87 protein-coding genes, 1 tRNA gene and 7 pseudogenes (1 of these 95 running past the window's edge) are annotated in these 115343 nt (G+C 60.7%); 63 read left to right on the forward strand and 32 right to left on the reverse strand.

Annotated elements, in window-relative coordinates; translation table 11 throughout:
* The 8 genes and pseudogenes from X742_RS0137095 to X742_RS153405 form a co-directional block, all read left to right on the forward strand.
* Positions 1 to 429, forward strand: a 429-nt coding sequence (locus X742_RS0137095; protein WP_031247992.1) for a FixG Ig-like domain-containing protein, incomplete at its 5' end; no start/stop codon positions are given.
* Positions 426 to 923: a FixH family protein gene (locus tag X742_RS153425; RefSeq protein ID WP_023772687.1), complete on the forward strand. Its 498-nt coding sequence runs from the start codon at positions 426 to 428 to the stop codon at positions 921 to 923. The genes X742_RS0137095 and X742_RS153425, both read left to right, overlap by 4 nt.
* Positions 920 to 3208 carry a cation-translocating P-type ATPase gene (locus X742_RS153420; RefSeq protein ID WP_023772688.1) on the forward strand — a complete coding sequence of 763 codons (2289 nt, stop codon included), beginning with the start codon at positions 920 to 922 and terminating at the stop codon, positions 3206 to 3208. The genes X742_RS153425 and X742_RS153420 overlap by 4 nt, the downstream gene beginning before the upstream one ends.
* A pseudogene (gene ccoS / locus X742_RS0137100) lies at positions 3205 to 3345 on the forward strand (cbb3-type cytochrome oxidase assembly protein CcoS); the annotation flags it as partial. The gene X742_RS153420 and the pseudogene ccoS (X742_RS0137100), both read left to right, overlap by 4 nt.
* Before the next feature lie 96 nt (positions 3346 to 3441).
* Positions 3442 to 4140: a CBS domain-containing protein gene (locus X742_RS153415; protein WP_023772690.1), complete on the forward strand. Its 699-nt coding sequence runs from the start codon at positions 3442 to 3444 to the stop codon at positions 4138 to 4140.
* A gap of 210 nt (positions 4141 to 4350) precedes the next feature.
* Positions 4351 to 4428, forward strand: coding sequence for a cbb3-type cytochrome oxidase assembly protein CcoS (gene ccoS, locus X742_RS1000000176720; RefSeq protein WP_348524174.1), 78 nt, complete (start codon positions 4351 to 4353; stop codon positions 4426 to 4428).
* A gap of 419 nt (positions 4429 to 4847) precedes the next feature.
* Positions 4848 to 6029 (forward strand): 5-demethoxyubiquinol-8 5-hydroxylase UbiM, encoded by a 1182-nt coding sequence (gene ubiM / locus X742_RS153410; RefSeq protein ID WP_023772692.1) that lies wholly within the window; start codon positions 4848 to 4850, stop codon positions 6027 to 6029.
* A 294-nt stretch (positions 6030 to 6323) separates the two neighbouring features.
* Positions 6324 to 8234: a bifunctional diguanylate cyclase/phosphodiesterase gene (locus tag X742_RS153405; RefSeq protein WP_023772693.1), complete on the forward strand. Its 1911-nt coding sequence runs from the start codon at positions 6324 to 6326 to the stop codon at positions 8232 to 8234.
* A 94-nt stretch (positions 8235 to 8328) separates the two neighbouring features.
* On the opposite strand, the gene X742_RS153400 is transcribed toward X742_RS153405, so the two are convergent.
* Positions 8329 to 8610, reverse strand: coding sequence for a DUF2285 domain-containing protein (locus X742_RS153400; protein WP_081731037.1), 282 nt, complete (start codon positions 8608 to 8610; stop codon positions 8329 to 8331).
* Positions 8611 to 8714: 104 nt separating this feature from the next.
* Here X742_RS153400 and X742_RS1000000172520 point away from each other — a divergent pair, with 104 nt between their 5' ends.
* The 7 genes from X742_RS1000000172520 to rlxS all read left to right on the forward strand — a co-directional run bounded on the left by X742_RS1000000172520 (position 8715) and on the right by rlxS (position 15720).
* Complete coding sequence (locus X742_RS1000000172520) at positions 8715 to 8948, forward strand: helix-turn-helix transcriptional regulator (protein ID WP_023735803.1); 234 nt, start codon at positions 8715 to 8717, stop codon at positions 8946 to 8948.
* 537 nt (positions 8949 to 9485) lie between these two features.
* The gene (locus X742_RS153395) at positions 9486 to 10448 is read left to right on the forward strand and encodes a zincin-like metallopeptidase domain-containing protein (RefSeq protein WP_023772694.1); all 963 of its coding nucleotides are present in this window, start codon (positions 9486 to 9488) and stop codon (positions 10446 to 10448) included.
* 1131 nt (positions 10449 to 11579) lie between these two features.
* Positions 11580 to 11903 carry a DUF736 domain-containing protein gene (locus X742_RS153385; RefSeq protein WP_023762782.1) on the forward strand — a complete coding sequence of 108 codons (324 nt, stop codon included), beginning with the start codon at positions 11580 to 11582 and terminating at the stop codon, positions 11901 to 11903.
* 170 nt (positions 11904 to 12073) lie between these two features.
* Positions 12074 to 12343: a helix-turn-helix domain-containing protein gene (locus tag X742_RS153380; RefSeq protein ID WP_023735797.1), complete on the forward strand. Its 270-nt coding sequence runs from the start codon at positions 12074 to 12076 to the stop codon at positions 12341 to 12343.
* Positions 12340 to 12888: a S26 family signal peptidase gene (locus X742_RS153375; RefSeq protein ID WP_023772696.1), complete on the forward strand. Its 549-nt coding sequence runs from the start codon at positions 12340 to 12342 to the stop codon at positions 12886 to 12888. Before X742_RS153380 ends, X742_RS153375 begins: the two co-directional genes overlap by 4 nt.
* Positions 12876 to 13562, forward strand: a complete 687-nt coding sequence (locus tag X742_RS153370; protein ID WP_023772697.1) for a lytic transglycosylase domain-containing protein — start codon at positions 12876 to 12878, stop codon at positions 13560 to 13562. The genes X742_RS153375 and X742_RS153370 overlap by 13 nt, the downstream gene beginning before the upstream one ends.
* A 187-nt stretch (positions 13563 to 13749) precedes the next feature.
* Positions 13750 to 15720: a relaxase/mobilization nuclease RlxS gene (gene rlxS / locus X742_RS153365; protein WP_023772698.1), complete on the forward strand. Its 1971-nt coding sequence runs from the start codon at positions 13750 to 13752 to the stop codon at positions 15718 to 15720.
* Positions 15721 to 16447: 727 nt separating this feature from the next.
* On the opposite strand, the gene X742_RS153360 is transcribed toward rlxS, so the two are convergent.
* Together X742_RS153360 and X742_RS153355 are read right to left on the reverse strand one after the other, a co-directional pair.
* On the reverse strand, positions 16448 to 18094 hold the full coding sequence (locus X742_RS153360) for an MFS transporter (RefSeq protein WP_023772699.1): 1647 nt from the start codon (positions 18092 to 18094) through the stop codon (positions 16448 to 16450).
* 548 nt (positions 18095 to 18642) lie between these two features.
* The gene (locus tag X742_RS153355; protein WP_023772700.1) at positions 18643 to 19785 is read right to left on the reverse strand and encodes a PLP-dependent aspartate aminotransferase family protein; all 1143 of its coding nucleotides are present in this window, start codon (positions 19783 to 19785) and stop codon (positions 18643 to 18645) included.
* An 89-nt stretch (positions 19786 to 19874) separates the two neighbouring features.
* Between X742_RS153355 and X742_RS153350 the strand changes: the two genes are divergently transcribed.
* The 8 genes and pseudogenes from X742_RS153350 to X742_RS1000000172525 all read left to right on the forward strand — a co-directional run.
* Positions 19875 to 20519: an XRE family transcriptional regulator gene (locus X742_RS153350; protein ID WP_023772701.1), complete on the forward strand. Its 645-nt coding sequence runs from the start codon at positions 19875 to 19877 to the stop codon at positions 20517 to 20519.
* Between the two features lie 49 nt (positions 20520 to 20568).
* Positions 20569 to 21207, forward strand: a complete 639-nt coding sequence (locus X742_RS153345; RefSeq protein ID WP_023772702.1) for an FMN-binding negative transcriptional regulator — start codon at positions 20569 to 20571, stop codon at positions 21205 to 21207.
* 794 nt (positions 21208 to 22001) lie between these two features.
* Positions 22002 to 22170 (forward strand): annotated as a pseudogene (locus tag X742_RS1000000174010) (IS110 family transposase); the annotation flags it as partial.
* 3 nt (positions 22171 to 22173) lie between these two features.
* Positions 22174 to 22476 (forward strand): annotated as a pseudogene (locus X742_RS153340) (IS110 family transposase); the annotation flags it as partial.
* Positions 22477 to 22514: 38 nt separating this feature from the next.
* A complete protein-coding gene (locus tag X742_RS1000000176540) occupies positions 22515 to 22961 on the forward strand; it encodes a transposase (RefSeq protein WP_023772704.1) in 447 nt (148 codons plus the stop codon).
* On the forward strand, positions 22958 to 23314 hold the full coding sequence (gene tnpB / locus X742_RS153330; RefSeq protein ID WP_023772705.1) for an IS66 family insertion sequence element accessory protein TnpB: 357 nt from the start codon (positions 22958 to 22960) through the stop codon (positions 23312 to 23314). Before X742_RS1000000176540 ends, tnpB begins: the two co-directional genes overlap by 4 nt.
* Before the next feature lie 109 nt (positions 23315 to 23423).
* The gene (locus X742_RS153325) at positions 23424 to 24902 is read left to right on the forward strand and encodes an IS66 family transposase (protein ID WP_156939395.1); all 1479 of its coding nucleotides are present in this window, start codon (positions 23424 to 23426) and stop codon (positions 24900 to 24902) included.
* 11 nt (positions 24903 to 24913) lie between these two features.
* A pseudogene (locus X742_RS1000000172525) lies at positions 24914 to 25081 on the forward strand (transposase); the annotation flags it as partial.
* 115 nt (positions 25082 to 25196) lie between these two features.
* On the opposite strand, the gene X742_RS153320 reads toward X742_RS1000000172525, so the two are convergent.
* The 3 genes from X742_RS153320 to X742_RS153310 form a co-directional block, all read right to left on the reverse strand.
* On the reverse strand, positions 25197 to 27335 hold the full coding sequence (locus tag X742_RS153320; protein WP_023772708.1) for a carbamoyltransferase: 2139 nt from the start codon (positions 27333 to 27335) through the stop codon (positions 25197 to 25199).
* A gap of 1138 nt (positions 27336 to 28473) precedes the next feature.
* Positions 28474 to 30684, reverse strand: coding sequence for a xanthine dehydrogenase family protein molybdopterin-binding subunit (locus tag X742_RS153315; RefSeq protein WP_023772709.1), 2211 nt, complete (start codon positions 30682 to 30684; stop codon positions 28474 to 28476).
* Positions 30685 to 30687: 3 nt separating this feature from the next.
* Positions 30688 to 31146, reverse strand: coding sequence for a (2Fe-2S)-binding protein (locus X742_RS153310; RefSeq protein ID WP_023708041.1), 459 nt, complete (start codon positions 31144 to 31146; stop codon positions 30688 to 30690).
* Positions 31147 to 31446: 300 nt separating this feature from the next.
* Here X742_RS153310 and X742_RS153305 point away from each other — a divergent pair, with 300 nt between their 5' ends.
* Complete coding sequence (locus X742_RS153305) at positions 31447 to 31776, forward strand: hypothetical protein (protein WP_023772710.1); 330 nt, start codon at positions 31447 to 31449, stop codon at positions 31774 to 31776.
* Positions 31777 to 32299: 523 nt separating this feature from the next.
* Here the strand turns inward: X742_RS153305 and X742_RS153300 are convergent.
* Together X742_RS153300 and X742_RS153295 are read right to left on the reverse strand one after the other, a co-directional pair.
* Positions 32300 to 33202, reverse strand: a complete 903-nt coding sequence (locus X742_RS153300; protein WP_023685525.1) for a dihydrodipicolinate synthase family protein — start codon at positions 33200 to 33202, stop codon at positions 32300 to 32302.
* A gap of 52 nt (positions 33203 to 33254) precedes the next feature.
* Positions 33255 to 34487, reverse strand: a complete 1233-nt coding sequence (locus X742_RS153295) for a PLP-dependent aspartate aminotransferase family protein (RefSeq protein WP_023697828.1) — start codon at positions 34485 to 34487, stop codon at positions 33255 to 33257.
* 74 nt (positions 34488 to 34561) lie between these two features.
* Here X742_RS153295 and X742_RS153290 point away from each other — a divergent pair, with 74 nt between their 5' ends.
* From X742_RS153290 to X742_RS153275, 4 genes are all read left to right on the forward strand, one after another.
* Positions 34562 to 36067, forward strand: coding sequence for a PLP-dependent aminotransferase family protein (locus X742_RS153290; RefSeq protein WP_031248002.1), 1506 nt, complete (start codon positions 34562 to 34564; stop codon positions 36065 to 36067).
* Between the two features lie 159 nt (positions 36068 to 36226).
* Entirely contained in the window at positions 36227 to 36718 is a 492-nt protein-coding gene (locus X742_RS153285; RefSeq protein WP_023772712.1) for an MOSC domain-containing protein, read from the forward strand.
* Positions 36719 to 36724: 6 nt separating this feature from the next.
* Positions 36725 to 37675 (forward strand): PDR/VanB family oxidoreductase, encoded by a 951-nt coding sequence (locus X742_RS153280; protein WP_023772713.1) that lies wholly within the window; start codon positions 36725 to 36727, stop codon positions 37673 to 37675.
* 51 nt (positions 37676 to 37726) lie between these two features.
* Complete coding sequence (locus tag X742_RS153275) at positions 37727 to 40123, forward strand: transketolase (RefSeq protein WP_023772714.1); 2397 nt, start codon at positions 37727 to 37729, stop codon at positions 40121 to 40123.
* Between the two features lie 168 nt (positions 40124 to 40291).
* Here X742_RS153275 and X742_RS153270 read toward each other — a convergent pair whose 3' ends face one another.
* The 4 genes and pseudogenes from X742_RS153270 to X742_RS0137120 all read right to left on the reverse strand — a co-directional run.
* Positions 40292 to 41713: a phosphomannomutase gene (locus X742_RS153270; RefSeq protein ID WP_023772715.1), complete on the reverse strand. Its 1422-nt coding sequence runs from the start codon at positions 41711 to 41713 to the stop codon at positions 40292 to 40294.
* Positions 41714 to 42062: 349 nt separating this feature from the next.
* Positions 42063 to 43007: a GDP-L-fucose synthase gene (locus X742_RS153265; protein WP_023772716.1), complete on the reverse strand. Its 945-nt coding sequence runs from the start codon at positions 43005 to 43007 to the stop codon at positions 42063 to 42065.
* Positions 43007 to 43738: pseudogene (locus X742_RS0137115) on the reverse strand (GDP-mannose 4,6-dehydratase); the annotation flags it as partial. The pseudogene X742_RS0137115 and the gene X742_RS153265, both read right to left, overlap by 1 nt.
* Before the next feature lie 2 nt (positions 43739 to 43740).
* A pseudogene (locus tag X742_RS0137120) lies at positions 43741 to 44223 on the reverse strand (GDP-mannose 4,6-dehydratase); the annotation flags it as partial.
* A 974-nt stretch (positions 44224 to 45197) separates the two neighbouring features.
* Between X742_RS0137120 and X742_RS153260 the strand changes: the two are divergent.
* Positions 45198 to 46184 carry a nodulation protein NodZ gene (locus X742_RS153260; RefSeq protein WP_023711832.1) on the forward strand — a complete coding sequence of 329 codons (987 nt, stop codon included), beginning with the start codon at positions 45198 to 45200 and terminating at the stop codon, positions 46182 to 46184.
* Between the two features lie 240 nt (positions 46185 to 46424).
* Positions 46425 to 47840: a mannose-1-phosphate guanylyltransferase/mannose-6-phosphate isomerase gene (locus X742_RS153255; RefSeq protein WP_023772717.1), complete on the forward strand. Its 1416-nt coding sequence runs from the start codon at positions 46425 to 46427 to the stop codon at positions 47838 to 47840.
* Positions 47841 to 48039: 199 nt separating this feature from the next.
* Here X742_RS153255 and X742_RS153250 read toward each other — a convergent pair whose 3' ends face one another.
* From X742_RS153250 to X742_RS153225, 5 genes are all read right to left on the reverse strand, one after another.
* Positions 48040 to 49596, reverse strand: coding sequence for an E2 ligase fold family C protein (locus X742_RS153250; RefSeq protein ID WP_023772718.1), 1557 nt, complete (start codon positions 49594 to 49596; stop codon positions 48040 to 48042).
* 3 nt (positions 49597 to 49599) lie between these two features.
* On the reverse strand, positions 49600 to 49986 hold the full coding sequence (locus X742_RS153245) for a hypothetical protein (RefSeq protein WP_245275556.1): 387 nt from the start codon (positions 49984 to 49986) through the stop codon (positions 49600 to 49602).
* A 98-nt stretch (positions 49987 to 50084) separates the two neighbouring features.
* A complete protein-coding gene (locus tag X742_RS153240) occupies positions 50085 to 50672 on the reverse strand; it encodes a putative metal-binding protein (RefSeq protein ID WP_245274146.1) in 588 nt (195 codons plus the stop codon).
* 22 nt (positions 50673 to 50694) lie between these two features.
* A complete protein-coding gene (locus X742_RS153235) occupies positions 50695 to 50991 on the reverse strand; it encodes a DUF2604 domain-containing protein (RefSeq protein ID WP_023772721.1) in 297 nt (98 codons plus the stop codon).
* A gap of 903 nt (positions 50992 to 51894) precedes the next feature.
* Positions 51895 to 52407, reverse strand: coding sequence for a hypothetical protein (locus X742_RS153225; protein ID WP_156939388.1), 513 nt, complete (start codon positions 52405 to 52407; stop codon positions 51895 to 51897).
* Positions 52408 to 52533: 126 nt separating this feature from the next.
* On the opposite strand from X742_RS153225, the gene X742_RS153220 reads away from it, so the two are divergent.
* The 12 genes from X742_RS153220 (at position 52534) to X742_RS153170 (ending at position 73738) form a co-directional block, all read left to right on the forward strand.
* Entirely contained in the window at positions 52534 to 56535 is a 4002-nt protein-coding gene (locus tag X742_RS153220; RefSeq protein WP_023772724.1) for a hypothetical protein, read from the forward strand.
* Between the two features lie 267 nt (positions 56536 to 56802).
* Positions 56803 to 57471 carry a hypothetical protein gene (locus tag X742_RS153215; protein WP_023772726.1) on the forward strand — a complete coding sequence of 223 codons (669 nt, stop codon included), beginning with the start codon at positions 56803 to 56805 and terminating at the stop codon, positions 57469 to 57471.
* An 18-nt stretch (positions 57472 to 57489) separates the two neighbouring features.
* The gene (locus X742_RS153210) at positions 57490 to 59118 is read left to right on the forward strand and encodes a hypothetical protein (RefSeq protein ID WP_023772727.1); all 1629 of its coding nucleotides are present in this window, start codon (positions 57490 to 57492) and stop codon (positions 59116 to 59118) included.
* A gap of 39 nt (positions 59119 to 59157) precedes the next feature.
* Positions 59158 to 64338, forward strand: a complete 5181-nt coding sequence (locus X742_RS153205; RefSeq protein WP_156939389.1) for a hypothetical protein — start codon at positions 59158 to 59160, stop codon at positions 64336 to 64338.
* Positions 64339 to 65676: 1338 nt separating this feature from the next.
* Complete coding sequence (locus tag X742_RS153200; protein WP_245275557.1) at positions 65677 to 66462, forward strand: LuxR family transcriptional regulator; 786 nt, start codon at positions 65677 to 65679, stop codon at positions 66460 to 66462.
* A gap of 81 nt (positions 66463 to 66543) precedes the next feature.
* The gene (locus tag X742_RS153195; protein ID WP_031248006.1) at positions 66544 to 67095 is read left to right on the forward strand and encodes a hypothetical protein; all 552 of its coding nucleotides are present in this window, start codon (positions 66544 to 66546) and stop codon (positions 67093 to 67095) included.
* Between the two features lie 58 nt (positions 67096 to 67153).
* Complete coding sequence (locus X742_RS153190) at positions 67154 to 68623, forward strand: tyrosinase family protein (RefSeq protein WP_023772731.1); 1470 nt, start codon at positions 67154 to 67156, stop codon at positions 68621 to 68623.
* Positions 68624 to 68811: 188 nt separating this feature from the next.
* Complete coding sequence (locus X742_RS153185) at positions 68812 to 69225, forward strand: hypothetical protein (protein WP_245275558.1); 414 nt, start codon at positions 68812 to 68814, stop codon at positions 69223 to 69225.
* 244 nt (positions 69226 to 69469) lie between these two features.
* Positions 69470 to 69772: a hypothetical protein gene (locus tag X742_RS13370; protein ID WP_023772733.1), complete on the forward strand. Its 303-nt coding sequence runs from the start codon at positions 69470 to 69472 to the stop codon at positions 69770 to 69772.
* Positions 69773 to 70055: 283 nt separating this feature from the next.
* Complete coding sequence (locus X742_RS153180) at positions 70056 to 70727, forward strand: acyl-homoserine-lactone synthase (protein WP_023772735.1); 672 nt, start codon at positions 70056 to 70058, stop codon at positions 70725 to 70727.
* A 501-nt stretch (positions 70728 to 71228) separates the two neighbouring features.
* Positions 71229 to 73334, forward strand: coding sequence for a multicopper oxidase domain-containing protein (locus X742_RS153175; protein WP_023772736.1), 2106 nt, complete (start codon positions 71229 to 71231; stop codon positions 73332 to 73334).
* A gap of 29 nt (positions 73335 to 73363) precedes the next feature.
* A complete protein-coding gene (locus X742_RS153170) occupies positions 73364 to 73738 on the forward strand; it encodes a plastocyanin/azurin family copper-binding protein (protein WP_023772737.1) in 375 nt (124 codons plus the stop codon).
* Between the two features lie 457 nt (positions 73739 to 74195).
* Here X742_RS153170 and X742_RS153165 read toward each other — a convergent pair whose 3' ends face one another.
* Complete coding sequence (locus X742_RS153165; protein ID WP_023772738.1) at positions 74196 to 75413, reverse strand: hypothetical protein; 1218 nt, start codon at positions 75411 to 75413, stop codon at positions 74196 to 74198.
* Positions 75414 to 75566: 153 nt separating this feature from the next.
* On the opposite strand from X742_RS153165, the gene X742_RS153160 reads away from it, so the two are divergent.
* Positions 75567 to 75992 carry a hypothetical protein gene (locus X742_RS153160; RefSeq protein ID WP_023772739.1) on the forward strand — a complete coding sequence of 142 codons (426 nt, stop codon included), beginning with the start codon at positions 75567 to 75569 and terminating at the stop codon, positions 75990 to 75992.
* Between the two features lie 390 nt (positions 75993 to 76382).
* Here X742_RS153160 and X742_RS153155 read toward each other — a convergent pair whose 3' ends face one another.
* The 10 genes from X742_RS153155 to X742_RS1000000171530 all read right to left on the reverse strand — a co-directional run bounded on the left by X742_RS153155 (position 76383) and on the right by X742_RS1000000171530 (position 90798).
* Positions 76383 to 77375: a PAN domain-containing protein gene (locus X742_RS153155; protein ID WP_031248009.1), complete on the reverse strand. Its 993-nt coding sequence runs from the start codon at positions 77373 to 77375 to the stop codon at positions 76383 to 76385.
* A 35-nt stretch (positions 77376 to 77410) separates the two neighbouring features.
* Positions 77411 to 78076, reverse strand: a complete 666-nt coding sequence (locus X742_RS1000000175720; protein WP_245275559.1) for a PAN domain-containing protein — start codon at positions 78074 to 78076, stop codon at positions 77411 to 77413.
* A 28-nt stretch (positions 78077 to 78104) separates the two neighbouring features.
* A complete protein-coding gene (locus X742_RS153150) occupies positions 78105 to 79292 on the reverse strand; it encodes a glycoside hydrolase family 3 protein (RefSeq protein WP_051407645.1) in 1188 nt (395 codons plus the stop codon).
* Positions 79293 to 79295: 3 nt separating this feature from the next.
* Complete coding sequence (locus X742_RS153145) at positions 79296 to 80228, reverse strand: PAN domain-containing protein (RefSeq protein WP_023772742.1); 933 nt, start codon at positions 80226 to 80228, stop codon at positions 79296 to 79298.
* Positions 80225 to 80968, reverse strand: coding sequence for a PAN domain-containing protein (locus tag X742_RS153140; RefSeq protein WP_023772743.1), 744 nt, complete (start codon positions 80966 to 80968; stop codon positions 80225 to 80227). The genes X742_RS153145 and X742_RS153140 overlap by 4 nt, the downstream gene beginning before the upstream one ends.
* Positions 80969 to 81029: 61 nt before the next feature.
* A complete protein-coding gene (locus X742_RS153135; protein WP_023772744.1) occupies positions 81030 to 81983 on the reverse strand; it encodes a hypothetical protein in 954 nt (317 codons plus the stop codon).
* On the reverse strand, positions 81980 to 84700 hold the full coding sequence (locus X742_RS153130) for a virulence factor SrfC family protein (protein ID WP_245275560.1): 2721 nt from the start codon (positions 84698 to 84700) through the stop codon (positions 81980 to 81982). Before X742_RS153130 ends, X742_RS153135 begins: the two co-directional genes overlap by 4 nt.
* Positions 84697 to 87822, reverse strand: a complete 3126-nt coding sequence (locus X742_RS153125) for a virulence factor SrfB (protein ID WP_031248018.1) — start codon at positions 87820 to 87822, stop codon at positions 84697 to 84699. Before X742_RS153125 ends, X742_RS153130 begins: the two co-directional genes overlap by 4 nt.
* Before the next feature lie 37 nt (positions 87823 to 87859).
* Positions 87860 to 89122 (reverse strand): hypothetical protein, encoded by a 1263-nt coding sequence (locus X742_RS153120; protein ID WP_023772747.1) that lies wholly within the window; start codon positions 89120 to 89122, stop codon positions 87860 to 87862.
* Positions 89119 to 90798, reverse strand: a complete 1680-nt coding sequence (locus X742_RS1000000171530; RefSeq protein ID WP_023772748.1) for a serine protease — start codon at positions 90796 to 90798, stop codon at positions 89119 to 89121. The genes X742_RS153120 and X742_RS1000000171530 overlap by 4 nt, the downstream gene beginning before the upstream one ends.
* A 446-nt stretch (positions 90799 to 91244) precedes the next feature.
* Between X742_RS1000000171530 and X742_RS153115 the strand changes: the two genes are divergently transcribed.
* Positions 91245 to 92042, forward strand: a complete 798-nt coding sequence (locus tag X742_RS153115; protein WP_023772749.1) for a PAN domain-containing protein — start codon at positions 91245 to 91247, stop codon at positions 92040 to 92042.
* A gap of 157 nt (positions 92043 to 92199) precedes the next feature.
* On the opposite strand, the gene X742_RS153110 is transcribed toward X742_RS153115, so the two are convergent.
* Positions 92200 to 92946, reverse strand: a complete 747-nt coding sequence (locus X742_RS153110; RefSeq protein ID WP_023772750.1) for a hypothetical protein — start codon at positions 92944 to 92946, stop codon at positions 92200 to 92202.
* Between the two features lie 838 nt (positions 92947 to 93784).
* Here X742_RS153110 and X742_RS153105 point away from each other — a divergent pair.
* From X742_RS153105 to X742_RS153050, 15 genes and pseudogenes are all read left to right on the forward strand, one after another.
* Positions 93785 to 95815, forward strand: a complete 2031-nt coding sequence (locus X742_RS153105; RefSeq protein WP_023772751.1) for a conjugal transfer protein TraG — start codon at positions 93785 to 93787, stop codon at positions 95813 to 95815.
* A 119-nt stretch (positions 95816 to 95934) separates the two neighbouring features.
* Entirely contained in the window at positions 95935 to 96348 is a 414-nt protein-coding gene (locus tag X742_RS153100) for a hypothetical protein (protein WP_023711820.1), read from the forward strand.
* Positions 96345 to 97383 (forward strand): annotated as a pseudogene (gene trbB, locus X742_RS0137145) (P-type conjugative transfer ATPase TrbB). Before X742_RS153100 ends, trbB begins: the two are co-directional and overlap by 4 nt.
* A gap of 11 nt (positions 97384 to 97394) precedes the next feature.
* A complete protein-coding gene (locus X742_RS1000000175725; RefSeq protein WP_084569536.1) occupies positions 97395 to 97703 on the forward strand; it encodes a TrbC/VirB2 family protein in 309 nt (102 codons plus the stop codon).
* Positions 97703 to 97975: a VirB3 family type IV secretion system protein gene (locus tag X742_RS153095; protein WP_023772753.1), complete on the forward strand. Its 273-nt coding sequence runs from the start codon at positions 97703 to 97705 to the stop codon at positions 97973 to 97975. The genes X742_RS1000000175725 and X742_RS153095 overlap by 1 nt, the downstream gene beginning before the upstream one ends.
* Positions 97969 to 100419: a conjugal transfer protein TrbE gene (gene trbE, locus X742_RS153090; RefSeq protein ID WP_023772754.1), complete on the forward strand. Its 2451-nt coding sequence runs from the start codon at positions 97969 to 97971 to the stop codon at positions 100417 to 100419. Before X742_RS153095 ends, trbE begins: the two co-directional genes overlap by 7 nt.
* A complete protein-coding gene (trbJ, locus tag X742_RS153085) occupies positions 100416 to 101141 on the forward strand; it encodes a P-type conjugative transfer protein TrbJ (protein ID WP_023772755.1) in 726 nt (241 codons plus the stop codon). The genes trbE and trbJ overlap by 4 nt, the downstream gene beginning before the upstream one ends.
* A gap of 36 nt (positions 101142 to 101177) precedes the next feature.
* Complete coding sequence (locus X742_RS153080; RefSeq protein WP_023772756.1) at positions 101178 to 101501, forward strand: type IV secretion system protein; 324 nt, start codon at positions 101178 to 101180, stop codon at positions 101499 to 101501.
* Positions 101423 to 102715, forward strand: a complete 1293-nt coding sequence (gene trbL / locus X742_RS153075) for a P-type conjugative transfer protein TrbL (RefSeq protein ID WP_023772757.1) — start codon at positions 101423 to 101425, stop codon at positions 102713 to 102715. The genes X742_RS153080 and trbL overlap by 79 nt, the downstream gene beginning before the upstream one ends.
* Positions 102716 to 103447, forward strand: coding sequence for a conjugal transfer protein TrbF (gene trbF, locus X742_RS153070; protein WP_023772758.1), 732 nt, complete (start codon positions 102716 to 102718; stop codon positions 103445 to 103447).
* On the forward strand, positions 103437 to 104462 hold the full coding sequence (gene trbG / locus X742_RS153065; protein ID WP_031248023.1) for a P-type conjugative transfer protein TrbG: 1026 nt from the start codon (positions 103437 to 103439) through the stop codon (positions 104460 to 104462). Before trbF ends, trbG begins: the two co-directional genes overlap by 11 nt.
* Positions 104463 to 104472: 10 nt before the next feature.
* Entirely contained in the window at positions 104473 to 105690 is a 1218-nt protein-coding gene (locus X742_RS153060; protein WP_023772760.1) for a TrbI/VirB10 family protein, read from the forward strand.
* A gap of 13 nt (positions 105691 to 105703) precedes the next feature.
* The gene (locus X742_RS153055; protein ID WP_023772761.1) at positions 105704 to 105982 is read left to right on the forward strand and encodes a DUF2274 domain-containing protein; all 279 of its coding nucleotides are present in this window, start codon (positions 105704 to 105706) and stop codon (positions 105980 to 105982) included.
* A gap of 691 nt (positions 105983 to 106673) precedes the next feature.
* Entirely contained in the window at positions 106674 to 106967 is a 294-nt protein-coding gene (locus X742_RS0137150) for a helix-turn-helix domain-containing protein (protein WP_023772762.1), read from the forward strand.
* Positions 106968 to 108329, forward strand: coding sequence for a type II toxin-antitoxin system HipA family toxin (locus tag X742_RS153050; RefSeq protein WP_050589496.1), 1362 nt, complete (start codon positions 106968 to 106970; stop codon positions 108327 to 108329).
* Between the two features lie 303 nt (positions 108330 to 108632).
* Here X742_RS153050 and X742_RS153045 read toward each other — a convergent pair whose 3' ends face one another.
* From X742_RS153045 to X742_RS153035, 3 genes are all read right to left on the reverse strand, one after another.
* Positions 108633 to 109928, reverse strand: a complete 1296-nt coding sequence (locus X742_RS153045) for an integrase arm-type DNA-binding domain-containing protein (RefSeq protein ID WP_023772763.1) — start codon at positions 109926 to 109928, stop codon at positions 108633 to 108635.
* A gap of 212 nt (positions 109929 to 110140) precedes the next feature.
* Positions 110141 to 110216: transfer RNA gene (locus X742_RS153040), tRNA-Phe, on the reverse strand.
* 173 nt (positions 110217 to 110389) lie between these two features.
* Positions 110390 to 111262 (reverse strand): helix-turn-helix domain-containing protein, encoded by an 873-nt coding sequence (locus tag X742_RS153035; protein ID WP_031248028.1) that lies wholly within the window; start codon positions 111260 to 111262, stop codon positions 110390 to 110392.
* A gap of 104 nt (positions 111263 to 111366) precedes the next feature.
* On the opposite strand from X742_RS153035, the gene X742_RS153030 reads away from it, so the two are divergent.
* The 4 genes from X742_RS153030 to ugpC form a co-directional block, all read left to right on the forward strand.
* A complete protein-coding gene (locus tag X742_RS153030) occupies positions 111367 to 112638 on the forward strand; it encodes an ABC transporter substrate-binding protein (protein WP_023772765.1) in 1272 nt (423 codons plus the stop codon).
* 95 nt (positions 112639 to 112733) lie between these two features.
* Entirely contained in the window at positions 112734 to 113594 is an 861-nt protein-coding gene (locus X742_RS153025; RefSeq protein ID WP_023772766.1) for a sugar ABC transporter permease, read from the forward strand.
* The gene (locus X742_RS153020) at positions 113591 to 114427 is read left to right on the forward strand and encodes a carbohydrate ABC transporter permease (protein ID WP_023772767.1); all 837 of its coding nucleotides are present in this window, start codon (positions 113591 to 113593) and stop codon (positions 114425 to 114427) included. The genes X742_RS153025 and X742_RS153020 overlap by 4 nt, the downstream gene beginning before the upstream one ends.
* A gap of 8 nt (positions 114428 to 114435) precedes the next feature.
* On the forward strand, positions 114436 to 115343 hold the 5' portion of the coding sequence (ugpC, locus tag X742_RS153015) for a sn-glycerol-3-phosphate ABC transporter ATP-binding protein UgpC (RefSeq protein WP_023772768.1). Its footprint extends 172 nt past the window's final position; the window shows 908 of its 1080 coding nt (coding positions 1-908); its start codon is at positions 114436 to 114438; its stop codon lies off the right edge, out of view.

Raw genomic sequence — 115343 nt, forward strand, 5'->3', positions numbered from 1 at the left:
GTCTACATGGGTATGTGGTCGCTGATCGGCCTGGGCCTGCTCTATTCGCTGCTGACGCGCGACCGGCTCGAAGTGAACGTGCTGCATGACCGCAATCCGCAGTTCGTGACGCTGTCCGACGGTTCGATCCGCAACGGCTATACCGTCAAGCTGCTCAACATGATCCCCGAACCAAGGACGATCATCGTCACGATGCAAGGCTTGCAAGGAGCTGAAATGAGCGTGGTCGGCGACGACGTTCAGGCAGGCCGCTCTTTCGCCATTCCGGTCGAACCCGACCGCCTGAAAATGCTGAAGGTCTTCGTGCGCCAGCCCGCCGATCAAATCCACGGCACGGCGCAGACCTTCACGTTCCGTGTCGAGGACAAGGCGAGCTTCGAGGCGGACGAATACACCGCCACCTTCAACGCGCCGGAGATCGCCAGATGACCGCCAACGCTCACAAATCCCGCGAGTTCACCGGCAAGCACATGTTGACCATCATCCTTGCCTTCTTCGGGGTGGTGATCGCGGTCAATTTGACAATGGCGACGCTCGCCAACACAAGCTGGACCGGCCTTGTGGTCGAAAACACCTATGTGGCGAGCCAGCAGTTCAACAAGAAGGCCGAGGAAGGGCGGGCGCAGGCAGCCCTCGGCTGGACCGGCAAGCTGACCATCGCCTGGGGAGAAGTCCGCTATAGCCTCACCGACGCCGCTGGCAAGCCGGTTCCCTTGCATGCAGTAAAGGTGCTGTTTCGCCATCCCGCCTATGAGAATGAGGATAAGGCCGTCACGCTCGCCCTCGCCTCGGGCGAGGAGTTTGCTGCGCAGCACATGCCGAAGGACGGTGTCTGGATCGTCGAAGTCGACGCCGATGCCGGTCTGGATAGACCCTACCGCGATGTCCGCAGGATCATCATTTCTCATGGAGCGCTGAAATGAGCTGTTGTGCACCGGGCGCCGAAATGGCGCTGGATCTGGTCGGTAGCACATCGGTCCTGCCCTCCAGCCAGGAAATCAAGCTGGCGAGTCGATCGCTTGGCCATGATCTTCGCCAGACTGATCTTTCAGTACCGATGGTTCATTGCGGGGCTTGCATCCAGACAATCGAGACGGCGCTGGGAAAACTCGACAATGTCGAAGGCGCGCGTGTCAACCTGTCGACGAAACGGGTCACGATTCGGTGGCGTGGCAATGAGGTGCCCCCTTTTGTCGCCGCGCTTGGCAGGCTGGGCTACGAGGCGCATTTGTTCGCCCCCGAGGTCGATGATCAAGACAAGACGCTTGCGGAGCTGATCCGCGCCGTCGCCGTTGCCGGCTTCGCGGCCGGCAACATCATGTTGCTGTCAGTCTCGGTCTGGTCCGGCGCCGAAGGTGCTACCCGCGACCTGTTCCATTGGGTCTCGGCGCTGATCGCCATCCCGGCGCTGGCCTTCGCCGGTGGCATCTTCTTCCGCTCAGCCTGGAATGCACTGCGCCACGGCCGCACGAACATGGACGTGCCGATCGCGGTCGGGGTGTCGCTGGCCTACGCCATGAGCCTCTATGAAACCATCAATCATGGCGAACATGCCTATTTCGACGCGTCGGTTTCGTTGCTGTTCTTCCTATTGATCGGTCGCACGCTGGATCACGTAATGCGGGAGCGTGCCCGCACCGCGGTGAAAAGCCTGTCACAACTGGCCGCGCGCGGCGCCATGGTGCTGCGCGGCGACGGTGCACGGGACTATTTGCCGGTCGGCGAGATCGAACCGGGTATGCAGCTGCTGATAGCAGCCGGCGAAAGAATCCCAGTTGACGGCAAGATCATTCAGGGAGCGTCGGATCTCGACTGTTCGCTGGTCTCAGGCGAGAGCACGCCGAAAAACGTGGCGTCAGGCGAAGCCGTGCAGGCTGGCGTGCTCAACCTTACCGGCTCGCTGACGATCGAGGCGACGGCCGCCGCAAAGGATTCGTTCCTGGCGGAAATGGTTCGGCTGATCGAGGCTGCCGAGGGCGGTCGTGCGCATTATCGCCGCATCGCCGATCGCGTGTCGGCACTCTACGCGCCCGTGGTTCATCTCACCGCCTTCGTGACGTTCCTGGGCTGGATGGCGGTGACTGGCGAGTGGCACCGGGCGATGACGATCGCCATCGCTGTTCTCATCATCACGTGCCCCTGCGCGCTTGGCCTCGCCGTTCCAATCGTTCAGGTGGTGGCCGCACGGCGCCTGTTCGAGAACGGCATCATGGTCAAGGACGGCTCGGCCATGGAGCGCCTGGCAACGATCGATACAGCCGTGTTCGACAAGACCGGAACGCTCACGCTTGGCCAGCCCAGGCTCGTCAACACGTCATCGATCGATCCGGCCATGCTGGCAATCGCTGCCGACTTGGCCGCGCATTCGCGTCATCCATATTCAAAGGCCATTGCCGGCTTTGCCGCGCCTGGCGGGCAGCGCAAATTCGATGTCGTCACCGAGCAGCCGGGATTCGGCATCGAAGCCGCTGCCGCCGGAAACATCTGGCGGCTGGGTAGACGCGGATGGGCTGGATGGAAAGCCCGCACCGGCGGCGAAGGCCGACATGGCTATGGCGGGACGGTTCTGACGAAAGACGGGATCATCGTCGCGACCTTCGATTTCGAGGATGCGCTGCGCGTCGATACCAGGGCAGCCATCGACCAGCTGCACAACGCTGGTATGAGCGTGGAGATGCTGTCGGGCGACACCGCGAAAGCCTGCGCAGAGGTTGCGGACGCGCTTGGTGTCGATGACTTCGTTTCCTGCCTGCTGCCGTCCGGCAAGGTTGAACGCATCGAGAGCCTGGCGAGAGACGGGCACAAGGTACTGATGGTTGGCGACGGGCTCAACGATACGCCGGCGCTCAGCGCTGCGCATGTTTCGATCGCACCCGCCACGGCCGCCGACATTGGCCGCAATAGAGCCGACTTCGTTTTTCTGCGCGAAAGCCTCTTGGCGATCCCGCTGGCGCTGGACGTGTCGCGCAAGGCGGGAAGCCTGATCCGACAGAACATAACAATTGCTATCATTTACAATGCTGTGGCGGTGCCGATCGCCATTCTTGGCCATGTTACGCCTCTTATCGCGGCGGTCGCGATGTCAGCCTCGTCATTGCTCGTGATTGGAAATGCCATGCGTCTGCAAGGCTTCGCAACGGGTGCGTCGTCCGCAATTGCGCGGCAAGACAGGCCTGCGCGGGCCGGCGCCTTGGCCAAATCGTCATGACGACGCTCGTCTACCTCATCCCCGTAGCGCTATTCCTTGGCGCACTCGGCCTCTCCGGCTTCCTTTGGGCGTTGAGAAGCGGCCAGTACGAGGATCTCGATGGCGCGGCGGAGCGCATTCTCATCGACAGCGACGACGGCGCGGAGAATACCACTCGCTCCAAGTGCCCCAGATCAAAGCGCCGCGGGTCGGGATGTCCTATCGTCGTCTGACGAAAGATCAGGAGGGTGAGGATGCAAGCCGAATGCATAATGACAAAGCCAGTCATCACGACGGATGCGAACGCAACAATCGCCGAAGCGGTCGAGCTCATGCTTTCCAATAAAGTCAGCTGCCTGCCGATAACGAACAGCGACGGCACCCTGGTTGGCATTGTAAGCAAAAGCGACTTCTTGCGCCGAGAGGAACTCGGAACCCAGCGTGTGCGTCCGCGCTGGCTGGAGCTTGATCTTGGCCCGGGCACAACCGCCAATGACTATGTGCGCTCGAACGGACGGATCATCCATCAGGTGATGAGCCCACAGGTCATCTCGGCGCCTCCTGGCGCCTCGATTGCAGATGTTGTCGACCTGATGATGCAACACCGCATCAACAATATCCCGATTGTCGATCGGGAAAGGGTCGTCGGCATCATCACGCGAACTGATTTGCTGCTTGTCCTGATCCGCGCCATGTCAAAACAGGGCACTACGCCACCCGATGACGACCTGATCCGCAAGGCTATCCTTGCCGAGCTGCAGGGACAAACCTGGAGCGGTGGTGACTTGATCGATGTGAGGGTCAGCAACGGCGTTGTCGAACTGAAGGGGACGATTGTCGACGAGCGTCAACGGAAGGCAGCGATCGTTGCGGCTGAGAAGGTTGCCGGCGTCGGGCAAGTCAAGGACGGCCTCCTCCTCAGTACGGATCCGTTCTCGGTGATGGTTTCATAGCTGCGAAAAAAGCGGGCACGCGGAGCAGAGTCCCTTTGGTTCTGCTCCCTTCCACATCACTTGGACATGAGGCCTTCGGCGAGTTCCTTCGGCGTCTGGCGCCCGTCATGGTCGGAGAGCACGCTGTCGGCAGCAAGACGCCCGTCCTGACGGAAATGCGATGGCCGCTGCCTGTTTTGGTGGGGCTTGGACCGGGGCTTCCTGTGGACCTTGAAGAGCGCCCAATACGAAGATCTTGACGGCTCCGCCGAGCGGGTCCTTATCGATCGGGAAGATCCGCGAGGCTGAACCGGCTGGCGGCGCCAACGACTGTGCGGATGCTGGTCGTCAGTCGACCTAGTCTTCGCTGGCGATTGCCCGCGTCATGACGATACGGCGCGCGTGCGAAGAACGGATCAGCCAATATACGTTGCCGAACCTTTGGCCAGGAGTGGCACGCCGGTTGGGAAGCCGACCATTCAGAATGCCCAGACATGCAGACCTTTTCACGGCAATCGACCACTCGACCGTGAACCCGCCGCCGCCGGGTTTGTCGAGCCTGGTTGATCCAGATCAGCGTTATCTCTTCAACGGCGTGGTTTCATTGACCCGTCTCTGAACGGAGAACGCATGTCTATCGACGCTGGGGAGATGAGCGGCAAACTGTGGGTGATTGCGATGCTTCAAGAGCGCTTCGTATCGCAGATAGCCGCTATGGCGGCACGCTGATGGCCGGCTCTGTGGAGACATTCGACATCATTGTCGTCGGAGCTGGGCCGGTCGGGCTTGCCTTCGCAGCATCGCTCGCCCGGAGCCAACTCAAGGTGGCAGTGGTTGAACGGCAGTCGCTCGACAGCCTGGCGAATCCGGCTTTCGACGGTCGCGAGATCGCGCTGACCCACGCATCAGTGAGAATCCTGCGCGAGCTCGGCGCCTGGGACGCCATCCCCGCATCGGACAAATCACCGCTTCATGGCGCGCGCGTGCTCAACGGATCGAGCCCTTTCGCCCTGTGCTTCGATGCTCTCAGCCGATCTGGGGAACCACTCGGATTTCTGGTCCCAAATTGTCAGATCCGCGATGCCCTGTTCAAAATTGTCTACTTCCAGGACCATGCCCGGCTGCTGTGCGGCAACTCGGTCGTCAATGCAACAAATAGCGAAGACGGGGCGGTCATAACGCTTTCTGATGGCAGGCAATTGGCCGCTCGGCTGCTCGTCGCAGCGGATTCGCGTTTGTCCGCGATGCGCGACCTGCTCGGCATTGGCGCAAACATCCATCCGCTTGGCCACTCCATGCTGATTTGCCGAGTGAGGCACGAGCGCTTCCATCACCAGATCGCGGTCGAATGGTTCGACCACCATCAGACCATCGCGATGTTGCCGCTCATGGGAGGCGTGTCGTCGCTGCTTCTGACTTTGCGCTCAAGTGAGGCCGACAGACTGTTTGCTCTCGACGACGAATTGTTCCTCATGGAATTGATGAACCGGTGTCGAGGACGTCTCGGAGAGATGACCCTGGCAAGCACCCGCCATGCCTATCCGCTGGTCACGACCTGGGCGCACAAGTTCTCGGCTCCGAGTGCGGCACTGATCGGAGACGCTGCCATCGGCATGCACCCGGTGACCGCGCATGGCTTCAACATCGGCCTCAGCGGCCAGAAGCAACTCGCTCATAAAATACTGACAGCATGTCGCGCCCGCCGCGACATTGCCGATCCCGACATGCTCGGCAGATACGAAAGCCGGCTGCGGCTGTCGGCGGCGCCGCTCTATCATGCCACCAACATGCTTGTCGGTCTTTACTCAAGCGAGCACCCGGCGGCACGGCTTGCAAGACATGCTGGGCTCCGCTTTGCCCAACATCTTCCCTTTGTCCGCCATGGCATTTCGGCCATGCTCAGGCGGTGAATCGCACAGAGCGCTGCCGCTCTGGAACGCTGTCTCGGCGAGGCTTCCTTGTCTTGCTGGCGCGCGTCGTCGCGGGGCAAGGCTGTCTCCTGGTGACGTTGCCGATCATGGCATGATTTGGATCAAGGCACGCGCGCGGGCGAAGCCTTGATGATTCGGCAATGCTAAGCCAAAGGTGTGACCCGAAGCGTGGTGAGCGCACTGGTTACCCTCGCTGGGTAGTTAACCCGTCCTTCAGTGGGCTTGCATAGGTTTGGTCCTCGCGAACAACGACGCAAGCAAGCTGGTCCATTCATGGCACACCTAAAGGAAGAAGAATCGCTGGAGGCCAAAATCCGTCAGGATCAGCTTGCTGACCTGAGGGCCGGGCTCTTCGTGTCGATGCCGATAAGCGCGATCCTGTCAGGCCTGATTTGCGCGGTGCAGGCCCTTTCTGGCGGCGGCTTTGCCGCTGCAAGCTGGTTCCTGGTCGTCAATGCGCTAAATGCCGCCCGGCTTGCACTCGCCCGTTTTCAGCTAAAGGAAACGGGGCGCCATCAGGATTTGCTTGGCGTTTTGCCGCGCCTTCGCATGTTTGGCGTCCTTGCCCTTCTGGCAGGGTTTGCCTGGTCCTTCCCGGCCGTCCTGACTGTTGGATACACAACACCACAAGCACCGATGCATCTGGTCATACTGGCGGGCATTTCAGCTGGTGCGGTTACATATGGCAGTTCGTATGCCGCGGCGGCGACCAGCTTCATCACACCTCCACTCCTCATCACGGTGGCGTGCCTTTTGGCGAAAGGCAATTTTGAACGCTACATTCTGGCTTCCACCGTTCTGCTCTTCATGGGCGGCTTGGTCCGAGCTTCGTTTGTTGGGCAGGCGCGCTTCCGCGAAGCAAGCCGACTGAGACATGAGGCAGAGCGATTTGCGTCGGAAATGGAGCGCAACTCCAAGGAGGACCATCTGACCGCCCTTCTCAACAGGCGGGGCCTCGAACACGCCATCGGTCGGTTCAAGACCGCGGATGGCCCCTTCGTGGCAATGCTGATTGATCTGGACGGCTTTAAATCTGTCAACGACACCTATGGTCACAGGACCGGTGATGAACTGCTTGTCATGATCGCCCGCCGCATAGAGCAGGAAGCACCCGAAGGCTCAACGCTCGCTCGTATCGGCGGCGATGAATTCGTGCTGGTTTTTCCCTCAACGAGAGCTTCGCTTTCTGCCAGTGATCTCGCCTCCAATATCATAGCCAAAATTGCTCGCCCCTATATCGAGGTCGCGTCCGTGCGGGTCGGGGCATCGATAGGGATATACTTGGCGCAGACGCCGAGCCTGACTGAAATGTTGTTGCGGGCGGATATCGCCCTGTATACGGCCAAGCGCCATGGCAGGAACGAATTTTGCCTGTTCGATGCCGAACTCGACAGGGAACTGCAACGTCGCCAGTCCATCGAACGGGATCTTCATTCGGCGATAAAGACGGGACAATTGCAACCTTGGTTCCAGCCGATCGTGAAACTCGAAACCGAGACCGTGGTCGGTTTTGAAGCCTTGCTGAGATGGTGCCATCCGACGCATGGTGCCATCTCTCCACCCGAAATAATCACAGCCGCACGCGAAACCGGAATGCTTCAGCTGCTGACGCAAACCGTATTCGCCGACTGTTGTGCTTTTATCGACGGCTTGGTGAAGGCTGACTGTCGTAACATTCGTGTGGCGATGAATGTTTCCCCTCGCGAACTGGAAGCCGGCGATATCGACGACATGGTTCTGCATGGTCTGGCGGCAAGAGGCCTGCCTGCGACGATGTTCGAAATCGAGATTACCGAAGAATCGCCGGTGGACCCGGACAGAGTGGATGAAAAGCTCGGACGGCTTTCACATGCCGGTATTTCCATCGCGCTCGATGACTTCGGCACCGGCTTTTCTACCTTGGCATCTCTCAAGGACCGTCGGATACGCAAGGTGAAAATAGACCAGGGCTTCATTCGCGGCTTGGCCAAGTCCCGAGAGGACCGACTGCTTGTCAAATCGGTCATCGAACTCGGTGAGATGCTCGGGATCGAGGTCATGGCCGAGGGCGTCGAAACAGAGGCGGATCGGCAAACCCTGCACAAGCTTGGCTGCCGAACCGCTCAAGGCTTCCTCTTCTCCAAGGCTGTGCCTTTGATGCAAGCACTGGAAATGGCAGTCAAACAGCACGCGAACCAGTTGTGACCGCTCCCGCCGCGCCGGCTGTCGCGGCCGTGCGCTGCCGAATTTGGCTACAGAGACTTGCCTGCTCGAAACACGTGGCAGTGGGCGTTGTGCATCAGCCGGCGAACAGTTCCTTGTAGCCGGTCGTCACCATCCAGTTCGCACGGTCGATATGGCTGCGAAGTGCTTTGCGGGCGCGGACCGGGTCAATGGACGGGTCGATGCCGAGAATGCGCTCGGCCATCTCCTTTTCGCTGGCATTGTCGGCGCAGGCATCCAGGATCCGCAGGTAGATTGTGAAATGCTCCCTGTCGTAGCTCGTGAGGTTCTCCGACCAGGGGACTTCATCGCTCAAAGTTGAGCTTCGAGTCTCATCTGTTCCCATTGGTCCATTCATGCCTGCGAACCTCGCCTGTGAGCGCACGCAGTATATCCCAAAATGGGATAATCCGAAACCGGGATTAGTCGCTGATCCGGTCTTTACCCGACCGGTTCGCCTCCATGCCCAAATCCCTTCGATCGCCCCGCCACCAGCGGTTTCTGGCCCAGCTGGTTTCGCTGCGCAAGGCCAAAGGCCTGACCCAGGAGCAGCTGGCTGACAAGCTTGGTCGTCCCCAATCCTTCGTGGCCAAGTACGAGGGCGCAGAGCGGCGTCTCGACGTCATCGAGTTTCTCGACATAACTGCGGCCATTGACGCTGATCCGTGCGAGATTCTGTCCAGCCTCCGGTCCTAGCGGGCGCGCCGCATCTATCATGATCCGGACAGGAATATTGTCTAGGACAATGCCTCAATTTGTTGAAAGGCGAGCGCTGGTTTTCGGAGGAAGCCGCGCGCACGGCGGCGGTGCCTGTGGGTTCTCGACGTAACTCGCCGCCTGACCATGTGCGAAAAAACTTGGCTGCGCCCGCGCGCCTGACGACGCGCACCAGGTGCTCGTGAACCGAGCCCGCTTTTCTTCGGCAAGCTCAGGCGGTCTCGGCCATTCGGCTTCGCCCCTTGGCGTGGGCAGCCCTTCGGGCTGTGACGGCCGCCGCCCTTGCGGGCGGCGCGGTTTGTCTGTTGGCCTTTCCCGGCGGCGCGGGGTGGGCGGCACTCCCTTCTAGACCCGCCGCGGCAGCCCGCAACCCTTCGCGTGCCGGTCAGGGTCCTCCTCTTCGTTCCGGTCCTTCGGATGCGGTCCGCCTACCACGGCGGGCCTTTCCGGTCGCGACTCGCCGCCCACCCCGCTTCCGGGGAAAGGCGCGGCGATTGGTGAGCGGAGGATGAAACGATGCATGCAAACAGCAAGCGTACCACCAGCGGAGAGGCTGGCGCAGGCAACGGCAGGCGCCCGGGCGCCAGCCTCTATCAGGAGATCACAGACCGCATCATTGCCGAGCTGGAGCGCGGTACCGTGCCATGGGTCAAGCCATGGGGCAGCGCAAAAGCAGGCCTTGGCCTGCCGAGGAATGCGTCCACGGGGCGCAGCTATTCCGGCATCAATATCCTCATCCTGTGGGGCGCCGTCATCGAGCGCGGCTATCCCAGCCAGAATTGGCTGACCTTCCGGCAGGCGCTTGCCCTGGGCGGCAATGTCAGGAAAGGCGAGCGCGGCACGACCATCGTGCATGCCGACCGCTTTGTCCCCAAGGACGAGAAGGAGCGCGCACGCCACGAGGGCGATGCACCACAGGCCGTGCCTTTTCTGAAGCGCTTCACCGTCTTCAATGTCGCGCAGTGCGACAGTCTTCCGGAACCCCTCCATGCCCCCGCCGAGCCGCTGCCTCAGTGCGAGATCGTGCCGCAGGCCGAAACCCTGATTCGCGCCAGCGGTGCGGATTTCAGGGTCGGCGGCGATCGCGCTTTCTACATGCCGGGCAGCGACCACATTCAGGTGCCGCCGCAGCCAGCGTTCCATCAGCAGATCGACTATTACCGGACCTGCTTTCACGAGCTTGGCCACTGGACCGGCCACCCGACGCGGCTTGCTCGCGACCTCTCCGGCTCGTTCGGCTCCAAGGCTTACGCGCGTGAAGAATTGGTCGCCGAAATCACTGCCGCCTTCGTCTGCAGCAATCTCGGCATCGAGCCGACCGTGCGTCACGCCGATTACATCGGCTCATGGCTGAAGGTGCTGCGCGAGGACAACCGCGCTATATTCCGTGCCGCCAGCCTCGCTTCGAAGGCCGCCGATTTCCTGCTTGGCCTTCAGGCCGATGCCGAAGGCGAGGCGCAAGAAGGGATTGCGGCATGACGATGCACCATGCTCAACTGGCCGACGCCGCAAAGCGAGCAGATGCCCATTTCTGACGGCGCCGGAACTCACCGGCCCGATGCTGAACTATGCCGATCTGCATCGCCAAGGTGCGCCCCGAGCCGCAGCGCGCAGCCAACGAGACAGTGACTGCCAGCCTTGCCGGCTGCAAGGCTGACGCCGCATTCGGCAATATGCGGCACAAGCTGTTGGCCTGCCCGGTGGTGGCCAGCGGCAATCGCGACCCCTTGCTGCCGCCGGCATGTTCGCGCGCAAGGTGGGCGCTTGGCGACGACAATATCGTGCGCATCGTCGGCATATGGCGGCAACCGGACAATGGCGTTTCGATCGCTTGCGCGACAAGGAAATCGCCGTTTCGATGCTCGCCGAAATCGGCGGCAAGCATGGCGCGGACAGCAGTTTCGCCTGGGAGGTCCGCGGCTTCCTGGTGGCGAGAATGGCCGCCGCCTCAAGTTGAGGCCTGGCTGCACGCTGGATCAAATTCCCGGCCGAAAGCTGCCCAGCCGCGAGGCCTTCCTATTCGCCGATCTGTGCGCAAGGAAGCAGTCGCTGTTCGTGGCGAATAGTCGATCAGGGCCCGAGCGGCGTTTTCTCGAGTACTGCCGCTAAGGACGCGCGCGCCGCTCCGGGCCGCGCCGGCTCCGATTGATCGTCTTGCCGAGCCAGTGCCGCGTGCGATAAATTCCAACGCCAATTCGCCCCCATTTCGGCAGCCCGCACCGGCCCGAATTGCTTGCTGAGGCGCTAGGCGCGTGGGTCCAATTGCCAATCCGATTGCCGAGAGAGCCCGCGCCGCCGGCCCCCCGCATATTGCCGCCTGCTCGTTGTGCCCCCGATCGCGCAACCTGTCTCCATTGTGTCTCAGGGACCATTCCCCTGCGCCTGGCTTGACGACCTATGGGCGGATCCGGCCCGCCCGAAACCCTCGCCGGCAGCTTTTTTCCCCGCCGCCTGCGGCGGCTTCCTCGCGCCGCTTCGCTTCAAAAAAACTCCCCGCTCGGGTCCTCCGCTATCGCTGCGGCCGTGCCGGTTCCGGCGGTCCGGACTCGCCCATCACGGTCCGCCATCGCAGGGGAATGGTCCCCTGCGAGCACCAAGAGGAGACTGAAAATGACCGCAATCGGATACGTCACCAAACAGGAAAACGGCGGCTACAAGGGCCAGCTCAAGACGCTCAGCGTCCGCGCCGACATCGACATCGTGCCCAATCAGGCAAAGAGCGCCGACACCCATCCCGACTTCCGGGTGCTGACGCAAGGGGTCGAAGTGGGTGCGGCCTGGATCCGCACCGGTGAGACCTCCGGCAAGGACTATGTGAGCCTGTCGATTGCGGCCCCCGAGTTTGGCCCGCGCAAGCTCTACGCCAATCTGGGCCGCGCCGCCGGCCAGGATGACGACGACACTTACGCCATCATCTGGAACCCGGTCGACTGACCGGCCGACCCGCAAGGCCCTGCGCCGCCAACCGGCGCAGGGCCTCTCTCAGGACCCGTGAGGCCGCCGAAGGGGGCGGCGAAAACTCGCCCCCCACTCTTCGCCCGTCCCCAAAACGATCTCGCTTGCCGATCCTCGCCTCGCTTGCCCGTAACGAACCGAGGATCATCATGGACGACGAAAACGAACGCGCAGCCCGCGCCAAGAAGGGCAGTCCGTTTCTCAACACCGCGCAGGCGGCCTTCTATATCGGGCTGTCCCAGCGCACGCTGGAGAAGATGCGCCTCAAAGGCGGTGGCCCACAATTCCGCAAGCACGGCCGCTATGTCCGCTATCACATCGACGAACTCGACGACTGGTCGAAAGGGCACGCGCAGGAGACCGCGCCCGAGGATGGCGCGCACGAATCCGGCTCGGCCGGTGAGGGAGGCCGCTCATGAGCCGGCGTCCCACCATCCGTCTGATCGGCAGCCATCTGCGGCGCATTCGAGCCCGCAAGACGATCGTCGTTGCCACAATCGGCCTTGGCCTGATCGGCTTCGCCGCCTTCGGCAAACCATCGCCCTGGCTGGTCTGGAACGCCTCGGCGAGTGCGCCGGTCGGCCTCTATCGCGTCGCATCCGGATCGCCCGCTCTTGGTGATCTCGTACTCGTCCGCCCACCAAGACCGGTCGCCGATCTCGCCGCCGAACGCTTCTATCTGCCCAGCAACGTGCCGCTGATCAAGCGCCTTGCGGCGCTGCCCGGCGAGCATGTCTGCACCTTCGGCGACGCCATCATCATCGGCGGCGAGATAGCCGCGCGCCGGCTTGCAACCGACACGCAGCACCGTCCGCTGCCTTGGTGGAATGCATGCCGAAAACTCGCCGCCGACGAGGTTTTCCTGCTCGGCAGCGATAAAGATCGCTCGTTCGACAGCCGCTATTTCGGGCCGGTGCCGACCGAAAATATCATCGGGAGGCTCGTGCCGCTATGGACCGAGTGACCCTCCTTATGCTGAGCATGGCGTGTCTCGCACCATGCTCCTGTTCCGCCGCGACCAACACGAAGCCGGTCGTCATCTCCCATAGTCCGCAGCTTGCAAGATGGCAGCCCTTCGTAGCCGAAGCAAGCCGGCGTTTCAGCATTCCACAGACCTGGATTTATGCCGTCATGGATGCCGAAAGCCGGGGGCAGACGACGCTCAATGGGCGGCCGGTCACGTCGAGCGCCGGCGCCATTGGCCTCATGCAGGTGATGCCAGCCACCTACGAGGAGTTGCGCGCAGAGCTTGGCCTGGGAGCCGTCCCACACGACCCTCGCGACAACATTCTCGCAGGCACTGCCTATCTGCGCGCCATGTATGACCGCTTCGGATTTCCAGGCCTGTTTGCAGCCTATAACGCCGGGCCGAAGCGCTACGAGCAGCATTTGCAGCGCGGGCGACCGCTGCCCAGCGAGACGGTTTCGTATCTGGAAGAGATCAAGGCGGCGGGCATTTCGGCCGGCGATATGGACGCGCTCACCGGCAAATCCCGTTCCAAAAGCGCGCCGGGAATCCCGTCCGGGCAGTCGCTGTTTTTTCTCCGAAACGGTGTTTCCGTGACCGGCCCGAATGGCCAACTCCTGGTGCCGCTCGGATCGGAGCGAGCAAGATCAGGCCGGCCGGATCGCAGGTGAGGGCAGCGGCTACCGTGGTTCGGGCGGGGGCCAGGGAGGCAGGTCCGCGGAAGGCAAGATAAAGGCAGCGCCTCCTGGAGGCGGCGAAGTGTTTGTCTGCACATCCTTTTCCCAGGAGGTTGCCTCCGGGTCCAGGAGGGTCTGGCGGGCAAGCTTCTGATTTTGCTGCTGGTTCATCGGAGGCCGCATGCAGGATGACGAATTCACGCCGAAGCTCGGCAAAATTGGCTCGCGCGGCTCGAAGGCGGGCAAACGCTACGCTGGCCAGGTGCAGGCCGCGATCAACCGAGCAGGCGGCAGGAGCGGACGCGGCAGCCGCTTCATCGGAAGCCGGGTGGGGCGCGGCGGGGCCGCTGCCGCCGTTCTTAGAGCGCGCGACCGCCACGCGGCGTTTCGGCAGCGGCGCGCAGTCGTCAAGGCACGCATCGTCAAGCTGGCCGGCAAGGGAGTCGACGGGGCTCGTGCGCACCTCCGCTACCTCCAGCGCGACGGCGTCACCCGGGAAGGCGAGCGTGGCGAGCTCTACGCTGCCGACAATGACCGCGCGGACGGCAGGGCCTTTCTCGATCGCGCGAACGGTGACCGTCATCAGTTCCGCTTCATCGTCGCCCCTGAAGACGGTATCGAGTATGATGACCTGAAGCCGCTCACCCGGCGCCTCATGGCGCAAATGGAAGAAGACCTCGGCACCAGGCTAGACTGGGTGGCCGTCGACCATTTCAACACCGGCCATCCCCACACCCACATCATCGTGCGCGGCAGGGACAATCACGGCGAAAACCTCGTCATAGCGCGGGACTACATCTCCTCTGGCTTGCGCGAGCGCGCAGCCGAACTGGTTAGCCTCGACCTTGGCCCGCGCACCGACCGCGAGATCGAGCAGCGCTTGCGCCAGGAGATGGAGCAGGAACGCTTCACCAGCATCGACCGGCAGCTGATGCGCATGCGCGACGATGAGGGGTGTGTCTCACTGGCCAGCCGAGACACCTTTCGCCAGACGCTGCACCAGGGCCGCCTGCGCAAGCTCGAGCGGATGGGCCTCGCCGAGGAGATGCCTGCCGGTCGCTGGCGCCTGGAGGATGAGCTCGAAGCCACGCTACGCCGCATCGGCGCGCGCGGCGACATCGTCAAGACCATCCATCGCGAGCTGACCGGCAAGGGGCTCGTCCGCAGTGCCGCCGACCATCTTATCCACGATCGATGCGACGGGTCGGCTCAAACCGTGGTCGGACGTGTCGTCGGGCGCGGGCTGGCCGACGAAATGACTGACCGCCATTACCTCGTCGTCGACGGCGTGGACGGCAAAAGCCACTATTTTGATATCGGCAAAGGCGAGGCCACCCAACCGACACCAGAGGGCTGCATAGTGCGGGTCAGGCCGAGGGACACCGGGCCAAGAAAAGTCGACCGCACAATTGCCGGCATCGCCACGGTCAACGACGGGCGCTACAGCATCGATATACATCTCAAGCATGACCACTCGGCCACCGAACGCTTTGCCGAAACGCACGTGCGGCGACTGGAGGCGATCCGCCGTGCGACCGGTGGCGTCGAGCGCGAGCCGGACGGCACATGGACAGTCGCGCCCGACCATCTCAACCGCGTCGCGGATTACGAGCGTCAGCGAGCGAGGGCCCAGCCTGTTGTCGTTGACAAGCTCTCATCAATGCCGCTGGAGAGCCAAGTAGGCTTCGACGGCGCCACCTGGATCGACCAGGAGCTGGTATCAGCCCACCCTGAGTCCTTGCGCGACTCTGGCTTCGGTCGCGAAGTACGTCAGGTCCAGGCCCGCCGACAGCAGTGGCTGATCGCGCAAGGTCTTGCCCATGATGCGCAGGATCGGGTCATCTATCGCGCCAACATGCTTTCAATGCTGCGCCAACGAGAGCTGAACCGTGTTGCCAGTCAGCTCTCGGACGAACTCGGGCTCTCGTATTCTGAAGCGCGGCATGGCAATCGAATAGACGGAACGCTGCGCCGCTGCGTCGAGCTCGCCGGCGGAAAATACGGTGTCATCGAGAAATCGCGCGAGTTCACGCTGGTGCCTTGGCGGCCGGTGCTTGAGCATCATATCGGCAAGGAGGTGTCTGGCGTGGTGCGCGCCGAGGGGATTTCCTGGACGATCGGACGCCAGAGGAGCGGGCCCGGCGTTTCGTGAACTGGCTACAATTTATTTGTCCGCGTTGAAACACATACTCAGCCCAGACGGAGTTCCTCCGCCTGCTGCTTGCTCGCAGCATTCATTTGGCGGAGAGTCAGTGTTCTGCATTTTGTAGTTCGCTCTGTCAAAAAGCGCTGGGAATATGCATCATGTTCTGCGTTGACACGGAAGGCGCGCCGACAGGTGCTGCGGATCGGCTCCCGATGGGCTGCCAGCTAGAAAGGTGGGCTGACTCGTGACAGCGAAAGGGGCTCTGGCGGCCGCGGTAGGGCGACGCGAGTTCTGGCATCGAGGATGAAGCCGCACTTCCCTCATTCTACTCGCAGGACCGGCAGACGCGGCGGTCGCCCGTGCGAGCAACCATGCTGTTGGCCCTGGCGTGAACTGGCAGTCCGTCCCGGGGGGACTTTGTAACGGAGAAAACTAGGCGGAAAGAGGCGCGCGGCCCGTCTCCCCAGCAACCCGCCTTGCGGATTCCTCCTCTGCCCGCTTCGCAGACGGGGATACCCTCCGCCCCCTTGCTATTCGTTGCCCGCCGCTATGCAAAGGACAGGCGACCTGAATCCGTGCTCAAGCCGATCTGGCGGCAGAGAGGGGGGTCTCGGGCGGAACATGGGACCCGTGATGGACATAATTGCCACGCGAATCCTCATGCTCGCCTAACCGGCCGGAACGATTTGCAATAGCTCGTTCCGTGTCCAAGCCCAGACAAGTCTTGGTTTTCTCACGGGCGCGATACAAAAGGCACAGGCTGGACTTGGCTGCCGGGGGCGGGGCTTGTCGACCGCTCGATTGAAAGTGAGATGCGAGGCGGAGAATCACCCATGTGCAGAGCGGCAAGGCGCTCGCCTATGTCCCTGTCATTCACCGTTAGTCGATGGTTTAGACGAAGATAGTCCGTCCATGTCGGCGTGCGGAATGTCTCGGTCCAAAGCGTCGACTTCTGAAGGTCGCGCTGGAGGGTCCAGTCCCGCGCACCGGCGCGGCTCTGAACGCGCCGCCTTTCGCGCATGCAGCTCAGAAATTCATCGATACTCTCCTCGAGTATCGAGTACTCCATCTTGATCACGATCGGACCGCTCCTGGGCTTCAAAGGGAGGGCCAGTTCTGGTGGCCTGAAGTCGACGGCCGCTTGATCCGATTCCTCCCATAGCCGCACCGGCAATAGCTTCCCCACAGCCGCGACCAGCAACAGTGCCGCTGCAGCACCTTCCAAAGCCCACGTCAGCGAATAGTACTGCGCGACAGCACCCCAGATCCAGCTACCCGCTGCCATGCCGCCGTAGGTCAGGGCGTAATAGATGGACAGGGTGCGACCAACGACCCACCTTGGGCTTGCCAACTGCACACACACGTCGGTTCCGGTCCAGGTGACAACCCAGCCAGCGCCACCGATTGCAAGCGCGATCGCCGCCACAGCCACCGACGATGTGAGGGCCATCAAAAGGCAGCACGTTGCGCAAGCAACGGATGCGAGCGTGATCAATCGGTTCTGGGACGTGATGCGTCTCAAGTAGCTGCTGCCAATGCCGGCGATGAAGGCGCCTGTACCGAAGCCGGCCAATAGCACGCCGTAAACAATTGGCCCTCCCGCCAGCTGGTCGCGAACCAGGAGGGGGAGCAAAGCAAGGATCGAGATGCTTGATAGCCCGAACAGGGTTGCACGCACGATCGCCACTCTGATCTCTGAGGATATCGCCGTGAATCGCATGCCATCATGAATGGCCGTAGTCATCCGCTCGCGCGGAAGAGGCGAAGAGCGAACTTGCCACTGTGAGCGCAGAACAGCCCTCAACGGGACCAGGTCACTTAGCGCAGCGAGGGCGAAAGCCGTAAGGGGGCCCAGCAAAGCTAAGATTACACCGCCCAGCGCCGGTCCTATGCTCCGAACCACGTTGTACCCCACCGACATCAGCGTCACTGCAGCGGGTATGTCGCGCTTTTCCAGGATATCGCCGACCGAGGCGTGCCAGGCTGGATCGTTCAAGGCAAAGCCGCATCCGGCCAAGAAACTCAGTCCCAGGATTAGCCATGGACTAGCAAAGCCCAGTCCCACAGAGAGTGTCAGCGCCGTGGATGCCAGTGCGATCAGGCAGTGTCCGGCAAGCATCACGCCACGGCGGCTGAAGCTGTCTGCAATGGCTCCAGCAAGGATCGACAAGAAGAACGCGGGCAGTGTCGATGCAGCCTGTACGAGCGCAACCATCAGATCGGAGGCTGAAATCGTGGCCATGAGCCAGCTTATAGCCACGCTCTGCACCAGCCAGCCAAGGCTGGATATCTGCGTGGCTGTCCAGATAGAACGAAAGACCGGGTTGTGAAGAGGGATCAGTGTGTTTGCCGCAAAGCGCGGAGGATCTTGACGCCGCATCACTTCTCGCCTCCACTGGGTGTCGTTCTTCCGCTCATTTGCTTGCAGCGGTGCGCTCTGTGCACTGACTGCGTCACAACGAAGTTCCGAGATCGCGCTCTCAACAAGGACAATGAGGCATCCACGGTGCTGATGCGCGTTGAGGTACCAACCTGGCCGTTAGCTGATGGGTCCCGCAGCCCGCTTGGTGCGGTCAGTTCTGCCCTGCGACTCTTGGCTTTGGACGGTGCTAGCGCCCCGATGGCCGGCTTGTCAAACTGCCGTAGTGCCAGCACATCCATCCCATCTGTTGACCGCGATCTCCGACGAGGTTGAGCATCAGCAGGTCAACGGCAAATCTGGGTATTTCCGCTTCCGTCGGGCGCGTGGCCATCGTCCGGAAACCCGAAGACGTTCATCACCCATGCGACCACGCGCCCGAGACGATGCGACACGGCGGTGGCGGTTCACCAGAGGACGTGCGTTCTACTCAGCAGGAACATTGTTCTGCCGATCGTCGGCTGCGCCAGCCGCAACATAAAGCGGCGCCAGAGTTCTTGCACCCGTCATTAGACTCCCGCTTTGCAAGTTTCGACTAGGGCCTGCATCAGGTCATCGATAATGTCCTGAGGATGTTCAAGCCCTACAGAAATTCGCAGCAATCCGCCTGGCGCTTTGGACTTCGCACCTTCAACGGATGCGCGATGCTCAATCAGAGAATGCGTCCCGCCAAGGCTTGTCGCCCGGACAACAATCTTCAGGCGGCCGGCCACGGCCATTGCAGCATCGGCTCCGCCCTCGACGATAAAAGATAGCATCGCTCCGTAATGGCTCATTTGCCGCGTAGCAAGATCGTGTCCCGGATCAGTTTGCAGACCAGGAAAGAGCACTTTTTCGACGCGCGGATGAGACGCCAGGGCCTCGGCCACTTTCTGGGAGCCTTCGCAATGGGCGCGCATGCGGACCGGCAATGTCTGCAGACCCCGCAACGCCAGCCAACAGTCGAAGGGCGCTGCGACGCTGCCCTTGTGTTTCTGGACCATCCGCAATGGGCGACCGAGGGGTGACGCGTTTGGGACAATGACGACACCGGCCATCAAATCCGAGTGGCCGCCAATGTACTTTGTCGCCGAGTGCATCACTGCGTCTGCCCCGATTTCGAGTGGCAGTTGAAGCACTGGGGTGGCCCACGTATTGTCCACCACCGCCAAGGCGTTTGCCTCGTGCGCGATTGCGCAGATGGCCGCAATGTCGACAACGCGGATCATCGGGTTTGACGGCGTCTCGATCCAGACGAGCCCAGTCCGCTTCGATGTCACCGCGGCGCGCAAAGCGTCCAAATCGCGCATGTCGACTGGGGCAAAGTCGAAGCGAGACCCAATGTCGGTCTCTTCGATCAGCGAACGAATGCCGAAATACATGTCATCCGGCAGAACGATCCGACCCGCCGACGGATGGCTCTCGAAAACTGCAGCGATTGCGGCCATGCCCGAAGCGAAGGCGATGCCGTCTTCCCCTCCCTCAAGCGTCGCCATGGCCGCCTCGAACGCATTGCGTGTAGGATTTCCATCCCTTGTGTATTCGAAGCCGGACGGAAATGACCCGTTGACACCGCGTTCGAACGTCGTGCTGGTGTGCAGCGGCATGGATACGGCCCCCGTGGACGCGTCGACCCCTCGGCCGCAGTGGATCGCCTTCGTCTCAAAACGCATCGGTTATTTCCTTCCTAACGGGCAGTTGCAATTTCGCCCCGGTCATTATACTGACCGCAATAGGTGAGCCGAGGTCCTAAGTCAATATAATGACCGATGTTACGACAGTGATGGGTTCCGAGCAGGTGCTTGGCAAAGCGATAGCTGTTCGAATCCGAGACTTGAGGCGCGACCAAAATCTGACCCTGGATCGCCTGGCAAAACTGAGCGGCTTGTCCAAGGGAACCGTCGTCTCGCTGGAGCAAGGCAAGGCGAACCCTAGTATCGGCATACTTTGCCGACTGGCGGCGGCGTTTTCGCTCTCCGTGGCCGATTTGCTCAATGACGATCCTTCCACAGTTCGCCTTCCTATTGAGCGGACAGAGACGAGGACGCTTTGGACAAGCGCCAAGGGAAGCTTTGCACAACTTCATTCATCGACCTCGGGGCGCACGATGTTCGAATTGTGGAGCTGGGTCATTATGCCGGGCGACGTGTTTTCCGCAGATGCTCATAGTCCGGATACGCGCGAGTTGATCTCGGTCAGTCAGGGTGCCCTGAGCGTTGTGGTAGGTACCCATGTGGTCATTTTAAGCGAAGGCGAGAGTGCGCGGCTTGTCACTGACCAACCGCACTCATACGCGGCGGCATCTGATGTGCCCGCCCATTTCTCGATGGCGGTTCTTGAGCGTGGTGGACACCGAGATCCGGGGCACTCGTCGACGGCAGCGAAGATTCAGGAGCCCGTTCCGTAAGGCTCCGCCGATTACTAGCAACCGCACATTCGCGACAGGAGATAAACCGTTGTACGTTCCGCCTCATTTTGCCGTCCCTGATCAGAACGCCCTGTTCGAGCTTATCGAGAAACACCCGCTTGGTATCCTCGTCACCCAAAGCAAAGGCACACTGGACGCGAACCACCTCCCCTTCGAGCTTGACCGCTCGAAGGGAGACAAGGGCGTCCTCAATTGCCATGTCGCTCGCAAGAACCCAATCTGGGAGGAAGTCGCCAATGGCGATGAGGTTCTCGTAATCTTCCGTGCGGCCGACGCTTACATCTCGCCGAACTGGTATCCAAGCAAGCACGAACTCCACAAGCAGGTGCCGACGTGGAACTATCTCGTCGTCCACGCCCACGGACGCATCACTGTCCGGGATGATGAGCGATATGTACGCCGTAACGTGGCGAAGCTCACTCATATGCAAGAAGCCTCGCAGCCTGCCCCGTGGAAGATGGGCGACGCGCCGAAGGACTTCATCGACACGATGGTTAAGGCAATCGTCGCCCTGGAGATCGAGATCACCGGCCTGGTTGGAAAATCAAAACTCAGCCAGAACAAAGACTTGCGCGACATTCAGAACCCTGGTGAAATGCTGCGTGCCCAAGGGGCCATTGCGATGGGAGAAGCGATGCTCGCGGCTGCGGCGGCCAAATCCCAATAGCATTTGTCTTGTCCGGACAAAGCCGCTGGTGCCGGCCTCCGACGGGTCACCTAGCCCGCCTTGACGCACGGCAATAGCTTTTGACGGCCTGAAGCGACGCTGTGGTCACCGTTGTGATACTTTCCCACGCGCCTGGTCAGGCGGCGGGTTCGTTTCAGTCGCCTGCGCCCCGTTGTATGTCGGCGACCACCCGCTACCGGTCTTGAATGAGGCGCAATCGCACGCGTTTCGAAGCCACGTACCTTGGGCGGCAAGCTCGACCATGCACTCGACGCAGCTCCCAAGTGGCGGCGCCGTCAACGATCTCCTTGAACCTGCGGAACTTGCCTGAAAGCACTTCTCTTACGGGAGATGATTGGCTATGTCGCCGAACCGATGATGGAGATGGTGGCGGGCGCCGTCCTAGCGATCAGACCCGCCTTGCAGCGCAATGGCTACCCGGGCCCGACCGGGAGATGCGGGCCGGACTGTGAACTGCGGAGACGGAGCGGATCGGCATGGAGCCGTGACCGCTTGCGGTCTGGCTCTGGAACGAGTTAACGAAGCGCGGACTTCCGATCGTGTCAAGCGCCGCCCTCTCGATGATGCCGAACAAATCGGGCCCCGACGAGCGGCGGGCCTTGCCAGATCGGACGGACCGGATGGTTTAAGCAGGTTCGCACCAAGAGCCACGGCACCTGTGTCGTGCGGGTGCTGCTCTCGGCACGCGACCTTCTCGTCAGCCTAGTAGGCAAAATCGAGAACAGATGCCTGGGCTTCTTAAGGCCTTCGGCGTCGTATTCGGCAAGAAGATCGATGCCCAGGTGATCCTACACATGCTCAGGATCCAGGCGACGCAGGTCTACCATGATCCGCTGCGAGCCCTTTTCGACCCCAGCAAGCATCACGGCGCTGACGAAGGAGGAGTTTGTGGCAGCAGCTTGGGATGTCGTCGGCCGCAAGGTCAGCAAGACACAGATTCTGANTCCGACCCCAGCAAGCATCACGGCGCTGACGAAGGAGGAGTTTGTGGCAGCAGCTTGGGATGTCGTCGGCCGCAAGGTCAGCAAGACACAGATTCTGATTGATATTTTCGAGACGGCGCGCCCATCGATCGGATTGCCGCTGCCACTTGATGCACCTGCCATTCGCATGTTCCGGATGGTCATTGACGAAGCACGCAGCCTGATCCGGCACCGCAATGAGATCGAAGCACAGGCCGACGATCTGCTGCGGCACAGCCAGGATTATCGTAAGCGCTGTCCCGTTGGCACCTTTCGCGCGTTGTCGTGAGCGACGATGCTCGGAGCCTTTGAGGGCTTCGACACATGACGATTTCAGAGCTTACGCTTAAGTCCAGGGACGAGGAGCCGGTTCGACGGCTTGAGATATTCACGGGTTCTGGACGGCGGCGCGAATGGTTGCCGGAGGAGAAAGCGCGGATCGTGGCGGAAAGCTACGATGCTGGCGAGACGGTGAGCGCGGTGGCTCGGCGACATGCATTGTCCCCGCAGCAGCTGTTCGCCTGGCGCCGGTCCGCGCGGGTGCCGTTGGCGAATGCGCCGGCACCGGAGCCGTTGTTTGTTCCAGCGGTGGTTGCGGCACAGGAGCCCGAACCGGCGGGGAAGCGCACGAGATCGACACGGCAGCGGAAGGCCGCGCGAGAAACCGGCGTGATAGAGCTGGAGATTGACGGCGTCGCCATGCGGGTCGGTCGTGGCGCCGACGCCAGGACGGTGGCGGCGGTGATCCGTGCGCTGAAGGCGCCGTCGTGATCGGGCCGACGGGTGTGGTCAAGGTGATGGTCGCGACGAAGCCGGTGGACTTCCGCAAGGGGGCCGAAGGCCTGGCGGCGCTGGTGCGCGAGACGATGGGCGCCGATCCGTTCTCTGGCGCGGTCTACGTCTTCAGGGCCAAGCGCGCCGACCGGGTCAAGCTGGTGTACTTCGACGGCACCGGCGTGTGCCTGCTGGCGAAGCGTCTGGAGGACGGGAAGTTCTGCTGGCCTGCCATCACCGATGGCGTGGTGAGGTTGTCGGCGGCGCAATTGCAGGCGCTCCTGGAAGGGTTGGATTGGCGGCGCGTGCATGACGCCCGCGAGACGCGCGCGCCGGTCGCGGCAAGTTGATTCCATGGGAGGCTAGAGGCGCTGGCAAAGCATTGGAATGCATGATTGAATCGGCCTTGTGAGCAACCCGGCCGAGCCTCAGACCAACGATCCGATCGCGCTTCAAGCGATGCTCGCGGCGGAGCGCGCCGAGAACGAGCGGTTGCGCCAGATCATCAAGGAACTGCAGCGCCACCGCTTCGGCCGCAGGGCAGAGAGCCTGCCGGTCGACCAGCTGCTGCTGGGCCTGGAAGAGGCCGAGCAGATCGAGGCGGAGGGTTTCGCCGGCGAGGACACCGCCGATCCCGCCAAGCGCGAGGCTCGCGCCAGCAAGCGCCGCGCCAACCGCGGTGCACTGCCCGCGCACCTGGCGCGTATCGAGCAGGTCATCGACATCCCCGACAAGGTCTGCCCGTGCTGCAAGGGAATGCTGCACGTCATGGGCGAGGATCGCTCCGAGCGCCTCGACATCGTGCCGGCCCAGTTCCGCGTGATCGTCACGCGCCGGCCGAAGTATGCCTGCCGGAGCTGCGAGGAGGTCGTTGTGCAAGCGGCGGCTCCGCCACGGCTTGTCGAGGGGGGCATCCCGACCGAGGCGACCGTCGCCCATGTTCTGGCCGGCAAGTACGCTGACCACCTTCCGTTGTATCGCCAGGCGCAGATCTATGCCCGCCAAGGCGTGAACCTGGATCGATCGACGCTCGCCGACTGGGTCGGCAAGGCAGCCTTCCTGCTCCGGCCGATCCACGAGCGGCTGTTCGAGCGGCTGAAGGCGTCCGGCAAGCTCTTCGCCGACGAGACCACGGCGCCGGTGCTCGATCCCGGGCGCGGCCGCACCAAGACGGGCCAGCTGTTCGCTTACGCCCGCGACGATCGCCCCTGGGGCGGGATCGCTCCACCCGGCGTCGCCTATCTCTATGCGCCCGACCGCAAGGCTGAACAGCCGTTGCGCCACCTTCAGGGCTTCGTTGGAATCCTGCAAGTCGACGGCTACGCCGGATACCGGGCGCTGGCCGAGCGCAATGCCGTGAGCCTGGCGTTCTGCTGGGCGCATGTCCGTCGACGCTTCTACGAACTGGCCCAGTCCGGACCCGCGCCGATTGCCACGGAGGCGCTCCAGCGCATCGCCGAGCTCTACAGGATCGAGAGCGAGATACGGGGACGCTCGCCCGAAGAGCGGCGCACCGCCCGCCAGGAGAGAAGCCGCCCCGTCATCGATACCCTCCAGCCATGGCTGCGCGAGAAGCTCGCCCTGGTCAGCCAGAAGAGCAAGCTCGCCGAAGCAATCCGCTACCCGCTCTCGCGCTGGGCCGGACTTGGTCGCTTCCTCGACGACGGCCGCGTCGAGATCGACTCCAACGTGGTCGAACGCTCGATCAGGCCAATCGCCCTCAATCGGAAGAATGCGCTCTTCGCCGGTTCCGACGGCGGTGGCGAGCACTGGGCGACCATCGCCTCGCTCGTAGAAACCGCAAAACTCAACGGCGTCGACCCGTACGCCTACCTCACCGACGTCATCACCCGCATCGTCGCCGGCCATCCGCAAAGCCAACTCGACGACCTGCTGCCCTGGGCCTACGCCCCCGCACCACTCAAGGCCGTGGCCTGAGAACAGCGGTTACGGATTATCAGCTCCTGCGACAAATCCCGGGCATCGGACCGACCAAGGCATTGACCGTCATTGCCGAAGCCGGCGATCTTCGCCGCTTAGGTCATCATCGCCAGTTTCTAAAGTTCTGCGGGCTGGACCTCTCGACACAGAAGTCCGGTCAATATCGAGGCCAGACCCTAGCATTCCTAAGCATACTGACCAGGGCGACCTCGACCCCCCTAATCACAGCGGTGAGCTCGCAGGCGGGGTCGATGAACACTATTGATTGGCCGAGCTTGAGCGGCATCTCTATCACATTGATAGCCTATTAGGCTGGTCCGGCGTTTGATCGGACCCATGATCCATCCGAGCGGCTTGTGAGGGATGCAGCCGAACCAGGCGCTGCTCCCACAGTCTTCGCAGGTCCTCCATCAGAGCTTCATGCTCAGCTTGATCCGGCGCAATTATATTGAGGTGATCGCTTAACACGGCTTCGCCCTCAATCCGCATCAGCAGATTAAACAGNTGATCCGGCGCAATTATATTGAGGTGATCGCTTAACACGGCTTCGCCCTCAATCCGCATCAGCAGATTAAACAGGTCGTTTGAAATTCGCACACTGTCAATGCTGGAGTGGTTCGGAATAATCTCGCAGACAGTCTCCTGATGATCTCGCGCTGTGTAAGCACGGGTTTGATGGAGGGAGACTGAGGGAGGCAATGAAATCGAAAGCGCAGTCCAATCCTGCAGCGTTGCAGCCCGTTTTTTTACCAGGAAGGGCCCGACCACAAGTCCATCCAGCTCTGTCGTCAAAAATGTGGCAATCGCGTCTGCAACCGTATCCACGATCGGTTCAGCATTGTTGTTAAAGGACGTATTGAGCAGAATTGGAGTGCCTGTCCGCTTCTTGAACGCATTGATGACCTCCCAGTAAGCGGGGTTGGCATCGCGCGATACTGTTTGCAGCCGAGCCGTACCGTCGACGTGCGTAATGGCACCCAACAAGGCGCGCTTTGAGTCACGCACGCGAACGACGAAATTCATGAATGGAAATTCGTGTTTACCGTCCGGGAGGTCGAAAAATTCGCTCGCATCCTCTTCCAGCACAGATGGTGCGAAAGGCCTATAGCCTTCGCGCTTCTTGACCATGGCATTGATCCGGTCCTTGTTTGCAGCGGGCCGAGGGTCGGCAAGAATGCTGCGGTTGCCCAGCGCACGTGGCCCAAACTCCGAACGACCCTGCACCCAGCCGATCACGGCGCCGTTGGTGATCCAGTGGGCTGCACTGCTCGCTACGTCATAAGAGCGTTCAACCTCGAGATGTCCGGACCATGCATTCAGTTCCTGTTCCACGGCGCGGTCGCTCCCGAGATCAGGACCCCAATAGACCTCCTGCAGTCGCTCACGCGGCGCGGGGCGGCCCATCTCGTTAGAGACTATCAGCGCAGCTCCCAATGCGCAGCCAGCGTCGTGAGACGCGGGTTGCACGAAGATGTCTTCGAAAAGCCCTGAATACAGCAGCTTGCCGTTCATCGTGCAGTTGTGGGCTACCCCTCCCGCCAGACACAACCGCTTCATGCCGGTGGCCTCACGGTGGTGCCGGAGAATGTGGAACACGATCCGCTCAAGCGCTTCCTGCAGTGACGCACTCACATCTCGATGCTGCTGGGTGAAAGGCATTCCCTTTCGCCTGATCTCGATGTTGCGGAGCAACGCCGGACCGATGCGGTCGAGGTGAACACGGTAGCCACCGTTGGCGGAGAGCTCGTAGAACTGCTCGAAGAGCTCGCGATAGGGAGCGGGGTCGCCATAGGGGGCGAGTCCCATTACCTTATACTCGTCGAACATGCCGTAGCCGAGACAGCGGATCGTCTCGAGATAAAACAGCCCAAGAGAATTGTCCTCCGGGAAAGCCTCGATTTGCGTAATTTCTGTGCCAGACCCTACCGCCACAAGGCCCGACAGGAAATCACCACAGCCATCAATCGCTAGAATGAGACTTTGTTCGAAGCCCGACATTGCAAAGGCGCTCACGGCGTGCGCCTGATGATGACCTACGAATGAAATACGCGAACTGTCCAACTTAGTGCCGAACTCACGCGCTAACAGGTTCTGCACCAACATTTTAGCATCCAACGGAGTGGAGAGAATGTCCGGTTGGGAAGCGGACATACCTTCAAGCATGGCGTTGGCATAGGGCTCGCTGGCGTAGACCGCGACACGATCGATGTCGCTGAGCTGAACCCCGGCCGTCGAGAGACAGTATTGAATCGAACCACTTGGCAGCTTGTTCGAGTGCTTGATTCGATTGAGGCGTTCCTCTTCTACGGCGGCTATCACCTTTCCGTCTCGGACGAGCACCGCGGCGCCATCGTGCATAAAGGCGTTCTGACGCTCGAATCGGTTTTCATGGACTTGGTCAAGTCCGCCGCTGATTCCTAGGCACAGCATTTCTTTCTCCAAATAGTAACGGGAAGCCAAATTGGCTTACCTCGATGTTTCCAACTAAATAGGCCGTGTTGTCGCCTGCAGCTGCGACCGCCCGTCAGGCATCAGCGGCATCGAAGAAAGCCTCATAAACGATCAATGAGATGCTTCGACTGTGACGCCTACAGTGCCATCACGCCGAGAGCTTGGCTGGATCATCCAATCCTGAGCGGCTGCTGACATGTATCCGGCGATGTCGTTTTCATCGGCAGAACCAACTTGCGATGCCGCCTGTTCTTGGGAAGGGCGGCCGTCGACGAATAACAGTACCGCCCCGTGAACTGGGCCGATTTCATTCTCCGAAGCGACCATGGTCGCACCGCCCGACATTGTCGGCCAGTTGCAACTCACTTTCTCGGCACGACCTCCACTGCACGTCAGGGCGCATCGAAGATTTTCTCCTTTGGATTATTCCTAAGGCAGCTTTCGTCACGCGATAGAGCAGCGTGTGATTGGTGCGTGAGGCTCTTTTTTGTCCATGCACGATTCCGGAAGAGTGATGAAATCGATTGTTTTGATCAAAGTCATCCACGCTATGAATAACAGCCGCAGCACATGCGTTTTCAAAGCGCTTCAGGCTTCCCGGATGGCTACTCCGATGTGAAGCGCATGGCATTCCAAGCGCTCTGTCAACCAAACGATGAGTATCGGCGTCGACCCTCATTACCTTCGTCTTCGCGACTCCGTGACAGCGGCTGACATTGTGTTTGTAGGGCATCGGGCGAAGATCATGTCGATCGGCCATCTCGCCTGCCTATCGGCAAACCCTTGAACAATGATCCACGCACCAGCGCGATTGTGATCACGAGCGCCTCTGAGCTCGGGAGGTTCGGTTTTCTGAGGGTTCCTGGGTCTCCGAAGCGATGGAGGTAGCTAGCCTTCCTGCTGCTATACGGTTGTGCTCTTCATGGAGTGGACGCATTTGCGTCTCGAAAGCAGTTCTTCAGTGGAACCGGCGCCAAGGCCCGTCTGTGGTCGTTCAGACCACGGGGTGCCGTCTCCAAACGGGATATTGCAGCGGGCAGCCGCCGGAATTTGACCCATGGAAATGAGCGCCTGTCAGGAGGCGTTCGAAAACGGCGCGATCTTCATCGCGGCTGTTTCATGGTGTCATTTCTGACATGTTCTTTATAATCGGTAGCTTGCGGATAGTCTTGCCCGTCGCCGCCCGTAGCGCGTTGGCGACGGCCGGGCCGATCGGCGGCACACCTGGCTCACCAACTCCCGTGGGCGGCTCCTCGGACGGCACAATGTGCACCTCGACTCGCGGCATCTGCTCGATCCTGAGCGGTGTATAGGTATCGTAGTTCTCTTGGTCTACGACACCGCCATTCAGGGTCAGCTCCTCCTGGAGGATCGCGCCTAGCCCGAAGCCGATACCGCCCTCCATCTGAGCGCGAATCTGGTCAGGATTTATCGCGGTGCCGCAATCTACCGCGCAGACGACGCGGTCGACCTTGAAACCATTTTCATCGTTGAGGGTGATCTCCACCACATCGGCGACATAGGTCGAGAGGCTTTCATGCAGGGCCACGCCGCGGAAACGGCCTTCCGGCAGAGGCTTGTCCCAGCCTGCCTTCTCAGCAGCCACTTTAAGCACGGCGGCATGCCGTGGATGGTGACCGAGCATTGACAAGCGGAAGTCGACCGGATCACGGTTCGCAGCGGCGGCCAGCTCATCGATCAGGGTTTCCACCGCGTAAGCGGTGTGGGTGGAGCCTACCGAACGCCACCACAGCACCGGGATGTTCACGTCCGTGGTGGTCAGCTCGACCTTCAGGTTCGGGATCGCATAGGGCAGGTTGGTGGCGCCCTCTACGGAGGTTGGATCGATGCCGTTCTTGATCATCGCCGCAGAGGTCGAACCGCCCAAGACCGATTGGCCCACGATGTGGTCATGGAGAGCGACGACATTGCCTTTCTTGTCGAGCCCCGCCTTGACTGCGTGCACATAGGCCGGCCGGTACCGCCCACCCCGCATGTCATTCTCGCGGGTCCACTGCACCTTCACTGGCTTGCCGCGTCCCAGTGCACGCGCTGTGGAAACAGCTTCGATAATGACATCTGCATCCAAGACCGCGCGGCGGCCGAAACTGCCGCCGGTCTTCATCACGTGCAGCCTCACCTTGTCCGGCGTGGTGCCGCCTACCTGAGCGGCAGCCGCCTGATAAAGGTCGGGCATCTGGTGTCCGCCCCAGACGTCGATGGTGCCGTCTTCGTTGATTCGGGCGGCCGCGTTGAGTGGCTCGATCGAAGCATGGACAAGATAGGGGAATTCGTAGTGCCCCTCGATGATTTTCTCAGCACTGGCGAACGCTGCGGGAGTGTTACCGTCGTCGCGCGCGGTGGCCGCGCCCAGATCGTCTGCTGCCTTGTTGTATTCGGCCATGATCTCGGCCGTGCCGCGCCCTTCGGCCTTCTCCTCGTTCCAGGTCACCTCCACGAGGTCGCGGCCCTTGAGCGCCGTCCAGGTGTCCCTGCCAACCACGGCAATGCCTCGCGGCGTCTGGACGACATCGACAATGCCGTCGAGTGCCTTGGCCTTGGTTGCGTCGAAGCTCTCGATCTCGGCGCCGAACTTCGGCGGATGGATCATAACGGCCGTCTGGAGCCCCTCCATCATGAGGTCGATCGTGTAGGTCTGCGCGCCGTTGGTCTTGCCGGCGGAATCGTAGCGCTTGAGGCTGTCCGATCCGATCTGGGCCCACTTGTCGCGCGGCTTTAGCGGCACGTCGTCGGGAACCGGCATTCCCGCTGCGGCTTCAGCCAGGTCACCGTAGCGCGCCTGCATCCCTGAGGCGTGCGACACGACCCCGGAAGCGACTTTGACCTCGCCGGCTGGCACATCCCACCGCTGCGCCGCGGCCGCCACCAGCAAGGCCCGTGCGGCAGCACCCGCCTTGCGGTAGCGTTCCCACGACGAACTCATCGACGTGGAGCCACCAGTCGCCTGTGCGGCCCCGCCCCAGGCGAGATTGCCGTAGAGCGCGGTATTGCCATATCCGCCGACCACGTCCACCTGCGCCCAGTCGCCGTCGAGCTCTTCCATAACCAGGGTGGCGATGCCGAAATAGGAGCCTTGTCCCATCTCGAACTGCGAGGAGTGGATGATGATTCGGTTCTCCTTTGTGATCTCGACATAGGTCTGGAAGGGGTTCGCCTGAACCTTTGCAGTAGTCGTTTGTGCGATGTCGGACGCCGCCAGCACTAGCCGGTAGCCCACGGCGAGGCCAGCGGTGGTGGCGCCCGCGCCGACGAGGAACCGGCGGCGCGTGGGCCGCACGGAGTTATGCTTCGAGAGAAACCGCGACATGCCTCAAGTCTCCAGCCGGTTGGCGGTCTCGTGGATGGCCGCGCGGATGCGATGATAGGTGGCGCAGCGGCAGAGGTTGCCGCTCATCGCCGAATCAATATCATCGTCCGACGGCTTAGGCGTCTCTGTAAGGAGGGCCACGGCCGACATGATCTGGCCAGACTGGCAATAGCCGCATTGAGGTACGTCGAACTCGGCCCACACGGCCTGGACCGTTTCGCCTATCTTGCCCGACACACCCTCAATGGTGGTGATCGAGGCTCCTTCGATGTCGCCGACTGCGGTCTGGCACGAGCGCGTCGGCATGCCGTTAACGTGAACCGTGCAAGCGCCGCACTGGGCAAGCCCGCAACCGAATTTCGTTCCCGTGAGTCCGATGACGTCACGGACCGCCCACAGCAGCGGCATCTCTGGATCGACGTCGAGTGTTCGCGCCTCGCCATTGAGGGTAAAAGCGACCATTGCTTGCTCTCCTTGTCCTGAGCTGGCTATCTCGTTGAGCCTCCGCCCGCCTGGCAACCGAGCTCTTGTTGCTGAGGCCTAGCGACCACACCCTAGGAACGCGCAGCTCAAGCAACAAGCCGCTAGGTTGGCGAGTTACGAGATCGTGAAGTGGGTCGTGTCGAAAGGCTGGAGGCAACTGAATGTCTTTGGGCGGACAGGCCGCTTTAGGCTGGGTTACACGAGACTGGACATTCGGGTCGTCGCGAACATCGACCGCTGGTCGGCCGCGTCCGGCAGGGCCCTGATTGGCTACACGAAATGAAATGGGACTACTATCGATGGGGGCCTACCTCGACCCGCAACCTCCACGACTGGACCCTCAGGTTTCCGGCCTCGTCCCGGGCGGTGGCCGAGCTCGGCGCCTCGGACGCGATAATAGACGGTGAGGCGTTCGTCGTTGACCAGAAGGCTTGTCGCGCATTCCCAGTCTTCAGCGGGCTCTTGGCCGCGGCGGGAGACGTCAGGACCATGCTTGCCGGCTTCGACCTGCTCGAGATCGACGGCGAGGGTCTTCGTGATCGGCCACTCGTCGATCGGCGCAAAGCGCTAGTTAACCTGCTGAGACGCCGCCAAACGGCATCGTTCTGAGCGACGAGATCAGCGGCGGCAGCGACATTCTCGCGCAAGTCTCCCAGTTCGGCCTCGAGGGCATCGTCTCCAAGCTGCGTGTCAGTCCATGTCGATCCGGCCGGCGCCAAGAATGGGTGAGACAAAATGCGTGCTGAGTGATGAGTTCATCGTCAGCGGCTGCGAACCCGGCAACAGTTACGGCGGTCGGGAAGCGTGCTCTGGCGAATGTCGAGGACGGAAATCTGGTGTTCGCCGGCGGCTTGGCACCGGCTTCAATGCGCGCACCGGGCCGGAAGTAAAGCGCCGGCTCGATGCCATTCCAATGGATAAACCACCGATTCCTAGTTTGAAGGCGAACGGTGCGGCATGGGCGGAGTGTCCTGCGCAGTCTGTACCTCAGTCGATTGTCGAGTTCGAAGGGGGTGTGATTGGCGTCGAGACCGCTCCAGCCATGGCTATCAGCACGCCGAGTGCGTTGTTTTCGATCAGTTCTCGAAATGAGCGGGTAAATACCTTTCACTTGCCGAACGGGGTTTGCTGTTCACCGGCTGGCATCCGATGGCAAACCTTTCAACGCGGCGGCGATCTGGCGCTTCGCTGCTGGGGGCAGAGGTAGGATGGGACGCGGGGGTTCGGCACTGCAAACGTCGAGCAATTCAGCGAGTGCATAGACGACGCGAAGGCTCGAGAACTCCTTGAAGAGGCTCCAGATCGGGACCAGCGCGGCATTGATCCGTCGCGCTTCGGCCGCATCGCCCTGTTGCGCCGCTGTGACGATCGTCATGCAGACCTCGGGCAGGATGCCCGCGAGGACGCTGTACCATGTGTCGGCGCCGGCGATCATGGCCTCGGCGGCGTTCCAGTCGCCGCTGTAACCAATCGAGAACCCTTCCGGCAGTGTGCGCCTCTGGGCGGTCAGGTGGTTCTTGATCGCATCGCTTTTGTCTGTCGGATTCTTGATGGCGACAATCCCAGCCACCTTTGCCAGGCGGCTGACAAGGGGTGGACTGAAATGGAAATGCGTCGTTCCTGGATTGTCGTAGACGACGATCGGCAGGCCACTTTCGCGCGCCACAGTGGAGAAATGATCGAACACCTCGTCATCAGTAAGCGGGGTGTAGGAGGCGGCGGCAAGCAACCCCGCAGCTGCTCCAAGGGCCTTGGCGTCTTGCGCGAGCCCCACGGCTTCATCGGTGCGCAGCGCGCCCACACCCACCACGACCGGCATTTGCCCCGCCGTTTGGTCCAAGGTCTCGGAGAGCGCCCGCCGCCGTTGCTCGCGCGACAGATAGATGTATGTGCCGGTGCTGCCGAGAAGACCGATGGAATCGACCTGAGCAATGCCAAGCCGAGCAATCAGCCTGCGCAGGGCAACGCTATCGACGCGGCCGTCACGATTGGTCGGGGTGATGGGGAACGCGGAAAGACCGCTCAGGAATGCCATGGCAAGGCTCCAGATCTATGTGTGAGCGCAGAGGTGGCCGCACGCCAGGTCATTACAAGACGTCCAAAGCCCGCCGCAGATCGGCGATCAGGTCATCAGCGTCTTCAAGCCCCACCGAGAGACGCATGAGATCCTCGCCGACTCCATCGGCCAAATGGGCATCCTTGCGGATCGGCTGCCGAGCACGGGTGAGGCTTGCTGGATGATAGATGAGGCTGTCGGCATCGCCGAGGCTGACGGCGCGAATGATCAGGTTGAGCCGGTCCATCATCCGGCGCGCTCCTTCGTATCCAGCGTGGAGGCCAAAGGCCAACATGCCCGATCCGTTGGACATCTGTTTTCGCGCCGTCACCTGATCAGGGTGCGAGTCGAGGAACGGATAACTCACAAATGCCACCGCCGGGTGCGCTTCCAGCGCCCGAGCCACCGCAAGGGCTGTGGCGCTGTGCCGTTCCATACGCAGCGTCAGCGTCTTGAGACCGCGCAGGATTAGGAAAGCTGACATGGGCGAGAGCGCTGCGCCGGTGATGTAGCGCAGGCCCGTTTCATGCAGCGTACGGAGCGTTTGGGCGTCGCCGAGAAGCGCCCCGCCAAGGGCATCGCCATGACCATTGATGTACTTGGTCATCGAATGGAGCACGATGTCCGCCCCGTGCTCAAGCGGTCGCTGGAGCGCGGGCGAGGCGAAGGTGCTGTCGACTGCAACCCTTACACCGCGCGCGTGAGCGCGCTCCGCAATTGCCGCTATGTCGAGGATGCGGCTCAGCGGATTCACCGGCGTCTCGAAGAAAACCAGCCGCGTCCGCTCGGTGATCGCAGCATCGAGATTGTGGGGATTTGACAGATCGACCGCGACGACCTTGATGCCGAAGCGGGGGACCGCCTGTTCGACCATGGCAAGCGTGTTCGCATAAAGCGTCTTGTGGACGATGAGTTCATCGCCCTGGGACAGGAGCGACAGGATCAGAGTGCCGAAGGCCGCCATCCCCGAGGCAACAACCAGCCCCGCCTCGGCTCCTTCCAGATTCGCGAGCCGCTGCTCGAGGATCTCGGTCGTGGGATTGTATTCGCGCGCATAGAGCCTTCCACCAAGGGCGGCGGCGGCATCGTTTGCTGCCACGCTTTCGAACCCATAGGTTGACGTCAGGAACACTGGCGGCTGGACGGCATTGGAAAAGCCGGCCGGATCGTAGCCATGATGGATCGCCCGGGTGGCAAATCCGGGGCTGGTGCGGTTGAGCGACCCCGTGGGAGCATCGGTTTCGGATTGATGGGAGCTGGTCATTCGGCCTCTGCGATCTCTCTTGGGGTTCCGAAAGATTGACGGCAACCTGGCCAATGTGAAATATCCAGTTGGCGATGAAAGAGATGGTCCAGTCTTCAAGTGCCGGGTCTGCAGCGCGCTCGCACGCGGTGGGTGCACGCCAGATATACGAAGCCCTTCGCGAGCAAATCCTCGGCGGCGTCTACGAAACCGGCAGTCAGTTGCCATCCTCCCGGGCCCTGGCAAATGACCTCGGCGTTTCGCGAACCACGGTGACGGTCGCCTATGAGCAACTGGCTGCGGAGGGTTTCATCGAAGTCCGTCAAGGCGCACGACCTCGCGTTGCGTCTTCGTTGATGGGTCATGGGACGGGGCGCACTCACGCGCAACGGGTCGGCCCGATCCACCTGTCCGCATATGGCGAGCGGCTGCGCGCGACGTCACCCTGGCCAGATTATCTGCCGACTGGGCTGAAGGTCGAGTTCCGCTATGGCGACCTCGCGCCGTCGGATTTCCCTTCATTGGTCTGGAAACGCGCGATGAACGAGGCGATGGGGCAGCGCCCGCTGCGTCTTGCCTATGACGATCCTCGCGGCTCGCGCCGGCTCCGCCAGGCGCTTCAGGGCTATCTCTGGCGCGCCCGGACCCTGAGCTGCGACCTCGACCAGATCATCATCGTCAGCGGTTCGCAGCAGGGCCTTGATCTGTGCGCGCGCCTGCTTCTCGATCCCGCCGACCGCTTCGTCATCGAGGATCCGTGCTACAGGATGGCGCGTCAGGTCTTTGCCAGTACGGGTGCCTCACCCATCCCGGTCATCGTCGACGAAGACGGGATGAGGACCGAGTTGCTGGCGGGGATCGGAGCACGACTGGCTTATGTGACGCCATCGCATCAGTTTCCGCTGGGCGGCGTCATGCCGATCGCGCGCCGCCATCAGCTTCTGGAATGGGCGCGGCACAACAACGCCTATGTGATCGAGGACGACTACGACAGCGAATATCGCTACGACATCAATCCGGTCCCTCCGCTGCACAGTCTCGAGGACCACGGGGCTGTCATCTATCTCGGCACGATATCCAAGACGCTCTCGCCGATGCTGCGCATCGGCTACCTCGTCGTCCCACCCGAATTGCAGGAGGTCTTCGCAACCGCCAAACAATTCGCAGACCGGCATTCGCCGGTCGCTGAACAGGAAGCGCTGGCATCGTTGATCGAGAGCGGCGGCTACGAAAGCCATGTGCGCCGTGTGCGCAGGCTGAACGGCGAGCGTCGGGAAACGTTGTTGGGCGCCTTGCAGCACAGCTTCGGGGATCGCATCACTGTCCAGGGAGCTGATGCGGGACTGCACGTCGCGGTTTGGTTCAATGACCTGCCACGATCGCGGGAAACGGCCTTGGTCGAATCCGCCCGCGACGCTGGCCTGGGGCTACACTTGATCTCGCCGCTGTACGAACGGCCATCGGACGAAGGCCGCACCGATCGCGTCGGACTTGTCATGGGCTATGCCGCCTTGAGCATTCGGCAGATCGGGAAGGGCGTTGAGGTCCTGCGAGAGGTTGTCAAGCAGGTGCAAGACGCGATGCCGGCGCGGAACAACTGAGACGGGGCGACGCCGAAAGCTGGCGCTAAAAACGGTCCGAGGGCCCCCCGTATTTCTTTCCAAACAGCCAACTGGACCGGAAAAATGCCATGCAACTGGCGCTGTTGATCAGGCCAGTTTTGCAGCAGGTTTCCACGAGACGAATTTCCGAGAGCGATGATGACCTGGCAAGGAAAGCTGCTTCACGTCCATATCGCGCCTGCCGCTTCCTATGAAATGGAGGAGCTGGCGCAGGCGCAGCTTATTGCCGGCCAAGGCATTGTCGGAGACCGCTACTACCTGGGGACGGGGACCTATTCCGCGCGTCCTGACGTTCGCGAAGTGACGCTGATCGAAGCTGAAGTCTTGGACGCCATCGCGCAGGGCGAACCCAGAATTCCGGGCTTCAAGGCCAAGCTCGCACCCGAAGATCACCGGCGCAATCTGACGACACGAGGCGTTCCGCTTAGCCATCTTGTCGGCAAACGCTTCCGGGTCGGGGAAACGATCCTCAGGGCCGCCCGGATGAATGTGCCGTGCAAGTATATCGAGGAGTTGCTCGGGCTTCCGGGTCTCTACGAGGGGCTTCTGAACCGCTCCGGCCTGAACTGCACAATCGAGGTCGGGGGCGTGATCCGGCCCGGTGATCTGATCTTGCCCATCGACGAGTGAAACGCCATGGCCTCGCCGCGCATCATCATGAAGCTGACCGTGACCGCCGCCCGCAAGGAGCCGGGCGACGTGCTGGTCATCGACCTGAAACACCCACGCAAACCTGTGCTGCCGGCGTTCGAAGCGGGTTCTCACGTCGACGTCCATCTGCCTGAAGGGAAGGTGCGTCAGTATTCACTTTGCGGCGACCCGACCGAGCTTGGCCGCTACACCATCGCGGTGAAGCGCGAGAATGACGGCCGTGGCGGCTCGGCGTGGATCCACGAAACCATTGCCGTCGGCTCCACACTGCCTGTCTCCGCGCCACGCAACCATTTTGCGCTCAAGCCAGGCGAGGGGCCGACTTTGCTGCTGGCAGGGGGAATCGGGATCACCCCGATTCTGGCCATGGCGCGCGCGCTCACCCGGCAGGCCAAGCCCTTCGAGTTGCACTATTTCACCCGCAGCCGGGCGCTCACGCCACTCTTGGCGGCGATCGGGAGCGATCTTCCTGGCGGCAATGTGCGGATCCATTTCGACGACGAGCCGGCGACCCGCCAGGACATCGCCGCGCTGCTGGCGAACCGTTCGGACGACGCGCAGACATACTACTGCGGACCGCCTAGCTTCATGGCGGTTGTGGGGCGCGCGGCTCAACACTGGCCCAAGGGTACTGTTCATTTCGAAACTTTCCAGCCTCCCGAGTTTGATGGCGCGCCACCGGAACCATTCGTCATAGAACTGGCTGAGGGCAGGGTGGTTGAGGTTTCGGCTGAGACCACGGCACTGGCCGCCTTGCGTGCGGCCGGTGTGCCGTTGATGGCCTCGTGTGAGAACGGGGTGTGCGGGACCTGCGAATGCGCAATGCTGGCGGGACAGCCGATCCATCGGGATGCCGTCCTGTCCAAGGAGGCACGCGGCCACCGCTTCATCCCCTGCGTGTCGCGCGCGACAGGTGTGTTGAAACTCGATCTTTGACCATTTGGGCGGGGGTCCTGTGAGACCGGCAGCTGATTTGCGGGAAACTGAATGACGAGGAAACTGGAATATCTGAACGAGATCGAGCGCTGCGTCTCCTGGCTCGCAGCCTGGACGATCCACCACGCCAACCACGTCCGCGAGGGCGATGAGATCAAGGTCGGGGGGCATCAGGCCTCGTCCGCGTCGCTGAGCACCATCATGACCGCGCTCTACGGTTCGGTCCTGCGCCCGCAGGATCGGGTGGCGGTCAAACCCCATGCGGCGCCGATCTTCCATGCACTTCAGTATCTGGCGGGCAACCAGACCCACGAAAAGCTCATGAACTTCCGCGGCTACAAGGGCGCGCAGAGCTACCCTTCGCGGACGAAGGATGTCGACGATGTCGACTTCTCGACCGGGTCGGTGGGTCTCGGCGTTGCTCAGACGCTGTTCTCGTCGCTGGTGCAGGACTACGTCTCGGGTCACGGCTGGATGAAGGAGCGTGCCGAGGGCCGAATGGTCAGCCTGATCGGCGACGCCGAGATGGATGAAGGCAACATCTACGAGGCCCTGATCGAAGGCTGGAAGCACGGGCTCAGGAACTGCTGGTGGGTGGTCGACTACAATCGCCAGTCGCTCGACGCCGTGATCCGGGAGGGCCTCTGGCAGCGGTTCGAGCAGATTTTTCGCAACTTCGGCTGGGACGTGATGGTCCTGCGCCACGGCGCTCTGCAAGAGGCTGCCTTTGCCGAGCCGGGGGGCGAGAAGCTGCTCGAGTGGATAGAGCGCTGTCCGAACCAGCTCTATTCGGCGCTGACCTTCCAAGGGGGTGCTGCCTGGCGCAAGCGGCTGCTCGACGAGATCGGAGACCAAGGGCCGGTCACCACTCTGATCGAACGCCGCTCCGACGACGAGTTGCAGGCGTTGATGACGAACCTTGGCGGGCATGACATGCCGAGCCTCCTCGAAGCCTTCGAGGCGGCGTCCAGGCATGACCGTCCCGTCTGCTTCATCTGTTACACCATCAAGGGCTACGGTCTGCCCCTTGCCGGACACAAGGACAACCACGCGGGGCAGATGACGCCCACGCAAATGGAAGACTACCGCCTGCAAATGGGCGTAAAGCGGGGTGAGGAGTGGGACAAATGGGCGGCCGCCACCTTGCCGGAAGCGGAACTTGACGCCTTCTTCGCAAAGGCGCCGTTCTTCAGTGAGGGGCGTAGGAGGCTGTCTGCGCCGTCGGTGCCGGTGCCTGAAACCCTTCCGTCACCGGGGCAGCCCGGCAAGCCGCTCTCGACCCAGATGGGCTTCGGCCAGATCCTGAACGACATCGCACGCGAGCGCAGTCTGCTTGCCGACCGCATTGTCACCACCTCGCCCGATGTGACGGTCTCGACCAATCTCGGTGGCTGGGTCAACCGGCGCGGCCTTTTCGCCCGGGAGACCATGGCGGACACCTTCAAGGCCGAACGCATTCCGTCGACCTTTACCTGGGAATTTGGGCCGAAGGGGCAGCACCTCGAGCTCGGGATCGCCGAGTCGAACCTGATGATCATGCTCGGGGCACTCGGTCTCTCGCACTCGATCAATGGCGTGCGCCTGCTGCCGATCGGGACAGTCTATGATCCCTTCATCTACCGATCGGCCGACCAGCTAAACTACGCCTGCTATCAGGATGCGCGCTTCATGCTGGTCGCAACGCCCTCGGGCGTGACGCTGGCGCCCGAGGGCGGGGCACACCAGTCGATCGGCACCCCATTGATCGGCATGGCGCAGGATGGGCTTTGCGCCTTCGAACCGGCCTTCGTCGACGAACTGTCCGTGATCATGCGCTTTGCCTTCGATTACATGCAACGTAATGGCGAGGGGGATCCGGATGAGACGACGTGGCTGCGTGATCAGACCGGAGGATCGGTCTATCTTCGCCTGTCAACCCGGCCGCTCGAGCAGCCGCTGCGCGACATGAACCCGGCGCTCGCGCGGGACATCGTCAATGGCGCTTATTGGCTGCGTCCGCCTGGGCCCAACGCGAGTGTCGTCATTGCTTATCAAGGCGTCGTCGCGCCGGAGGCGATTGCCGCGACGGGTCTTCTGGCGGAGGACAGGCGCGATGTCGGGCTGCTCGCGATCACCTCCGCGGACCGGCTTAATGCGGGCTGGCAGGCGGCGGAACGTGCCCGGCAGCGTGGCGCGATTGGCGCCCTGAGTCATATCGAGCGGCTGCTCGCGCCGCTATCGCGTGACTGCGGCATCGTCACCGTGATCGACGGCCACCCGGCGACGCTCGCGTGGCTCGGTGGGGTTAACGGGCATCGCGTGAAGGCGCTCGGGGTCGAGCAGTTCGGCCAGACGGGGACTATTGCGGACCTATACCGTCACCACGGCCTGGACACCAACGCCATCGTACATGCGGCGCAGGCGGTCAGTGCGGGACCGGCTGTTCGCTTCCGGAAGGCGCTGCCTTGACCATGAGCTAACGGATGCTCCGTGGCTGGTACGGATCGGCTGTTTCCACGGGCGTTCCGGTTCGCTTCAAAGCGGACAGGGCCGGGACACTGTGGACGTTCTGATCGCGCTTGAGTAGCTTGTGCGACCCCCAGGGTCACCTGGAATACGCAGGGAGGCGGCTTTTATTTAGCCTTGCGTCCAATTACGAATTCGATCCAATCCAGTCCGGAGCAAAAGCTCCGCGTCCTCCCGATTTTCGGCTTCGACGTAGCACCGCATTTCCGGGGCATTTCCGGATGGACGCAAATGCAAGACACGCTTATCCGCGAGAGTGATACGAAGTCCGTCAACATCGCTAACCTTGCTTACCACTCCAATCGACCCGACGAAGGCGGCGATGTTAGTTTCCGCTGTACGAAGGTATGTCATGAGGCGAGTGCTGCTTTCGACGGAAAAATTTTCCAAGCGATCCGCCGCCGCTGCCGGCAATTGAAAGGAACTGCCAATCTCCGACAGTGGCTGCCCACTTGTACTAACAAGGGAAAGTGCCGCAAGGATGGGGAGAAAACTGTCGCGTGTAGGTAGCGCTGGCAGTTTAGTTCCGTTCGGGTCAAAGTCCGTGCCGGTCAACAAACCACCGTTTGCTTCGAAACCAACCACGCGCTCGTGACCCGACGCAACCAAATCGAGCATGGCAGCAATAACAAATGGCGATCCAACCTTGGTACGCACGACTTTAAAAGAACCTGCGGTCTCGATACCAGAGTTTGATGTGACCGGCGTGACGACTGCCTTCGCTTGCAGGAAGTTCGCCGTAATCAGGCCTAACAAATCACCGCGAAGGGGGTCTCCGTGGTCGTCAGCTACCAGTGGGCGGTCACCATCGCCATCTGCCGAGACGACCGCATCAAGCCGATGCTCTTTGGCCCAGAGCTTGAACTGTTGAGCAGTCTCGTCAGAGACCGCTTCAGTGTCGACAGGAATGAAACCTTCCGAACGTCCCAGGGTTACGACCGTCGCACAGTGATATGAGAGAATGTCAACCAAGAGATCGCGCGCGACTGTGCTGTGCTGATATACGCCCACCGATAAGCCCTTTAGAGCATTAATCTCCATAAGCTTTCGATTGCGCGCCATGAAAAAGGCCTTGCATTCGGCCTCCCGGTGCTGCCGACGTGCAACAGCACCTTCAAGGACGTATCCGCGCTTCTCCAACTGCAAGGCGATGCGCGTTATCTCCCGCTCATCACCCTTGTCGATCTCACCGTCGGGTCGATAGAATTTTATTCCATTACGGTCGGCCGGAATGTGCGAGCCTGTGATCATCAAACAACCACTCTTACGCGCCTGAGCATACAGTGCCAGGGCAGGGGTGGGGACTGCGCCGCAATCGACTACGATGAAGCCGAGCGCGGACAGTGCCGCCGCACAGACGGCGGCGATGGCCGGACTCGAGGCGCGAAAGTCGCGCCCTATGAGTATCTCGTCGCCAATTCTGGCCAGGCCGGATTCCAGCAGGAATGTCGCGAATGCCGTTGCATATAGGGCAGAGGCGGCTCCTGCCAATTCTGTCGCCAGGCCCCGTAATCCACTTGTTCCGAATTTCATACCAAATCCGACGTTGCTAACCGGGTTTTGAAGGTAACATGCTCAAACCTGGCTCGTCCGGAATGCCCATCGACAGATCCCTCGGACGAGAACAAGAAGTACATTCGGTTACCGTAGACGCGTTCGGTTATCGACGGTTACCCTTGTGAGGATTGACGCAGTCGGCGTCGGCGTGGGCAGCGCACCGTGACCTTCAAGGACGAGGTTGGAGCGGATGGGGTCCGGGTCCGGCGGGGCTCCTCGCGGCTGGCTCACATGAGCGCTATCGCCATCGAGTGATTGTCTCAGTCTACATTAGCTCTGGGTCCCGAAAGCGCGTACAGGCCTGAGACGCAGCAAATCCTCTTATCTATCGCCGTTCGGTGTAGCTCCCGTTCAGAAATGCATGATAGACACTCTCGATGCCTTCCATGAGAGTGATCTTTGCTGCCCACCCCAAAGTGCGCAGCTTGTCGACGCTCATCAGCTTTCGCGGTGTACCGTCAGGTCTAGAGTGATCATGCGCGATCTCCCCAGTAAATCCGACTACACGGCAGATCATTCTAGTCAGCTCTAGGATCGTGATGTCCTGTCCGCAGCCGAGATTGACGTGATCATGGTCAGAGTAGTTCTTCAGAAGGAAGACTAATGCGTCGGCGCAGTCGTCGACGTGCATGAATTCCCGACGTGGTGTGCCCGTGCCCCAGATGGTGATTTGCTTATCACTTATGAGCTTAGCTTCATGCGCTTTCCGGATCAGCGCTGGGATGACGTGGCTTGACTGCAAGTCATAATTGTCGCCTGGCCCGTAGAGATTCGTCGGCATAGCGGAGATGTAGTCGCGGCCATATTGCTGGCGATAGGCTTGAGCCATTTTGATGCCGGTGATCTTGGCGACGGCGTAGCATTCGTTGGTGCGCTCTAGTGGCCCGGTCAAAAGCGCGCTTTCAGGAATGGGCTGTGGTGCCATCTTCGGATAGATGCAAGACGAGCCGAGGAAGAGGACGCGGTCGACATTGTTTTCGTGGGCTGCCGCGAAGATATTGGCCTCGATCATCAGATTGTCGTAAAGAAAGTCGACCGGATAGGTGGCGTTCGCGAGAATACCACCTACCTTTGCCGCCGCCATAATGATAGCGTCCGGTTTCACCACTGCCACGAAGTTTTCAACTTCGGTCTGTCGCTTGAGGTCTAGCTCTCCCCGAGGGGCGGCCACAACTTTGCAGTCTTCAGACGCGAGTCGGCGTACAACAGCGCTGCCCACCATACCTTTGTGGCCAGCGACCCACACGGTTTTTCCGTTCAGATCATACATTACGCTTCCTTCATGACTACAGATGTCTGCATGACCTTCAGGTCTTCGCGTACCATTTCCGCAGCAAGCTCGCGCACGGATGTCTCATGCACCCAGCCGAGCTTCTCCTTCGCCTTGGTAGCGTCACCCAGGAGAAGATCGACTTCCGTGGGGCGGAAGTAGCGTGGGTCCACTTGGACTAGGCATCTGCCGCTCGCAACATCATAGCCCTTTTCGCCGACACCCTTGCCACGCCATTCGATCTCGACGCCGATATCTTCGAAAGCCCACTCGACGAATTGGCGGACAGGAGTCGTTTTGCCCGTAGCCAGCACGTAATCATCCGGTTGATCCTGCTGTATCATCATCCACATACCTCGCACGTACTCACGCGCATGGCCCCAATCGCGTTGAGCATCGAGATTGCCGAGATAAAGCTTGTCCTGCTTGCCCAGGTAGATAGCAGCGGCAGCGCGGCTGATCTTGCGCGTCACAAAAGTTTCGCCACGAAGGGGGCTTTCGTGATTAAAAAGAATGCCGTTGGAAGCGTGCATACCATAGCCCTCGCGATAATTGACGACCATCCAGTAGGCGTAGAGCTTGGCGGCGGCGTAAGGGCTGCGCGGATAAAAGGGCGTCGTTTCGTTCTGCGGTACGGACTGCACGAGGCCGTATAGCTCTGAAGTCGAGGCTTGATAGAAGCGGGTCTTGTCCGTCAGACCGAGGAGGCGAATCGCCTCAAGAAGTCGCAATNGGCGTAAGGGCTGCGCGGATAAAAGGGCGTCGTTTCGTTCTGCGGTACGGACTGCACGAGGCCGTATAGCTCCGAAGTCGAGGCTTGATAGAAGCGGGTCTTGTCCGTCAGACCGAGGAGGCGAATCGCCTCAAGAAGTCGCAATGTACCGATACCGTCCGCGTTTGCTGTGTATTCAGGTGTTTCGAACGACACCTGCACATGGCTCTGAGCAGCCAAGTTGTAAATTTCGTCTGGCTGAGATTCCTGAACCACGCGGATGAGGTTAGTCGAATCAGTGAGGTCACCGTAATGCAAGATCAGGCGCGGATCGGATTCGTGCGGGTCTTGGTAGAGGTCTTCGATACGACCCGTGTTGAAGGAAGAGGAACGTCGCTTAATCCCATGAACGATGTAGCCTTTTTTGAGAAGAAGACGGGCAAGATAGGCACCATCCTGTCCAGTTATGCCCGTAATAAGAGCAACTTTTCTGCTATCGCCCATTCTATTCCTGCTCTATCTAAAGTTTAAAGTTTCGGCTCCGGCTCGCCACGCCGACACAATGTGCGGCCCGCCCCGTGCCCTATGGAGCACTTCGACAGATGCGGCGCGAAGCTCGTCATTGACAGTCTGCCAGCCGAGCACACCTGCTCTTGCTTGGAGTCACAGCAAAATAGAGTTGCGCCGCTAACTGGGATTCGTACATGCGGTCAGAGTGCCGCTCAGCTCACGCCGCGAGCGACTGTACTCCAAGCACCTTGCAGCTGATTTGCTCATCTATCAGCGAGTGAGGACGCCCTTCTTTCTTGCTTCAGCGTCTTCTAATGGGAATTGTTTGGATCAGTGAAATCGATTGTTTGGATAAAGTGCATCCACAGAATGGATGGTCTGACCGAGCAGCCGGGGCGCATCGCCGGCCCGGAGTCGTAGGTCCCGAGCTTCCGTTCGGGGCGAGGACAAAGTTCGTGGCCGCGAGCCCTCACCACAGCATCCGGCACAGGTCGTGCAGAACTTTGGGAGCAGACTGCAGATTCTGTCGATCAGCTGGTTCCAGGCGCGTCGAGCTGTCGACCTCATCTCGCCCGGTACCGGTTGCTGTATGCAGCCTTGCACCCTTGGCGTCTGGCGTCGACGGAATGATTTGCTTCGGCAGGCAGTGTCGCAGCGTTTCCCGGCTGTTTCGGCTCTATTGGCCGGGCCCGCGTCAGCCGAGCCCCTTCATCATGGCATCCAACACATGGATGGCCGGCATCCACTCAATAGATTTTACATATGCCGCGGAAGCCCATTAGAGAAGGCTGAACCGGAAGCGAGGGCATCGGCTTCAAGCTGTGCGAGAGGGTTAAGTGGGCAGTGCTGAGGGAGCTCTTCTGCCCTACGGCCCGGCCTCTGCCAAGCGCCCGGCGTCAGGGTCTACTAGTGTCGACTAAGGATTCCAAGCCGGATGCAACCTCCTCTCCGAAACGAGATTTCCGAAAATGCATGTTAGTGGATTGGAAAAGCGCCGGTTCGTCGTCTCTCGGAGGCGTACGGGGTTCGGTGATTGTCTGTGGTCATTGGCGGCCGCTTGGCGCTACGCGCAGCGGTCGGGACGAACTCTAGTCATCGACTGGCGGGGGGCCTGCTACCTCGACCAACCCTTCACAAATGCGTTTCCGGTGTTCTTCCAGCCGATCAATGACATCGCTGGCGTGCCGGCTATTTCCGACGACCGGATCAACGACGTTTCCTTCCCTGGTCCATTCTTCCCGGAGTGGTGGAACAGGCCGGCGATCGAGTGCCTTTACCGGCCAGATGAGCAGATTTTCCAAGAGCGCGATGAGTTGGGCGAGCTCTTTCAGGCCGAACACGATGTCGAAGCGAACACAGTAGTGTGTGACGCTTGTCTGATGTGGCGGTGCGATGAGGATGCAGAGCGGCAGGTGTTCCAGAGTGTCCAGCCTCGGCCAGAAATTCAAGCCCGCATAGATGCCATTTATCAGGAATGTTTTGAGGGGCACAGCATCATCGGGATTCATGTTCGGCACGGTAACGGTGAAGACATCATGGAGCATGCGCCCTACTGGGCCGATCCGGAGCTCGCCGTTCGGCAAGTGTGCGCTGCAATTGACAAGGCTAAGGCGTTACCGCACCCTAGGCCTGTGCGGCTGTTCTTATGCACGGACAGCGCGCGGATACTGGATCTTCTGTCGGCCAGGTTTCCCGATCTGCTCACTGTCCCGAAGCACTTCGGATCCAATCAAGGTGGCCCCTTACACACTGCAGCACTCGGGATTGACGGCGGAATTTCCGCCCTCGTTGAGATGTATCTTCTCGGGCGCTGCGATACCGTAATTCGGTTTCCCCCGACGAGCGCCTTTACACGATATGCACGCCTTTTCGCACCACGGGTAATTGAATTCGATCTGAAAGAGCCAAGTCGTTTGACTTTGATAGAAGGCAGCCAAGTCTCTGATCTCAGTTAAGACCCGCCACCTGCGCAATTCGGCAGACGCAACCAACAGGCATAATTGAATGCGCATTTCTCACCGACGCCAGTGGAGGCGTCGTACATTACCGATAGCGTCGTCATCTGACGCCGCCTGCAACGCGCCAGAACTTCGCTGTTACGCGGGGGCCGCAGACACGCCAGAGCGACGGCGATCGTGACGCTGACGCTCGAAAGAACGCAGGCGATCACTCCAGAGACGAAATTGAGGTTGGTTATGAAAGTGATTCCCGTGATCATCAGCGGCGGAGCCGGATCGCGGCTATGGCCCGCCTCAAGGCAATCGCACCCCAAACCTTTCCTCAAAGTAGCGGATGGATATTCTCTCATTCAGCACACTGTGCTGCGCGCCGCTTCGATAGAAGGTGTCGTGGAACTCGTCGCTGTGACATCCGGGGAACACCTCTTCCTGACCAAGGACGAATTTGACGAGCTGGATTCCGTGGTCCTGCCACGCACCTTTCTGCTCGAGCCCGAAGGCCGGGATACGGCCGCCGCCGTGGCTGCAGCCGCGATCCATGCGAGGGCAACGCAAGGCCCTGACGCGATCCTGTGCGTCTTCCCGGCCGATCACCTGATTAGCAACCTGCCTGCGTTTCTAGACGCCATGGGCCTGGCCATGGAACATGCCAAGCTCGGGCGGATCGCCACATTGGGCATCACCCCAACCAGACCGGACACAGCATTCGGCTACATCGAAGCAGATGGTGAGAACGTCGTCCGTTTCGTTGAAAAACCGGATCTGGATACAGCCAAAGCCTATGTCGCGTCTCAACGCTTCTTCTGGAACGCCGGCATCTTCTGCTTCAGTGCGCAAACCATGCTCGACGAGATGGTTTTGCATTGTCCCGAGGTGCTCCAGGCCGTCGCCGACAGCTACGAGAACGGCCGCGCCAGTCAATGCCAAGGCTTTGCCAAAATCGAACTCGCGCCTGAGCATTTCGGTTCCGCGCCGCGAATCTCGCTCGACCACGCTGTCATGGAGAAGACTAACAGACTTGCCGTGATTCCTTGCGACATGGATTGGAACGACATCGGATCTTGGAACGCAATGGCCGATTTGATCGCCCCCGACGAAAGCGGGAACAGGATACGCGGCGATGTGCACATGGTTGACACGACCGGCACCTATGTGAGCTCCGACAAGCGCGTCATCGGCACGGTGGGCGTAAGCGATCTGGTGATCGTGGATTCCCCGGACGCTTTGCTTGTCACATCCCGCGACCGCGTTCAGGACGTTAAGAAGCTCTTCGAGGGCCTCAAGGCTTCGGGACATGAAGCTCATCTGGTCCATAGCACGGTACACCGGCCCTGGGGTACCTATACGGTTCTGGAGGAAGGCGAGCGCTTCAAGATCAAACGCATCGAGGTGAAGCCCGGTCGCCAGTTGAGCCTGCAGATGCACTATCATCGTTCGGAGCACTGGGTCGTGGTCAGCGGCTCCGCCAAAATCGTCAATGGCGAGCAGGAGTTGTTCCTGGGGACAAACGAATCTACTTACATCCCCTGCGGCCATAAGCATCGGCTTGAGAACCCAGGCAGAATTGACCTGGTTATCATTGAAGTGCAGAGCGGCGATTATCTCGCCGAGGATGATATCGTTCGCTTCGACGACGAATATGGTCGAACGTAGATAAGTACAAAAAACGTTAAATGGCGAGCCGTCGCTCAAGGATCTCTGTCGTGGGTTCTGGGCCTGACATTGGCAAGCAGCGGGCCGAGCGTGTCATAGTATCCGCCCCGCACTCTCATCAGGCACTCGATCGTGGTCGAAAACATCGGTGAGCGCTTGACAGCTCGCCGTCCGCGGTAACGAAGACTTCAGATATTTCTTAGGCGGACCCGTTGTTCAGCTGTCCAACGGCACAGCCGTATTTCAGCCTGTAGGCGGCAATGAAATCCTCATCGCTGCAGATGCAGCGGCCGCTGGTATCTTTGGCTTTCGGGTCATGGAGGTGAGAACCAAGGGGGCGCAGTAGATTCACGCGAGTGCTGGTTATCGGACTCATCGGAAAACCCGCACTATGCTTGACCAGGTCTGCGGCAAGCATGATCCCGGCAAGCGCTGATTGAAAGGCCATCGGAACCACGGTTCGAACGAGACGACTTCCATCGCTAAGCTGGAACACCAGACCGCCGCAGATAGCCTGCTGATAAAAGGAACGGAGGGGCTGGCCAACAAACGCGGCGAGCGGCTCAAACGGCACAGCCATCGCCGTAGCCACCCGAGCTACGAACTCATTGGGGACTCCGGTATTGGTCTGCAGGAGCGTTTTTACCTCATCGTGTGCTTCCGGCATTCCGAGTTCCTCCGCGACCAGTTGGTGTTCGTCCTTGGATTTCCCGGTCGGCATGTACATGCAGCAAAGGCAAGCCTGGCCGTCATCGAAACCATGCCGCGAGATGCCTAGATCTTGCTCCTGGGTCCAGGCGTTCGCGATCCATCCGGGCAGAGCACCTTGGACAGCTAGACGGTCGGCGGCGGTGTCAAGCGCCACACCCACTCGGTCGAATACCCAGTCGCCCCGGCGCGCAACATATTCTGCCCACTTCATAGGGTGCGCCTCGACTTCAAGGGCGGTGGACCGAAGGGCGTTGGTTGCGAGGGCCGCCTTAGAGAGGCCGACCTCCGTCTGACCTGCCAACACGTAGCGCTGCAGGTTTGAGAGTTCGATAGCTTCGTGATCAACTACATGCAGGCGCCCCGACAGACCGGATTGCCTCGCCAGCGCCCAGAGCGAGCCATGGCCTATCGCGCCGAGTCCAACGAGGTGCGTTTCGCCAAGGTCGACAGGGAAGTTGAAGGGGCTGGAATCGCCGGCGTTGCTCTTGTTGTAGGTGCATAAAGAGAGGTCGATGTTCTCGTCCAGCTCGGCGCCGGTCAGCTGGGAAGCAAAGATGGTTCGAAAGACGTTGGCCGCGGCGAAGCAGCTTGCGGCGCCAGCTCCATAGGGCAGCAAGCTCGAGCCAGAGCCCACCGGGTCCGTACGCGACAGCTTTGCCGCCCAACCCTGCGATCCCATGAAAAACGTTGGGCACCGAAGTGATGGGTGCACCGCGCCTGCAGCTACACAGACCGTCGCATACTTGCCGGAACGCCGGATGCTGATTTTTGGATTGATCGACTTTGCCAAGCGCTCGAGCGCTTGGGCTTGAGAGCTCGCGGCCATATCCAGGGGGAGTATGGCTAGAACCGGATACAGTCTGGCAAGCAACCTGACCGTAAGGTCAAGCGTCGCCTGGCCCTCGGCACACGAAGCGGCTTGGCTGTCGAAGGCCACAGCCACGACCTGCTTTTCGAGGGCTGCTTTGAAGTCGCATAGATGAAAGTCGGCCAGCACCTGAGAAGCTGCCGTGGCGGCGCGGTCGATGAAGTTAGCGAGTGCCATCGTTCAACCCGTTATCGTGATCATCCGCCTGAGTGCCGCGGATGGGACCTCATTCCAGTTCGCCTTCGCGTCAAGTCGAAAGGCGGCGACCCGAGCAAGATCGAAAGGCTCGCGGGCGAAATTGGGCACCACCAGCGACAGACACCCAGCCGTGGTAGCGACCGCGTAGGCGTCGTCGGTCGTCGAATGGTAGGCTCGGCCCGGATGGCTATGGATCTGGGCGAGGAGTTTAAGGCTGCTCTTGTAGAGCCAGACATTGAGCCGGTGTAGTTCTTCGGCCGGAACTATCACGCAAACGCCGTCGCCCGTCCGAATGTGACGCTGTGCCGGGATAACGGTCTCTGTTACGCCAAAGTGTTGGTCTTGCTGAACGCCGACCCAGAGCGCCATCCCCTCATGGCCCTGTCGCCCAACTGAGCGCAGGTGCGCCTGGACACTTGAAAGACAGTCTCGGGGAAGAGCGACTGTCTCGACATCTTTGAGCTCGGTCATTCTGGAATGGCGGGTAGGGGTGCTATCATGGCTCCCACTGAGATTTGGAACTGATACTGAAGCTGCTCCACGGGACCGGTCCCGTACTTGATGATCTTGTCCAGGATGAAGGCCAAACAGCCTTCGCCAGAACCCCGGTGGAGAAGCCATGAATCACCTGAATGGGCTGGATTGTCGTGGTATTCCCGGACGCCTGCCATGCACAGGAATGGCGTGTGTTCCGCACTGTTGGCCTGGATGAAGTCCGACAGCGACAGAGCGTTCTGCTGCATGAGGACCAAAATCATATCCGGTGGGGTTCCGGGTAGATGCGGTCGTCTCAGCATCCTAAGCAGCAAATCTTTCCGGGCAATCGGCCGGCGTATAAAGGGGTCGACGAAGACCACCGACGGAGGTCGGAGGTCGTAATTGGAGAAGTCGATCTCGACAGCTGCACCGATGATCTGTGGCTTTATCTTCGGCGGTGCGAAGATGAAGAAGGCCGTCGGGAAGCTCGCCTCGATCAGGAAACAACCCTGAGCCCGGTAAATACCTGCTTGTGTTTGGAACCAGCCGATCTGCCGATCGAACTTCGCTCGGGACACCCCAGGGTCCACAGTTTGGAGTTCAGGCACCTGCGACACCCGCCTTCAGGCTGAGGAACAGGGTCACAGGGGTCGCGAAACTGAAATCGCCAACTTCTTTGTCGACGTCGAGCAAGGTGCCGGCCTCATCCTTGAATTCCCAATTCTCGGCCGGTTGGGCGACGTTCTGCGTATTCTCAAGTGCTTTGGTGCGAATGACGTGAAGCGGCTGGTTGGGATTGGCTTCGACCTGGGTGGGCTGCCCGTTCACCACCACCGTGATCTCGATCTTCCCGGGGCCGCCGCCGTGATTTTCGCCCTTGCCCGAATCCTTCGACATTGCCCTACTCCTGTGGCTTACCAACGGCCCCCAAGGCGCCAGTGCAGACCTGCTGGTGAGCGGGCTGGCGGTCTTCAATCGTCCACTCGGCACCACGAACCGCGAGTACGCGAAAGACAGGGACAAGCTACCGAATCGGTGCTGTCTTCTTTTATGCGGGACTTGAGCGGCAAGTAAACGGCCGAAACTGCTCTTCACAACTATAATCGATTAGAGCATTGATAAAATATTGGCGCCGTACCTAATTGCGCAACCACCGGCTTGGCAGGACCAGCTTCTCGTTTGCGACGACCCGTGCGCTCGAAAAGGCAAGTTTCAAGTCTTCTCGCGTACTTGCGAAATCGATGCTCCCGATGGGCAGCACGCAGTGCACGAGCGCGTAATCACCCGGACGATCGCGCGGCCGCGCGGGACGCAGCATGACGTACCGGATTTCTATGTTCGCAAGGCCCGGCTGGCGATTGAGGTGGCCTGGGCCGAGGGTTCGCGCTCGCCCAAATTGATTCAAGAGCCTGATCCAGCCACTCACTCAGCACATCTATCTTCTGCCGAATGGCAGCTTTGCGCCGGTGGGTTCAATAGGTCATTGAAATCGGGCCTTCCACCGCCTTAAAGCAGACTTCCGCATATCGTGCTATAGGTCGCGGCCGCGCCATGGGGTAGCCGCCACTGCTAGATAGGCAAACCTGATCCTTCCCGTCTGATGAGTCCACGCACAAAAGCTCGATGGCCGTGGCGCGTTCAGTATGCTAGGCCACATTCCGTGGGGTACACGGTAGCTCAAATTGCCACCGCCGAGAGTAGCCAGCGAGAATGCGCAGCACCGTGCCGAACATGCTCCGGCCCAGGCATTGGCCTGCATCCCGGGCCAGCTTCCCGGCGGCAACCGTAGCGTTTAGTGAACTACTTCGGTGAAAAGCGCTCGATGAGCGAGACGATCGTGTCGCGCAGAGCCTTCTCGACCTGCGCAATCGGCGTCGGATTTTCCGATTCTTCTGAGCCGTTCGAATAGACATGGCCGCGCCACTCGGGTCCGTCGAAGACGCCGCCGAGCGTGGGCTGGCCATCGGCGCCCTCCACCACGGAGCGGTATTCAGGGTCTGAGTCCAGCCGCCTCTTTGGCAAGTCGGGCAAGCGAAAGGGTACAGAGGCCCCGCCCCATGTCATGTCGGCCGGGTTCCTCAACTTGATCGTGACCCGCCAGGCACCGAAACTATAGCCTTCGGGCCGATAGATGTGAACGACGACGCGATCGGTCAGGACATTGTAGTTCTCGCGAACGAAGTCCTCGATAAGGTCGCGCATCTGCTCCGTGCTTGTCTTCCCAAGCTCCTGGCAGATCGCATCGAAGTCGATTTTTGTCCGCTCGGTAACACGGGCGCGGAGGAATTCGGTCCTGGATGAGTCGGGTTGCATCACCATCTCTGCTTGTGTTACAGGTTACGCATCTTGTAGCACGCTGTGATGCGGTCTACAAGAGAACGGCATAGCAGCTTGAAGCGGAAGTAGCTTTCGCAGCGTCAGGCTCTCTGGGCATGGAAGATGGACATCTTTGATTCTGGACAGCGGCTCGGTTCACCTTACGGCGATCCTTCTCGCCAGGCGGTCGCCGCTTTGCGTGGCTACGGCTACCAGCTCTATGTCTCAGGTCTTGCCTGGGTTGGACTGGCCGACGGCGAACTTCTTCACCTCGAGGTAGCGGAGGACTATTCCGTCACGACGCGCCACGCTTTGGCCGGCACCCAGGTGAAGTATAGCGCGGGGGGCGGCAGAATAACCCTGCAGTCGGCCGATGTGCGTGCGGCAATTGACAGTTTTGTCGACACGGCTGCGCGCAATCCTAAGCGAGTAGTCTCCCTGCATTATCTGACAACCGCCGATATCGGTCTCGAGCGCCGCAAAGATCAGCACGTCGATAACCGACCCGCGTTGCATTACTGGCGTCTGGCTGCCGCCGGTGCCGATGTCGCGCCATTGCGCAAGCTGCTCGAGGGCCTCGATTTGAAGCCAGCTACGAAGGCCTATGTTTTGGCGCGGAACGACGAGTCCTTGCGATCGGAGCTCTTCGCTCGGATTCATTGGCACTGCGGTGCATCAAGTTTCGAGGACCTTCGAGATGAGCTCGAATCCGGCCTCATCGAATTTGTCGCTTCAGCGAGGCGCTTGTCGAGCCAGGTGGCCAGAAACCTATTGCCGGCAACGGTCGAGCACATCTTGCGGACTGCAACGTCCAAAGGCGCTCGCCAATTGCGTCGCGCCGACCTGCTTCGCCTGCTTGACAGCATCTCCATGGCGTCTGTGCCCGTCGATCAACTGCCTGCAGCCTTCAGCGGATCGGCCGGCCCTTTTTCACGCCCTTCGCTACTCGTCCCGACGAGCGAACTGCCGATGCCTTCCCTTGTCGCACCACGCACAGAACTCGTGGCGGACATCAATGCAATTCGGTGCAGGACGGGCATAGCAATTGCCACTGCGGCCACTGGTCTTGGAAAAACACTTCTGGCGAGACTTGTCGCTTCACGGTCCAACGATCATTGGGTCATCGTCGATTTTCGCGATCTTGGTCCCATGGAGACGGCATCGAGGCTCTCCGTCGCCATGGGCGAGTTGGTGGCGCGTCCACCGACGCATGTCATATTGGATGATCTGAACGAGATCGATCATCCCACCGTGCGCGACCTTCTTCTCCGGATGATGGCAAGCCTGCGCCGACGCAACGCGACCGCAATCGTCACATCATATCGACCACCGGCGCCGGCGACACAGCATCTGCTGTCTCCCCAGGAATCGCCTGTCTGTGAGGTCCCCTATTTTAGCGACAATGAGGTGTCAGCCCTGGTCAGCACGACGGGCGGAGAGGTCAAATACGCTGATGCCGTTCATCGCGCGGCTTCGCTGGGCCATCCGCAGCTTACGATAGCAATACTTCTACGCCTGTCAGCGGCCGGCTGGTCTCGGGCGTCGGTCGCAGCACTGCTTGGCGGCAGCATCCAGACCGAAATGGGGGCGGAGCGCCGCGCGATGCGGCAGCGGCTTGTCGCGGCGGTCCCGACAGAAGCCCAGTCTCTGCTGCTTCGAACCAGCTTGATCGGCGGCACGTTCGATCGTGGCCTGGCCATGACACTTGGGGCAGTCGCTCCACCCGTTGCTCTTGCTGGCCTGGCGCTTGACCGCCTTGTCGGTCCTTGGATCGAGCCATGGCATGGAGACCGTCTTCGCGTATCGCCATTGCTTGAAGGGACAGGGCTTGAGGTTTTCACCGCAGCAGAACGTCGGGCCATTCATCGCTGCATAGCCGACGCCCTAATGAGCAGCAAACGTCTTTCAGTGCTTGACGCTGGCACTGCCATGCGCCACGCACTCAAGAGTGATGAGGCAGCGCTGGTTGTGGCTTTCGCGGACAGCGTAATCCGTTGCAACACCGAGACGCTCGAACTTGTTGCTCCCTTTCTTGGCGAGCTGGGTTCGTTTCCAACGAACACCCCGATTTTTCCCGCAAATCCCTTCGCGTCCGTGATGATGCGGTTTGGGCAGCTCCTGTCCCTGCTTCCCAATGGTGCCCCCGCAGACGCGCAACTGTGCTGGAAGGCGCTTGAGCGCGAGCGTGCTGACGTCGAGGGAAAGGTGCTGTTCGAAGGCTCGATTCTGTCGAAGCTGTTGATTCATGAACGTGCGGGCGAGCTGTTTCCGTCATGGCTTGAGCTTCTCTTGCGCTTCGACCGTTTGACCGAAACCGATACGCGCTTGGCCGAGGTCAGCCGAGGTTTCCAATCCACGAAAGGCGGAAACGTGCACGTGACCGGCGTGCTGTTCGCCACTCAGATGCGTAACATCACGACCGTTGCGGGTTTCCGCGCCCTGATTGAGCGGCTCGACCAAGAGCATGCCGGGCTGCAGGAACGACTTTTCTCATCCTTTCAGAGCGGACGCGGTGACATATCGATCCTGGTCATGCACGCATGGCTGAAGGAATCGCGAGCGGACGCTTTCGACTGGGAGGCTGCGGCCGGCCAATATGGTGCCTGCGCGGATATCGCGATACGGTGGCAGAATCCGACGCTCGCGGTTCGTTGCGCTGTAGCCCAGTCGATCTGTCTCGATGAGAGCGGGGATGATGTCGAGCGCGCCTTTGCTTGTCTTGCGGACGCGGAGAAGCGATTTGGTTTTGACATAGCGCTGGTGCGTGCGCGCGCCAAAATCCATTGGCGGCGGCGCGATCATGCAGCAGCCTTGCCCTTGCTCGCCACCGCCGCACGCGCCGGTGGCCAGGACGCGCTCGAGCGGGCCTATATCGCTAGGGAAGCAGGCATCAGCGCCGCCGAGCTGGGTGACTGGGCCGAGGCTGAGCGTTGGTTCGAGCAGGCACGGACTGAGGCATCTGATCTGCAGTTACCGTCGGTTCGGGCAATGGCGATCGGCTTGCTTGCCGATACCGCGCACGCTGCATGTTGCGCCGGACGTCCCGACGTTGCCGTTATGAAGTTGCGTGTGGCCTTGGCGCAGTTGCCAATGATAGATTCTGACGGAACGCTTGCTGAAGCGTATTGCCATCGCGTGGTGAGGCATGCGGTTTTGTGGCTGTTCAATGAACTCACGCATAGCGTGCCCGCGGACGTTCAGGACATTCGCTATGCTCCTGGATGCGCCAGTAACCAGGAGCCTCCAGAAGAGATCCGGTCACATCCGCTGGGCGACCTTGACTTTGCCTACTACATGCTTGCGGACGCCGACGAGGCTTTGCCTCGGCCGACAGGGTTCCACCTGGAATTTCGGCGGTATCTGATTAAGGGACCGATTCTTTCGTCGGAGATTTCGCGGATCATCGCGGCGGGTCGCAAGGCTATCGTGAGCCACAACGCGACGGACTTTGTGCCGCTGCTGCGCCATCACGCCGCAATGGCCGCCATGGTGGAGGCTGGCGGCGGGCGCGACTCTGGCGAGCAACTGCAAAATCCCGAGCGCGGCGTCGTCCCGCCCGCGATCATAGATGACGCAGCGGATCCGGAGGTCTTGCGCGGAGGCGAAGACATGCTTCTCAGTTTCTCGATCGCAGCCGCGCTTGCAGGTGCGTTCGCCGCTGTGGATAGCGTCGTTCAAGCCGGCTTGGGTACGGCGGAGATTTCTTGCTTGCACCCGCTTCTTGAGCGAATGACTGGCAAGCAGAAAACAATCGGCACCGATCGCCACGGGGCGGCACTGTCCGTTGATACCCTTCGGCGCGATGTAACGGGCGAGCCTGTCATCCTTTGGTGGGCGGGCGCATGGATGCTTTTCCACGTTCGCGCCTCTAAGCTGCGAAGCGGAGTGGCCGAGCCGCTCGTTTCCTGGATCTTCGACAAGTGGTCCGATCTTGCAGGAGAAGGGCGTTTCAGGCTGGCGACGCCCACCGTCAACGTCCCGCCGATGGCGGCGGTCCTCTCGGCTTCGGACCGCTCTCTGCCGAACGCTGCGCGTCTTCTGCTTGCAGCCGCGCCGGCTGCGTCGGTTCACATGGGGAAAGACATGCGTGAAAATCTGGAATTGTTGGCAAAGAGCGACCGTTGACCGCCGCCGCGCCGCAAGGATCGCTCTGGGGACTTCGGCGAGCGTCGTTTCCAAAGTCGTCGTCGCTGTCTGAGACATAGAAATCGCCGAAATGGCAATCCTTTTCATCTCGCATCGAAGGCCTCTTTGTCGTTGAGATATCGAGGCCGGCGAAGCTTGCGATCAGGATCCGAATAGCGCTCCGCGAACAGATAGCGCATGATGGGCCTTGCGTGCCCGTTCCGCCGCTCTTCGAGCCTGGACGGCTGTCCATGAGGTGAGGGGATCATGGCATCAATCGTCTTCATTCTCGGCCTGATCGGCTTCGCCTTGTTCACAGATGGCGGGCAGGAGGCGCTGCTCTCTAGCTCAGCGACCGTGCAGGGTTCACTTTCGATCCTGTGCGGAGCCCTCATTCTTTCAGTGGTTGGCTTCCTCTTCATGATTTCGCTGGCGACCAGGCGGTGGCAACAGCAATTTGCTATCGCGGCCGCGAGCATGTTCATGGTGGCGTTCGCCGTGGCTGTCGGCCTAGCAGGAAGTGATCAACAGGCCCTGATCTGCGTTGTCGCCTTGGCCTTCGCCCTGATTCCGTGGCTTTGGATCTACAGCGTGCGAGGCCTGGTCAAGACGGCAGCGGTCCTGCAGACCTGGCGCTTCAGGATATTGTCGCTGGCTTCGTTGCTGTTTCTTATATTTGCGGTTTTTGCTTCTACGTTAGGCGGCATCATCGGCCCGGTCGCCTCATGTTTTGCGATCGGGGCCTTGATTGTCGCAATCCTTGGCTGCTTTGCGCAGATGCCGGCAAGAAGATACGTCTTTCGTAGCGTGATCCTGTCTACCTTGGCCGGCTTCATCTTTTACCAAGCGGCGCCGATCCGTGAGATCCCCGATCCAAAGTTGTTTTCCACTCCGCCGCCGTGGCCTGTCCGGAGGCGGCAGCTCCGGCAGGGATGATGGAGGTGGAGACGTCCTTTGATTGTTGGCTCGAGCAACCAGGACAAGGACGGCCAAGCGACCATGTTTCTGGTGGAAAGCGCCGGCGGCGGCATACGTGCCGCGGAATGGACGGCGACCGTTCTTTCGGAACTGGACCGCCAAGTGCCAGACTTTTCGAACAGGCTCTTTGCCATCTCATTGGTGTCCGGCGGCTCGCTTGGATCCGCAATTTATGTTGGCGAGCTTGCCGAAAGACAGCGTCGGCCGGGTTGCCGGCCTTCGCAGGCCGGAGGGCTTTCGCCTTGCGCGCGCGCCATGCTTGACGGCGAGTTTCTCGGACCGGTCGTTGCTTCGGCGCTCAGCGGGGATCTGCTCAGGATCTTCTGGCCGGCTGCGCGATTTTTCGATGATCGTGGCATAGCCCTTGAGCGTGCGTTCGAACGAGCCTGGGCGGATGCCTATGGATCAGCCTTGTTCGAGTCATCGCTCAGCGCGCTCTGGCCGCAGCGGCCCTGGCCGGCGCTGATTATGAACGCGACGCTGACAAGTCGCGGCCTTGTCGCATATACATCCAATCTCCGCGACGCCGGAGAACTGACTCTGACGCTCCCCGACATTGAAGTCCTCGGCGTGGGCCTGCCGACCACGCGCGTCAGCACGGCCGTCGTCAACTCAGCCCGTTTCCCCGGGATTTCGCCGGGCGGCAGGTTCACGCTTCCCTGGGGCACTGACGCGTCGGGCACATCCTTTCGCATCGATCCGAGTATAGTCGCCTCTTATCCCGGCAAGGTGGAGGAGCGCTATTTCGACACCCTGGTCGACGGCGGGTATGTCGATAATTATGGCGCATCGTCTCTACTGCGCCTGGTCGAGCAACTCGATGACATTCAATGCGACAGGATCAAGGAACGAGGGAAGAGCGAGAACCTCTATGCCCGTTCTTGCTCTGAGCTGCTGGCGACGAAACGCTTCGTCAGATATGTCCTTATTCAGATCACCTCCGATCCCACCCTTGCGGGCAAGTGTGATGCTCCGCCTGAACTTGATCTGGGTCTTGACACCACCATTTCCGAATCGCCCGACATCCTGTCGCCCTTCTTGACCCTGATGAGCACTAGATCCCTTGCAGGGCTCGGTCTGTCGAAGCGATTGTCCGATCACATCGATCACCTCCGCCTGGGCGATACCCAGTCTCGGACCTGGGGAACCTTCGCGGCTGGCGACAAGATCGTCGAACACACCTATTTTCACTTCGGGCTCGGCCCGCTTGAGGAATTGCCAGCCTTTGACAATCAGGTGCAGGAATTTGCGTTCCTCACGCATATGGCGCAGCGCCGCCAACACGGCGACCCGGAAGCCGATGTCCAGCTTGAAGGAAAGGCCGAAGCGCAGCGGCGGCTGAAACAGGAGGCAAGCCGGTGGGTGCAGGAGCCAACCTTCGAAAGCCATGTGCCCCCATTGACCTGGGGGCTCGCTCCGGACTCGAAAGCAGCAATTGCGCGGCACTTTGAGCAGTGCGGAGCCTGGGCAGTGCCGCAATTGCAGGAGATTGCCAGCAAGGGGATTCATTATCCGCGGCCGGAACTTGCCTCGCAAGACACCGCTCTCGCCAAAGACAAAGGCAACCAGGACAAGACCGCCGAGGGAAAGGATGAGCCCCACTAGAACAAAGTACTGTGCTCACTTGATTGGAAGGGCGACTCCTTGCAAATCATATCGATGGTGGAAACGGAGCCCAGCCCCGAAATTGCGCGCGGTTCGAGCCCGGCATCGCGGGGGCCGGCCGGTGCCTATATCGAGGGTGAGCTCGGCGCGGTTTATCTGCTAGCGCTGCTGACAGGTAATCGGGCACCGGGCTTGCCCGACGCCCGAGTCGTCAGCGTTCGGTTCCAGGGCACGGAGCAGGGGTTCAAGCTCGATGACCTGATAGTTTCGGGCGCGGGATGGGCGGGCGACTTCATCCTCGAAATCCAGTCGAAGCGGGATATCACCTTCTCGCCTGGCGATAGTGTCTATCAGGATGTCGCGTCGCAAATCGCGCGGAGCGTGGTAGGCTCTGTCCCGGAAGACCGGCATCTTCTCAGCATCGCGACTCAGCGCACCAGTCGCAAGATTTCCGGCGCCTATCAGGATGTTCTCAGATGGGCGCGAACGGCGGACAGCGCGACCGCGTTCTTCGACCGGATCGAAGCCAAGGGCGTCGCGAGTAAGGACATGCGCGACTTCGTCGCGACCACGCGCAAGCATTTGATCGCCGGCGGCATCGCTGACGATAACCAAGCGATCTGGTCGCTTTTGCGGCGAATGCTCATCCTCGAGTTCGATTTCGAAGCGACGGCGCCGATTGCCCGGACCTATGGTCTGGCGCTCGCGCGCGTTGCGCTGGCAGACGAGGATGTCTCCCGTGCCGAGGCGCTATGGAGCCGGCTGATCGACTTGTCGATCAAGACCGGAACCACTGGCGGTACAATTGATCGAGATGGCCTCAGGGCCGAACTCGTCGAGGCAGGGTTCCGGCTCGCCGGGGACCGCGATTATGGGCCGGCACGCGCCAGGCTTGCCGAGCTCGCGCAGAATACGCTTGCCCATATCGGGACGACCGTGGCGGGTGTGACCTTGCCACGATTGGAAGCTGTCGCTGCGGTGGACGACGCATCCGAAGCGCATAGGTTCATTGAAATCCGTGGCGATTCCGGTGTCGGCAAATCCTGGGTTCTTCGGCATGTCGCCGAACGCGTGGCGCGGCAGGCGCCGATCATTGTGCTCGATCGCGACTCCACGCCGGCAGGCGGTTGGCTGCCGTTTTCCCACTCGCTTGGCATCCCGGGTTCGGCGGTCGAGTTCCTGACCGATCTGGCCGCGAGCGGCGGCCCGATGCTCTTCATCGACGGCATCGACATGTTTGACGATCGCGGACGCCAGCGCACGATCATCGAGCTCATGCGAGCGGCGAGCGGGATCCCTGGCTTCACGGTAATCGCTACCATGCGCACGGTCGGACATGGCGATCTCGAACCCTGGCTCGATGAAGGGATAGTTACCGTCCTGGGTGGCGCGCACCGGATAAGCGTCGGGCCCCTGTCGGAAGATGAAGTCGCGATACTGGTCGATCAGGCGCCGGATCTCCGGTTGCTGCTCGACCCCGAGCATCCCGCCGCCGGTCTTGCTCGAAATCTCTATCGGCTATCCCGGCTGCTGACGGTGCCGAGTGCGACTGAGGTTCGCACTGAAGCGGCAATGGCTGACGTATGGTGGAAGAGAGCGGACGGCACGCCTGCGCGCGAGGTGCGCGCAGCGCAGCGGCTGCTGGCCGCACTCGCGGCCAGTGCCTTGAAGGGAGAAGACGGCATTGATCTGACCGAGGATTCGTTTGCTCGGTCGCATCTGCTCGGGACGCTCACGCTCAAGGAAGTGCGTCGCGACCGGCTCGATTTCTATCACGACGTGCTGCGCGACTGGGCTATCGGGAACTACATCGCAGAGGATCGGAGCCGTCTGACTGAGCTCGATCTGAGTGTGCCGGTATCGCCGCGCGTTGCGCGCGGCATTGAGGTCGCCGGCCGCCTCGAGCTCGAGAAAGCGACGAATTACAGCGCCTGGACCGATCTGCTCACGCATCTGTCTCCGCAAGGGGCGCATGGATCATGGCGGCGCCAAGCGATCCTCGCCTTGCCGCGGTCGGAGGCCGGCTTCCAACTGCTCGAAAAGTACGGCGCCGGTCTATTGGCGGAAGACGCGGCTCTCCTTATCGAATTGTGCACGACGATCGCGGCGGTCGAGACCGTGGCGACGGCCGACTTGATGACGATGCCGGACGGCTCCAAGGTCAATCTGCCGCGCTCGTATCGTACAAATATTACCGGGTCGGCAGTTCTGGTCCTGCGCTGGGTGGTGGCGCACGCTGCCGAGATTCCGATGTCGGCGATCGGCGCGGTAGTCGAGCTAGTCCAAATACAGGTTTATTTCCTCAAGCACCTTCGACCTTTCGCCGAGCAGACGACCACCATGCTGTTCGGCTGGCTGCGTCAGCTCGATGTTCGCGACGCCGAGGTGACGATCCCCGGAGAGCGAAGCCTCGGCCGGGCGGCGAGCGACGCGTGGCGTAGCACGATAGAGTCGTTGCGCCAGATTGCGGTCTTGCTTGGCGAATTCGCGCCCGATCAACTGAAGGCTTATTTAAGGGAGCTCGGCGCCGAGAAGGACAGCTACAAGGTCAAGGCGATCCGGCCATTTTCCAAGATGATCGCGCCGGTTGCGCCGGCCGAGCTTGCGGACCTCGTGCTGTCGAGCCTCATTGAGAAGCGGGATCAGCGTGCCCGCCGTGACCGCTCGATGGGGCGAGCTTTCACCTTCGCCGACAGCGACTATCTGCCGGCCTCGCCAGCGCAGCCGCCATTCCTCGATCTGTTGGAGTCCGGCGCGACCGAAGGGTTGAGACTGATTCGGGCGCTGGTCGCGGAAGCGATTGCGTTCAACACTAACGGGCTTGTATCGGAAGACGACGGCTACACCGTCGATCTCGGCCATGGCCCGCGCTTCTTTCCGTGGACTTCGAGCTACTTGTGGTCTCGCGATCAGAGCCACGAATATTCGGCGGCCTCCGGACTGAAGGCCCTCGAGGCGTGGAGCCAGCAGCGCCTCGACGACGGTGTCCCCGTCGATGAAGTGCTCACCGACATCCTTGGACCCGAGGGCAGCTGTGCAGCCTATCTGCTGGTCGCAATCGACGTGCTGCTGTCGCATTTCGGTGTAGGCCGGGATGTTCTCGCTTCTTTTATCGCGGCCCCGGAACTGCTGGCTGCCGACCGTGCGCGTCAGACCCATGATCATATCGGTTCGGGAATCGATTTCCCTATCGGGAAAGAGCCGGATGGAAAGGTCAAACTCGCCGACTTGAAAGCCCGCCCGTCACGGGGTGCGTCCTTGTTTGACATCGTCCCGAATTATATGGGCGACAATGCCATTGCGAACCGTCTGCGTGAGCAGATGAGCGCCGCGGTCGAGAACCTGGAGCCCTATGAGCCTTATTCGAACTGGGGAGATGCGCGGTTCATCGCACGCGTTGCCAACAACATGCTCCAGCGGTCGAACTGGACAGACATCGAGGGCGGGAAGTTGGCCTATCAGTCGCCGGCGGACGAGGCCGCTCATCTTGCAGCGATGGAGAAGATGCGGGGTGAGTTTGTCCGATCGAGCGAACTCGAGGCGCGCATCAGTCTGGCTATGGATGGAGAAGGAGAACACGCCACCGCTTCAACGGCACGCGATGCGGTCGAATACGCAGAGGGTGATCTCCCCGACGACAGTGACACCGATGCTCTCAAATCGCGATCGACGAGACTGATCACGACTGCATTGCTGGTAGCACGCGATGGGGATGACGAGTTGCTCGTAACGCACGACAGATGGGTTCGTCAGGTCATCTCGATCGCGTTGGAAGAGCAGTCCGATCGCGGAGGTGGTTCGCAGGATACGCTGCGTTTCAACCGCCCGGCGATCGCGACGCTTGCGCTAATGCATCTCTGGGAGCGCAAGGGGTGCAATGCGGACCGAGATGCGCTGATCCGGCTCGCGACCCGCAAGGACCGCCGCGCTGCGCCGGCCTTTTCCGCCGGCCTTGCGCGGATTCTCGAGATCGACCCCAGGCTTTTCAAAGCGGCGATGCGCGTAGCCTTCGCAAGCATGACTTGGCGCTGGAAGCGCCATCAGGAGGAGGGCGACGCCGAGCACGCGCGTTTCGAAGCAGAGCGGGCCGCGGCAATCGATGCAGCGGTCTCGGCCGAGATCGCGTGGCTGGATGGCGGCGCCGAACCTGCATGGCCGACATGGCCCAAGGAGCGTCCACATCTGCGCCGCGGCTCGCGCATCCGCGTTCCCGGACCAGTCACACCTATAGAGTTCGACGAAGACGAGGCGATCGAGATCGTCCACGTCGACAGCGCGGCTGCGGCGCAGTGGCTGGCGATGATCCAGGCCGCGCCTAAGGGATCGATCGGCTGGCGGCAGGAGGTGGTTGCGGCCTATGCCGACTGGACCGCGCGAATGAACGGATTGGGGCTGTCGGTTGATATCGAGATCGACCGCGACCCCCACGACTGGGACCTGCACTATTATGCGCTGTTCGCTGAGCGACTACTCGACGGCACGCCCGCGTCGTTCGATACCGATCTGAAGCTTGTGACCGATTTGCCAGACGAGCCCTTCGGCGACGTTGCGCAGGCGGTCATGCATGCGGCCGACGCGCTCTATTTCAATGATCCCCAACGCCCCGCCTCTCGGCCTGCCGATCTGCGCGCCAAGCTGGTGGAGCGGGTGATTGCGCTCAAGCGGTGGGAATATGCCGACGATCCGGCCAGCTCGCGGATCGACATGGAAAGTGGCAGCATCATCGCGAAGATGCTCCTCAATACCTACGATCCGTTCAACGGGACGCACAGCTATCTTCCGCCATTGCTCTTCGACCGTGTCGACCCGCTACTAGCCACAATGCGCCCCCTACTGAGGGGCGGTCCGACGGTGTTCGTGGCGCTTTGCACTATGGAGCTGCTCCTCGTTGCGCCGCGGGCGCGACACCTCGACTTTGTCCTCGATGCCGTGGAGGCCTGGTTTGATCGCACCCGCGCGGCAGGCCTGTGGATCACCGCTGGCATCGGCGGTCGCGTCGTGCGCTGGTTCGACGCCGCGTTCGCCGAACAACCGGACCTGCTGATCCCCGCGCATTCCGCGCGAGGCCGGATCGACCGCGCGCTGGGCAATCTGATCGGCGTTGGCGTCGCCGAGGCGCATGAGCTGGAGTTGCAGGTGGAAGCGGCGGCCAGCGACACTCATGCATCGAGGAGGGGGGAAGCTGCGAGGTTGCTCCTACGCGACCGGCACGGAAGGTGAATCTTGGCACACCAAGCACTGGCTCAAACAGCTCAGTCAGCAGACAGTGTCTCGGATTGCTTCCGCGCCAGCCGCACTGCAATCTAACTGTAGGGGAAGAACGCTTCTGGTGACGAGATAGGCCGGATGCCACTGTCTGTTGTCTGGCCAGGTCATCTCGAAATCAGACTGTCGGCTCGCGGCCCCTTTTCGGTCATTCACTACAAGGGATTTCTATCTGCGGCTACGCGATATCTCGAAGCCTGTAATTAGTCGCGTTCATCGTCCTTAGGTTCGCCAGACCATACGAGAGAATACGAAGAATATGGCTTGGCGAACCATCCGCTAACGTATTGATTTTTTTGTAGAAAACGATGACCCTCCGGGACTAACATAATCGTTATAAAACAATGGCTTGCGAGCTGGTTCGCCAAAGTCGACTCACGAGCAATTCGTCATCACGTTTTTGTCTTTTGCGGAATGGCAGCTTTACGGTGCCCGCGGCCTCTCGAAGGCAGAGATCGTGAGACGCCTGCGCCCGGACCGGTGATGTAAAACGCGCGTGCAGACATGATAGAGAGGCTCGCGCGTGAAATCGGCCCCGACGCGCGGCATCGCGGTGACGACGCTAATAGCTCTTCCGGTATACTGTGGGGCTATTCCGGCTACTTGCCCCGTCCATCGTCAGCGGCGGAAGCTGCTATTGGACGAGCGCGCCTTGCTGAATTTAGGTCGTTGTTGCACCCGGGCTACAGCCCCTTTAGCCGGATATCAGCTATGAGGCATATGCGTGGGGTTCCTGGTTCAGGCGGAGCATCCAGGAAGGGACGCACGGCAGTTTGAGGGAAAGGTAGCCCGTCGACCTTGGTCGGCGGGCTTTCTTTTTGCGCGGCCCCGGTCGCGAACTGACTTAGTACCCCAAGAGCAGCTGTCAGGTGCTGACGCCTCCTCGCCGAGGATGTCTTGGGAGCACTAGTGACGGGCTGACAAGGATTAGCTTTGCCCTGCTTGAAGGACGTGAACATCTTCCAGCTGATCCCTGGCCGGGGACGGGCAAGCGGATTGATCGACGAATGCTTTTGTTGGCCTGCGACGTGCGAGACAACACTGACATGTGGCGCGAAGCAGTTATTCCGCTTACGCCGATGTAGATGCGCCATCGTTCAAGTCGCGCATAACAAGCATCTGCTCGGAAGTCCAAAATGACCCAACGCCTTCCGAAGGCCCGAAAAAGTTGTCGCTCGCTCATACTACCGCAAGACTCGGCCAAAAGTGCCGCCGACCAGATCGCCGAGCACTTATGAGAAACGATCAACGCCTCTACTATTAAACGATTAAAGTGTTGCGAGGAAAACGCGCGTGAATGATAGTATGTTCGCGTCAACTAAATTAGTTGGCTGCGTGGATAACGCGGTGGGAGTGATGATCGATTCGGATGTATTCGAATTCGTCGAGCGTTGCAGAGCGCACACGGCACCTGGCCCCCTCCTGGATGACGTGCTCCAAACAGTGCGAAATCTCGGATTCGAGCACCTCATTCTCAGTGGTGTTCCGCTTGGCGGACAGAAGCTCGCGCCGATGGTCGAACTCAATGGGTGGCCCGAAGGCTGGTTCAAACGCTACGTAGAAGCTGAACATGCGGCAGTTGATGGAGTTTGCATCTATTCGGCAAAGACACTGAAGCCATTTCTGTGGGCCGACGTGCCGGCAAAGTGGTCCGACACGAAAGGCTCACGACGTGTTGCAGGTGAGGCCACTGAGTTTGGCATATCGAGTGGTTTTGCGGTGCCCATGCTAAGCGTGCACCACTGGCAATCAGTCCTGTCGTTTGCGTCCTCAGCAAAGGTCTGCACTCTCTCTCCGCGCGAGGAGGTGCAACTGGTCACAATGGCGGTCTACGCGGGTATGGCGATCCAGGCATTGTCGCACGGCGATGAGGTCGAGGAAGGGCTGCTCACCGAGCGCGAGAAGGAAGTGCTCTTGTGGGCCGCTGCTGGTAAGACATCATCCGAAACATCGCAAATTCTGGGTCTGGCGGAGCGCACCGTTAAGTGGCACGCGACACGTGCACGCGAAGCTTTCGGCGTCGCAACGACCACCCAAGCTATCGTTGAGGCAGTGCGCAGGCGCATGATCCATCCCTAATTTGCGTCAACTGTCCCATCGGACAGGTGACGCAGTCCCGGTCAGCTGCAAATAATCGTGAGACCAGCCGGGGGACACGCAATGATCGCCGCTTACCTTGTCGACCCTAGTGCCTGGCGCGGCAGTTCACCCCGCATTGCATTTTGGCGCTTGATGTTGGCGATTTGCATGAGCGTGGGTATTGGAATTGGCACGCTAGCTGCAGCGCCGAATACGCCTCAGGAAATCACGGGCAAGTGGACGTACCGAAGCTTCCATAACAACAAGAATCTCGTAACGGACAACGACCAGACCGCTCTCGGTCTGTTCTTTGCGGAAGCTACTTTTACGTTTGATGTTTCTGCCGACAACACACTCAAGGGAACGATCGACTGGAATGGCGGTGGCTTGGATCTCCATGGAAGCGTCCAACCAGCTGCATCCGGCGCTCCCTTGACGGTTCAAATCGTAGGAATAGGGCGGCCTGGTACCGGCACTCAGGACTGGGAGTACGACTACTTCGGATATTTGGCGCACTCGTGGCCGCAAGGCGTCGGACAGGTGCCTGCATTGGTCGGGAGCGTCATAAGGGCCAAACCGCACAACGGAGCACCTGCCGGTTATGTAGCATCGTTCATAGCGGTCCAACAGTGAAGGCTGATCGGCACGAATTCATGAGATCCATTGCAATCAAATCATAGGGGGTCACACGATGCTCACTCGTCGCAGTTTTCTAGCGGTCACGACAGTTGGTTTGGCGGCGCCGGCAATTCTCCGTTATCGACCAGCTTGGTCAGCAGCGGCGCGCGTCCGCCGAAATGCATCCACCATGGCCCCGACCGACCCATTTTTTTCCGATTATGCGCAAGCTGTCGAGGCTATGCATCAGCTGCCGGTGAGCGACCAACGCAACTGGCGAAATCAGGCGCTGATCCACATACGCCACTGCACGCATGGCGTTTCCGACTTCACGCACTGGCATCGATGGTATGTTTCGTACTTTGAGCAGATTTGTTCAAAGCTGATCGGCAAGCCTGATTTTGCCTTGGCCTACTGGGACTGGGAGGAGAGCAAGAGCAAAGTTCCAGATCCCTTCTTCGACCTTCCGAAACTCAATGTGGTCCAATGGAACGACCAATCGAACGAGCAGTCTGACAATTGGGGGCCGGGTAGGGTTACGACTATCGGTGCGCGGGGAATCGCCCGAGCTCAAACCATGACGTCGATCCCGCAATTCGCCAACTCGTTTCTGAAAACGACTCTGGACAGTATTCGCGGCCAACCCGATTTCGAAATATTCACAGGCCTGCTCGAGGGGCAACCGCACGGCAACGCCCATGTCGCCGTGGGATCTCTGCACGGGGCGAGGGGCCATATGGGCAGCGGGATGTCTTCGCTTGACCCCATATTTTGGCTCCACCATTGCAATATCGATCGCATTTGGGCCGAGTGGCAGGCTAACGGAAACACATCTGACGATCCTAAGAACACATATCCCGACAGCTTCTATGACGCGGATGGCAAGCCTGTCGGCAGTAAAACATCGACAGGCGCGCTATCGCTAGGATCGTTCGACTACATCTACGATACAATCGAGCCGACGGTCATCGGACAAATTTCCGAGAAGCTCGATCTGCAAAAATTCGACGCTGGCGGCAACTCGATGATGGCGAAGCTAAATTTGACCACCCCTGCCTCCATAGGATCAGGTGCCTCGCCAGGCCCTGCGCTACCAAACATCGAAAGGGCAGTCGATGTGAAGGTGACCGATTTGGTGCAAGCCCTTTCAGAAGTACGCGTGTTTCTTGCGCCGGAAACATCTTTAAAGGCAATCGAGCCGAGCCGCATCGTTGCGCGTTTAGAGGGCGTTGAGACTCCTCAAAACACCGATATTGCAGTTGGCGTATTCGTGAATTGCCCTTATCTCACGCCCGAGACGCCTTCCGACGACAAACTCTGTGCGGGAGTGTTTAGCTTCTTTGGGCCCGGGGGACCGCATGGGCATCACGGCGGCCCAAGGAATGTCTACATCGACTTGACTGACGCCTTGCGGAGTGTCGCGTCGCAAGGTCGTCTGGCGGGGAACGGGTTCAAAGTCCAGTTAATGGCTGTTCCTGTCGCCGAGGGCGTTCCCGCGGACACTCGTATCCCCTTTAAGGGCGTTACGATCCTGTCGGCCTGATTTCAGCCCGAATCCTGGGGCGTATGAAGGTCATGCTACTGCGGTCGAAATGCCCAGATGTCTTGCATCCTTGGGTTAGTTGTCGCGCCTTGGGAATGATGGTGCTGATATCATCTGCAGCCTTGGTCGCGGGCGTTCGTTCAGACCTGGCTTGCCCGCTTAAGGGTCAGGTGGTTTCTGAGACTACTGTGGATGGCGTTGATCTCTTGGGACCGAACATCGCAAGCGCCCGCCGCGCCGTTGTAATTCCGCTAAGAGAGGTCGGGGCAAAAGTCCTGACGTCGGGAGTAATCACGATAAAGGTGAGCCTGCGGCCACTTAGGGTCGATCCAGAAGAGCAATTGCTGCTCCAGGTGCAACTGACCGACAAGACGCTTGACAATGCTCCTATTGCAACGGATGCGGTTTTGCCGGACGCAGCTGGGTCGGCATTCTTCAAACCCCTGAGCGTGGGCGAAAAAAAAGAGGTGTTTCTCTCATTGCCAGCTTGGGAATCTCCGAATCCGCCGAAAGCTGCCATTGTTGGAATTGTTTTGTCGACTGATAAATCCGCCCCAATCAATTCGGCAATCGAGATTCTTGCCGTCGACATTCTAAGCTGAGCTTCTGGTGCCACGACGATGGCATCGACACGCCGGCTAGGATGCTGGCTCAGGTCCCAATTTTGTCCTCGCAGTTGTCAGGGCGCTTGGCCACCAAGGGCCAAGGGCGCAGATTGAGTCAACTGTCCGATCGGACAGGTGACTCATATTAGCTGGGCTGCAAGTATCTAACGGGCGATGGGCCGAATTGCCCGCCTGCGGCAAGCGCTGCTAGAATAAATGACAATCGTATCAGGAGGGCGAGATGAAACGGGGCCTCTTCACTTCGTGTACCGCAGTGTCAATGGGTATCGCATTCGCCGCCGCAGCGCAGCAAGTGACCGTCACAGGATGTGCGGAATCGGGCGTTGAAAACGGATGCATTGTGATGAAGGACGGCGACAAACTCTACAACATCACACGTGCAACACCAAAACCAACGGCCAACACATACGGCACGGTAACGGGCACTGCCAGTGGCGGTATCGATTTGTGTCAACAGGGAACCCTGCTCACGGCGGCGCAGTGGAAGCCCGACGCGAGCAAGGTGTGTGGGAATACGCAGTAGCGTAGATGTCCACACGCTTTTTAGGATCTGCCAGGGCATGCCCGAGTTGGAATTCGGCCATCTGAGCAGGCAGAACCTTATCGCTTTCGATTCTCCGAGAGCGTCGGTGCGGGCGCCGGCGCTAAGGCTAACAATTGACGTGTTGGTCGCCCTGGAAGGGGAGTTTTGAGGAGGTCGGTGACGTCAAATGTTATCCGGCGCGCCGTCAACTGTCCGATCGGACAGGTGACGTATCTTAGAGGGACTGCAACTATCTCCGCAAGATCGATCAAGGGAGGGCGCCATGATAGCGGCTCACGTCGTAAACGCCCAAAACAAGCATCTCTACGAGAACGAGTTCGACGAGTTTTTACGCCGGCGGCACGATTTTTTCGTGCATCAGAAGTGCTGGCGCCCTCCCAGCCCTGACGGACGTGAACGAGACCAATTTGATACCGACGCAGCGACCTATCTGCTTGGTCTCGAAGACGGTCGCGTGGTGACATCGGCTCGATTGATCCCAACGAGCGAGCCGCACATGGTCTCGGAGGTTTTTCCTCATATGTGCGAGAAGTTCGGCGTCCCCCGGCGACCGGACTGGGCCGAATGGACTCGGACTTTCGTTGTCCCCGACAAACGCTCTACAGGCCTGCGCGGCACGCTAACGCAGCTGTGCTGCGCGGTGATGGAATACGCACTTGACGAGGGTTTGAGTGCCGTCGGCGGTGTCCAGGAAACATACTTCATGCCTCATCACGGGGCCCTCAAATGGCGGGCAGACCCCATGGGCATGGCAAAGGAGGAGAACGGTGAGTGGTACATCGTCGCGTATATCGACGTGAACGAAGCTGCGCTGGCGAGTGTCCGCAAAATCCTGGGTTGTGACCACTCGCTGATCGTTCGACGAGGGATCCAGATGCCCTTCATAAGCGATACGGCATTCTCGAAGCCCAAGCATCGGCAAATGTGCGAATGACCACGAGCAGATGGAGAAGAAGCTATGTCGCGTGTCTATTCTGTCGATGAGGTGCACGTTGAAGGCCTCATGGTAATCCCCGACAACCCACCGGCCATCTCCGTATCTGCCAGGGGGTGGGTGCCGACAAGTGGATGGTCGCATCCTGACCTTGCCCCTTGGATGTACATCGTCCCCCCGACAGACGGTATTCTCGATCTCGACTTTGTTGCCAGTCCGCCGACCGGGCTCGCCCTCCAAGTATTCACGCGGATTGGTGTCACGAAGGCGTTTCCTGTTCCGGCTTGGGTGGTTGGCGTTCGCGTTCACAGCTCCACAAACTCGGTTGAGGATAAAATCGGCGGTGCCGCTGCGCCGAGTAAAGAGGCAATCGCTGGCGAAGGTATGCCCCTTCCTTGGCCATTCCCTTGGTGGGCGCCCAAAAGTGTGCGCCGCTAGGACGCCGAGGCTTACCGAAACATTTGTCCAGTTGCGGCCCAATGTCCTTGTTCGTGAGGTAAGATGGCGCGCCCGGTTGGTATCCGTTTTTTGACGGCCTACGCATTTACCGCTTTCGTCGGGACGGCCGGCCTTATCACCGCCGCGAAGACAGCTGATGGGGCGGAAGCCGGTCCGCTGATGCAGCCGCAAATTTGCTCGGCGATCACCACCCGGGGATCCCAACTCAATTTGCCATTCTGCCGGATAGCACCCTCGGAACCGGGCAGCGTTCATTCCGACTTGACTGTGGCCTTAACGGCGACGACATCGCCGGTTCAGGTCGGCGGGTATAGAGTGGAAACCGAGAACTACAACGGGACCTATCTCCCGCCGATCCTGGAGCTCAATGCTGGCGATACTTTAAGAGTTCGCCTCCTGGACGCTCTTGAAGCGGCATCCCAGGCTGGTGGGATGATGCATGACATGCAGATGGAGCAAGCTACCAATCTTCACACGCACGGGCTGATAGTGTCCCCCAACAATGCCGCCGACCCCACGCATGGAAATGGCGACAACGTGTTCGTCTCATTGAGACGAGGCGAGTGGCTCGACTACAGTATTAAGATACCAACTGCTCTGCCCGCGAGTATTCTTGACGGCACTGCCGGCACCATACCGCACCCCGGCGGACTTTATTGGTATCATTCTCATATCCATGGCCTCTCGGCGATGCAGGTCGCGGGGGGAATGTCGGGCGTCATGTCGATTGGCCCAAGCGACGCCAACGTGGTGGCGCGTGACGCAGACCCGATACGGGAGGGCAAACTAACCAGTGACCTTCGAGCGGTGACGGATACTTCGTACCTGATGCTCCGGGACATCCGGCTGAACACTTCGGTGGATCCAAGCGATGCCTCAGACGACGCCCCGGCACAATGGGTTCGCACCGAAGACCATAATCACTGCGCTCCATCGCGGAGCGATCAACCCCTCCCTGCGACGACTGATCGCAAAGGTTTTTGTCGGAGCCCGAAGGATGCAAACGATATTTGGCTGTTCACTGTAAACGGGCAGCGGTATCCAACAATTAATATTGGTGCAGGCCATAATGGCCTATGGCGCATCGCGAATCTGAGCGCCGACGTAACCTACGACCTTCGGATCGTCTCAGCGGCAGATGGAAGTCTATTGCCGTTCGATTTGCTGAGCGTGGACGGCGTGGTTCCGGGGAAACCTTTGTTGCGAAACGCACCGGTTTCGGAAAACAAAGCGGTCCAGTTGTCGACCCTCACCCTTATGCCGGCCGCTCGCGCAGAGATTTACGTTCGCAACGATGCCCAATCGGCCGGCTCACGAACCTATTTCCTGAGGACGGGTCCAGTCAGCACCGGATCAGATCCACAGAGCGACGGTGACAATTGGCCCGAGATCCAGCTGGCCAAAGTGATCCTGGAAGCCTCTCCGAAGATCGTCGGAGAACGCGTTGCGGTCGACCGGAACTTGCCTTACGCCGACCCGGACAATCGCCACCTATTTGTGACTTTAGAGACCGCGCCGGCTCCGGCATTTCCAACAGGATGCGTCCGCGATATCGACCGGAGCATGCGTGAGCACCGGCGTGTGATGTTTGCGGGAGGTCTAACCCCGGGCACCTGGCGCGTGCAGACTGATCTTATGCATCCGCCCCAGCCTGCGGGAACCTACCCGCTTCAGCAGTTCGCAGCAGACAAGACAGCGCGAATTGGTCCGGTTGGCTTCGACGCCTATTTAGATTCTGCCGGAGAGGTTGACTGGAGCGGCGCGGACGGGCGACCCAAACATGCCTGTGTGCAGCTGTCCAACGGTCACGGACAACTTTGGGAACTCAAGAATCCAACAACCGAACTGCACAACTTCCATATTCATCAGATGAAGTTCCGGCTGGCAATCAACGCCGATTTGACTGCCAACGGGATTGACCCCGAGACCTATGTTGCCCCGGTCAACGCACAATTGGTTTCCATTCGCAACGAAGACAGACAGGGCGCAATTACTTGGCATGATACCCTGCCTATTCCTGCAAACGGAAGTGTATTTGTCGTCATGAATTTCGACGCCCAGGAACAAATCGGTAAATTCGTTTATCACTGCCATATCCTTAAACATGAGGACGCGGGCCTCATGGCGCCATTCGAGGTGGTCCCCTAACGATCAACATCCAGAAAGGAAGCGCTACCATGTCAGCTAAAATCGATCGCCGCTTGGCTTTGCAAATTGGTGCTTTGGCATTGAGTGCCGCTGCATTTGGCGAAAAACGAGCTTTTGCCGACGGAAAAGTTACTCAAATCAAAGTCGTAAAGAGTGCCGACGGCTCAATGGGTTTTGACCCCAAAGAGGTGACAATCACCGCAGGAGACACCGTGGAGTGGTCAAACGAAACGACCTTTGAGCACACGGTGACGCCGGACGCGGATTCTACCGGAAAGTTCGAGGGGACAGACTCTCTAAAACCAAAACAAAAGTATTCGACGACCATTAAGGCGCCAGCCGACCCTATTCACTACCACTGTGATTTTCATCCGACGATGAAGGGGATGATAATAGTCAAATGAAGGCGCAGGGCTCTGAGCCGCAGCCGCACAAACGATCGTGCCGCGGGGGGCGTACCCGAGCGCCGATGCCTTGGCGATGGACTGACCAGCCTGTTTCGAGCTGATCGCGCCGAGCGGTCTGGGTTGTGCTGATGGTCGATCCCCCGACTTCTCTTCCGCGGCTCTGCCTGCGCCGGCCAAGACGGCCGTCGAGATTGCATTATCCAAACCGCTGCAGCGCATAGGTCCGTGTCTCCAAAAATCAGCCGCGATGCGCGTTCTGTTGTCGGGAGAGAGTGGGCGCCCGCAATACACACAGGTGCGATTTCGAAGCGATGCCGGTAGTTGGGGAGGCGACCCTATCAAACGCGACTGAGTGATCATCGCCTCTCTGTGTGCGCCAAGCGCAGACCACGTTCGCTCCCTCGCTGACAGCGAAGCCAAGGCCCCTTGGCTTTCCGTGACCCGTCGACCAGCTCTACCCTCCAATCAGGGTGTAAACATTCTGGGTCGGAAGGTCTTTCGACGAACTCTGCAGATTTTGGATATCTGTCAGCAGTTGGAGCACCCGACTTGAACCGTCTATGTTGCCTGCGGGGTCGCGGGCAATGCCATAGGCCTGCCCTTTGTACCAAACGTTGAGCAGATTGCCGACGCTATAACCTTTTCCCAGCTTGAAGACCGTGTAGGAAGGTCCGCTGGTATGGGGGATGTCATATGCGTTCCCGATCCCCCACTCATTCCTGACGAGGGCGCCCAGATACAGAATGGCTCCCTCCAGCGATCTGGTTCGTAGCCGAACCTTGTCTCCTGATTTTTTCGTGGCTATTTCCTTCGAGGAAGCTCCGCAATAGTCACCCGGGCTCAGCTTGACCGTTATTCCAAGGCCTCGCAATGGAATTTCGGGTGCATGTTTGCGGAAGCAGAACCGATAGCCGGCGTCATGTTTGACCAGCCGAACACGGCTTCCGTCTGCCTCGTATCCAGGTGCGCCTGCCGGCTGCGCAATCTGTGCAGCTTGCACTTGGGCGCTGCCCGCGACCGATCGGGAGGTGTCGATGCCGACGGGCGTCGTGTCGCTGACTTTCTCGCCCTCCAGCTTGTATTTCGCCAGAATGTTGATGACGGAATAGTACTCCTGCCAATCGTCGCTGGAGTTGGGGTCATTAGCAACCAAAGTGGTCTTGCCGTTCTGCGTGATTTCGATGCCCGAGGTGAAGATGTTGAGCAATATCCGCGCATCGTAGCCCTCGCTGAGATATGCCAGTATGAGTTGCTGCGGAATTGGTTTTTGAATGCCTTGATAGAATTCCTGGCTGCTCAGATTTGCGACAGCAAACGTGTTCGCCGCGGATGTTCCAGCCAGGAATGAGCCCGTGATGGTTTGAAGTGGAAGAGTGCCTGTCCCGCCCCGAAACGGAAACGGCACACCGGTCGTGATTGAACCATTTACCTGGGCGGTACCCTGCGTCGACTGCAGCTCAGTAAACTGCAAGGGTTCAGCGTAAGCAGCCCGCACAACATTGGTCAGTATGCTGTTGCTCTTGGCCTCAGAGGCCTGCTGGTTGAAAGTGTTCGCCCGCGAGCTGACCGTGTCGACCACCGCACATCCAGAGGCCAATAATAGACCGAATAGTGCCACAGTTGGCGCTACTGCAGAAAACGAGAAGTTGGAATCCGGAATACCCTTGGTCATCGTCCCCTCCTAGTTGACACTTGACTGCCGCGAGTATCAAGTGAAGTCGGTCGGGGTTCAAGCTGACTGCAGACGCATAACCTATGTTTATTGTGGGTCAGGCAATCGAATCTGGCGATTGATCTCTTTTCGGCAACATCGGGGATGGTGTCTATGGTTGCGCAGGCTAAGTTTTCCGCTAAGTCGATGTTTGAAGAGCTTGATAAAGGCCCACAATATGTCTTGACCGGTATTGTCAAACGTCACGCAACCGACAGTACTCGCTTGCTGTTCTCAGAGGTCGGTGACTGCCAACACTGGACCGAAATCGATGAGAAACTGATTTCCCGCTTTGAGAACCATGGGCTGGCGACCTGTGGCGACCACCGTCACCCAATCGTAACCTTGCATCTTGTGCACCCGAATAATCCAGAGGCCAAGGTCTACGCCCGAGCGCAGGCTCAGACAGCCGCCTTTTCAACGCGGGCGCTAGACGCAGTACCAAGCGGCGATACCGGTCCCGAAACAGACTGCTACTACGACCGCAAATCCCACATGTGGCGGAAGATCAGTGATAACACGCCATGCCCTAGACGTTGAACCTGATCGGCGGCCAGCTGTTCAACTGGCGCCGTATCTGCAGACACCCGGCTTGGTTCTTGACAGGTTGTCGGTCCGTTACGTGCTCGGACGCTATACCGCCGTACAGACATCCAAGCCGGTTGACCTACTGCCCTTTCTCGATCAAGCCATGCCGCGGTAACCCCCATGTGGGAAAGACTGCACGGCTGCGGCTCGGGTTGCAGGCCCCGGCGGATAATATAGTTTTTATCTCCAAAAGGTTACGAGGAATTTCACCGAGGTTGGTTCAAGAGGCCGGGTGCCTTTTGTGTGCGGCGGAGGCCTCATCTCAGTCATTCGATCGCCGGATCTCGATTCCGGGAGCTGCCGTTCGCCGACTTGGCTATGGATCCGTAGCTCGCATTCTGATTAGTCTTGGCGTATTGCTCCGCTGTCAGTTCCCCGACTGCTTGAATATTCGCCCGGTTGGTCGAAAAGGACGCAGCGCTGCTGAGATTGGGTGAATCCGAAGGCGATGCATTGGTCCAGTGCCGAGCAGCCCCGTTCGCACTCGTTGCGAGAGCGGGCGCTCAGCACCCGGAACCCGTTGCCTGAAAAAGCCTTGCCGTTGAAATACTCGAAATAGGGAGCCGCACTCGACGCCGGCGGCATGTCATCTCCCGAGATAACGCCGCTAGTAGCGCGGGCGTTCATCAAGAGTTGACCTTGTCGCTTCTTGAGAAAGCACTTTCGGTTCCACGCGTCGTAAGTGAAAGCCCTGCACCAGCTCTCCGAAGCTCGGCACATGGATTCACACTGTTCCACGTTGTCAGCTTGACGGGTCTCTGCGGCCTCACTCTTCAGATCCCTGTTGAGGAAACGCCTGAAAGATCCGGATGGTGGCGTGACGGCCACCGCCTCCTCTTCCAACTCGCCAGGCTCCGGCGGCGGTTCTGCAGCCTGTGGAGAGGCAGGTGGATTGACTGGCGGATGATAGCCAGTGACCAGACTGCGAGTGCCGGCCGTGTGTCCTTGGCTTTCCTGCGCGCCTGCTACGCTCGAGAACAACCTGCAGACGCCGCCATCCGACGAATGATCAAAGCCCGCGCACCCCGAGCGCGCGGAACAAAGCTTGCTGCAGGCCTCAAGCGGCACGCTGACCGTGGCGCTGACCGCCCCGTTCAGGAAGGTCTGCGGGTAGCGGAAGAGCTCCTGGGCCGATTGCGCGTTTGCGGGCCGACCTCCGGCCGGCGGAACAATAGCAGCCGCAACTGCGACCACAAACCCTATCAGTAGTCCAACGGTTCTGCCGCTTAATTGCCGACGACAAATGCGATCAGCGAACCTCCGCGGGCAGGCAGGATGCACGTCCGATGGTGGCTCGGACACTTGGAGCACCTGCGGATTGTTCATCTGTGACATTGGTTGCCTTTCTCCGCCGTTTTCCGAAGAGAGCCTCAAAAGCTTCCGGGACCGCTCAGCGGACATTTCCGGGATGCGAGAACCGAGAAGGTCCCAAAATGGTTGTTGCAGATGCGGAACTTAGACGGACGTGCCGTCGACGCCGAGGAGGTCGGATCTGGTGAGGCCGCTTTTGACTTTGCTGCCGGCCGCTGACTTGTCGCCTCTCGTTGTTTTTTACGTCTTGGTTTCGCTCGGACGATCGCCGCAGGCTTGCCAGTCTTTTGCGATGTGGCGCTTTTCTGCTTCGTCGCTTCCGCTTCCGACGCACCTTGGCTCGGCTGCGATGTCGGTTGAGCTGCGACTGGCGGATTGGCTGGCGGACGGTAGCCCATGACGAGACTGCGTGTTCCGGCGATGTGTGGCGGGCTCTCACCCGCGCCAGCCACGTTCGCGAACAGCCGACAGACACCGTCGGACGACGAGTAGTCGAAGCCGATGCATCCCGAACGCGCGAAGCAGAGGTTTCTGCACGACTTCAGCGGCACGCTGACCGTCGCGCTGACGGTTCCATTCAGGAGGGTTTGTGGATAATCGAAGAACTCTCCTGTCGACTGCGCGTTCGCTGGCAGAATCCCCGTTGGCGGCACGACAGCAGCAAGCGCGCCCGCAAGTCCCAAAAGAAGTCCCGCCATCCCGCGACGAAGACCACCTGCCAGCATGTTTCCTCCTCGCCTGCTCAGCCTCGCGCTACCGTTCCTGTACAATGGTCGTGTCCGCGGAAACGGCCGGTGCGAGCTTCCTTTTCAGGCGGATGATGTTCTCGTAGGATTTCTGTATCCGCTCAAGCATTTCCGGGTCCTTGCGCGCTTCCTCAGACAGGAGGGCGGCAACCTTTTCCGGGACCAGGGGGTCTGGATGTTTGTCGTTGGCGAATATCAGGATGTCGTTCCCTGCCAAAACGGCTCGGCGCACCGAGTCCTCGAAGCTGATGGTGTCGGTAATGGCCTGCATCTGCATGTCGTCGCTGATAACCACGCCCTTGAAGTGCATCTTGTCGCGCAGCAGCCCGGTTAACGTCGCGCGGGAAAGCGAGGAGGGGATTTGGGCCGAAAAGGAAAGCTTGTTATTTATCACATGGGCGGACATGACCATGTCGACATCTCCCGACGCGATCAGGTTCTTGTAGGGGAGAAGTTCCTTATCGCTCCATGTCTTGGAAACGTCGGCCATGCCCTTGTGGCTGTCCTTGGTGCTGGAACCGTGCCCAGGGAAGTGTTTCAAGACCGTTAGCACTCCCTTCGCTCGATGCGCTTCGACGAAAGCCTTCGCGTATGCCTCGACCGTCTGCGGATCGGCGGAAAAGCTCCTGCCAAGCTTGCCAATGATGGGATTTGCCGGGTTGACGTTGACATCGACGACGGGAGCCAAGTTGAGGTTGAATCCCAGATCCGAGAGAGCGGAAGCGAGGTTCTGGTAAACCACGCCGGCCTCGTCTGGACTCATGGACTTAGCCACAGTCGCCTCGCTCGGCGTCTCGTTGAACCCCATGGCTCCAGTGAACCTCTGGATACGGCCGCCCTCCTGGTCGACAGCGATGAGCAGCGGGGTTGCCGCGAAACGCTGCAGGCCCTCGTTCAGTTGCCGCACTTGCTTCAGGCCGTCGATATTGCGCCCCAGATAAATGACGCCCGTGATCTTTCCTTCCTGCGCTTGCCTGACGACTCTCGCGTATCCCTCGGCATCGGGCTCGCTGCCGACAAAGCCAACCAACACCATCTGCCCGATCATCTGACGCAGCCTAGCGTCTTCGATTATGCGATGCAGGTCGACGTTTGGGATGCGGGCTCTCGGCACTGGGGGGTCAGCCTTCAGCGGTGAGGAAAGGCCAAAGAAGGCGCAGGCAACAGCGGTGAGAAATGCGATCCGCGGCGGCATGTTTTAGTCCCTCGGAGCGACGGGATGTACAAAGTCGGGAGTGACCGTCCGGCTGTTTTTTCGCGCCGACGTCATGCCTTTTCGCCGCACCGGGTACAGGTTGGTTCCTTGGACCAGGAAACATCGGTTGGGTCTCGCGGTCACCCACGTAAACCCACCGCATCCACCATCCGAGTGACATTGCCCCATGCATTCCTGATAGGAGATCGCAGGCGATTCCATGCCGTTTCCAATGAAGCCGCTCAGGGTGAAAAGCTCCCAGTCGGCAGTCAAGGTCGGAGGAGGGGCCGATGGTTTAGCCTTGAAATAGAGGCCGGACCGTCCCAAAGGGTAGGATTGCACGAAATCGAAGCCCGATTTTAAAAAGCATCGATTCACCTCCTGATTGTAGGTGAACGCCCGGCAGGAGGTTCGGCTGTCACACAGAGCCGAGCAGCTTTCGGCGTTGGGCGCATCGATGCCTTTCGACACGAGATCGCCGCCCCAAAGGTCAACCCCGCTGAAGGACGCATAGTACCAGGACTCGGCATTGGCGGGATCGTGATAGCCTGGAATCCGCTGGCGCGTGCCGCCGGTCGAGAGCGGGTCAGGTTGTGCTGAGGCGACCGCTGGAAACAAACGGCAGAGGTTGGTTGAAGAGGAGTGATCGAACCCGGCGCAGCCCGAACGCTCCAGGCAGATTTTCCGGCAGTCGTCCAAAGGTCGCCGGAACTCGGCACTGGGGGTTCCCCTCAATGCGGTCTCTGGATAGTCGAGAAGTTCGCCTCCGGACGCCTGCGCCAATGCCTGCGTAGCAATTCCAGGCATCGCAAGCGAAAATGTCAGCAGAAACGCCGCCGACGCTGTTCCGACCACGCGCAACCAATGCCGCCTCCGCTGCATTCCGCTTCCCTTGGCCCAACCCATGAACCCGATATGTAAGAGCGGTTGGGTCAAGGACTGATCGACCCTTCGCAGTAGGTGGTGCGAAGGAAATTCTCGTATGCGTTGGCGTGGTTCGAACCCGTGTCGCTAGCGTCGAGGCAAAGCGAGCTCAGCAGGTTGTTGGCTTGCGCATTGCCCTCTAGCGCGAGTTCGAAATACGAACGCGCCGCCTTATTGGAGTCGATCGCGTCGACGCGGTCCGGCGCGAAGGTCCTTGGATCATACCATTTCGCCATTTCGAGCTTCGCGTCCTGGTTGCCTCTCTGCATTGCGAGATTGATCGCCTGCGGCCCGACGCTCCGGTCTCCGCGCTTGAAAGCCTCCTCGCTTAGGGCGAAGAGTTCATGGCCGTCAGTGTCGGTTTCCTTGAGCTTCGCCAGCCTGGCTGCAAGCGGAGGATTTGTCGGGTCGGTGTAATTCGAAAGCAGGCTGCGCGTCGCAGCGGTCGAACCCACGTTCACGCGTCCGGCGCCCACGCTCGCGAACAGGCGGCACTCGTCCTTTTGAGAATGGTCAAACCCCTGACATCCCGAACGCGCCTCGCAGAGTTTCCGGCATTCTTCTATCGGCTTGGAAAACTGGGCGCTGACGATTCCGTTCAGCAGAGTGTCCGGGTAGTTGAAAAGCTCGTTCGCCGCGGAATTTTCCTGTGCTCCCGCTGACAGGGTCATGCCCAGCAAGATTGCAGCAGCCACAGCCGCCATGTACCCCCTGAAGTGGAGGAAATACTTGTCGAAGCTGCTCTTCAGCATGCCATTGTCCCTCTGACGGTTCCATAGGCGGCGAATTGCCGGACCTTGTGATTTTCAATCATTATTCCAGCGTCCCCTCGCAATAAGTGTCCTTCAGGAACCCATTGAATCCAGGGTCTTGAGGAGAACTCGCGCTCTTCGAGCAGAGGGAGCGGAGCAGTTCCCTGGCCGCTGTCTCGCCTTCTACCGACAGCTCGAAATAGGCCCTCGCCGCCCTGTTCGCATCTGGTCGATCTGCTTTGCTGGGATCGAAGGAGCTTGGATCGTACCAGCGCGCAATCTCGAGTTTCGCGTCCTTGTTGCCCCGCTCCATCGCAAGATTGATCGCCTGCAAGCCGATTCCGCCGGCGCCTTCCCGGTATGCCTCGCCGCTTAGGGCGAACAGCTCAACGCCGCTAGTGTCCGTCAGCTTCAGCCTCTCGAAACGCGCGAGCAAAGGCTCGGGGTTGTTGAACCAACCCCTGCTGTCGGCAATGTAGTATCCTCCCCCTGCCAGAAGCAGCGCCAACGGGATCAGTAGGTACAAGAACCGCCTCTTCTTCGGCGGCTGGGCCAAAGGCTGGGGTTTCGGCTCCACCACCCGTGGCAGCTCAACAACCTGTTCGAGGGCCTCTTCGAGCTCCCGTTCTATGGCCTGAGGAATGGGCATCTTGAAAGGGGTCAGTTCCTGGGACCAAGCTCCCGGGCTAGGTGGGATCGGCGGCCAGAAGGCGCTCCCCTCAATGTCATGGCCTTCGACTTCGATCTTCACCTGCAGGTCGACCGGGATCTGGTCGCAGACCTCGGGTCCGACAACCAGCGTGGCCGAATTCGCGCCGCGGCTGACGACCGCTGCCTCTACGGTTGCGGGACGCGCCTGCCATCCGGCGGCGCCAAGATAGGGAGCGTCCTTGGACTTGCGCATGATCGACAGTCGCAACCCCGGAGAGCTGCCTAGTTCCTGCGGGAACGTGATCAGGGCATGCCCGAACAGGCGCGTCTCGTCCTCGCTGACTTTGACCGCAACCTTGTTCATCGAGCAGTCCCAACGGGCGCGCCAAGCAGCGGCGCGGACTCATCGAGCGCGTCCAGTATGGCCCTCAGGCGCTCGTTCTCCTCGACGTTTATAATGATCCCTTCGCCCGAGAGGACGTTGTCAGTAACCACTTGGTGGAAGGCGTACATCCACTCCGAGAGCGCGAGGTAGGAGAAGTTCCGCCGCTCCACCCCAAGCCCGTCGCAGTCTGAAACGCTCGGACGGCGGGCAAAAACCCTGACTTCACCGTTCTCAGTGCCGTCAGGAGCCAGAGGCCGCTTGTTCTCGGGCATCGCGTCGAAGCCAAGCGTGCTGACGAAACGGTTGATGTAGCTCGTGGCAAGAAAGCCAGCCTTCTCGAGCAGGATGTCGGACCTTTCGACTGAACTTCCCGAGAGCTTGGCAAGGTCCCTGGCTATGCGTTCTTCGAGCCCCGACCGCCGCGCGGCAGATGTAAGCTCGGCGACCAACTCGCTTGCGGACTCTTGCCCGAGGCCAATGGCCTGCAACGCATTGTCGTTTCTCGCGAGGGCGAAAAGGCCGTCCGTCCAATGCCTGATGGCTGACCGGGCGAGATAGGCTTCGCGCGGCAGCGCTTTCTGCGAAACCGACTCCCCGGAGGAAACCACGGCCGCGGCCACCTTCTTCTTGCTCCCTGGCAATGGAGGGGCGCCGGGCCGCGGAGGCGCCGGGCGCTTCTTCGCCGCAGCGTCGGTCCGTCCTTCGGAACCTTCCTCCGGCGCGTTCTGCCGCTTGAGGCGGTTGCCGTACTCGATGTGAAGGTGTTCGGAGATTCCGTTCTGCGATATCTGCAGCATCTTCATGGCGGTCCCGAACTGGTCCCGCTCCCAAACCTCGGTGAGGTTTGCGAGAATCTGGTCGGAGACTTCCCGACGCTCGGCTATGCGCTTGTTGATGTCGCTTTCGATGAAGTACGGAGCGAGCACACGGCGGATATCGTGGGCTATGTCCCCGACGCGGCCTCGTATCTGTGAATACTTGATGTCGGGACGACAGATGGCCGCGAGGTTCTCCGCCAGATAGCTTACGCCGCCATCGTTCAGCCTGAGGGCCTCGTCGAAGGCCTTGGCCGGCTCGCGGAAGTGCTGCTGAACTTCACTGACCTGAAGATACGCCTCGCGCAGCGCGGCGACCTTCGCGACCTTGTCGGGCAATATCTCGGTCTCGACGCCGCCTTTGTACTTGATCAGGGACTCTGCCTTGAAGTTCGGGTTGCGCAGCCAGTAAGAGTTGTTGAAAGGCCTGTCCGGCATCCATTCGAACGGCCACTTGTGGGCCTTGCCGAAAAAGCGCGTTAGCGAGGCGCCCAGGCGCGCGCTGAAACGATCCGCCAGGCTCTGTCCTTCCTCGCCCGCCTTTTCGCTGAAGTGCATGTCGAACATCGTCAGCACCAGGAACAGCGCAGTCTCGGTCCGGGCCCGATCGAGCGGGCTTTCCCCGTGCGAGGTTCTGATCCAGTCGTCGATCATGTCGGGAAGGGTCGCGACGTCCTGGTTCGAGGGCTTGATGCACAGCAGCATGCTCGAAAGCTCCTGCTCTGCAACGTAGCGGTCGAAGAGGTAGGCAACCTTGCCCCGGACGAAGAGTTCCTTGAGCGCGTCGGGGTTGCCCTCGATGAAGGCCTGAAGGTCCACCTTCTGCCTGCTGCGAGCGCCCGGGAAGTCCAGGAGGTCTGTGTGCTCGAAGAATGGCCATGGCTGTTCCGATATCGCAATCCGGAGTTCAGCCACCAATGCGGCGATCACGGGTCTCGGCAACGAAACCGTCGATCCTTTCATTGGCCGGATCAGCAGCTCGTCCTGGCCGGATTTTCCGAGCCCCCGCAGCGTCTCGACGTCTATGATGCTGCTTTCCCGGGGAACCAGCGCCTCGACAGGGCAGTAGGCGTCCTTGGCGAACCCAAGGCTCTCAAGGGCGGTGACGAGTTCGACGAAGAGATCGGTAAATTTCTGCAGACCGCCCCATAGCACAGAAAAAAGGTCGCCGCGGTCGGCAATGGAAAGCCGGGAGCCAAGGAAGGCCGCTTCCTCCCAGTAGGCCCCCAGCGTCTCGATGTTCGGCAACCCGGCGAACTGCTTCTCGAAATACTCCTGGAGGTCCCACACGTCCTCCTCGGCCAGGCCATCCGGCGCTGTCTGCGGCATAGCCCGGCTCTTCGCCCTTTCCAGGGTGGACAGGACGGTGTCGGAAGTCAGCGGCGCGCGTTTCTTCGCGTCTCCGTCAAGGAAGAAGCTGTTGCCCAGAACCTTGGCCACGTCCGTTTCGCTCAGCATCCTCAGCACAACGGGCGCGCCGGGCGGACTTGGATCTTCTCGAACCGAAAAGCGGGTGACAAGCCCGGTCGACTCCCGATCGCCACCGGGGTTGATCTCCCGGATGAAATCGACCTCCCGCCCGAGATCGCCGAAGCGGGCCATCAAGGGCGCGCTTCCATTGCGGGCCAGGACGGACACCAGATAAGACTTGCCAGCTTGGCTGGGGCCGAACACCCCGACGCACATGGGGCGGTCTATGGCCAGCATCGCCTTCCGGGTGGCAACGATCGACTTCTTGAGCTGCTGCTCGGCGCCCGAGCGCGTGCTGCCGACCCGCTCCGCGTTTGCTGAGGCTCCGATCCAGACAAGGCCCTCCTGCGCCGATTTCAGCGCCGTGTCGCAGGTCTTCTTCAACTCTTTACGCATGCCTTCAGCTTTCACTGGATGGAGATAATTCCGGTATCGAGCCAGTAGCCGTCGCCCGCCTCGACCGCGAGCGTGTCCAGCTTCAGCTCCATGATGCGCTTGACCGGAGAGCCGTCGGCGTCCTCCGCGTCCTGAACCACGAACTCCTCGCGGGTCGCCTCGCTCGTAAGAAGCGCGATCTCGTTCGCCTCGTCGTCTTCCGGCACCTGCACATTGCGCGCGATCGTGACGCGGACCGGCTTTCGCACGCTCCGCGCCGATCGCGTCTGCGCGGTGGTCAGCTTGTAGAGCGGAGTCGCCACCCAGCGCTCCAGCGGAAGCTGCCTGAAGCCAATGCGAAGCGGGCTGTGGTAGTCGAATTCCGCCTCGGCTTCCGCCGTTGCGGCATCGAGGTCGATGTCCGAGAAAAGCAGGGTTTCGTCCGGCAGCACGGAGCTGCCCTGAAGCCGACCGATGTACCGGGCCGTCGACTTCATCCGGAGGTACTGGGAATAGAGGGTGAAGTTGGTGATCTGCCGTTCCGCGAGCGCGCACAGCATTGCGCCCACGACCGCGGTCGTCTTTGGATCGTCGATGTGCGTGTTGCTGACGCCCCGGAAGGGATACCACGTGCCGACGCGATAGTCCTTGATCGGAATGACGCGGTCAGGCCGGACCGACATCTTGTTCATGAACAGGCTTATCATCTGTGGCAGGCGCATCGGCCGCCCGGTCAGCAGCACCACGTCAGCGTCCAGATGGTTGATCGCTTCCGCGATGTTGTCGAACACGCCGTCGAAGATCGACAGGACGCACTCTTCGACCGCCAGCGGGTCGACTGCTATGTCGCAGTCGGAGACCGTGAACTCTCCGGCTCCCAGAGCCCCTATGCTGTCCTTGAGATATCCGAGGATGCGCGCGTCAACCGGAATGTCGCCTCCGGCCGTCGTTCGTCCCCCGGTCTCGAAGAAACTGCCTGCCTTCCGGATTTCCGTCTTGCGGCTCGTCGCAGGCATCGCTTCGCATTCGGACAGAACCGCGATGGCGATTGGCTGCAGAACCTGCAGAACGAACTGGCGTCGCAGGTGCTTTTCCTGCTCGGACATGTTCGGGTTGTCGCCTGCGAAGCGGTCCTTGAGATAGTTCCGCGCGTTCGGGAGGCCCGCTTGAGCCAGCCCTTCCTCGAGCCTGGGTATGACAAGCCGCTCGATAACCACCTTGAGGAGGTCGTCCCCCGCGATACGGAACCCCTCCCGAAAGTTCTGGTCGGGGAAAAGGGCGACATTGTCGGTTTGAAAATAGGTCGTAACCATGAGGTCGGTGGTGCCGCCGCCCACGTCGACGCTGGCGACGCGCAGGGACCGTTCGAGCTTCTCCTTGGCCTTGGACGGCGGAAGCGCCTTCGGCCTCTCCCTGTCCTTGCCGAGCATGTCGAACAGCGTCCTGATCGACCCGCCCAGCTTGTGCACGGCCTCGCCGTAGAGATAGACCAGATGAACTGAACTCGCCTCGTCCCAGGAGCAGTGGATTTCCGGACGCTGGCTGTTTATGCCGCTGTCGCTGTCGCCCCATCCCGACAGGGACCAGAGAAGCTTGACCGCGGCTTCCGCGCGCGACCGCAGGATGCGCTGCTCCTGGATCGGGGTCGCTGACGGGATCGTCAGGATGATCCTGCGCAGGCGCCGCGGAGAATCTTTGAGTCTTCTCTCCCGGCGGGTGCCGGGGTTGTTCATCATCGACATCGCCTGCGCAATGATTTCGACAAGCATGAACGTGAAGAAGGACGACCTCGAGAAGCAGAAGCGGCTCGCCGTCTGCAGTTCGCTCTCTTTGACTTTCAACCTGAACTGGCGCCTGTCGCTCTCGAGCTGTTCGAGGACGTCGCCGCGGTCGTTTATGAAGCGGTACATGGAGCGCTCGATCAGCGGCTCGGTTCCCGCATGGCCCGCCGAGGCCGAGCGGAACTTCCACTCCTGGAGAACCGGATCGGAACTCCACAGGTACCGCTTCGGCGAAGAAAGCCCCGTGGCCGCCTCGGTGCCTTCCGACTCCCCGCGCAGGCGGGAGGCCTCGGGGCCGATGCGGAGCAGGCTTGGCCAAAAGAATGCCCGCGGTCGGCCTGACCGCCTGGCGATGTCTTCCGCTCCGAATTCCCCGGCCACCAGTTCGCACTGGCTTTCGAACGGATCGCGATAGACGAGTTCGGGCTTGGAAAGGTCGCGCAATTCCAGCACGACGGAGTTGTTGAGGTCCACGTTCACGTCGTCGGGGAACGACTGGATCAGAAGTCCGCACGACCGCGAGTTCCCGATGTCGAGCACCAGGTCGACGTCGACTGGATGGACGTTCCTGTTGTCGCTGACCGTGTCGATGAGGGTGACGCGAACGGGCTTGATCACGCTGGCGAGAAACTGGACGAAGGTTATGTAGCGGGCGAGGTGCTCGAACTGGAAAGGAAAGTCATCGGGCCTCAGCTCCTTGCCTTTCCTCTGAAGCTTCTTGAAGGAGTGGAGGATGTCCCTCAGCCAATCGTCCAGCCATTTCTGGGCGTCCACAGGCCCTTGTCCGGGAACGTCGACCTTATGGGACAGGAACGAGATGACGTCTGGAAGCTGGCTGACGAACCGGAACGATTCTGTCCGCATCGCGTCTTCCGGACAGGGCGCGAGATAGGGACGGTTCGTCTTGCGGGGCGCAAGCGAGCTGTCGAATGCGAAGATTGCCCTGTGCGTTCCCTTCCGGTCGCCATGGGCGTTCCTGGTTTCCGTTACCCTTACCCGGACCCAGTCGGTCGGGCCCTGTGCGTAAATTTCGTTGCCCAGCGAGTCCTTTCCGGGTTCGATCTTGAAGAACGGCACCGGAACCCAGCGGTCGAGGAAGGTCTCGAGCGCCCTCGACTTCGCGATGTCGTATACCACGTCGTCGCCTCTCGGGGGATACGGCGGCTGGTCCGAGTCGGGGTCGTCATCGTTCCAGTTCGGAAGCAGGCGGATCAGCGTCTTTCCATCCGACCCCGTTTCGCCCGGCGACACACGCTCGATGAACGACCTCGTAAGGCGCGGCGAAGCGTCGAAGTCAAACCCGAACTCGACGAACTGGATGCCGCTGTCCGGCACCAGCGTGAAGCCGTCGCTGAAATCGGCGAGGTTGGTCAGCATCGATTCGTCCTGTCAGGCTGGTGGCGGCTTGCTGCAGTCATGGAACATTGAACTCCGTGACTTTCATCTGCGTCGCGTCGTGAGACTCTTCAGTCACGCTGCCCGGGTAGCTTTGCGTGGCGTCACCCTTCTTGAGGATGACGTTGAAATCCGTCCGCCGGGCAGGATCTCCGCGCTTGTTGAACATTCTCAGGTAGACCTCGTAGTGTCCGGGCGGTGGCTTGCTCGCCCACGTTATGTGTTCGACCGGCTTGGTGCTCTCTCCATTGAGATTCATGTCGATGTCGTGCACGCCCCCGCATTTCGGCTGTCCGTCCAGAAGCACCATTCCGCCGTCCGGGCACTTCACGAAGAGGTCCAGGTCGGTCCGGTTGTTCCAGATGAGCGTCACCTGCGTCTGGCCTTCCGCACCGCCTGCGTTTTCGACGCGATTGTCTGCTTCCTGCGCTGGGTCAGTCTGCTCGGCCCTTGGCGTCGGAGCGGGGGGCTGGCACGAGTTCAGGTGCCGCCGCAGCTGCTCCTCGATGACAGCTTCTTCCGACATGAGTTCCCGCGTGCGCAAGCTGCTATGGTCGACAGTCGGCTGCGGCGCCGCAAGGGCGCAGTAAGCGCCTCCGCCCTTTCCAAATGCGGTGACTCCGAACGGAAGGACCAAGCCGCAAGCGGGGAGCAGCAGCCACGCGGTCGCCCCCGCGAGTGCTACGGGAACAAGCCAAAGAAGCCTGCGGGCGACCGACTGCCACCAGGCAGGTCCAGCAGATCGCACGGGCCGCTCCGTTGCTGTGTCCGCAACAGAAGCCGTCGGCGGGCGGTCCCGGGCGACTTCAGCAATCTGTCCCTTGCCGCTGGTTTCCGCGTCATGTTTTTCGTAACCCCATGCCGTAAGGACGAGCACTCCGTCGCTCCCGTCGGAGCCGCCGGAAACCCATACGTTCTCGTCGTCGGGGAATGTCACCGCGTTGCGCAGCGCAGTAGCCGTCGAGCGGGCTGCCGGGTCGGTGCGAGCCTCATGCGCGGCGGCCGCACGAAGAACTGCGCGGACGGATTGGTCGAGCCGCGCCTTGTAGACGGACGCCGTTTCGGGCGGGAGATCCGTCAGCCGGACAAGAGGCTCGTCGCGCTCGGTATACCAGTCGATCCCAGAGCCGTCCTTGCGCGGTACCGGTTCGGCCAGCTCGAGCCCGATGCCCCCGGGGAATTCCCGTCCGAGCACGGCTTGAAGCCTATGGACCGAGCGCTCCGCGGTCGACCCGAGGGAACGCATCAGGCTGAGGGTCGTGGTGGCGACGAACTGGCTCATTTGACAGGGCCTTCCGTTGGCCCTGCGGCCGCGGCTATTCCCGTGGCCGGATTACACGGCTGATCGGCGACGGCCACCGTCACGCCGTTGGCTGACAGGAACCGGATGGCGTCGCTCGCGCCGAGGGAGAAGTTCAGCTTCTGAACATTCTCCCCGTCGAGGACTATGAAGGTGTTGACTCCGACCGCCCGGCCGCAGGCGTCCGAAAGGGGACCTCCGCTGTTGCCGGGGGAAATGTTCGCGGAATGGGTAATGACCTTTGCCGCCCCGCCCTGAGGCATGGCCATGACGTTGCCCTGCGTGACGACCATCTCAAGATTGGCAAGCCCCGTGGTGTCGCCATTGAGGATCGCTCGATAAGTGCTGTCCATCGACATCACGAAGGACGGAAAGCCCCCCGCGATGACGCTGTCCAGCCTCGCGATTTCCGTGGAAAGGTGCAGGGGCCTCACAGTGCTGGGGGCATCATCCACCCGAAGGAGGGCAAAGTCCGGATTTCCAGTCTCGCTGCTTGCGGATCTTGCAACGACACGGGCGGGAACCGCACCCCCGAGTGCCTTGCTGGCGACGAATACCGTCTCCCCGGCGCCCTCGACAACGTGGTTGTTGGTGAGGATTTCCCTCTGGCTCACGAAGAACCCGCTTCCAGTGCTGAGCGAGTCCGCCGAGGGTGCGAGCACGAGGACCGTGGCCGAGTCCAGGGCGGCGAGAAGCGAATGCGGTGAGCCAGGGGCAGGCGCCTGCCCGCCGGCGGCTCCTGACGCGCCATTTTCTGTTCCACCGCCGGACTCATGGAGCGGCGGACCGAGAACAGATGAATCTGCCTCGCATGCAGCCTTTGCGAGCTCCCTTTTCATTTTGCCGATTCGCTCTTCAAGGCTCCGGTTGACCTCCTCGTTGTTCACGAGTGGAGCTGTCGGTGGCGGCGGGAGCGCTTCCGGATAAACGAGGTTGCCCGGCCATGCCGCGTAGATCAGGCAGGCGGCGAACACCAACGAAAGGGCAGCTATGGGCCAAAGCCAAGACTGTTTGTGTCGAGCTGGCGCCGTTGATTGAGCCTCTTGCGTGGATGCTGCGGTGGCCTCGGGCGCAGTCACGCGCCGCGGGGGAGACAGTCCGGCAGTGGCGAAACCTCCCAGGGCAGCCCACGCCTGACCAGGCACCCGGGGCGACATGCCGCTTGGAAGGTAGGGGCCAATTGTCTTCTCGCTGTGCCGCACGAATGCGGCGCGGGAGGAGCGGGCTTCCTCCGGCAGCACTCCCCAATTCGTGAGGACGGCGTTCTCACCGACGGCGACGATCGAGGCTTCGTCCGCGACATTGAGCATCGCCCCAACGGTCTCGCCGATTTCCCGGTCCGCCAGGGCTGGTCGAAGCGCCTCGATCCGCGCGGCCAAGTTCGACTCGATCCGCGACCGTTTTCCCCGATCGAGTTCGCCCAGCTGCTTCGGCTCGTCGTCGAAGCTGCTGAACCACGCCACGACCAGGCGGCCGCCCTCCTGCTCCTTGCCGTTCGGTTCCGCGAACAGCCGCGAGGTGTTGTCCCCGCACAGTTCATCTATGCGGGCGAATGCCGTTTCGCAGTCGCGCCATAGCGGTTTCCCTGCGACAGCCAACACGTCCACGGCACGCGCGGACGTTGAACGAACGAAGTGGACATTGCCCCCCCGAGCCATTAGGCACCTTCCCCTTGCCGCAATAAATCGTTAACCATGCGGCGTCCCCGGCCGCATATTTCGACGTAAAAAACGCAGTGTCAACGAGCCCTCAAGTAGATTCGACTCAGATGCTTAACCTGTAGCGGGCTCGCAGCCTATTTCACGTCTTGGCGACAGTTTCTATCTTGATTCCAATTTCGCGGTGCGCATCCCCCATTTAGGGCTGGAAATGCAAATTCTGGAGAATTACGGTCGCGCCGGGCTGGTATTGCCGAGCCCAAAAAGGGGCATTGCCTACGGCAAAGAAAAATGGGGCAACAGGAAAGATCGCGACCTGTCATGAGAATCCTGGCTGGCCGTCTAGTTCGACCCTTCACGTCGCCAGTCATGACATCAAGCCGGCGAACTTCGCTGACTTGGCGATCAAGTCCACTTGAAACAGAATAACAGCGGCCGGGGGAAACATGTTTGCGCATCTTTTTCGCTGCGGATTCCAAGAGTTCGTGCTCGGAGTCGCCGGGTCGTCTCTGGCAGCTCTCGTCCTTCTAGTCGGCATTCAACCGATCGGCGCGCAAACCACGGCAGTGTTCTTCGACTATCCCGGGACCTCACTGAACGGGTTCGTCAGCGCGCAGGTCATCGCACCCTTGGAGGCGTGTCGTTCCCTTTGCACCTCGCGTTCGGGCTGCGTTGGGTTTGACCACTCGACCGAGGGCGGCGTTTGTCGGCTTTTGGCGAGCGTAGGCTCCGCCAGCCAAAATCGGCTTTCGACGGCAGCCACGCGGAACCTGATCGCCGGCTATCGTCCTCCCTCAAACCCACCCGAGGCGCCTTCCGCCGTCCAGCCGAAACCCGCAGTTGTGCGCTCGGAGCCGCCAGACATCAGTGGCCGCAAGGTGAGTTATCGATCGATTCCCGGCGATCCGAGGCCGATAGGCTGGGTCTATATCAATGTCTGCAGCGGAGCCCCGGTCGATGCGGCCTCACTTCGCAGTTCCATCAACGGATATGTTTTTGAATCGTTGCGCGTCATTCCGGGCAGAATTGAACAGTTTGACAGGAATACCACACCGCAATGTGCGCTGGTGCCCAAGGCCGTTGGCTATGCCTCGCCGAGCGCCGAGGAATGGAGAATTGGAGCGGTGCTGGAGGAGATGCGTCCGATCCTTCGTGCTGCAGGAGTGGGAACGCGCGCGGACGGTCTATTGCCCATGCAAGGTTCTGACCGCTACCGCATCGATATATGGCTTAGTCACGAGTGAATGCCTCGGCTTCACTGCGGGACTGGCAGCGCGGCGAAACCGAACCGAATGCCGTTGGGATAAGCGAAAATATCGTGATCGGGATGTCCCAAGACCCTTCGACGCTAATATGCGAAGGTAAGCCCCACCAGATGGACACTTCAACGGCTCGATCGTATCAGCAGCCATCGAGTGCTTTTATGCCTTCGATGTAGTCCTTGCCGCCCTCATTCACTGTCCTCACTTCGGAGCGGCCAGTGCATGTCGTCGCACCCTTCCTGAACGCATAGCTGACGAAGAACAAGTCTTCTGCCTTCGCTTGGATGCCGAGAAGCTTAAGCGGCGCCTGCATCCCTCCGTAGAAGCCACTCAGGGCGGCTGCGGAGAGAGGACCCTTGGCGCTCTTTTCTGGAACTACAAACCGCGCCGCCTCCTTGCCGTCCCCAGTGCCGAGGGCCAGATAAAACGCCCGCACGACAGTCGCGGCAGTGCCGTATTGTTCAGTGATGTCCTCTTCAGGCGCGATGCTCCCGACAACGGCCATGAGCGGGGCTCGGTGATTTGCGTTATTTGCAGCCCATCGATCAACGACGCCGACAGTCACGCGGCGTCCGATCAACGATGCCATGGCGCTTTCCATACCGCCCACCGGCACGACGTGAACCTCGCGGAAACTGGATGCGGGATCAGCAAAGTCCGCGCCCTCAAGGCAGATGTCGGCATCCAGTTCCAGTAGGTAAGTCGGCTCGGGCTGATCTCCTGCCTGCACGTCTTTGTAGTTCGGCGGCCCGGGAAGTATCCGACGATCGAGTTGGCCGCTCAGCTGCGATGGCTGCCCTTTTGAGATGTCGTAGCAGGCGGCCTGCGCTCCGCTGACCGCAACGATACCGTAGAAAACCAATGCGGTTGCCCCAAGATATTTCATAGTTCGCTCCCAACAAAGCCAACGCCATATGGCATTCATTCATGGCGTCGTTCAACCGATACATGACCGAGTGTTTTTAACCCTCGTTCTTTGCAAGATCGTCGCCAAATGCTCGATGCGCATCATAACCTCGCCGCGTGACGGCTGGTTCGGCGAACGCCAGGCAAGAGTCGGGCAGCATGTGCGCGCAGGCACTGTTGGTCGCCGTCGTGCCTCGGAGCGTCTGGGTCGTGGCCAATTTTCAAGGAGACACAGATTGCCGCGTTGTGCATTGGCGACAGGATTGCAGTATCAGTCGATGCCGTCCCCGGGAGGGGCGCATTGAGAGCTTGTCGCCAGCCAGCGGGGCACAGTTTGCACTCCTACCGGCAGACAACGCGACCCGCAATTTGTTCAACGCATACCAGTTAAGATTACCTTAGATCAGGGGAAACCAGGCCTCGATTGCTTGCGACCTGGTATGTCAGCTTTCGTGGCACTGTCACCTGCTAGGCATCCCGGACGATAGAGTGGAACCTTAACGGCGCAAATTGATGATCTGAAGTGATGGCCGACGACGGGAGGAGCTCGCCCGCTCCCATGACCAGACACGAACGTCGTCAATGGGACGGCAGCGAAACCTCCGCCTATTCACGACTTCAGCCCAAAAGCTGCCAGTCAGCTGCCGGCCCCATACAAGTCATTCGCTCGTGCCTTCGCGATGACATTTCTTGGCGCCCCCAATCTTCCAAGCCTGCAACGATCACTGCATCGCACGGGCGCGTATATTGGGTATCTTCAATATTCTGAAACGTCACGCCATCCTGCTTCCGTTTAACAAAACTCGGAGGCTGCGCCCATGACACCGACGAAGCTCCTTGTCGGTCAGATAGTCATTGTGTTCGCCATCGTCATTCTCGGCGTATGGACAGCGACTCAATGGTGCGCCCAAACTTTAGATTATCAGCCGCAACTCGGACCCCCATGGTTTGTCGCAGCCGGATGGCCGATCTACAAGCCGTGGCAACTGTTCGAGTGGTGGTTCCATTTCGACGCATACGCGCCCGAGGTCTTCGACATGGCCGGGATGCTTGCGGCCACCACAGGCTTCATGGGCTGCGCGGCCGCCATCGCTGGCTCCCTCTGGCGTGCGCGGCAGCGCGGCCTAGTCACCACTTATGGCTCGTCGCGATGGGCCGTGTCTTGGGAGATCGAGAAGGCAGGGCTGTTTCGACCAGCCGGTGTTTTCCTTGGCAAGCTGAAGGACCGCTATCTTCGCCATGACGGGCCGGAGCACGTAATGGCCTTTGCTCCCACGCGCTCGGGCAAGGGTGTTGGACTGGTTGCTCCGACGCTTCTTTCCTGGACCGGCTCGGCCGTCATTCACGACATCAAAGGCGAGAACTGGCAGCTGACCGCCGGCTGGCGGTCGAAGTTCTCGTACTGTTTTTTGTTCAATCCGACCGATCCGAGGTCAGCACGCTACAATCCGCTACTTGAGGTGCGCAAAGAAGTGAACGAGGTCCGCGATGTCCAGAACATCGCTGATGTCTTGGTGGATCCGGAAGGTGCGCTCGAGCGGCGCAATCATTGGGAGAAGACCAGTCACTCACTGTTGGTCGGCGCCATCTTGCACGTGCTCTATGCCGAAGAGGAAAAGACGCTCGCCCGCGTCGCCACCTTCCTGTCGGATCCGCAACGCTCCTTTGCCGCGACGCTGCAGCGGATGATGACGACCAATCACCTCGGCACGGCGGACAAGCCCCAGGTCCATCCGGTCGTGGCCTCCGCAGCGCGCGAGGTGCTGAACAAGTCGGAAAATGAGCGTTCTGGCGTGCTCTCGACCGCGATGTCGTTTCTCGGGCTCTATCGTGATCCGACAGTGGCCGCGGCAACATCGACCTGCGACTGGCGCATTGCGGACCTGATGGATGCCGAGCGGCCGATGTCGCTCTATCTGGTCGTGCCGCCGTCGGACATCTCGCGCACCAAGCCGCTGGTGAGACTGGTGCTCAATCAAATCGGCCGCAGGCTGACTGAGCGCCTGGAGGGTGACCCGAAGAAGAGCCGCAGGCACCAACTCCTCATGATGCTCGACGAATTCCCGGCGCTCGGACGCCTCGATTTCTTCGAGACCGCGCTTGCCTTCATGGCAGGCTACGGCATCCGCGCCTATCTGATCGCTCAATCCTTGAACCAGATCTCCAAGGCCTATGGCGAGAACAACGCCATTCTCGACAATTGCCATGTGCGGATTTCCTTTTCTTCCAACGACGAGCGCACGGCCAAACGCATCTCGGACGCGCTCGGTACAGCGACGGAACTCAGATCCATGCGCAACTATGCCGGCCATCGGCTGGCACCTTGGCTTTCGCACGTCATGGTGAGCCGCCAGGAAACTGCGCGACCGCTGTTGACACCAGGCGAGGTGATGCAATTGCCGCCTTCGGACGAGCTGGTGCTGATATCAGGATTGCCGCCGATCCGTGCGAACAAGCTTCGCTACTACGAGGACCAGAATTTCACCGAACGGGTGCTGCCGGCCCCGGTGTTGCGCGACGGTTTGTACGCGGACTGTCCTGCGTCGCGCCCCGACGATTGGAGCGGACTAGTCCGCAGTGTTGACCGCCGTCTCGCTGCCGATGACGAAAACGCCGGCGCGGCAATCGAAGAAGACGGCGGCGTGCAACAGCAGCGTCATCCCGGCCTGCCTGAAGACCACGTCGTCGTCTCTCAGGAGCCTGATCAAGACGACCTCTTCAATCTGGCGGACGATGACGCCGAGGCACTCGCAGACAAGCGCGTCATGGACCGGGTTTCCACCGCAGCCAGCGCCTACGGTATCAACGAGGGAAGGGGCGACGACAAGGACATCATCCCCGGCTTCTAGGCGCTTTCGCAGCTCAGGCGTATCTCAGCGTAGATAACGCCCATAAGCGATTTTTCAGATATCGGCGATGTTCGTTCCCGCCGCCGGCGCATCAGCGCCGGCCAGCCGGAACGAGCCCCATGAAGCCCCATCGCATTCGCCACCAGTTTCTGCTCGAACCCGCGTTAAGCGAGAAGCTGGAAACGCTCAGCCGCAACCCGTCGACCACAAAATCGGCGATCGTCGCGAAAGCGGTCGAGGCCTTCATCGAGCGGCGTGGCGAGAACGAACTCGACAATCGTTATGGCAGGCGGCTCGACCGTCTTTCCCGCGACCTCGACCATATCCGAACCGATGTCGAGGTGATCCTGGAGAGCCTCGCACTCTTCATACGCTTTTCGATTACGCTTCATTCCCACACGCCGGTCCCGGATCGGGCGACACAGGCGATTGCCCAAGAGCGCTTTGACAAATTCGTCGAGCAGGTCGGTCGCCAGATCGCCTCCGGGAAGCGCTCGCTTGGCAACGGCAATGGCAATGGAGGCGAAGGATGAGCTCTCATCCCGCAGCCGACCACCGCCGCCGCGCCATGCTGCGCACAGCCATGGGCCACGCGATCACCGAGGCCCTTGCCGATCCGACCGTCATCGAGGTGATGGTCAACCCCGACGGCGCGCTGCGGCTCGACCGGTTGGGAGAAGGCCGGGTCGATACCGGAGTGCATATGCATCCTTCCGAGGCCGAACGCATCGTCCGCCTCGTTGCCTCTTACGTGCGCGCCGAGGCGCATGCGGACAACCCAATCGTCAGTGCCGAACTACCCTCAGGCGAGCGTTTCGAGGGCCTATTACCGCCAATCGTCTTGGCGCCATGCTTTGCCATCCGCAAGCCGGCAGCAAAACTCTACACGCTGGCCAACTATGTCGCCGATCGCATCATGCTCCCGCTGCAGGCTGATGCCCTGAGGAAGGCGGTACGCGAGCGGCGCAACATCCTGGTCGCCGGCGGCACATCATCGGGCAAAACGACCCTTGCCAATGCTCTTCTGGCAGAAGTCGCCGAATGCGATGAGCGGGTGATCCTCATTGAGGACACCCGCGAGCTGCAATGCGCGGCCAAGGACTGTGTTGCGCTGAGGACGAGGCGGGGCTCCGTCACACTTGCCGATCTCGTACGCTCGACCCTACGGCTGAGGCCCGACCGCATCATCGTCGGCGAAGTCAGAGGCGCGGAAGCGCTCGACATGCTGAAGGCGTGGAACACCGGTCACCCCGGCGGCATCACCACGGTCCACGCCAGTTCGGCGCGCTCGGCCCTCTACCGGATCGAGCAGCTCGCCCAGGAAGCGGTCGTCACCGTTCCCCGCCGCCTGATCGTCGATGCTGTCCACCTGATTGTCTTCATCGCCGGACGCGGATCGTCGCGCCGCATAGACGCGATTGCCGAGGTCACAGGCCTCGACGGCAGTGGCGACTACGCCGTTGGCNTCGTCGCGCCGCATAGACGCGATTGCCGAGGTCACAGGCCTCGACGGCAGTGGCGACTACGCCGTTGGCCAGCTCACTCTTCCGCAACTCCAGCAGCTTTGAAAGGTCATCTCATGCGCAAGAAAATTTGCTTTCTTTCGTCCGCCGCCGTCGCGCTTCTTCTCACGGTCCAGGCTCACGCTGCCGGCTCCGGCATGCCCTGGGAACAGCCGCTTCAGCAGATCCTGGAATCGGTGCAGGGGCCGGTGGCCAAGATCGTTGCCGTGATCATCATCATAACCACTGGCCTTACCCTTGCGTTCGGCGACACGGCCGGCGGTTTCCGCCGGCTGATCCAGATCGTCTTTGGCCTGTCGATTGCCTTCGCGGCCTCGAGCTTCTTTCTCTCCTTCTTCTCCTTTGGTGGCGGGGCGCTCGTCTGATGTTCATGGGAGAGAAGCATATCCAAGGCTTCGAGGTGCCCGTCCACCGGGCGCTGACTGACCCGATCCTGCTCGGTGGCGCGCCGCGGGCGGTGGCGATCCTTAACGGCACCGCAGCCGCCGCAATCGGCCTTGGCCTGCAGCAGTGGATTGGCGGTCTGGTGATCTGGATCGCCGGCCACACGCTCGCGGTCTTTGCCGCACGGCGTGACCCGGACTTTGCCAGCGTACTTGTCCGTCATCTTCGTCAGAAGGGCTGGCTTGCATGCTGAAGCTTTCCGAATACCGCGGCAAAGCCGACCGGCTTGCCGACCATCTGCCCTGGGCAGCACTCGTCGCGCCCGGCATCGTGCTCAACAAGGATGGCAGCTTCCAACGGACATTGCGGTTTCGTGGCCCCGACCTTGAAAGCGCGACGGAGGCCGAACTTATCGGCATATGCGCGCGGGCAAACAATGCGCTGAGAAGGCTCGGCTCTGGCTGGGCATTATTCTTCGAGGCCGAGCGCATCGAAGCGCTGGGCTATGCGAGCTCGGCCCTTCCCGATGCTGCCTCATGGCTGATCGATGAGGAACGGCGCGCGGCCTTCGAGGGCAAGGTCGCGCATTTCGAGAGCATCTATCATCTGACCTTGGTCTTCATGCCTGGGCCCGATGGCCAAGCGCGCGCGGAAAGTGCTCTCGTCGACTCGCATCACTTGGGAGGGGAAAGAGACTGGCGCCAGGAGCTTGCCCGGTTCCGAGACGAGACTGACCGCGTTCTCGATCTTCTTTCAGGCTTCGTGCCCGAGGTGCGCGCGCTCGACGATGCCGAGAGCCTGACGTACCTGCACGGCACGATCTCGACCCGCCGTCATCCCGTTGCCGTGCCGGAAACGCCAATGTATCTCGACGGCGTCCTGGTTGACGCGCCGCTGACCGGCGGCCTAGAGCCGATGCTGGGCGAGCAGCATCTGCGCACGCTCACAGTTCTCGGCTTTCCGAACGTCACCCGGCCAGGAATCCTTGATGCGCTCAACAACCAGGATTTCGCCTATCGCTGGGTGACGCGCTTCATTCCACTCGACAAGGCGGAAGCCACGAAGACGCTGACTCGGCTCCGCCGGCAGTGGTTTGCCAAGCGCAAATCGATCGCGGCTATTCTGCGCGAGGTGGTGACCAACGAACCGGTGCCTCTCGTCGACAGCGACGCCGACAACAAGGCGCTCGATGCCGATGCAGCACTGCAGGCATTGGGCGGCGATCATGTCGGCTTCGGCTATCTCACCACAACGGTGACGGTGAGGGATCAGAACCGTAAAGCCGCCGCGGAAAAGCTTCGCGCCGTCGAGCGGATCGTCAACGGGCTCGGCTTCACCACCATTCGCGAAAGCATCAATGCCGTCGAAGCGTGGCTTGGTTCATTGCCGGGTCATGTCTACGCCAACGTTCGCCAGCCGCTCGTTCACACGCTTAACCTTGCCCATCTCATGCCGCTGTCGTCCGTGTGGGCAGGTCCAGCGGAGAACGAGCATCTTGCCGAGGTCACCGGCGATTACGCTCCGCCGCTTCTTTTCGCCGAAACCAGCGGCTCGACGCCGTTTCGGCTTTCGACCCATATCGGCGATGTCGGCCACATGCTGATTGTCGGGCCGACCGGTGCCGGCAAGTCGGTTCTGCTTGCCCTGATCGCTTTGCAGTTCCGGCGCTACGCTGGCGCGCAAATCTATGTCTTCGACAAAGGCAATTCGGCCCGCGCCGCCGCGCTTGCCATGGGCGGCGACCACCATGCGTTGGGTGCGAATGGTGGGCTTGCTTTCCAGCCGCTGCGCCACATCGACGACCCGGCCACACAGAGCTGGGCGGCCGAATGGATCGCCGGCCTCATTGCCCACGAGAATGTCACCGTCACCCCGGAGGTGAAGGAGGCAATCTGGTCGGCGCTCACCAGCCTCGCCACCGCGCCGGCGCAGGAACGCACGCTGACTGGCCTGTCGGTCCTGCTTCAGTCCAATGCGCTCAAATCGGCGTTGATGCCCTACACGCTCGACGGTCCATTCGGCCGCCTGCTCGATGCCGATGACGACCGGCTGGCCATCTCGGATGTGCAGTGTTTCGAAACCCAGGAGCTGATGCACAGCCAAGGCGCTGTGCTGCCTGTGCTCACCTATCTGTTCCATCGTCTTGAGGACCGGTTTGACGGGCGGCCGACGCTGCTCATGCTCGACGAGGCCTGGGTCTATCTCGACAACCCGCTCTTTGCCGCCCGCATCCGCGAATGGCTTAAGGTGCTGCGTAAGAAAAACGTCTCCGTCATCTTCGCGACGCAGTCGCTTGCCGACATCGCCGGCTCTTCTATCGCACCCGCAATCATCGAGAGCTGCCCGCAGCGCATTTTTCTCCCCAATGATCGTGCGGTGGAGCCGCAGGCACGGGCAGCCTATGAGCGCTTCGGTCTTAATGAGCGACAGATCGAATTGGTCGCCCGCGCCACGCCGAAGCGCCACTACTATCTGCAGTCGCGCCGCGGCAATCGCCTCTTCGAGCTCGGGCTAGGCCCGATCGCTCTTGCGCTTTGCGGCGCCTCCGACCCGGCCGCGCAGACCCTGATCGACAATATTCTTTCCGAAGAAGGGCAGGGCAGCTTTGCCGCCCGTTTCTTCAGTGCGCGCGGCCTGGATTGGGCTGCCGAGCTTCTCCAGCAATTTCCTCAACCTAACAAGGAGCAATCGTCATGATCGGACGCCGCCTTTTTACTAGCCTGGTCACCGTTTCCCTGATCGCCAAACCGATGGCTGACTACGTCCAGCCGGCCTATGCGCTCATCGTGTTTGACCCGTCCAACTATGCGCAGAATGTGCTGTCGGCAGCACGCGCATTGGAGCAGATCAACAACCAAATCCAGTCGCTTCAGAACCAGGCGACCATGCTGCAGAACATGGCGCGCAACCTTCAGCGCCTGGATTTCTCTTCCGTGGGCCAGCTTACCGGCTCGCTCCAACGGATTGACGGTCTGATGACCCAGGCGAGCGGCCTGAGCTTCGATCTCGACAAGCTGCAGGACCAGTGGCGCCAGCAATATCCGGAAAGCTACGACGCCACCATCAAGGTCAGCGATGTGGCGAGCGCCGCGCGCGAGCGCTGGCAGAGCGCCATGCAGGCGTTCCGCCAGACCATGAGCGCGCAGTCGCAGATCGTCGAGAACGTGCAGGCCGATGGCGACCTGCTTACCGATCTCGTCAATCGCAGTCAGGGCGCGGCAGGTGCCCTCGAGGCAAGCCAGGCTACCAATCAGCTGATCGCGCTTTCGACCAAGCAGCAGATGCAGATCCAGACGCTGCTTGCGACCCAGTTCCGGGCCGAAGCCGAGGATGCGGCGCGCAAGGCGCAGTCTGAGGAAGCCGCTCGCGCGACGACGAAGCGTTTCCTGGGCACCGGCACGGCTTATCCCGGCAACTGAGCGGCAGTTCTTCAAGACAACGAGGAAGGCGGCGACATGAACGACCTCGGAGTCATCGACCGCTTCATGGAGACCTTTACCCGCTACATTGACAGTGGGTTCGGTCTGCTTTCGGGCGACGTCGCCTTTCTCACCACCTTTCTGATCGGCATTGACATCACGCTCGCGGGCTTGGTCTGGGCGTTCGGCGGCGAGCCCAACATACTTGGCCGGCTTGTTCGCAAAGTGCTCTATGTCGGCGCCTTCGCCTTCGTCCTGAACAATTTCAAGAACCNCGCTTCATGGAGACCTTTACCCGCTACATTGACAGTGGGTTCGGTCTGCTTTCGGGCGACGTCGCCTTTCTCACCACCATTCTGATCGGCATTGACATCACGCTCGCGGGCTTGGTCTGGGCGTTCGGCGGCGAGCCCAACATTCTTGGCCGGCTTGTTCGCAAAGTGCTCTATGTCGGCGCCTTCGCCTTCGTCCTGAACAATTTCAAGAACCTCGCCGACATAATTTACCGCTCCTTTGCCGGTCTCGGCATCAACGCATCGGCCGGCAACCTGTCCGCCGACAGTCTCCTGCGGCCAGGCCGCATTGCCGCGGCCGGCTTCGAGGGCGCCTGGCCGCTCCTCAATCAAGCGAGCCAGCTAGTAGGCTTCCCCGAGATCTTCGGTAACGCGCTCACCATCTTCGTGCTGCTTCTGGCCTGGTTCCTGGTCCTCATCGCCTTCTTCATTCTTTCCATCCAGCTCTTCATCACCATCCTCGAGTTCAAGCTCACCACGCTGGCCGGCTTCGTCCTGGTGCCCTTCGCGCTCTGGAACCGCTCGGCGTTTCTGGCCGAGCGCGTGCTCGGCAATGTGATTTCGTCGGGCATCAAGGTGATGGTGCTTGCCGTCATCGTCGGCATCGGCTCCACGCTCTTTGGCGAGTTCGCTTCCGCCCTGCAGGGCCAGGAGCCGGACCTGGCGGCGGCCATGTCTCAGGTGCTGGGTGCGCTGGCGCTGCTTGGGCTCGGCATTTTCGGCCCCGGGATTGCCTCGGGTCTAGTTTCCGGCGCGCCGCAGCTTGGCGCCGGCGCGGCACTTGGAACAACGGCGGCCGCAGCTGGATCAACGCTCGTTTCCGGAGGCGCTGCGTTTGCCGGCGCGCGCATGGCAACAGGCGGCGGCCTCGCCGCAGTCCGTGCCGGCGCCGCCATGGGGTCCGCTGCCACCGTCGCTTGGCAAACGGGGCGCGCGACATCGCCCGAGCCCGGGCTGTCCGGGGTAGCTGCTGGGCTGCAGGGGGTTGCGAGTGCCGCTAGCGGCGCCGCGATGCGGGGAATGCGATCCGCAGCAGAACCATTCCGCCGTAGTGCCGACGCCGGTCGCGATGCCGGCTGGACCGCGACCGGCGGCATGCCGACCAGCTCGATGAGCGGAAGCTCTCCAGTTATAGCTCCCGCGGCCGCGCCTGCCTGGGCAAGGCGTCTGCGTTCCGAACAGACCGCACGCGCCCATCGCAATGCTGCCACGCAGGCGGTGCGCGATGGAGATCGGGGCGGAAGCGGCGCCAATCCCTCCCTCAATGACAAGGAAGACTAGATGCTCTTCAAGCGACCCGTTCAGCGTTATGGAAAGACGCCCGAACCCGTAACACCCTACCAGAAGGCCAGCCAACTCTGGGATGAGCGCATCGGCGCGGCGCGCGTGCAGGCCAAGAACTGGCGCTTCATGGCCTTTGGCTGCCTGGCTCTGACGACGGGGCTTTCCGGTGGGCTTCTGTGGCAGTCGATGCAGGGCCGCGTCGTGCCTTATGTCGTCGAGGTCGACCGCTTTGGCGAGGCGCACGCGGTCGCGCCGGCGGTCCAAAACTACCAGCCCGACGATGCCCAGATCGCCTGGCATCTCAGCCGCTTCATCCAGAATGTTCGTTCGGTTTCCACCGATGCGGTTCTGGTGCGGCAGAATTGGCTGTCGGCCTACGACTTTGCCACCGACCGAGCGGCGCTCTTCCTCAACGAATATGCCAAGGCGAACGACCCTTTCGGCCAAATCGGCACGCGCAGCGTGTCAGTGCAGGTGACCAGCGTGGTCAGGGCTTCCGACAGCTCGTTCCAGGTCAAATGGACCGAGCAGGTGTTCGAGCGCGGCAGCCTCGCCAGCACGACGCGCTGGATTGGGATCCTCACCATCCTCATCCGCCCGCCTAGGACAACCGAGCAGCTGCGCAAGAACCCGCTCGGCGTCTTCATCAACGCCATCGACTGGTCGCGCGAGCTCGACAGCGCCGCGCCAACCCCCCTTTCCCCTAAGGAGCCCGCCAATGACAAATAGACCCCCATTGCTTCGTGCTGCCTTGATCCTGTCGGCGTCTGCTGCGGTTCTTTCGGCCTGTGCCTCGAAGCCAGTGCCGCCGCCTCAGATTTCCTATGACCACGAGGACTTCAAACCAGCCGCGATCGAGAAGGCGCAGGAGAAGCCGGTCAAGGTCGTGGAAGTGCCGAAACCGTTACCGTTGCCTGGTCAGTTGATGCCCGCACCCGGCAAGCCCGCCCCAGATAAGCGCTCGCCGGAAGAACAGGTCGCCGATGCCAACAAGGCGGCGACGCAACAACCCACCAAGTTTGGCTATGTCAATGCGGTGCAGGTTTACCCCTTTGCCGACGGCGCGCTCTACCAGCTCTACGCCGCGCCGGAGCGCGTCACCGATATCTCATTGCAGCGGGGCGAGAAGCTGACCTCGGTCTCAGCCGGCGATACGGTCCGTTGGGTGATCGGTGACACCGTTAGTGGCTCAGGCGATGACCAGCGCACTCATGTGCTGGTGAAGCCATTCGCGCCGGGGCTTGCCACCAATCTGGTCATCACGACGGACAGGCGATCCTATCACCTGCAGCTTCAAAGCACTGAGAAAACTGCCATGGCGGCGCTCTCCTGGATTTACAGCGAAGACCAACTCGTGGCGCTTCGGCGGCGCAACGCTCAGGCCGAGGCTGAAATGCCCGCGGCCTCGAACGTAGCACTCGAAAACATCCGGTTCCGCTATTCGATCGCCGGCGACACGCCACCGTGGAGACCGACGCGCGCCTTTGATGATGGCAGCAAGGTCTATATCGAATTCCCGCGCCGTATCGACCAAGGTGAGGCGCCGCCGCTCTTCATCGTCGGAGCCGACGGGGACAACCAGCTCGTCAACTATCGCATGCGCGGCAACTACTACATCGTCGATCGCCTCTTTGCTGCGGCCGAGCTAAGGCTGGGCATCAAACAGCAGCAGGTGGTGCGCATTACGAGAACCGACGGTCGGCAACCGCGCCGGGTTTCGCTGTTTTCGCGTTTTGGCAGGTGAGGGGAGGCTCATGACCGATACTTCCCATCCGAATGCTCCGCCGAAGCTCAATCCCGAACAGCTGCAGCTGCGAGCCTCGCCCCGCCGAGCGGTGCGGTTCAGGCGCGGCATAATCGTCGCGATCGCTGCTGTTGGTTCCGGCGCTGTTTTTGGCGTCACGATGATGGCGCTGCGGGGACCCGCATTGCGCCTGAAACAGCAGGCCGAAGAGCTCTACAGCACGGACCGCAAGCCGACCGCCGAGGGACTTGAATCGCTGCCCAAGGACTATTCCGGGAGCAAGCCGAAGGCTCCGGTGCTTGGACCGCCGCTGCCCGGGGATCTCGGCCGTCCTATTCTCGAGCACCAGCGCCAGCTTGGCATCGCACCTGGGCAAGACGTTTCCGCCGAGGCGCAGCGGCTTGCACAACAAGCGATTGAGGCGCGCGAGTCGCAAGTCCTCTTCCGCATCGAAAACCGGCCCCAGCAGGCGGAAGCTTTTGGCAATGGGCAGGGCGGACGTTCGCCTTTCGAGACGGCGTCTCCGCAGCCAGATGCCGAAGGCCAGCGAGCTTCCGTCGCTCCGGCCGAGGGCGACCAGAACAATCAACAGCGCAAGCTCGATTTCATCGATCAACGGAATACCGGCGGGATCTACAACCCGCATGCACTGCAGACGCCGGCTTCGCCCTATCAGATCATGGCCGGTAGCGTGATCGCTGCAAGCCTGATCACCGGCATCAATTCCGATCTGCCCGGCCTTGTCGTCGCCCAGATCACCGAGAATGTGCACGACAGCGTCACCGGCAGCATCCTGCTCATCCCGCAGGGCTCACGGCTGATCGGCACCTACGACAGCGTTGTAGCCTTTGGCCAAAGGCGCGCTCTGTTGGTGTGGCAACGCATCGTTATGCCGGACGGCTCCTCTACCGAAATCGACAATCTGCCCGTGACCGACGCGGCCGGCTATGCCGGGCTCGAGGACAAGGTGGATTTCCATACTTGGCAGTTGATCAAGGGCGTCGCGGTGGCCACATTGCTGGGGGTTGGTACCGAGTTGAGCTTTGGGGAAAATGAAAGCGACTTGGTCAAGGCAATTCGTGAATCCACCCAGCAGAACGTCAGTCAAGCGGGCCAACGGATCACTGAAAAGAACCTGAACGTCCAACCCACGATCACCGTGCGCCCTGGTTGGCCGTTGCGCGTCATCGTGCACAAGGACCTCGTGTTGCGGCCATACACGGGGTGAACAGGAGGACTTCATGGCTAACCTGAAACTCGGAAAACTTCCGGACCGGACACCTTCGAAGATCACCATCACCGTTGGCGCCGAGTTGAGCCAAGCACTCAACGACTATGCCGCACTTTACCGTGAGACCTATGGCGAGTCCGAAACGGTGGCGGAACTGATCCCCTTTATGCTGGTCGGGTTCCTGGAAGGCGACCGCGCGTTTGCCAAGGCCAGAAAGGAAGGTCTGCCGGGCGCCGGCGCGTCGGAGAAACCACGAAGGCAATCATCTTCCACACTGGACAACGGTTAGCGCTTGGTGTCGTTTTGGAGCACGCTAGGTGCTTGATCCTGACCGCGTTGCCGCCGGTCCGTACTCCACCAGTTCGAGTGCCCCCTCCTTTGTGCAGGAATTCGCCTGAGCGAGTTCGAGCGCCTCTTCAAGGAAGCGATGATTGCGCTCCTGTACGTCGAGGTGCGCCGGCGTCGGAAAGCACGCGACAATCCATTGCCACACGTGGTGTTGAAACGAGCCTGAAGGCATGTCTAATTCCCCGCGGTTACCCTGAGAAGACACTGAGTCTGAGGGAGATTCAAGTTTCAGGGGAACAACTAAGCCTGCTAGACAATAAAGGTTGTGCATAAAAGCCGTGGCTTTTTCTTGCGGCCGGCCTCGTTCTCTTCGGACAAAAAATCGATCTTGTCACGATGCCGGCAGACCGGATGCTGAATGACAGCTTCTCGCCAACAGTAATTGAATAGCGGACCAGACCGCTCCCGGCCCCGACAACGTTGTTGAGTTCTCGACCAGCGGTCATTCTCGATGGTACCGTGGCGAAAGGTCGATCGCACATTGTTGCTGGCGCAATGATTCTATATAGGTTCGTATATGAAGGTTGCCGATATGTGAACCTATATAGCGTTAAATTGATATAGCAACGTATATTGACACCCGTCATATACGAGCCTATATCAGGCTAGCTCATACAGAAATCATATACGCCATGAAGATCAGAACAGCTCGCGACATTGGAATCCTGATCAAGGAGGCCCGCACCCGGCGCGGCCTGTCACAGGCTGCCTTGGCCAAAGTGATCAACACGACGCAGACGTGGGTGTCGTGGATCGAGAACGGCAAGCCCAGCGCCGAGATCGGCAACGTGCTGCTGGCGCTGACCACGCTTGGTGTGGAGATGGACTTTCAGATCCCGCCGGCGCCGACGTCGGCTGATCATCATCATAATGCCGATGAACGGCATGTCGACGATGACGACGACGAGATTCCCTACAAGCTCTAGATGACGATGATCATGATGAACCCGATCGACACCCTCGACGTCTATATCGCTGGCAGACCGGTTGGGGGGCTCCACCACCTGCAGGGCGGCAAGCTTTCGTTCTCCTATCACGAGGCATGGATGGAAGGCCGGGTGGCGATCCCGCTCTCCCTGTCCATGCCGACGATCACCAGGACCTACGAGGGCAAGGTCGTCGAGGCATTCCTCTGGGGCCTACTGCCGGATAATGAGCAGACCCTCGCCAGATGGGCGCAGAGGTTCCAGGTCTCCGCCCGAAACCCGTTTGCCCTGCTCAAGAATGTCGGCCGCGACTGCGCCGGCGCCGTCCAGTTCCTTTCGCGTGGCGACCAGATTTCCCGCGGCGAGAACGTGGAGTTGCTCACCGAGGCGCAGATCGGCGACCGCCTGCGCGATCTGCGCAAGGATGGTGCAGCGACCCGGCGAATCGGCGATCCTGGTCAGTTCAGTCTCGCTGGTGCGCAGGCAAAGACGGCGTTCCATTTCGACACGGGCAGCAATCGCTGGGGTATTCCTCTAGGCGACACGCCCACGACACACATCTTAAAGCCGCCTTTGCCGCACTTGCACGGGCATACTGAAAACGAGCATTTCTGCCTGCAGCTTGCATGCAAGCTCGGCATGGACGCTGCACACAGCCAGGTTCTCGACTTTGCAGGCGAAAAGGCGATCGTTCTCGAGCGCTACGACCGCCGCAACATCGACGGCAAGACCATCCGCATCCATCAGGAGGACATGTGCCAGGCCCTGTCGGTGATGCCGACGCTAAAGTACGAGAACCAGGGTGGGCCAGGTATCACGACGATCTCCAAAAAGGTGCTGTCGGCCTCCCTCGACCCCGTCCAAGACCGTCAGACCTTCATGGCCGCGAACGTCTTCAACTGGATCATCGCCGGCACGGACGCGCATGCAAAGAACTACTCGATGCTGCTCGGTGCCCAGGGCGAGGCCCGCCTAGCTCCGCTCTACGACATCTCCTCCATTCTGCCGCACCTCGGCGAGGGAGAGATCCAAGCTGAGATGCGCGACCTTAAACTGGCGATGAAGATCGACAGAGTCTACCCGATCGACGAGATCATGCCGCGCCACTGGGGGCGCTGTGCGTCCTCAGCAAAGGTCGGCGCCGAGTACACGGTGCGGACGATCCGCCATCAGCTCGCGGTGATGCCCGATATGGCATCGGAGTGCGCCCAAGAGCTTCGCCAAGAGGGGATCATCCATGAGATCGTTGGTCGCCTCGTCGACGCGATCGCGACGCGCATCAAGGGCTTGTCCCGGATCTATGGAGAGGAAGCCGCCGCGGAGCCCCTGGAGGTTGTGGAGGTGAAAGTCGGGCGGGGATAGCGGATCCACGGACTAATGCCGGCGAAACGGACGCGACCGCACACTGCCCAAGGGATTCTCGCTCTAGTAGCGCGGCCCCGGGCCGGGTAGATGGCCGGTTTCGGAACCGGCCATCCGGCATCTTGAATGATGGGAATGGGGTCGGCTGCAGAACGGCAGCTTCCCGCCGAACGTTGCCCAAGAGCGGCCAGTCCAGTCCGCTCTCGGCCAACCGTCATCATTCACCAACCTTATTGATTCCCCGGAGAGAAAGTTGATCCTCCGGGCCGACGATTTGGCGCGAGTTTCGGCGTTTTTCGACGGTCAGTATGATTTCCGGCGGTTAGAGATTTGCATCGGCGTTTGGTGAACGGCCGCTGTTGGGTTCAAAGTGGATGGTCGCGTTGGCTTGCGGCGTCCCTCGATTGAGATCACCCGCGGGTTTTTGCTCTTGAGTTCATCCAGATAGTCGGCCCACCATTGCATCATTTTCACGCGCTCGTCCCAGTGCTCTGCCCGGGCGTAGGCGCGCCGAACGTCGTTGTTCTCAATGTGGGCCAGCTGCCGCTCTATGGCGTCCGGATGCCACTTGCCGCATTCGTTCAGCAGAGTTGATGCCGTTGCTCGAAAACCATGCGCGGTTGCTTCTTCCTTGCCGTAACCCATACGACGCAGCGCGGCGTTAAGCGTGTTGTCGGAAATCGGACGCGAAGCCGATCGAACACTAGGAAACAGCAGCGATCCACCACCAGAGATTTCCCTCAGTGAAGTCAGGACGCTGATCGCCTGCTTTGACAGGGGTATGCGGTGCGGACGTCGCATTTTCATGCGTGCTTCAGGGATGGTCCATACCGAGCTTTCAAAATCGAACTCTTCCCATTCAGCGGAGCGAAGCTCGCCGGGGCGGGGAAACATCAGAGCCATCAGCTTCAGACCGGCTCGGGTTGTAGGCTGTCCGTCAAATGCATAGATCGCCCTCAGCAAACCGCCCAAGGCCTTCTGATCGGTAATCGCGGCGCGAGGCGTTACCGTCGGACTGATGAGTGCGCCTCTGAGGGCGAAGGTCGGATCTGTCTCGGCGCGTGCGGTGGCGATTGCGTATCGAAACACGCTGCCGATGGTGGAGCGCAGTCGCCTGGCCGATTCGTATCGACCGCGAACCTCAACGCGACGGAGGGCGGCAAGGATGGTGGCCGTATCGATCTCCCGAATGCACTTATCGCCGATAATCGGATAGGCAAAGTCGAGCAGCCATTTGACCTTGCTGATCGTCCGGTCGGCACGTCCCTCCTTCTTTAGCTTGTCGACATATTCGTCCGCGATTGAGCGAAAGGAGTCCTTAGCCGAATCAGCCTTTTGCAAGCTGCGTTCCTTTCCAGGGTCGACGCCAGCTAGCAGGAGCCTTTTAGCATCATCGCGCGCCTCCCGTGCCTCGGCGAGAGAGATAAGGGGATAGCTGCCCAGCGCGAGCAGTTTCTGCTTGCCCTTAAAGCGGTAGGCGACCCGCCAGAGGCGAGAGCCCGTGGGCTGTACCCATAGCTGCAGCCCGCCCCCGTCAGATAATTTCACGAGCTTGGAAGCAGGGCGGGCATTTCGACATTTCACGTCGGAGAGGGGCATTCGTCAGGTCTCCCTTGGCTGTTTCGATACCATCAGGATGTCGAATACCAACGGAAATACCATCCCCCCGACTCGTTGGACCAAATGCTCCTGAAGCGCTCCCTGTCCCGCTTAACTGCGCAATGCGACCGCAAAACACCAACAATTCCAGGCGCTTGCAGAAGCTGCAGCGTAGAAGGTTCGGTGAAAGGGAGTGCCGGGAGAAGGGGGGATGGTGCCCAGAGGCGGATTCGAACCACCGACACGCGGATTTTCAGTCCGCTGCTCTACCAACTGAGCTATCTGGGCCTGTTCCGGCTAACGAACACTCGCGCTCCGGATTTCAATGAAAGCACCGTGGGCGCCCCTTGAAAGCGCGTGGGTTATAGCATGGGAATTCGGCCTGTCCAGCGCCCAGATGAGGATTTCCCGCAGGAAAAGAAGTGTCGCCCGATGGGCTGGTTTCCATGCCATGCGCCCTCCTATCTGGCGCTTGGCAGCCCCTTGCGGAAGTCGGATGGGGTCATGCCGGCCAGCTTGCGGAAGGATTTGTTGAAGGCGCTGAGCGAGCCGAAGCCTGAGTCCATCGCGACCCGCAGCACATTGGCGCCCTGATGCATCAGAAGCGCCTGCGCATAGCTCAGCCGCAACAGGTTGACATATTCGTTGAGCGTCATGCCGGTTGATTTCTTGAACAGGTTCATGGCGTATTTGGGGTGGATATCGGCGGCGGCCGCTATGTTCATGCAATCGATGTCGTAGAGGAAATTTTCGGCGATGAAATCGCACATGCGCCCGACATTGCGTGAGGACTGCTGGTCGAAGGTGCTGCCCGCCTCCTGCCCGGCGGCGTTTTCCGGCACCAGCCGATAGGGCTCGAACCGCACCCGCTCCAGCCGCAGCAGGAGTTCGTTGACGGCATGCTCGGTCTTGGCCGGATCGCCCGAACGGGCGTAGCGGTTCCAGCGGGCGAAATTGTCGTTGTCGGATTGATCGGTGGCGCTAGTCACCAGCGTCGCGCCCGTCATCAGCCGGTGGCGTATATCCGCCGGCAGGTGAAGCCGGAAGAAATGCACCAGCGGCAGGTGCGCGCCGGCATAGACGGCGTCGTCGCTCAAATCGTCCATTTGGTGCGGCAAGCCGCCCCAGAACAGGCACATCTCGCCGGCCGAGAGCGAGATTTCGTGCTCGTCCATGCGGTAGTGGACGGAGCCGCGGACGATGAAATTCACCTCGACCTGGGCATGCCAATGCGGCTTCAGCATCACCAGCGGATTGGTGTGGAACATCTGCAACAACAGCGGCAGGCCTTCCACGCTGCTGGCACCAGGCTGGTAAAACGGCCGTTCGGGCATCTTACTTTCCGCCAATTTCGTATTCCCTTTGTCGGGGACAGGCCTTTGCCGGTGCCTAGTCTAGCCAGGCTCGCAGAGAGAGCAAATGAAATGGGAGGATTTCAATGCGCATCACACTGTCCTGCGCCGCGCTCGCGCTTGTCTTGGGCTCAGCCCCGGCCCTCGCGCAATCCGGCGAAATCACCATCTGGAGCTGGAACATCGCCGCCTCGTCGCTGAAGGCAACGGTTGCCGGTTTCAACAAGGTCCGTCCCGACATCAAGGTAACGGTCCAGGATCTCGGCAACCAGCCGACCTATGACAAGTCGATCGCCGGATGCGCGGCCGGCGGCGTCGGCCTGCCCGATATCGTGACCATCGAGAACGGCGAGGCCGAGAATTACTGGAGCCAGTTCCCCGACTGTTTCGTCGACCTGCACACGTTGGGCTACACGGCGGAAGACCAGAAGAAATTCCCCGATTTCAAGCGTACCGAACTCGAAGTCGGCGACAAGGCCTATGCCATGCCGTGGGATTCCGGCCCGGTCGCCGCCTTCTATCGCCGCGATTTCTATGAAAAGGCGGGCGTCGACCCGGCATCGATCAAGACCTGGGACGATTTCATCGCCGCCGGCAAGAAGATCCAGGCCGCCAATCCAGGGGTCTCGATGACCAATGCCGATTTCAACGGCGATAGTGAATTCTTCCGCATGATCTCCAACGAACAGGGCTGCGCCTATTTCGCCGAGGACGGCCAGTCGATCACGGTCAACCAGCCCAAATGCGTCGACGCCATGACCAAGGTCAAGGAGATGAAGGACGCGGGCATCGTCTCGTCGGCCGACTGGGGCACCAAGATCACCAACAACACCGCCGGCACCGTCGCCACCCAGGTCTATGGCGGCTGGTACGAAGGCACCATCCGCACCGAATCGGCCGGCGAAAACGGCAAATGGGGCGTCTACCTGATGCCGAGCCTGACAGCGGACGGGCCGCGCGCCGCCAATCTCGGCGGCTCGTCGCTCGCCATCACTTCGGCATCGAAGAACAAGGAAGCGGCCTACGAGTATTTGAAATACACCCTCGGCACCAATGAAGGCCAGATCACCATGCTGAAGGAGTTCGGCCTCGTCCCATCGCTGGTCTCGGCCCTGAACGACCCTTACGTCAGCCAGGGCCAGCCCTACTGGGGCGGCCAGGCGGTGTGGAAGGATATTCTGGGCACCTTGCCCAAGGTCGTTCCGAGCCGCGGCACGCAGTTCCAGAGCGATGCCGAGATCATCGTGCGCGCGGTGCAGACCAAATACCTCGCCGGCGGATATCCCGACGCCAAGGCGGCACTCGACGATGCCGCCAGCCAGATCGCCTCGGCGACTGGGCTGCCTGTCAAGTCCTGACCTCCCAGGACGGGGTCCGGGATGGCAGCTATGCCGTCCTGGACCCGCCGCTTGCACGCTTGCTTTCAACACCAGGGATGAAGGAGGACAAAAAGATGCGCGACCGCAATGCCACGGCCTATCGCTTCCTTACGCCCTATCTCCTGATCTTCGCCATCTTCTGGGTGTGGCCGATCATCTCCTCGTTCCTGATCTCGTTCCAGGCGACACGCACCGTGCCGTGGCGCTTCGCGCCCGGTTTCAACTGGGGCCGGCTGATCGGCGACCCCGCCTTCTTTAACGCGCTGAAGAACACGCTGCTCATCCTCGTCATCCAGGTTCCGGTGATGATCGCGCTGGCCATGGTGATGGCGGTGCTTCTGAATTCGCCGCTGCTCAAGGCGCGCGGCCTCTACCGCTTCGCCTTCTTCGCCCCGGTGGTGGTCGGCGAGGTCGCCTATTCGGCGGTGTTCCGGCTGATGTTCAGCCTCGATTTCGGGATCGTCAACAAGCTCCTGAACGGCATCGGCCTGCCCAAGGTCGACTGGTTTTCCAATGTCACGCCGGCCATGGCGCTGATCATGATCGCGGTCACCTGGCGCTGGGCCGGCTACAACGCCATCATCCTGCTGGCCGGCATGCAGTCCATACCCGAGGATGTCTACGAGGCAGCGACGCTCGACCGGGTAAGCAAGCTCAAGCAATTCTTCTACATCACCCTGCCGCTGTTGAAGCCGGTCATCGTCTTCTGCGCCGTGCTGTCGATCATCGGCACCATGCAATTGTTCACCGAGCCGTTCTTGATCACGGAGCGCGGCGGGCCGGGCGGCGGCACCGAGACGCTCGGTCTGCTGCTTTACCGCCAGGGCTTCCGCTCGCTTAATTTCGGCTATGCCTCTGCCGTCGCGTACACCATGGCCGGGCTGGCGATCGCCATCACGCTGGTGCAGCTATGGCTGACGAGGGAACCGAAATGAGTTCGCTCTCGTCGGCAAGACTGAAACGAAGCATCGCACTGCACCTGTTCCTGACCCCGCTGGCGCTGATCTGGTTGTTTCCGCTGTGGATGATGGTGGTGTTCTCGACCATGCCCGACAACGGCATATTCAGTCCGGGCATCGAACTGTTGCCGCGCGGCAATTTCGTCGACAATTTCAACAATCTGCAGCGCGACACAGACTTCGTCGGCGCCATCGTCATTTCCATTTGCGTGGCGGTGACCTACACCGTCTTGTCGGTGCTTTTGACCTCGATGGCCGGCTGGGCGCTGGCCCGCTACCAATTCTTCGGCAAAAGCGTGGTCGTGGCCATCATCCTGGGCACCATCACGCTGCCCTATGCGGTGGTGCTGATCCCGCAATTCATCATGGTGGCGCGCGACTTCAAGCTTGCCAACACCTGGGTGGCGCTGATCGTGCCGCCGCTGTTCAATTCGCTGGGCGTGCTGTTCATGCGCCAGAGTTTTTCGATGATGCCGGACGATCTGTTCGATGCCGCCCGCGTCGAGGGCGTCAAGGAGTGGCGGATCTTCGTCTTCATCGCCTTGCCGCTGGCGCGGCCGATGCTGGCGGCGCTCTGCATCATCCTGTTCCTCGCCTCCTGGAACAACTATCTATGGCCACTTCTGATCAACAGCCAGCCGGGTTCGATGACAGCACCCGTGGCGCTTGGCACGCTGATCGGCCTGACCAAGGTGTCGTGGGGCGGCATCATGGCGGGCGCGGTCATGCTGACCGTGCCGATGCTCATCGTCTTCGTGCTCCTGCAGCGTCATTTCATCGCCGGCATCGCCGCCGGCGCGGTCAAGTAAGGGGCAGAATGGCAACCGTCACACTCACCAATGTCGCCAAGCGCTTCGGTGCCTTCGAGGTCGTCCACGGCGCCAACATCGACATCGCCGATGGCGAGTTCGTCGTCTTCGTCGGCCCGTCGGGCTGCGGCAAGTCCACGCTGCTCAGGATGATCGCGGGGCTGGAGGACATCAGCGGCGGCGAGATCGCCATCGGCGGTAAGGTGGTCAACGATGTCGAGCCGGCCGACCGCGGCATCGCCATGGTGTTCCAGTCCTACGCGCTCTATCCGCATATGAGCGTCGAGCAGAACCTCTCATTCGGGCTGCGCATGACCGGCAACCCCAAGGCCGATACCGAGCGGCGGGTGAAGCGCGCGGCCGAGATCCTGCGCATCAGCGAATTGATGGATCGTCGTCCGAAGAAACTTTCCGGTGGCCAGCGCCAGCGTGTCGCCATCGGCCGCGCCATCGTGCGCGAGCCGCAAGTGTTCCTGTTCGACGAGCCGCTCTCCAATCTCGATGCCGAACTGCGTGTCCAGATGCGGGTCGAGATTTCAAGGCTGCACAAGGAACTCGGCGCCACCATGGTCTATGTCACCCACGACCAGACCGAGGCGATGACGCTGGCCGACCGGATCGTCGTGCTGCGCGCCGGCCATATCGAGCAGATCGGCAGGCCGCTGGAACTCTATGACAATCCCGACAATATGTTCGTGGCCGGCTTTGTCGGTTCGCCTAAGATGAATTTCATCAAGGCCCATATTGTCGGGCGTGATGAAAAAGGGGTCGTGGTCGAGCTGGCGGGCGAGGAGAAGACCCGTATCACGCAACCGTTGAAATGCGCAGGGCCTGAACTGGGTAGCAAAGTCATCGTCGGCGTGCGGCCGGAACATTTTGGCAGCGCCGGTGAAGGCGACGCCGACCTGACCGCCGC

Source organism: Mesorhizobium sp. LNHC229A00 (assembly GCF_000502415.1).
Taxonomy (GTDB): Bacteria; Pseudomonadota; Alphaproteobacteria; order Rhizobiales; family Rhizobiaceae; genus Mesorhizobium.

Bases quoted from the DNA above. Each gene is read 5' to 3' on its own strand.
- X742_RS153280 (WP_023772713.1), top strand. From the start codon at position 36,725: ATGGCCTCGCCGCGCATCATCATGAAGCTGACCGTGACCGCCGCCCGC.
- X742_RS153310 (WP_023708041.1), bottom strand. From the start codon at position 31,146: ATGGTCGCTTTTACCCTCAATGGCGAGGCGCGAACACTCGACGTCGAT.
- X742_RS153100 (WP_023711820.1), top strand. From the start codon at position 95,935: ATGAAGCCCCATCGCATTCGCCACCAGTTTCTGCTCGAACCCGCGTTA.
- X742_RS153360 (WP_023772699.1), bottom strand. From the start codon at position 18,094: ATGCGGCGTCAAGATCCTCCGCGCTTTGCGGCAAACACACTGATCCCT.
- X742_RS153050 (WP_050589496.1), top strand. From the start codon at position 106,968: ATGACGATGATCATGATGAACCCGATCGACACCCTCGACGTCTATATC.
- X742_RS153095 (WP_023772753.1), top strand. From the start codon at position 97,703: ATGTTCATGGGAGAGAAGCATATCCAAGGCTTCGAGGTGCCCGTCCAC.
- X742_RS153055 (WP_023772761.1), top strand. From the start codon at position 105,704: ATGGCTAACCTGAAACTCGGAAAACTTCCGGACCGGACACCTTCGAAG.
- X742_RS153380 (WP_023735797.1), top strand. From the start codon at position 12,074: ATGGACGACGAAAACGAACGCGCAGCCCGCGCCAAGAAGGGCAGTCCG.
- X742_RS153150 (WP_051407645.1), bottom strand. From the start codon at position 79,292: ATGCCGCCGCGGATCGCATTTCTCACCGCTGTTGCCTGCGCCTTCTTT.
- X742_RS153215 (WP_023772726.1), top strand. From the start codon at position 56,803: ATGGCATCAATCGTCTTCATTCTCGGCCTGATCGGCTTCGCCTTGTTC.
- X742_RS153370 (WP_023772697.1), top strand. From the start codon at position 12,876: ATGGACCGAGTGACCCTCCTTATGCTGAGCATGGCGTGTCTCGCACCA.
- X742_RS153290 (WP_031248002.1), top strand. From the start codon at position 34,562: ATGAAAGAGATGGTCCAGTCTTCAAGTGCCGGGTCTGCAGCGCGCTCG.
- X742_RS153245 (WP_245275556.1), bottom strand. From the start codon at position 49,986: ATGGCGCTCTGGGTCGGCGTTCAGCAAGACCAACACTTTGGCGTAACA.
- X742_RS153030 (WP_023772765.1), top strand. From the start codon at position 111,367: ATGCGCATCACACTGTCCTGCGCCGCGCTCGCGCTTGTCTTGGGCTCA.
- X742_RS153270 (WP_023772715.1), bottom strand. From the start codon at position 41,713: ATGAAATTCGGAACAAGTGGATTACGGGGCCTGGCGACAGAATTGGCA.
- X742_RS153295 (WP_023697828.1), bottom strand. From the start codon at position 34,487: ATGACCAGCTCCCATCAATCCGAAACCGATGCTCCCACGGGGTCGCTC.
- trbJ (WP_023772755.1), top strand. From the start codon at position 100,416: ATGATCGGACGCCGCCTTTTTACTAGCCTGGTCACCGTTTCCCTGATC.
- X742_RS153400 (WP_081731037.1), bottom strand. From the start codon at position 8,610: ATGAATGGACCAATGGGAACAGATGAGACTCGAAGCTCAACTTTGAGC.
- X742_RS153060 (WP_023772760.1), top strand. From the start codon at position 104,473: ATGACCGATACTTCCCATCCGAATGCTCCGCCGAAGCTCAATCCCGAA.
- X742_RS153195 (WP_031248006.1), top strand. From the start codon at position 66,544: ATGATCGCCGCTTACCTTGTCGACCCTAGTGCCTGGCGCGGCAGTTCA.
- X742_RS153265 (WP_023772716.1), bottom strand. From the start codon at position 43,007: ATGTATGATCTGAACGGAAAAACCGTGTGGGTCGCTGGCCACAAAGGT.
- X742_RS153350 (WP_023772701.1), top strand. From the start codon at position 19,875: ATGACCGATGTTACGACAGTGATGGGTTCCGAGCAGGTGCTTGGCAAA.
- X742_RS153315 (WP_023772709.1), bottom strand. From the start codon at position 30,684: ATGTCGCGGTTTCTCTCGAAGCATAACTCCGTGCGGCCCACGCGCCGC.
- X742_RS153105 (WP_023772751.1), top strand. From the start codon at position 93,785: ATGACACCGACGAAGCTCCTTGTCGGTCAGATAGTCATTGTGTTCGCC.
- X742_RS1000000171530 (WP_023772748.1), bottom strand. From the start codon at position 90,798: ATGGCTCGGGGGGGCAATGTCCACTTCGTTCGTTCAACGTCCGCGCGT.
- X742_RS153220 (WP_023772724.1), top strand. From the start codon at position 52,534: ATGGACATCTTTGATTCTGGACAGCGGCTCGGTTCACCTTACGGCGAT.
- X742_RS153395 (WP_023772694.1), top strand. From the start codon at position 9,486: ATGCATGCAAACAGCAAGCGTACCACCAGCGGAGAGGCTGGCGCAGGC.
- trbE (WP_023772754.1), top strand. From the start codon at position 97,969: ATGCTGAAGCTTTCCGAATACCGCGGCAAAGCCGACCGGCTTGCCGAC.
- X742_RS153260 (WP_023711832.1), top strand. From the start codon at position 45,198: ATGCATGTTAGTGGATTGGAAAAGCGCCGGTTCGTCGTCTCTCGGAGG.
- X742_RS153115 (WP_023772749.1), top strand. From the start codon at position 91,245: ATGTTTGCGCATCTTTTTCGCTGCGGATTCCAAGAGTTCGTGCTCGGA.
- X742_RS1000000175725 (WP_084569536.1), top strand. From the start codon at position 97,395: ATGCGCAAGAAAATTTGCTTTCTTTCGTCCGCCGCCGTCGCGCTTCTT.
- trbL (WP_023772757.1), top strand. From the start codon at position 101,423: ATGGAGACCTTTACCCGCTACATTGACAGTGGGTTCGGTCTGCTTTCG.
- X742_RS153020 (WP_023772767.1), top strand. From the start codon at position 113,591: ATGAGTTCGCTCTCGTCGGCAAGACTGAAACGAAGCATCGCACTGCAC.
- X742_RS153140 (WP_023772743.1), bottom strand. From the start codon at position 80,968: ATGCTGAAGAGCAGCTTCGACAAGTATTTCCTCCACTTCAGGGGGTAC.
- X742_RS153170 (WP_023772737.1), top strand. From the start codon at position 73,364: ATGTCAGCTAAAATCGATCGCCGCTTGGCTTTGCAAATTGGTGCTTTG.
- X742_RS153160 (WP_023772739.1), top strand. From the start codon at position 75,567: ATGGTTGCGCAGGCTAAGTTTTCCGCTAAGTCGATGTTTGAAGAGCTT.
- X742_RS153135 (WP_023772744.1), bottom strand. From the start codon at position 81,983: ATGAACAAGGTTGCGGTCAAAGTCAGCGAGGACGAGACGCGCCTGTTC.
- X742_RS13370 (WP_023772733.1), top strand. From the start codon at position 69,470: ATGAAACGGGGCCTCTTCACTTCGTGTACCGCAGTGTCAATGGGTATC.
- X742_RS153285 (WP_023772712.1), top strand. From the start codon at position 36,227: ATGACCTGGCAAGGAAAGCTGCTTCACGTCCATATCGCGCCTGCCGCT.
- X742_RS153235 (WP_023772721.1), bottom strand. From the start codon at position 50,991: ATGTCGAAGGATTCGGGCAAGGGCGAAAATCACGGCGGCGGCCCCGGG.
- X742_RS1000000175720 (WP_245275559.1), bottom strand. From the start codon at position 78,076: ATGCTGGCAGGTGGTCTTCGTCGCGGGATGGCGGGACTTCTTTTGGGA.
- X742_RS153420 (WP_023772688.1), top strand. From the start codon at position 920: ATGAGCTGTTGTGCACCGGGCGCCGAAATGGCGCTGGATCTGGTCGGT.
- X742_RS153250 (WP_023772718.1), bottom strand. From the start codon at position 49,596: ATGGCACTCGCTAACTTCATCGACCGCGCCGCCACGGCAGCTTCTCAG.
- X742_RS153035 (WP_031248028.1), bottom strand. From the start codon at position 111,262: ATGCCCGAACGGCCGTTTTACCAGCCTGGTGCCAGCAGCGTGGAAGGC.
- X742_RS153120 (WP_023772747.1), bottom strand. From the start codon at position 89,122: ATGAGCCAGTTCGTCGCCACCACGACCCTCAGCCTGATGCGTTCCCTC.
- X742_RS153025 (WP_023772766.1), top strand. From the start codon at position 112,734: ATGCGCGACCGCAATGCCACGGCCTATCGCTTCCTTACGCCCTATCTC.
- X742_RS153425 (WP_023772687.1), top strand. From the start codon at position 426: ATGACCGCCAACGCTCACAAATCCCGCGAGTTCACCGGCAAGCACATG.
- X742_RS153275 (WP_023772714.1), top strand. From the start codon at position 37,727: ATGACGAGGAAACTGGAATATCTGAACGAGATCGAGCGCTGCGTCTCC.
- X742_RS153155 (WP_031248009.1), bottom strand. From the start codon at position 77,375: ATGTCACAGATGAACAATCCGCAGGTGCTCCAAGTGTCCGAGCCACCA.
- X742_RS153175 (WP_023772736.1), top strand. From the start codon at position 71,229: ATGGCGCGCCCGGTTGGTATCCGTTTTTTGACGGCCTACGCATTTACC.
- trbF (WP_023772758.1), top strand. From the start codon at position 102,716: ATGCTCTTCAAGCGACCCGTTCAGCGTTATGGAAAGACGCCCGAACCC.
- X742_RS153180 (WP_023772735.1), top strand. From the start codon at position 70,056: ATGATAGCGGCTCACGTCGTAAACGCCCAAAACAAGCATCTCTACGAG.
- X742_RS153300 (WP_023685525.1), bottom strand. From the start codon at position 33,202: ATGGCATTCCTGAGCGGTCTTTCCGCGTTCCCCATCACCCCGACCAAT.
- trbG (WP_031248023.1), top strand. From the start codon at position 103,437: ATGACAAATAGACCCCCATTGCTTCGTGCTGCCTTGATCCTGTCGGCG.
- X742_RS1000000172520 (WP_023735803.1), top strand. From the start codon at position 8,715: ATGCCCAAATCCCTTCGATCGCCCCGCCACCAGCGGTTTCTGGCCCAG.
- X742_RS153355 (WP_023772700.1), bottom strand. From the start codon at position 19,785: ATGCGTTTTGAGACGAAGGCGATCCACTGCGGCCGAGGGGTCGACGCG.
- X742_RS153255 (WP_023772717.1), top strand. From the start codon at position 46,425: ATGAAAGTGATTCCCGTGATCATCAGCGGCGGAGCCGGATCGCGGCTA.
- X742_RS153225 (WP_156939388.1), bottom strand. From the start codon at position 52,407: ATGCAACCCGACTCATCCAGGACCGAATTCCTCCGCGCCCGTGTTACC.
- X742_RS153325 (WP_156939395.1), top strand. From the start codon at position 23,424: ATGCTCGCGGCGGAGCGCGCCGAGAACGAGCGGTTGCGCCAGATCATC.
- X742_RS0137150 (WP_023772762.1), top strand. From the start codon at position 106,674: ATGAAGATCAGAACAGCTCGCGACATTGGAATCCTGATCAAGGAGGCC.
- X742_RS153110 (WP_023772750.1), bottom strand. From the start codon at position 92,946: ATGAAATATCTTGGGGCAACCGCATTGGTTTTCTACGGTATCGTTGCG.
- X742_RS153385 (WP_023762782.1), top strand. From the start codon at position 11,580: ATGACCGCAATCGGATACGTCACCAAACAGGAAAACGGCGGCTACAAG.
- rlxS (WP_023772698.1), top strand. From the start codon at position 13,750: ATGCAGGATGACGAATTCACGCCGAAGCTCGGCAAAATTGGCTCGCGC.
- X742_RS153375 (WP_023772696.1), top strand. From the start codon at position 12,340: ATGAGCCGGCGTCCCACCATCCGTCTGATCGGCAGCCATCTGCGGCGC.
- X742_RS153165 (WP_023772738.1), bottom strand. From the start codon at position 75,413: ATGACCAAGGGTATTCCGGATTCCAACTTCTCGTTTTCTGCAGTAGCG.
- X742_RS153405 (WP_023772693.1), top strand. From the start codon at position 6,324: ATGGCACACCTAAAGGAAGAAGAATCGCTGGAGGCCAAAATCCGTCAG.
- X742_RS153305 (WP_023772710.1), top strand. From the start codon at position 31,447: ATGAAATGGGACTACTATCGATGGGGGCCTACCTCGACCCGCAACCTC.
- X742_RS1000000176540 (WP_023772704.1), top strand. From the start codon at position 22,515: ATGACGATTTCAGAGCTTACGCTTAAGTCCAGGGACGAGGAGCCGGTT.
- X742_RS153415 (WP_023772690.1), top strand. From the start codon at position 3,442: ATGCAAGCCGAATGCATAATGACAAAGCCAGTCATCACGACGGATGCG.
- X742_RS153125 (WP_031248018.1), bottom strand. From the start codon at position 87,822: ATGCTGACCAACCTCGCCGATTTCAGCGACGGCTTCACGCTGGTGCCG.
- ubiM (WP_023772692.1), top strand. From the start codon at position 4,848: ATGGCCGGCTCTGTGGAGACATTCGACATCATTGTCGTCGGAGCTGGG.
- X742_RS153045 (WP_023772763.1), bottom strand. From the start codon at position 109,928: ATGCCCCTCTCCGACGTGAAATGTCGAAATGCCCGCCCTGCTTCCAAG.
- X742_RS153190 (WP_023772731.1), top strand. From the start codon at position 67,154: ATGCTCACTCGTCGCAGTTTTCTAGCGGTCACGACAGTTGGTTTGGCG.